The following is a 109,798-nucleotide window of genomic DNA, read 5'->3' as shown; positions in this document are numbered from 1 at the left end:
AGGCAGGCCAGGCCGCGCTCGCCGCCGGCCCAGTCGCCGGGCGGGCCGTTGAACAGCACCTGCTGCAGGCCGTTGTGCTTCAGGCGCGCGACGATTTCCTCTTTCGAGAAGTCGTAGGGAAAGAGGTACTCGACGGCCTGGAAGCCGTCTTTCGCGGCGGCGTCGAAGCGGTCGAGAAATGCGAGCTCCGGGTAGAGCATCGAGAGGTTCGCGGCGAATTGGGGCATGGGGTGTTTGTACTACCAGCGCGCACCGAATGTGCGGCGCAGTTCATCGATCTGTTCGGGGGTGAGCGGCGCGGGCCGTGTGGCCTGCGTGAGCATCTGCAGGCGCGCGGTTTCTTCCAGCTCTTCGAGCACGGCCATCGCGGCGGCCGGCGTCTCGTGCCAGACGTTGGGGCCCAGGCGCGCGAGCATCGCCGCGCGGATCGGCGTGCCGGCCGCGCCGTAGCTCGTGATGGTTTGCGCCACCTGCTCGGCCGCCTCGGGCGCACCGGGGCGGTGGTACGGAATGACCGGCACATGGCCGACCTTCATCACGAAGTAGGGCGTGAGCGCGGGCAGCAGTTCGGCCTGTGGGTTGCCCAATGTCAGGGCGACGCAGTGCGTGCTGTGCGTGTGGATCACGCAGGCCGTGCCGGCGTCGAAGTCGCGTGCGGCGGCGTAGATCTTCGTGTGCAGCGCGATGGTCTTGCTGGCGCGGTCGCCGCCGGTCTGCACGCCCTGCGCATCGAGCCGCGCGAGCCGCGCGGGGTCGAGGAAGCCGAGGCAGGCATCGGTCGGCGTGATGAGAAAACCGTCGTCCAGCCGCACGCTGATGTTGCCGGCCGTGGCATGCACATAGCCGCGCTCGAACAGGCTGCGGCCGACGCGGCAGATTTCGTCGCGGGCTTCGTTCTCGGTCATGCGAGCACTGTAAAAGCTTTGGTGAAGAAATCGTCGCTGCCGAAGTTGCCCGACTTCAGCGTGATGTGCAGCCCCGCTTCGGGCGCCGCGTCGCAGCGCGCATGGCACCACGGCACGCCGGGGTCGATCTGCGGACCGATCTGCATCTGCGCGATGCCCAGCGCCTGCACGCAGGCACCCGAGGTTTCGCCGCCGGCCACCACCAGCTGGTGCACACCGCGCTCGACCAGGCCGCGCGCAATGGCGGCGATGGTGCGTTCGACCATCGCACCGGCTTCTTCCACGCCGAGCCGTCCCTGCACCGACTTCACGGCGCCGGCTTCGGCGGTCGAGTAGACGAGCACGGGGCCCTTGTCGATCAGCGGTGCGGCCCAGGCCAGCACCTCGGCCGCGACGTCCACGCCTGCGGCGATGCGCAGCGGGTCGATGGCCATGGCCGCGCCACCGCGCTGGATGAAGTCGAGCACCTGCCGGTTGGTGGCGAGCGAGCAGCTGCCCGAGACGATGGCGGTCTTGCCGCCGGCCTTCGGCAGCGCGCTGGCCTGCGACGACGGCGCGAGGCCGAAGTTGGCCGGCAAGCCGATCGCCACGCCCGAGCCGGCCGTGAGCAGCGGCAGCTTCGCGAGCGCCGGCCCCATGCGCAGCAGATCGTCGTTCGAGACTGCATCGACGATGGCGATGCTGACGCCCTCGGCCTTCAATTGCGCGATGCGTGCGTCGATGGCGTCCGCACCGCGTGCCACCACCGCGTGGTCGATCAGGCCCACCTTGCGCGTGCACTGCGCCTGCAGCACGCGCACGAGGTTGGGGTCGGTCATCGGCGTGAGCGGATGGTTCTGCATGCCGCTCTCGTTGAGCAGCACGTCGCCCGCGAACAGGTAGCCCTTGAAGACGGTGCGCTTGTTGTCGGGGAAGGCGGGCGTGGCGATGGTGAAGTCGCAGCCCAGCGCATCCATCAGCGCCTCGGTCACGGGGCCGATGTTGCCCCTGACCTCGCCGGTGAAGGTGCTGTCGAAGGTCGAGCAGTACTTGAAATAAATTTGCTGCGCGCCCTGCGCCTGCAGCCAGCGCAGCGCGTCGAGCGACTGCGCGATGGCCTCGGCCGGCGCGATGGTGCGCGACTTGAGCGCGACCACGACGGCATCCACGTCGGCATCGAGAGGTCCGTCAGGCACGCCGATGGTCTGCACCACGCGCATGCCCGCGCGCACGAGGTTGTTGGCCAGGTCGGTGGCGCCGGTGAAGTCGTCGGCGATGCAGCCGAGCACAAGCTTCGCCATCGCTCAGCCCTTCAGCGCCAGCGTGACCGCCTGTGCGTTCTCGCGCACGTAGTCGCGCAGGATGTCGTCGAAGCTGGCATCGGCCTTCAGGCCCAGCGCCTCGGCGCGCGCGGCGTGGATGCGGCTGGGCCAGCTGGTGACGATCTTCGCGATGGCGGCGTCGGGCTCCCAGTCGATGAGGGCGGTGGCCTCGGTGCCGGCGATGCGTTCGAGCGCCTGCGCCATCTCGCGCACGGTGGTGGTCAGCGCGGGCAGGTTGATCGCCGTGCGCGCGCCCCATTCGGCGGCGGTTGCGGTGGCGGCGCGCACGATGCCGGCGACGGTGTTGCCGGGCGAGGCCAGCGCGACCGGCGTCTCGGGTCCCACGGGGCAGCGCGCGCGCACGCCGGCCAGCGGCTCGCGCAGCATGCCGCTCAGGAAGCTGGAGGCCGCGCCGTTCGGACGGCCCGGACGCACCGACACCGTCATGAGCCGCACGTTGCGGCCTTGCACGAAGCCCTTGCGCGTGTAGTCGGCCACGAGCTGTTCGCCGATGAACTTCTGGATGCCGTAGCTGTTCTGCGGCGTGGGCAGCGTGGTGTCTTCGATCACCGCGGGCAGGCGCTGCTCCGGCGAATCGCCGAACACGGCGACGGAGCTGGAGAACACGAACACGGGCGCATGGCCCGCGCTGCGGCAGGCGTCGAGCAGGGCGCGGGTGGTGTCCAGGTTGCTGCGCATGCCGAGGTCGAAGTCGGCCTCGCACTCGCCGCTCACGGCGGCGGCAAGGTGGAACACGGCGTCCGTGTCGGCCAGCGGCAATGCACCGTTGGCGGCCTGTTCGTACAGGTCGCCCTGCACGAACTGGATGCGCGCGTCGGCCGCGAGGTCGGCGGGCGGCGGCACGCGGTCGGCGAGCGTGATGCGTGCGATGTCTTTCGCCGCGCCGCCGGCCAGTGCGAGCGGGCCGCCTGCGAGCAGGGTGCGGGCGAGGCGGGCGCCAAGGAAGCCGCAGCCGCCGGTGATGAGAACGTTCATGGTGTGTGTCTTTCCTGGGTCGATGAGCGCTGAAGCTCGATGCTATTTCTTCGATTCTTTCGCAGCAGGCAGTTCGATGCCCGGGAAGATCTTGATGACCGCGCTATCGTCCTCGCGCGCGAAGCCGGCGGTGGAGGCCTGCATGAACATCTGGTGCGCGGTGGACGACAGCGGCAGCGGAAACTTGCTGGCGCGCGCCACGTCGAGCACCAGGCCCAGGTCCTTCACGAAGATGTCGACGGCCGACAGCGGCGTGTAGTCGCCCGCGAGCACGTGGGCCATGCGGTTCTCGAACATCCAGCTGTTGCCGGCGCTGTGGGTGATGACCTCGTACAGGGCGTCGGGGTTCACGCCTTCGCGCAGGCCCAGTGCCATGGCCTCGGCCGCGGCGGCGATGTGCACGCCCGCCAGCAGCTGGTTGATGACCTTCACCTTGCTGCCCGCGCCGGCCGAATCGCCCAGGCGGTAGACCTTGGCGGCCATCGCGTCGAGCATGGCGCCGGCCTTCTCGTAGGCGGCGGGCGTGCCGGCAGTCATCATCGTCATCTGGCCGCTCGCGGCCTTGGCAGCGCCGCCGGAAATCGGCGCGTCGAGGTACAGGATGCCCTGCTGCGCGAGGCGCGCCTCGAGCGCCACCGACCAGTTCGGGTCGACGGTGGAGCACATCACGAACAGGCTGCCGGGCTTCATCGACGCCGCACAACCGGACGAGCCGGGCGTGGCGGCGTCGCCGAACAGCACCGACTCGGTCTGCGCCGCGTTGACGACCACGCTGACCACGATGTCGCACTGCGCGCCGAGCGCGGCCAGCGTGTCGCAGGCGGTGCCGCCTTCGCGCGCGAAGGCTGCGGCGACGCCGGGGCGCACGTCGAACACATGCGGCGCATGGCCCGCGCGGCGCAGCGATTGCGCCATGCCGCTGCCCATGGCGCCCAGGCCCACGAGGCCGACGACGGGGGGGGTGGAAGAAGAAGTCATGTCGTGTGTCCTTCGATCAGCGATTGACGAGTTGCTTGGGCGTGAGCCACACGCCGACGGCGCCGAGCACCAGCGCGCCGGCCAGCATGTACATGCCGATCTGCGTGCTGCCCGTGAGGTCCTTCAGGTAGCCGATGAGGTCCGGGCTCACAAAGCCGCGAGGGCGTGAATCCTTTTATTTGTCAGGTCATCATACAAATTTAAGGATTCAACCGACCACGGGATAACCCGCATGGCGCGGCCTCATCAACAGATTGTGAGCGTGGGCTTACTTGCCCGCAGGCCAGCCTTCGACCAGGGGTCGGGCGAGCTGGGCGCCTTCCTGCTGCCAGAACGCCGGGTCGGCCTGCTCGATGCGGCGGATGGCGTTGTCCATGTGGGCCTTGGCGGCTTCGCGCGCGGCCAGTGGGTCGCCGGCGTCGATGGCCTCCACGATGCGCGCATGTTCCTGCGCCACCTCGCGCACGAAGTCGGCACGGCGCGCCTCGTTGGCGCGCGTGACGCGGGTCGCGCCATGCAGGAACTGCCGCAGGTACTGCAGCGTGCCGATGAGGAACGGGTTGCGCGCGGCCTCGGCGATGGCGCGGTGAAAGCGCACGTCCTCGTCGGCGCCGTTGCCGCCCATCGATACCGCCGCGTGCAGCGCGTCGATGGCCTCGCGGATGCGCTGCATGTCCTCGGGCGTGCGGCGCTCGGCCGCGAGCGCGGCCACCTCGGCCTCGAGCGCGCGGCGCAGCTCGACCATCTGCACCACCGCTTCGCGCGACGCCACATGCGGCATCTCGAAGCGCAGCGGCTCGACGCCGGCGGCGCGCACGTACATGCCGCTGCCCTGGCGCGAATCGACCAGCCCGAGCGACTTGAGCCGCGAGACTGCCTCCCGCACCACCGTGCGGCTCACGCCGAACTGGGTGGCCAGCGCGGTCTCGGTGGGCAGCCGGTCGCCCTCCGACAAGCGCCCGCTGCGCACCTCGGCCACGAGCGCGTCGGCCACCTGGTCGGCCAGGCGGACGGCGGGAGCAAGGGACTGGAAACGGGCGGTCATGGGCGCGGGAAGGCGGTGGGGCCTGCGACTCTAACGCAGGCACTGCACCACGCCGCATGGCCGCATCTGCGCCGGCGTCAGAGGCCGAGCGCGTACCGCGCGGCCCGCGCGATGCTCGCCGCGTCCACGCCGAAGAAACCGCGCAGCGCCGCGCGCGTGTCGCTGCGACCGAAGCCGTCGGTGCCCAGCGTGAGGTAGCGGCGGCCTTCGGGCAGGAAGGCGCGCACGCTCTCGGGCAGGGCGCGCACATAGTCGGTGGCGGCGACGATCGGCCCCTTGCCGCCCTTGCCGAGCTGCTGCGCGACGAAGGGCGTGCCGGCATTCTTCTCGCCGGCCAGCGCGCGCTGCTCGCAGGCCTGGCCGTCGCGCGCGAGCTCGCTCCAGCTCGTGACGCTGAACACCTCGGCCGCGATGCCTTCGTCGGCCAGCTGCTGCGCGGCCTTGATGACCTCGGTGAGGATCGCGCCCGAGCCCAGCAGCGTGACGCTCTTCTTCGCCTTTCCCGACGCAGGGGCATACGTGCCGAAGCGGTAGCAGCCGCGCAGGATGTCGGCCTCGGCGCCGGCCGGCAGGTCGGGCTGCGCGTAGTTCTCGTTCATGAGCGTGACGTAATAGAACACGTCCTGCTGCTCGACCATCATCTCGCGGATGCCCGCGTCGACGATGACGGCCATCTCGCCCGCGAAGGCCGGGTCGTAGGCCTTGCAGTTGGGAATGGTCGCGGCCACGAGGTGGCTGCTGCCGTCCTGGTGCTGCAGGCCTTCGCCGCCGAGCGTGGTGCGACCCGAGGTGGCGCCCAGCAGGAAGCCACGCGCGCGCTGGTCGGCGGCGGCCCAGATGGCATCGCCCACGCGCTGGAAGCCGAACATCGAGTAGTAGATGTAGAACGGCAGCATCGCCAGGCCGTGCACGCTGTAGCTGGTGGCCGCGGCCGTCCAGCTGGCGATGGCGCCGGCTTCGCTGATGCCCTCTTCGAGGATCTGGCCGTCGGTGGCTTCGCGATAGCTCAGCACCGAGCCGATGTCTTCCGGCGCATAGCGCTGGCCCACGCTCGAATAGATGCCGACCTGCTTGAACAGGTTGGCCATGCCGAAGGTGCGCGCCTCGTCGGCCACGATGGGCACGATGCGCGGGCCCAGGGCCTTGTCCTTCATGAGGTTGCCCAGCATGCGCACGAAGGCCATGGTGGTGCTCATCTCCTTGCCGGCCGCCGCGGTGGCGAACTGCGCGTAGCTCGCGATGTCGGGCTTGGGCACCACCTCGCATGCGGTCTCGCGGCGCGGCATGGCGCCGCCGAGCGCTTCGCGGTGCTGGCGCAGGTAGCGCATCTCGGCGCTGTCTTCGGCGGGACGGTAGAAGTCCATCGCGGTGGCCTGCGCGTCGGTGAGCGGCAGGTTGAAGCGGTCGCGGAACTCGATGAGATCGACGTCGCCCATCTTCTTGTGCGAGTGCGTGGTCATCTTGCCCTGCGCGGCGCTGCCCATGCCGTAGCCCTTCTTGGTGTGGGCGAGGATCACGGTGGGCTGGCCCTTGTGCGCGGCGGCTGCGGCGTAGGCGGCGTGGATCTTCACAAGGTCGTGGCCGCCGCGCTTGAGGCGGTCGATCTGCTCGTCGGTCATGCCTTCGGCCAGGCGCGCGAGCTCGGGGTTCTGGCCGAAGAAGTTGTCGCGGTTGAAGCGGCCGTCCTTCGCGGCGAAGGTCTGCATCTGGCCGTCGACGGTTTCGGCGAAGACGCGCGCGAGCGCCCCGCTCACGTCCTGCGCGAACAGGCCGTCCCAGTCGCTGCCCCACACGAGCTTGACGACGTTCCAGCCGGCCCCGGCGAAAAGCTTTTCGAGCTCGTCGATGATGCGGCCGTTGCCGCGCACCGGGCCATCGAGGCGCTGCAGGTTGCAGTTGACGACCCACACGAGGTTGTCGAGCTTTTCGCGCGCGGCGAGCGTCAATGCGCTCATCGATTCGGGCTCGTCCATCTCGCCGTCGCCGAACACGCCCCAGACCTTGCGGCCTTCGCAGTTCAAGAGGTTGCGGTGCGTGAGGTAGCGCATGAAGCGCGCGTGGTAGATCGAGCTGATCGGGCCGATGCCCATCGAGCCCGTGGGGAACTGCCAGAAGTCCGGCATCAGGTACGGGTGCGGGTAGCTGCACAGTCCGCGCGCGCCGCTGCCGTCGGTGAAGGCGGGCGCGGTGAGTTCCTGGCGGTAGTGGTTCAGGTCTTCTTCGCTCAGGCGGCCTTCGAGGTAGGCCCGCGCATACACGCCGGGCGCGCTGTGCGGCTGGAAGAACACGAGGTCGCCGCGGTGCGCCGGGCTGCGCGCATGGAAGAAGTGGTTGAAGCCGGTCTCGAACAGGTCGGCCGCGCTGGCGTAGCTGGCGATGTGGCCGCCGAGTTCGCCGTACGCCTGGTTGGCCTTGGCCACCATGGCGAGCGCGTTCCAGCGCATGAGCGAGGCGAGCTTTTCCTCGATCGCGAGGTCACCCGGGAACGGCGGCTGGTCGGCCGCGGCGATGGTGTTGACGTACGGTGTGGCCAGTTCGGGCTGCCAGCCGATGCGCTGCTGCCGCGCCAGGCGCGCCAGCTCGGCCAGCATCTGGCGCGCGCGCTGCGGACCTTGCGTCTGCGCCAGCGCCAGGAAGGCGTCACGCCATTCGGCGGTCTCTTCGGGATCGGGGTCGTGCGACGGCGGCGTGTCGAGCAACAGGGCGCGCATCTGGTCGGCGGAGATCGGGGCGTTCATGCCAGCACTTTAAGCCGCCCGCGGGAAAATTAGCTACCGGCACCTTCGATTTCATGGCTATTCGAAAGCATAAAATTCCGCGATTGCAAAGCTTCACGGAATTTCATGGAACTCGATGCCATCGACCTGCGCATTCTCGACGAGCTGCAACGCGACGGCGCCCTGTCCAACGTCGAACTCGCGCGCCGCGTGCACCTGTCGCCCTCGCCCTGCCTGGCGCGCGTGAAGGTGCTGGAGACCAGCGGCGTGATCGACCGCTATGTGGCGCTGGCGAACGCCAAGGCGCTGGGGCTGGGGCTCAACGTGTTCATCTCGATCAGCCTGACCACGCAGAGCAAGCAGTCGCTGGCCGACTTCGAGCAGCGCATCGCCGAGCACGACGAGGTGATGGAGTGCTACCTGATGACCGGCGACAGCGACTACCTGATCCGCATTGCCGTGGCCGACATGGCGGCGCTGGAGCGGTTCATCATGGAGCAGCTCACGCCGATTCCGGGGATCGAGAAGATCCGCTCGAGCTTTGCGTTGAAGCAGGTCAGATACAAAACGGCGCTGCCGTTGCCAGCAGCGCCGCTTGTTCTGCCGAAAGGGTGAGCAAGGCCGCCCGTCGGCGGTCGGCCCTGCTCAACACCGTCGTCAGCTGCCGATGCGTCCGCCGTCATCCTTGGTGATGACGATGGTTGCCGAGCGCGGGCGCTTGCCTGCACCGTAGCCCGCGTTGGAAGGCCACTGGCTGGCGTACTTCGCAGGATCCGCCAGGTTGACTTGCTTGGTGCTTTCGCCCGGGTGCTGGATGTTGACGAAGATCGCCTTGCCGTCGGGCGTTTCGCAGAGGCCGGTGAGCTCGCAACTCGATGGGCCGACCAGGAAGCGCTTGAGCGTGTCCGCCGTCGGCTGCTTGCCGATCATGGTGTCGACCGTGTACTGCGAGCTGTCCGCGCGCTGGTAGGTCAGGGTCTTCTTGGCACCGTCGCCGACCTGGCCCGGCAGCGCGGCCAGCATCATGCAGTTGGTCACGTCGGTGTAGGCGCCGTCGTCGGTCTGGATCCAGCAGATGCCGGTCGAGTGGCTGAACACCAGGCCGTCGGGGCTGGAGAAGTCCTGGTCGGCGGTGAGCTTCGAGAGATTGACTGTGTCGGCATTGGCGCCCGACTCGGCGCCGAAGGCGTAGACGTCCCAGCGGAAGCTGGTGCTCGCCGGATTGCCGCCGGCATCGGCCATGCGCAGGATGTGGCCGTTCGGATTGCCGGATTGCGCCTCCGTGCCCTTGAAGTCGGTGTAGACACGCGGGTTGGCCGGATCGGGAGCCAGCTGCGACGACGAGGCCGGTTCGATGCGCCGGTTGCTGTTGTTGGTCAGCGTGAGGTAGACCTCGCCGTTGGCCGGGTTGGTGGCACACCACTCGGGGCGGTCCATCTTGGTGGCGCCGGCAGCGTCGGCCGCAAGGCGCGCGTTGACCACCACGTCGGCCAGGTTCGCGAACGAATAGCCGCCGAAGCCTGCCACCGCGGGGTTCGACAGCGACAGCTCCTGCCAGCTGCCGGCGCCGTCGGCCTCGAAGCGCGCCACGTAGAGCGTGCCCTTGTCCAGGTACTTGGCGCCGGTGGCGAGCGGATCGGCCGGATGGGCATCGGCCTCGGACCAGACCGCATCCGAAACGAACTTGTAGAAGTACTCGTTGCGCGCGTCGTCGCCCATGTAGCAGGCCACCTTCTGGCCCACGACCGGCTTGCTGAATGCGATGCTCTCGTGTGCGTAGCGGCCCAGCGCGGTGCGTTTGACGCCCAGCTTCGACTTGTTGTACGGGTCGAACTCGACGACGAAGCCCATGCCGTTCATCTCGTTGCGGTAGTCGTCCGTGCCGTCGACGGAAGCACCGGTCTTGCTGATGTTCCAGCGCTGGTACTTGTCGTCCGCACCGCCGGTTTCCCAGCCATGGCGGCTGGTCGCGCCCGCCGCACGGCCGTAGCGCTTGAGCGAGGCCACGCTCTTGTCGTTGCTGCGTGCGGCATCGTCGCCCGCTGCGCGGGTGAAGTAGCCGCCCCAGTTTTCTTCGCCGGTCAGGAAGGTGCCCCAAGGCGTCTTGCCGGTGCCGCAGTTGTTGAGCGTGCCGCGCGTCTTCACGCCGGTGGGCGAGTACTTGGTCTTCATCAGCGCGTCGCCCTTGGCGGGGCCGGCGATGTCGATCTCGGTCAGGGGCGTGACACGGCGGTTGAAGGCCGAGTCCTGGACGTAGCTCCACTTGCCGGCGCCGTTCTTGCGCACCTCGAGAACCGCAATGCCGTGAACGGCGACTTCCTTGTCCACTTCCGCCGCCGGACGGGGCAGCGTGGTGGTGCCGCCATTGGCGTGCAGGAAGAACGAGGAAAGCTTTTCGTCGGTGGTCGCCTCATGGTTCACCGCAAGAAGGCCGCGATCGATGCTCGCGTCGGAGCGCTTGCCGTCGGCGCCCAGGCCGAACCATTCCATGCCGTCGTGGTGGTCGCCGCCGCGGTTCTCGAAGTCGGTGTCGGTGCCGTCATTGGCATAGGCCGGCGTGGCGCCGGTCAAGGGATCGCCCAGCGCATACAGGACGCTGGCGCTGTAGCCGGCGGGAATGAGCACGCTGTCGGCCAGGCTCTTGGGCACGGCGCCGAAGCCCAGCAGCTTCTCGGTCGCCGGCGCAGGTGCGGGGGCCGGCGCGGGCGCAGGCGCTGGAGGAATGATGGGAAACGCGACGCCGCCGCCATTGCCGCCGCCGCAAGCAGTCAGCACGGCAGAGCCGACGCCGCCCAGCAGCAGGCCACGCCGGTTGAGACGGCTGGTCAGCACGCTGTCGAATGTGGGATTGGCGGAGCGGTTGGAGTCTTCGTCGTTGAAATCGATGCGGTCTGACATGGAGGATCTCGTGGGGTGTTGGAGAAAAACGCCCCATGCTAGAAATCGCCCGTGACATCCCCGTGAATTCGCAGTGACGGTTCGATTACTTCGTAAGTCTTACTACTTGGGCCACAGCGCCCACAGCCGCAGCGGCTGGTTCACGCTCGCGGCCAGCCGGCCGGCCTCGGCGCCGGTGCCGGCGAAGTAGTCGGCGCGCACGGCGCCCACGATGGCGCTGCCGGTGTCCTGCGCCACCACCAGCTTCTGCAGCTGCGCGGCCGGGCCGCTCGATGCGAGCCAGACCGGCGTGCCGTAGGGAATGCTCTCGCGGTCGACAGCGATGGAGCGCCCCGCCGTGAGCGGCACGCCTTGCGCGCCGCGCGGTCCGAAGGCGGCGTCGAACTCGCTCATCGTTTCTTCGCGGAAGAACACGTAGCGCGGATTGCTCCACAACATCTGCGACACGCGCTGCGGGTTCTGCGCGGCCCAGGCCTTGGTGTCGTCGGGCCACTTGCCGACCTTGCTCACGCCCTGGCTCATGAGCCACTGCTGCACGCTGCGGTAGGGCTGCTCGTTGGTGGCGGCGTAGGCCACGCGCACCGTGTGCTGGTAGCCGTTGGCCTCGGTGATGCGCAACCGGCCCGAGCCCTGGATGTGCAGCATGAGCGCGTCAATGGGGTCGGCCATCCAGGCGATCTCGCGGCCGCGCAGCGCGGCCTGGGCCTCGGGCAGGGTTTCGATTTCCTGGCGCGTGAACCAGGGGCGCTTGGGCACGAGGCCGTTGGGCGCCTGGTACAGCGGCACGCTGAAGCCGGCCGCGGGCACGCGCGAAGCTTCGTACACGGGCTCGTAGTAGCTGGTGAGCTTGCCTTCGCTCTGGCCCGCGAGCGATTCGACGCGGTAGGGCTGCAGCCGGTCGGTCATCCATCGCCGCTGCTCTTCGGGCGTGGCGATGGCGAGCTGGCGCACATCGCGGCACAGCGGCGCAAAGGCGGCGTTGGGACGCGCGCAGTTGGCGAGCAGCGCAATCCACGCCTCATGCAGCGGGTCTTCGCTGAAGCCCGGCAGTTCGGACCAGCCCACGGGCACCCAGCGGCTCTTCGGATGCGCAAGCGACCCGGTCAGCGGACCGAGGTCGCGCGGCGGGGTGACGGTGGGTCGGGCGGGGGCTTCGGGGGCGCGGGGGCCGAGGGAACAGCCGGCGAGCGTTGCTACGATCGCAAGCCCCACCAGCCACTGGAGTCCATTTCTCATGGGTTTGATTCTGCTTGAAGCCCTCGCCGCGGGACTTGTCCTGATCTTGATCATCTGGTGGACCATGTTTTCCGGGCGCGACAAGGGTGAATTGAATGACGAGGCCGACGCCGAGCGTCCCGACGGGGACCGACCGCCGAAAGCGTGAATTGCTTGTGTAGCCGCACGGCGCGGCCCGTTGTCGGACAAGCCCCCTGTTGCTACAACTTTAGTAGCAATCATCGCAGTATTCACGGGCGATGGCGAAAGTTTTCTTATTTTCCGTAGGGCTTTGAGCACGTACCATCGGGGACCCGTCGGGGGCTAAGCTGTGGCCCGCTTGATTCAACCTTGAAAGGGATCACCATGAAAAAGTTCGTTCTTGCTACCACTGCAGCAGCCCTCGTCTTGTCCGGTTGCGCCGGCGGCATGACTGACACGCAACGCAACACCGGCATCGGCGCCGGCATTGGTGCACTCGGCGGTGCCGCCATCGGCTCGGCCACGGGCGGCAACCGTGGTGCCATCGGCACGGGCGCCGTGGTCGGTGCGGCCGCCGGTGCGCTCGGCGGCTACCTGTGGTCGCAGCGCATGGAAAACCAGAAGCGCCAGATGGAAGCCGCCACGCAGGGCACCGGCGTGGCCGTGACGCAGACGGCCAACAACGAGCTCAAGCTCGCGATTCCGAGCGACGTGTCGTTCGACGTGGGCCGCTCCAACATCAAGTCGAACTTCGCGCCCGTGCTCGACCAGTTCGCCAACGGCCTGCGCAACAACCCGAACGCCGAGGTGCGCATCATCGGCCACACCGACAGCACCGGCTCCGACGCCATCAACAACCCGCTGTCGGTGGACCGCGCCGCCAGCACGCGCGACTACCTGGTGGCACGCGGCGTGAGCGCCGCGGCGTTCCGCATCGAAGGCCGTGGCTCGCACGAGCCGGTGGCCGACAACAACAGCGACGCCGGCCGGGCACAGAACCGCCGCGTCGAGATCTACGTGGGCGAGCGCGCACCGCGCGGCTGATCGCAGCCCCACCGGGAAACCGGCCGCCGCATCGAACGGCCGGTTCCCGCTTCAGTTTTCATTGGTCCAAGCAGAGGGAAAATTCATGAGGAAGTTTGTTGTGTCTAGCGCGGCCCTGGCCGCTGTGTTGTTCATCGCGGGTTGTGCATCGTCGACCCCACCGGCCGAAGCACCGGCCGCACAGCAGGCCGCTCCGGCCAACAGCTGGACCGCCCGCCTGGACGCGCTGAAGGCCGAGCTCGAAAGCTCCACCAAGGGCACGGGCGTGGTGATCGAGCAGACCGCCGACAACCAGCTTCACGTGGTGATTCCGAATGAACTCTCGTTCGACACGGGCCGTTCCAACGTCAAGCGCAACCTGGCGCAGGTGCTGGACAAGGTCGCCGAAGGCCTGAAGAGCGCCACCACCGCCAGCCTGCGCGTGGTCGGCCACACCGACAGCACCGGCAGCGAAGAAGGCAACGAGCGCCTCTCGGTGAGCCGTGCCGACAGCGTGCGCAACCACCTGGTGGGCCGCGGCGTGTCGACCACCGTGATCACCACCGACGGCCGCGGTTCGCGCGAGCCGCTGGCGGACAACGGCACGGCTGCAGGCCGCGCGCAAAACCGCCGCGTCGAAATCTTCGTCGCAGAAAAAATCTGACCTTCTAAAGGTCCCGCAGGCGGTTGGCCAGCTCGACCGCCGACTTCACTTCCATCTTCTCGAACACGCGTGCGCGGTGGACCTCCACCGTGCGCACGCTGATCGCGAGCTGGTCGGCGATGAGCTTGTTCGGCAGGCCCTCGACCACGAGCCGCATCACGTCGCGCTCGCGGTCGGTCAGTTCGGCGATGCGGCCGGCCAGGCCGCGGCGCACGCGCTGCACTTCGAGGGCGCGCTGCGACATGCCCAGCGCCTGCTCGATGCGGTCGACCAGCGCGTTGTCCGAGAACGGCTTCTCGCAAAAGTCGAAGGCTCCGCGCTTGACCGCCTCGACGGCGGTCGGCACGTCGGCATGGCCGGTCAGGAAGATCACCGGCATCTCGGCCAGCAGGCCGCGTTCGGCCAGCCGGTCGAACAGCACCAAGCCACTCATGCCGGGCATGCGCACGTCCAGCAGCAGGCAGCGCGGCTGATCGGGCAGCGACACCTCGGTCAGGTACTGCTCGAAGGCCTCGGCACTGCCGAAGTGCTCACTGGCCAGGCGGCGCGAACGCAGCAGCCAGGCCAGCGCCTCGCGCACGCTGGCGTCGTCGTCCACGATAAAGATCAAGCCATCGATCAGCGGTTGCATGCCATGAGGTCCAGCGGAACAGAGAAAACGAAGAAGAAGAAGAAAAAGGCGGCTATCCCGCAGCGGGAAGGGTAAACCTGAAGACCGTGCCCCGGGGGCGGTTGGGCTCGAACATCAGCGCGCCGCCGTGCTGCTCCACCACGGTGCGGCACAGGCTCAGGCCCAGGCCCATGCCATCGGCGCGCGTGGTGAAGAAGGGCGTGAACAGGCGCGCCGCCACGTCGTCGCTGATGCCGCAGCCCAGGTCGGCCACGGAGAACTCGAGCCAGCGCCGGCCGTCGGCCGGCACGGTGGCGCCCACGGGCAGGGCGCGCGCCACGCGCAGGCGCAACAGGCGGGTGCCGGTGCTGTCGGGGCTGTCCATGGCCTGCATGGCATTGCGCGCGAGGTTCAGCAGCACCTGCTCGACCAGCGTGCGGTCGCACACCACGGCGGGCAGGCGCTCTTCGAAGACGACCTCGATCGACACGTCGAGCTTGCGCGCCTGCAGCCGCACCAGCGGCAGCACGGCGTCGATGAGTGCCTGCGGCGCCACGGCCTCGCGCATGCGGTCGCGCCGGCGCACGAAGTCGTGCACGCTGCGAATGACCTGGCCCGCGCGGTCGGCCTGCTCGGCGATGCGCTTCACGGCCATGGCCACTTCGGCCTGCTCGCCCTTCGCTTCGGGCCCGAGCAGGTTGAGCGAACCGGTGGCGTAGCTGGCAATGGCGGCCAACGGCTGCGTGAGTTCGTGGCTCAGCAGCGAGGCCATCTCACCCACCGTGGCCAGGCGCGCGCTGGCCTGCAGGCGCTCCTGGCTGGCACGCGAAATCTCCTCGACGCGGCGCTGCTCGCTCACGTCGATGAAGGCGCTCATCCAGCCGGTCTGCACCTTGTGCGCGTTGATCAGCGGTGCCTCGAAGATCAGCACCGGAAAGCGCGTGCCGTCCTTGCGCATGAAGACCGACTCGAAGCCCTCGCGCGGCGGCAGGCCGCCGGCGAAGCGGCGCGTCTGGCGCAGGTGGTACTCGTGCGCCAGTTCGGTGGGCCAGTAGGGCGCCTCGACGCTGTCGGCCATGAGCTCTTCGGGCGTGAAGCCGACCATCTCGCAAAAGGCCGGGTTGACGTAAGTGATGCGGCCCTGCAGGTCGCGCGCGCGCAGGCCGGTGATGACCGAGTCTTCCATCGCCTTGCGAAAGGCCAGCGCGTCGGCCAGGTCGCGCTCGGCGCGCAGGCGGCGGCGGGTGTCGCGCGCCAGCAGCACGAGCACCGACACGAGCGCGATCGAGATCGCCGTGACCAGCGCCGTGAGCATGTTCGGGAACAGGTCGGGCGCGGCGCGCCAGCCGTCCACGCGCAGCATGAGCGAGGCGCCCGGCAGGTCGATGCGCTGCTGCGCGGTGAACACGCGCGTGCCGATGCGCCGCGAGGTGCCCAGCGCCACCAGCCGCGTGCCGTCGGCCTCGGTGAAGGCGACCTCCTGGCCGCGCGTGAGCGTGGGACCGACCAGCTCGACCAGCGTGTCGCGCAGCGAATAACTCGCCACCAGGTAGTCGCCGCCGTCCATCGGCAGGCACAGCTCCATCACCTCGACACCGCCGCCGCCCGCCACCGGCACGTAGTGGCTGGGCGAGTAGGCGGGCGCGCCGGCCTTGCGTGCCGTGGCGCAGGCCAGCGCCACGTCGGACTGCGCGGGGCCGCGGTTGCTCTCCTCGAGGATGCGCATGCGGTAGGGCGTGTTCACGGCCTCGACGGGGCGCAGCTGCGCATCGCGCCATTCGAGCCGCAGCCATTCGCGGTGCTCGCGCAGCTGCGCCGCCGCGCGGTCGACCCAGTGCTCGCGCTCCATGCCCGGCGCGAGCGTGGCGCGCAGGCTCTGGGCGTTGCGCTGCAGGCCGCTGCGCAGGTCGACGACGGCATCGGCGGTGTCGCGCTCCAGCGCAGCCTGCACCTGCTCGACCTCGTGCCGCCCGGCCAGCCACACGACGGTGACCAGCAGCGCCGACACCAGCACCGCCAGCAGCAGCCAGAGGAACCAGCGCTGCCACAGCGAGCGCAGGCGCGCGAAGGCGACGCCCCACCCCCGGCGCTGCTGCTGTTGCGGCGGCGGCGGTGCGGGAAGGTCGAGCGCCTCGTCGGCCATCGTCAGGCGAGCACGCGGTGCGACAGCGCGGGCAGCTGGGCACGCGTGCGCTCGACCTGCCGGGCGTCGAGGTCGAACAGCACCACGCCCTCTTCGGCGGCCTGCTGCGCCACCACCGTGCCCCAGGGGTCGATGACCAGCGACTGGCCCCAGGTCTGGCGGCCGTTCTCGTGCGTGCCGCCCTGCGCGGGCGCGACCACCCAGGCCAGGTTCTCGATGGCCCGTGCGCGCAGCAGCACCTCCCAGTGCGCCGCGCCGGTCGTGCGCGTGAAAGCGCTGGGCACCAGCAACAAATCGGCGCCCTGCCCCGCCAGCGCGCGGTACAGCTCGGGAAAGCGCAGGTCGTAGCAGACGCTCATGCCGACGCGCCAGGTGTGGCCGTCGCGCGAGGGCAGGTCGAACACGACGGGCTGCGCGCCCGGCGCGATGACGCGGCGCTCGTCGTAGCGCTCGGTGCCGTTGTCGAAGAAGAACAGGTGGATCTTGTCGTAGCGCGCCACGCATTGGCCGTCGGGCGAGAAGGCCAGCGAGCTGTTGAAGACGTGATCGGCGTCGTCGCTCTCGATGGGCAACGTGCCGCCGACGATCCACAGGCCGAACTCGCGCGCCGCGTCGGCCAGGAAGCCCTGCACCGTGCCGGCGCCGGCGGTCTCGCGCAGGCCGAGCTTGTCGGTGTCGCGCGCGCCCATCATGCAGAAATACTCGGGCAGCACCGCGAGCTCGGCGCCGTCGCGCGCCGCCTGCCCGAGCAGCGCATGGGCGCGCACGAGATTGGCTTCGCGGGTGATGGCGGACACCATCTGGATGGCTGCGACTTTCATTGCGTGGTCTCCGTTTTCCTGCCTTCGCCGGCCGCGGGTGCGCCCGACACGCCCGGCAGGCCGGGCAGCTGCAGCGAGCGCGCCACCTTGGCGATCTTCGGATCGGCCCAGGTGCCTTCGACGTGGAACTCCTGCGTGGCGGCGGCCGCGAGCGGCTTGCTCAGCACCCACTGCGCGAGGAAGGTGCCCAGGCCGATGGCCGGGTTGATGGCCGTGGCCACCAGCGCCGCGGTGCCGGCGTTGATCTCGGGCACCACCACCACGCGCAGGTTCTGCGTCTCGCGCACGATGTCGGCCGAGCCGTCCATGAGCGCGGCGGCGTTGACGCCCTTCATCTGCAGGTTGTTGGTGCTCGCGATGCCCTTGTTGATCTTGGCGTCGCCGCGGATGAAGTCGAAGGCGAAGCCCTGGCTGAACACGTCGCGGAAATCGAGCGTGAGCCGGCGCGGCAGCGCCTGCAGGCTCAGCACGCCCAGCAGCTTGGCCAGGCCCGGGTCGGCCTTGAGGAACTGGCCCTGTTCCACGTCGACCTGCAACTGGCCGCCCAGGCTCGGGTAGTCGAGCGAGAACGGCGAGCCGCGCCAGTTGACCTCGCCTTCGAGCCGGCCCTTGCCGCGCCGCAGCACGCCCGGCATGCCGAAGCGCGTGAGCAGGTCGCCGGCGTCGGCGATGTCGAGTTTGAAATTCATGGCCGTGGTGCGGCGCTGGCCGGCGCTTGCGCCGCCGCCCGCCGGCGCGGCCCAGGTGCCCTTGGCGGTGAAGGTGGCCTCGGGCACGGTGAAGACGAGCTTGTTGAGCAGCCATTCGCGCCCGCCGCGATTGACGGCGTCGATCTCGGCGCGCCCCAGGCGCTTGCCAAGCAATTCGAAGTCGTCGACCACGATGTCCAGCGCCGGCAAGGTGCCGGGTTGCTCGTCGAGCAGGGTCTCGACCTGCGTGGCCTCGGTCGGCGCGATCTTCAGGCGCGCGAGCCGCGCGTAGAGCCGGCCGTCCTGGCTGTGGCTGTACTCGGCGTAGCCGCTCAGTTCACTGGCGTCGACGTTGGCGCGCCACAGCGCGCCTTCGCGCGTGCCGCCGAGCACCACGTTGTGCAGGGTGCGGCCGGCAATGCCAAGTTGCTGCGCACGCACCGCGATGCGCGTGGGCAGGTAGGCCAGGTCGGGATCGCCGGCGCGTTCCCCGCCGGCGGCGGCCGCGGCGCTGGCACCCACCAGCGTCTGCCAGGCGCCCATGTCGAGCTTGGCGACGTTGACGTTGGCGAACACGCCGCGGTCGGGCGGCAGCGCCGTCTCGCCGGGCGCCAGCCCGATGCCGATGCCGCCGCGCAGCACGCGCGCCTCGCCCGTGGTCGAGAGCTCGCGCACGTACTGCATCGAGCCGATGCGGCCGAGTTCGAGCGAGAGCTGATCCTGCGTGGCGCCGTGGCGGGCGTCGCGCGTGAGCACCTTCTTTTCGATGCGCAATGGCATCTGTTCTTCGGCGCTCTTCACGAGCGGCGTAGGCAACTGCAGCGCCAGCCCCTGCAGGCTGCTGGTGAGCGAGAACTCGGGCGTGTCGTCGCGCATCGAGAAGGTGGCGGCGTACGGCGTGCTGCCGGTGGCCTGCCTGGCCAGGCGCGCGAGCCAGTCGACCTCGCGCGCGCCGCGCAGGCCCTCGGCGCTGACCGTGCCCTGCGCCTTCAGCGCCAGTTCGCGCTGAGGTCCGCTGAAGCGCCCCTTGCCTTCGACCCGCACGTCGCCGCCCAGCAGCCGGGCCTGCACGCCGGCCAGCGAGAAGCCGGTGTCGGTGAAGCTGAGCGTGCCGCGCGCCTGCGTGAACGGCGGCGCCTCGGGCACCACCTGCAGCTCGTTGTCGGCCAGCGCCACGGTCGCTTGCACCTTCGTGTTGTTGACGTTGTCCAGCGGGAGGTCGAGGTGCAGCTTGTAGTCGGCCGAGCCGGTGGCGCGCGCGCGCTGCAGGAAGGGCCCGGCCTCGCCGGCCAGCGGCGCGCCGGCGCGCAGCACCTCGCCCAGCGGCCCCCTGGCCTGCGCATCGACGCGCAGCAGCGCAGCGTGGTGCGACATGTCGGCGATCTGCGCCTCGGCCTTCGTGACCTCGACACCGGGCGCGCCCGCGATGCGTCCGCGCGCGTTGCGCACCAGCATGCCCGCGCGCTCGAACACCAGCTCGCCCGACACGCCGGTGAGCGCCGGCCACACGGGCGGCGGCGCGGCGGGCGGGCCGGTGCGCGATGGCGGCGCCGCGGTGGCGGCCGCGAGCGACGGCGGCACGTAGGCGTAGTGCACGTCCGACACCTTGGCCGCGATGCGGAACTCGCCCTGCTTCGGGTCCATGAAGGGCATGTCGTGCAGGTCGCCGCGCACGCGGAAATCGACCGTGCTGGCCGTGCCCTTGACGACCGACTCGCGCACGTAGTCGCGCGTGTGCTGCGGAATGTCGAGCGGCAGATAGCGGAACACGCGGGTGCCGTCGGCGCGCGTGAGCTTGCCCTGCAGGTCGAGCACGCCGGGGTACTGCGCGCGGCTGTTCGAGGTGGTGGGCTCGCTCGTGCGCCAGTTGGCCTCGGCCTCGCCTTCGGCGTCGGTGTTGGCAAAGCGCAGCTTCGACATCTGCACCTGCATGGCGCCGTTGTCGAGCTTCCACTGCAGCTGGGTCGAGAGCCGGTCGATGGGAATCACCGGGTCTTCGAACACGCCGGGGAATTCGAGCGTGCCCTTGGCCATGGCCAGCGTGGCGGTACCACCGGTGTGGCTGGCGTCGAAGTCGAGCGTGGCGCCGCTGAGGCCGGGCGTGCCGGGGTGCACGCGCGGCGGCGCAGCAGGGGTGCCCGCCGGCGCCGGCGTACTCTGCACGGCCGGCGCCGGCTGCGACGCCACGCGCAGGCCACTGACCCGGCCCTTGGCCTGGTAGCGCGCGATCGCGTCGGGTGCGCCCTGCCAGTTCATGTCGATGCGTTCGACGAGGCCGCGCGGCGCATAGGCGCCCAGCACGCGGTGCGTGGCCTCGCCCAGCGGCAGCCGGTCGGCGATGAGCGCCAGCGCGGCCAAGTCGAGCCGGTCGGCCTTCAGCGCGCCCTGCTCGGGCGTGCGGCCCTTGGCCGGCGTGTGCTGCAGCCACAGATTGCCGCCGGGCCAGCGCATGCCATCGGCGGTGTCGAACTGCAGTGCGGTGGTCGAGAACTCGAAGGTGTCGGCGTTCAGGTGCCCCGCCAGGCGGCCGGTGACGGCGCGCAGCACCAGCGGCTGGAGCCCCTTGCCGAGCGAGGCGTCGACGCGGTCCAGCCCGAGGTCGGCCGCGCCGCCAACGATGCGCCCGTCGTCCACGTCGGCCCACAGGCGCAGCGCGCCGTTGCCTTCGCGGATGCGCGCGTCGAGCGAGACGTACTGCCCCAGCCGGGTGACATCGATGTGGGGCAGGTCGGCATAGAGCTGGCCGTTCCAGGTCTGCCAGTGGCCGCGGCGGATCGACAGCAGCGGCTGGCGAAACTGGCCGCGCAGCGTGAAGCGCTCGCCCCAGCCGGCCGGCGGCGTGGCGTCCAGCCGCAGGCCGTGGCGACGCGAGCCATTGCGGGACACGAAGCGCACGTCGGTCAGCAACAGCGGTTCGGCGCGGCGCTGCTCGTCGGTCCAGCGCACGGTGCCGCCTTCGATGACGAACTCGCGCTGCCCAAAAAACCAGTCGGCGGCGCGGGTCTCTCCGGTGGTGTCGGTCTCCATGTGCAATCCCGCCACATGGAGTTTTCCCTGAGTGTCGCGGCGTACGTCGAGCTGCGGGCCCTCGATGTAGAGCTGCTCGAAATTCAGGCGCCACAGTGATCGCGGCGACACGCTCGCCACCACCCGCACGAGGCGAAGGGCCTCGCGCTGGTCTGCGTCCTGCAGCACCACGTCGCGCAATTCGAAGGCCGGAAATAGCCCTTCGGAACGGGCGGTGATGGCGCCGATACGCACCGGGACACCGATGGCCTTGCTAGCCTGCGCCTCGAGTGCACCGCGAAAATCGCCGATTCGCGGCACAATCCACGCGTGCAGGACCACGACTGACAGCGCCAGCAGAAGCCACGCAGCGAAGAGCAGACCCAATAGCCAGCGCGCTGTCACAGCGGTGATTTGGAGCAGACGTGAAGGGGAAGACGCCGTGTCGTTCATTGAGGATCGCGCTGTGTCGGGAATTATGACCGCCAGCCTAGAGCCGGGTTCCGCGCCAACCCACACCAGTGTGAATCAGTTGCCATCCATTCCGACGCCTTCCGCGTTTTCTTCCAGTTCCCGATTCGTCCAGCGACTGCGTCGCCGCTATGCGGCCGAGCTTGAATTGCTGCCGCCCGGCGAGCCCCGGCGCGAATCGATGACCGTCGCCTACGACGCCCTGCGCACGCGCGGGGTGGCCGTCGGCGATGCCTTGCGCATCGTGCGCCAGCTCGTCATGGAACGTCTGGTCACACTCGATTGCGATCAGCAGGCGCCGCTCGCGGTGGTGACCACGGCCGTCACCGAGCTGGCCGAACTCGCGCTCGACATCGCCTGCCAGGATGCCTGCCATGAACTCGACGCCCAGCACGGCGCGCCGCTCGGCCCCGAGGGCCAGCGCTCGCAGCTGTGGGTGATCGGCATGGGCAAGCTCGGCGCGCGCGAACTCAATGTGTCCAGCGACATCGATCTCATCTACCTGTACGACGTCGACGGCGACACGGCTGGCGATGCCGACGGGCGCGGCAAGCTGTCGAACCAGGAGTACTTTGCGCGGGCCGTGAAGCGCATCTACGCGCTGGTGGGCGACGTGACCGAGCACGGCTTCGTGTTCCGCGTCGACCTGGCGCTGCGGCCCAACGGCAACTCGGGGCCCAGCGTGGTCTCGCTGGATGCGCTCGAAGAATATTTCCAGGTGCAGGGCCGCGAATGGGAGCGCTTTGCCTGGATGAAGAGCCGCGTGGTCGCGCCACGCGCCGTGGTGCAGGAGGGCCAGGCCCAGGCGCTGCGCACCGTGGTGCTGCCCTTCGTGTTCCGCCGCTACCTCGACTACAGCGTGTTCGATTCGCTGCGCATCCTGCATCGCCAGATCCGCGAGCAGTCGGCGCGCCGCAGCGCCGGACGCCCCGAGCGCGCCAACGACGTGAAGCTTTCGCGCGGCGGCATCCGCGAAATCGAATTCACCGTGCAGCTGCTGCAGGTGGTGCGCGGCGGCCAGTTCCCCGAGCTGCGCACGCGGCCCACGCTCGACGCGCTGCAGCGGCTGGCGCGCGCCAACCTCATGCCGCAGGACACGGCCGACACGCTCGCCGCGGCCTACGAATTCCTGCGCCGCGTGGAGCACCGCATCCAGTACCTGGACGATCAGCAGACCCATGTGCTGCCGGTCAACGACGACGACCTGCGCTGGATCGCGCAGTCGATGGGCTATGCCGACTGCTGCCCCTTCTTGGAACAGCTCGACACGCACCGCGAGTTCGTGGCTCAGGAATTCGACAAGCTGCTGGGCGGCGAGAAGCCCTGCAACGGCAAGTGCAACGGCAAGAAATCCGCCGCACCCGCCGACCTGGTCGATCTGCTCGACGACCTGCCGCCGGTGTTTGCCGAGCGCATCCGCGACTGGTGCGAAACGCCGCGCGTGCTGGCCCTGCGCGAAGAAACCCGCGGCCGCCTGCGCCAGCTGGTGCAACGCACCGGCCAGTGGCTCAAGGAGCCCGACGGCGACGGCGCGGGACAGACGCCGCGCCACGTCGATGCCGCCATGCGCTGGGCCGACTGGATCGAGCCGCTGATGCGCCGCGAGAGCTACCTGGCGCTGCTGGTCGAACGCCCCGCCGTGCAGGAGCGCCTGCTGCGCCTGCTGGGCGCCGCGAAATGGCCGGCACGCTATCTCATGCAGCACCCCGGCGTGATCGACGAACTGGCAAGCGACGAGATGCTCTCGGGCCGCTTCATCGCCGAGGAATTCGAGCGCGAGCTCGAAGCGCGTCACAGCTCGCTCACGCGCACGGGCGAGGCCGACGAAGAGCGCCTGCTGAACCTGCTGCGCCACGCCCACCACGCCGAGGTGTTCCGCACGCTGGCGCGCGACGTGGACGGCCGCATCACCGTCGAACAGGTGGCCGACGACCTCAGCGCGCTGGCCGACACCACGCTGCGCGTGACCGCGCGCTGGTGCTGGCCGCATGTGCGCAACCGGCACCGCGAGGTGGCGCAGTTCGCGATCATCGGCTACGGCAAGCTGGGCGGCAAAGAGCTGGGGTACGGCAGCGACCTGGACATCGTGTTCGTCTACGACGATGACGACGAGCGCGCCGGCGAGGTCTATGCGGCCTACGTGCGCAAGCTCATCAACTGGCTCACGGTGAAAACACGCGAGGGCGACCTGTTCGAGATCGACACCGCGCTGCGGCCCAACGGCAATTCGGGCCTGCTCACCACCAGCTTCGAGGCCTACGAAAAGTACCAGCTCGGTCGCGGCAGCAACACCGCATGGACCTGGGAGCACCAGGCCATGACGCGTGCGCGCTTCGTGCTCGGCAGCGCCGACCACGGCGCCGAGCTGGGCGCGCGTTTCGACCAGGTGCGCGAGGCCGTGATGGTCGCCCCGCGCGACCGTGAGTCGCTGAAGGCCGAGATCATCGGCATGCGCAACAAGCTGCGTGGCGCCCGCCCCGTGAAGGCCGACCGCTTCGACGTGAAGCACAGCCCCGGCGGCATGGTCGATGCCGAGTTCGCGGTGCAGTTCCTGGTGCTGTCGGCCTCGGGTGCGCACCCCGAGCTGATTCCCAACCTGGGCAACATCGCGCTGCTGCTGCGCGCCGAGAAGGCCGGGCTGCTGCCCGAAGGCGTGGGCCGCGACGCCGCCAAGGCCTACCGCGAGCTGCGCCGCGTGCAGCACCGCGCACGCCTGAACGAAGAGCCGACGCAGGTCACGCCGCCCGCCCTGAGCGCCGAGCGCGACGCCATGCTCGCCTTGTGGAAGGCGGTCTTTGGCTGAATTGGCTCACCCCCAGGCTGCGCGCACTGCGTGTCGCTTCGCCAACCCCCTCACCGGGGGCAACACCAGCGGCCCGGCAGAGCCGGTTCCGCGGTGTTTCTGGCACAGGCCCCATCGACAACGAGTAGCCGCAGCGTGTGCGGTCGCCTTCGTCGTACTTCTCGCGGGCTGCGCCAGCGGACCCCGAAGCAGCGGCGGCGGCGTGGCCGGCGGGCGTGACGGCCCCGGCAGCAACATCCCGGCCGACCTCGACCGCGTGCCCGACGCCGAGCCCCGCATCGAGCCCATCCGCAGCAGCGGCGGCACCAGCAAGCCCTACACGGTGCTGGGCCGCAGCTACCAGCCGATCACCGACGACCGGCCGTTCAGCGAATCGGGCATCGCGTCGTGGTACGGCCGCAAGTTCCATGCGGCCTCGACCGCCAGCGGCGAGCCCTACGACATGTACGCCATGACGGCCGCGCACAAGACGCTGCCGCTGCCCAGCTACGTGCGGGTGCGCAACCCGGCCAACGGGCGCGAGGTGATTGTGCGGGTGAACGACCGCGGCCCCTTCGTGGACGGCCGCGTGATCGACCTGAGCTACACGGCGGCGCTGAAGCTCGACCTGCTGCGCGGCGTGGCGCCCGTGGAAATCGAGCGCATCACCAACGAAGACATCCGCACCGGCGCCTGGCGCCGCGACGCGGGCACGGCCTATGCCGCGGCACCCGCACCTGCACCAGCGCCGGCCCCCGCGCCCATCCGGGTGGCAGCGGCACCGGTGGCTGTGCCATCGGCTTGGGTCGCGCCGGTCGCGATGACGGCTGCTGCGGCGCCGGCCACACCCGTGGCGACGATGCCCGTGACACCGCAGACACCGCAGACACCGATGATGGCCGCTGCACCGTCGGCGCCCGAGGCGCCGGCCGGCCCGCGCGAAGCGATGGTGGTGACCGACCTTGCGCCGCTGGCCCCGCTCGCCGCACCTGCCACGTCATCGACGCCTTCGGCACCATCTTCCGTTGCCGCCGGTTTCTGGGTGCAGCTCGGCGCGTTCCGCGAACGCGACGGCGCCGAGAGCTTGAGAAACCAGGCCGCGCGCGGCCTGCCCACGCTGGCCTCGCAGCTGCGCGTGTTCAGCGAAGCCGGCACGCACCGCCTGCAAGCCGGCCCATTCCCGTCGCGCAACGCGGCGGGCGACGCCGTCACGCAGCTGCGCGACAGCCTGCGCATCGCGCCGATGGTGGTCGAGCGGCGCTGAGGTTCAGGGCATCGCCTTGGCCACGACCTGCGAACGCAGGCCCACGCCCAGGCGGTTCCAGGCGTTGATCTGCGCCACGGCGAGCGAGAGCTCGACGATTTCCTGGTCGCTGAACACGGCCTTCAGGGCTTCGAACTCGGCATCGCGATCGGCGTGGTGGCCGGCCAGGCGCGTGAGCGTTTCGGCCCAGTCGAGCGCGGCGCGCTCGCGTTCGTTGAACAGGCTCACCTCGCGCCAGGTGGCCAGGCTGTTGATGCGCTGCCAGTCCTCGCCCTGCACGCGCAGGTCGCGCACGTGCATGTCCAGGCAGTAGGCGCAGCCGTTGATCTGCGAGACGCGGGCAAAGACGAGGTCGATCAGCACCTTGCCGAGCGTGCTCGACTCGAAGCTGCCGTTGACGGCGATCATGGCCTGGAAGGACTTGGGGGCGAACTTGGTCCAGGCGAGACGGAGGGCGGGGGCTTGGCTCATGGGATGTACTCCAGGGTGGTTGATGAGGAAGAGAACGAAATCTGCTGGCTACACCCTGAAGACGCGCCAGCCCTTGGCCCTGTGACAGCCTGCGCGACTTTTTCTTCAGTCGGACTTTTCCTTGGCTGCGAACAGCTGTGCGATGCGCGCCAGCTTGTCGGGGTTGCGCTGCGCGCGGATGCGCACGATGCGCTCGCCCTCGATCTCGAAGGTCTGGGCCGATTCGAGTTGGCCATCGAGAAAGCGCAGCATGCCGGGCTCGCCGTTGAGCTCGACGAGCTCCATGCGCACGCTGGCGCCCATGCGGCGCCAGAGCGCGAAGTACAGCTGTGCCAGTCGTTGGCTGCCGCACAGGACCTTGCTGAAGGTCTGCACCTTGCCGCCGCCGTCGCCGATGAGTTCGACGTCCTCGGCCATCAACGCCTTCAGGTCCTGCAGGCTGCCCCGTGCGGCGGCGTCGGCGAACGCGCGCAGCAGGCGCTGGTGGGTTTCGCGCGAGACCTGGAAGCGCGGGCGGGCCTCCTGCACCTGGGCCTTGGCGCGGTGCACGAGCTGGCGGCAGGCGGCCTCGCTCTTGCCCAGGGTCTGGGCGATCTCGTCGTAGTCGGCGTCGAACACCTCGCGCATGAGAAAAGCGGCGCGCGCCTCGGGCGCCAGGCGCTCGAGCACGGCGAGGAACGCGACGGAGATGTTGTCGGCGCGCGCTAGCGTTTCTTCGGGCGTGTCGGGCGATCCGGTGAGCGTGGGCTCGGGCATCCACGGGCCGATGTAGTGCTCGCGCTGGACCTTGGCGCTGCGCAGCCGGTCGATCGACAGGCGCGTGACGACGGTCACGAGCCAGGCTTCGGCGCTGTCGAAACTGGCCTTGTCTGCCTCATGCCAGCGCAGCCAGGCGTCCTGCACCACCTCTTCCGCCTCGGCCATGGAGCCAAGCATGCGGTAGGCGATGCCCTGGAGGCGGCGGCGGTGGCTGTGGAAGGTGAGGGTCGGGTCGTCCATGCCCGATTAGACGTTCGAGGGCCGCGCGCTGTGACAGCCCGCGGCCAAAAAAAATCGCCCCGGCACGCGGGGCGATTTCATCGAAGACCGGGGCGGCTCAGGCGCCCTGGTATTCGGGCTTGGGGCCCAGCGAGGCCGAGACTTCCTTGCGGTAGCGGTTGAGTTCCTGCACGGTCTTGAAGCTGCGGTTCATCAGCAGGCTCAGGTTGTGCAGGATGCGCTCGCCGACCTTGGTTTCCCAGACGGCGTCGAACTTGATCTGCTTGTCCAGCCAGTGCTCGAGCCAGTCGGGGTCGGGCATGCGGCTCTGGATGGTGTCGTTCGGGAACAGCGCCTTGTTCACGTGCAGGTTGGTCGGGTGCAGCGCCTGGGCGGTGCGGCGCGCACTGGCCATGAGCACGCCGACCTTGGTGAAGGCGGCGCGGGCCTCGTCGCCGAACTTTTCCATGGCGCGCTTCATGTAGCGCAGGTAGGCGCCGCCGTGGCGGGCTTCGTCCTGGCTCAGCGTGGTGTAGATGTGCTTGATGACCGGCTCGGTGTGCCACTGGGCGGCGCGGCGGTACCAGTGGTTGAGGCGGATCTCGCCGCAGAAATGCAGCATGAGGGTTTCGAGCGGGGGCGCGGGGTCGAAGTCGAAGCGCACGTCGTGCAGCTCCTGCTCGGTGGGCGCGTGCTGCGGGCTGAAGCGCTTCAGGTACTCCATCAGCACCAGCGAGTGCTTCTGCTCTTCGAAGAACCAGATCGACATGAACGCCGAGAAATCGCTATCGTGCCGGTTGTCGCGCAAGAACATCTCGGTGGCCGGCAACGCCGACCACTCGGTGATGGCATTCATCTTGATGGTTTGCGCCTGCTCTTCGGTCAGCAAGGACGCGTCGAACGACTGCCAGGGAATGTCCTTGTCCATGTCCCAGCGGACGGATTCGAGTTGTCTGAAGAGTTCCGGGTAGAGCATCAAAGTCTTTCAATGGCCGCCGATTTTAATCGGGCCGTTTGGCGCGCCCGTGACAGACGCGCGATGATGTGGTTACGCGCGCGCCCGCGCCATAGATTCGCCCCCTTTTTTCGATCCAGGAGCCCGTCATGCGAACCCCCGCCCGATTGTCGATGTTGCGACGTTGCGCCACGGCCTTTTCCCTCGTGGCGGGCCTCGCGGCAGCCCTGTCGGCGGGCGCCCAGCCCCCCCCCGCCGCGCCCGCGACGGGGGGCGCCACCGGGTGCCCGGCGATCCTGCAGCACAGCTTTGCGCGGCTGCAGGATGAAAAGCCCCAGGACCTTTGCCAGTACTCTGGAAAAGTGGTCCTGGTGGTCAACACGGCCAGTTTTTGCGGCTTCACCCCGCAGTACAAGGGGCTGGAGGCGCTGGACATGAAGTACCGCGCGCGCGGCCTCGTGGTGCTGGGCTTCCCGTCGAACGACTTCTCGCAGGAATCGGGCTCCAACAAGGAAATCGCCGACTTCTGTGAAAGCACCTTCGGCGTGAAATTCCCGATGTTCGCCAAGTCGGCCGTGCGCGGCACCGATGCCAACCCGCTGTTCAAGCAGCTCGCGCAGGCCTCGGGCACGACGCCGAAGTGGAACTTCTACAAGTACCTGATCGGGCGCGACGGCAAGGTCGTGCAGGCGTGGTCGAGCATGACGGCGCCGGACGAAGCCGGCTTTGTGAGCGTCATCGAGAAACAGCTCGGGGCGAATTAAGACTGATCAGTTCATAAAAAAGCGCATCGGTAATATTGTTTACCGATGCGTCTCTTTCAATGTGAACTGCACGTCACAAACGTTTACCAGTCGACGGGGAACCGTGCGTCAAGACCCGCGCTCATACTTGGCGTGGGCGGCCAAGGCCCACAGGTTTTCATGTTGCGAGGTCTTCCGGGCGCCTGCCGTCCGGTTGAAATCCCGAGGCGATTCTTCTCCTCCTCCCTCCCTCCCTCCTTCGTGTCGGGGCGCCTCGCAGCATTTTTGTCTTCCCGCCGAAAGCGGGGCCCGCGATGACGCAGCGCCCCCTCGGCCTTCCAGCATGCGGTGGCCCGAACGGCCCCAAGAAAAAAGCGCCCCACGGGGCGCTTTGTCGTTTCAGGGCTGGGTGTCGATGAAACTCGGCCGCAGCATGAGCTTGTCGTAAAGCCGGGCCAGGTTGGCGTGCTCGCCGCGCCAGTCGATTTCGGGAAAACGCAGCCCCAGCCAGCCCAGCGCGCAGCCGACCGCGATGTCCGACAGGCTCAGGTGGATGCCGCTGCAGAAGGGCTTGTCGCCCAGGCCCTTGGCCATGGCGGCCACGCCGTCCTCGACCTTGGCGCGCTGGCGCTCGATCCAGGCGGCGCTGCGCTCGCCGTCGGCGCGGCCGGTCCAGGTGGCTTCGAGGCGCCAGAGCACGCCGGCGTCCATGACGCCGTCGGCCAGCGCTTCCCAGGTCTTGACCTCGGCACGCTCGCGGCTTTGCTGCGGAATGAGCTTGCCCACGGGCGACAGGGTGTCGATGTACTCGACGATGACGCGCGAGTCGAACATCGCCTCGCCGCCTTCCATGATCAGGCACGGCACCTTGCCCAGCGGATTCGAATGGGCGATCGTGGTGTCGGCGGACCAGACGTCTTCGATCACGAACTGGTAGTCGAGCCGCTTTTCGGCCAGCACCACGCGCACCTTGCGCACATAAGGACTGGCGGCGGATCCGATCAGTTTCATGAAGGCTCTCTCCCCATCGCTTGTTAACGTTTGTTCGCAGGCATTTTAGGTGAACGGAAAAAGACGACGCCCGAATCCCCCGCGCCGCGCCCACCCGGCGGCCGCCTAAAATTCGGGCATGAGCTTTTCCACCGTCTCCGCCCTCTCCCCCCTTGACGGCCGCTATGCGGCCAAACTCGCGGCCTTGCGCCCGCTGATGAGCGAACAGGGCTATATGCACCGTCGCGTGCAGGTGGAGGTGGCCTGGTTCATCGCGCTGTCCGACTGCGGCTTTGCCGAGTTCAAGCCCCTCACGGGCGGCGCCCGCAAGTACCTGATGGGGCTGGTGTCGCACTTCTCCGAGGCCGACGCCCTGGCCATCAAGGACATCGAGAAGACCACCAACCACGACGTGAAGGCGGTCGAATACTGGATCAAGTCGAAGTTCGAAGCCCGCCCGGAACTGCTGGCCGCCGCCGAGTTCGTGCACTTCGCCTGCACCAGCGAAGACATCAACAACACCAGCCACGCCCTGCAGATCCAGGCCGCGCGCGACACCGTGGTGCTTCCGGCCATCGACGGCCTCATCGCCAAGCTGCGCGAAATGGCGCACCAGTTCGCTGACGTGTCGATGCTCTCGCGCACCCACGGCCAGACCGCCAGCCCGACCACCGTCGGCAAGGAAATCGCCAACGTGGCGGTGCGCCTGACCAAGGCCCGCGCGCAAATCGCCGCCGTGCAGCTGCTGGGCAAGATGAACGGCGCCGTGGGCAACTACAACGCCCACCTGGCCGCCTGGCCCGAGTTCGACTGGGAAGCCTTCAGCCGCAAGGTCGTCGAGACGCCCGCGCCGCTGGGCCTGGGCCTGCAGTTCCAGCCGTACAGCATCCAGATCGAGCCGCACGACTACATGGCCGAGCTGTTCGATGCCGTGGCCCGCGCCAACACGATCCTGGTCGACTTCTCGCGCGACATCTGGGGCTACGTGAGCCTGGGCTACTTCAAGCAGCGCCTGAAGAAGGGCGAGATCGGCTCGTCGACCATGCCGCACAAGGTCAACCCGATCGACTTCGAGAACGCCGAGGGCAACCTGGGCCTGGCCAACGCGGTGCTGCGCCACCTGAGCGAGAAGCTGCCCATCAGCCGCTGGCAGCGCGACCTGACCGACAGCACGGTGCTGCGCAACATCGGCGTGGCCTTCGGCTACGCCACGCTGGCCTACGCGAGCCTGGCCACGGGCCTGGGCAAGCTCGAGATCAACGAGGAAGCGCTCGCTGGCGACCTCGACGCCTCGTGGGAAGTGCTGGCCGAGCCGATCCAGACCGTGATGCGCCGCTTCGGCGTGCAGGGCGCCTACGAGCAGCTCAAGGAAGTCACGCGCGGCAAGACCGTGACGGCCGAGGCGCTGCACGGGCTGATCCGTTCGCTGGCCATCCCGGAAGAGGAAAAGACCCGACTCCTGGCCATGACGCCCGCCAGCTACACCGGCAAGGCGGCCGAACTGGCCCGCCGAATTTAGGTTCCCCCGCGACGGTCCACCGGCCCGTGCCGCCCACGGCCGGTGCGCGTCGTACGCGGCTCGGCCCCCTCTCTCCAGCCAACGTGCCCCGCCTCGGGGCACGCCAGCCGACAACCCCGCCGGACGCTCCCACGCTCCCGTTGTTCATGCTGCGCGCCCCGCCCAGACGCCACTGGCCCATGCTTCCCCGAGGGCCCGCCCGCGCGGGTTGAGCGCGCCCGAGGCACACACCGCCAGGCAGACGAACAAAGACAACAACGCCCTCGACAACCAGAGGAGGAAAAAACCATGTTCAAGAAAACCAAAACCGCCGCCATCGCGATGGCGCTCTTTCCCATCAGCTTCCAGAGCCTGGCGGCCGATGCCGAGCCCGGGGCCGATCCATCGAAGTCGCTCGAGGCCATCACCGTCACCGGCGACTGGCTCGGCTCGCCCAGCGAGACCCGGGTGCTCGAGCATGCCGGCGCGCGCAGCATCGTCGAACGCCAGCAGATCCAGGAGAGCGGCGCCGCCAGCGTGCGCGACGTGCTGCGCCAGGTGCCCGGCGTGCAGGTGCAGGAAAGCAGCGGCACGGGCGGCAGCGACCTCTCGCTCAACGTGGGCGTGCGCGGCCTGACCTCGCGGCTGTCGTTCCGCTCCACCGTGCTGATCGACGGCGTGCCCGTGGCCTACGCGCCCTACGGCCAGCCGCAGCTGTCGCTGGCGCCGGTGGCGCTCGGGAGCCTCGAGGCGGTCGACGTGGTGCGCGGCGCGGGCTCGGTGCGCTATGGCCCGCAGAACGTGGGCGGCATCATCAACTTCGTGACGCGTTCGATTCCGAAGCAGTTCGCGGGCGAAGTGGGCGTGGGCGTCGAAAGCGCCAGCCATGGCGGCGGCACCAAGTCCACGCCCACGCTGTTCATCGGCGGCACCAACGAGAACGGCCTCGGCCTGGCGCTGCTGTATTCGGGCACGCACGGCAACGGCTTTCGCCAGAGCAACGACAAGACGCGCATCGACGACCTGATGCTCAAGGGCGCCTACCGCCTCTCGAAGACCGACGACATCGCGGTGACGCTGCATCGCTTCGAAGGCAGCGCGAGCATGCCGGGCGGGCTGACCACCGCGCAGTTCGCGGCCAACCCGTTCCAGTCGGACCGCCCCTTCGACGAGTTCAGCGGCAGCCGCACCGACGGCTCGGTCAAGTACACGCACAACGACGGCGTGAACAAGTTCGAGATGCTGACCTACTACACGGACTCGTTCCGCGGCAGCCACCTCGAGCAGGAAGGCTCGGGCAACAGCGCCGGCCAGCGCCGCCTCACCGCTGCCCCGCGCCATTACAAGACCTACGCCTTCGAGCCGCGCTACTCGCGCCTGATCGACTCCGGCAGCGTGGTGCAGGAAATCAGCGTCGGCGCGCGCTACCTCAAGGAAGAGGCCTCCGAAGTGGCCACGCGCAGCAGCTACTACCGGCCGCGCCCGGGCTTCGACGCCTATTCGCTGGCCCAGCCCACGTACCAGTTCAGCAAGGGCGGCACGACGGCGCACGCGGTCTACATCGACGACCGCATCGACTTCGGCAACTGGACGGTCACGCCCGGCGTGCGCTACGAATCGATCCGCTCGCACAACGATGTCTTCAACATGGCGAGCGGCCGGATCACCAGCGCGATCTATCCGAAGATCGATTCCAACGAGGTGCTGCCCACGCTGTCGGTGCTCTACCGCATGAGCGAGCGCTGGTCGGTGTTCGCCAATGCCGGCGTGTCGTTCGGACCGCAGCAGTACGCGCAACTGGCGCAGTCGACCAGTGGCCTGCATCCCGAGAAGGCCAAGACCTACGAGATCGGCACGCACTACAAGGGCGAGGCCTGGAGCGGCGAGCTGACGCTGTTCAACATCAACTTCGACAAGGAGCTGCAGCTGGCGCGCTCCATCACCGGCGAAGTCAGCCAGTGGACCGATCTGGGCGCCACGCGCCACCGCGGGCTGGAGTCGGCGCTGCGCTACGACCTGGGCAGCCTGAGCAACGCGCTCAAGGGGCTGTCCGTGTCGGGCACCTACACGTACACGCAGGCGACCTCGAAGGCCGGCGCCTTCGCCGGCCGCGACCTGCCGTTCTACTCGCGCCAGGTGGCCACGCTGGGCGCGCGCTACGAGCGCGGGCCGTGGACGATCAATGCCGACGTGTACGCGCAATCGAAGCAGCGCTCGCCGGGCGCGCCCGACGACGGCGCGAGGTACATCACGCTGGAAGATGCGACCGGCCGGCTCGGCGACATCCCCGGCTACGCCACGATGAACCTGCGCGCTGCCTACGACTTCGGCCCCTCGCTGAGCCACCTCAAGCTGGCCGTGGGCGTGAAGAACCTGTTCGACCGCCGCTACTACAACCGCTCGGTCGACAACAACGGCGGCAAGTACGTGGGCCAGCCGCGCACGCTGTACCTGCAGGCGTCGCTGGCGTTCTGAAGCCCGAGGGTGCGCGGGAGGGCGTCGGGCCTACACTCGCGCACCCATGGCCCTCAAATCCACCATCTTCAAGGCCACCCTCGCGGTGGCCGACATCGACCACGGCTACTACGCCGACCATGCGCTGACCCTGGCGCGCCACCCCAGCGAGACCGACGAGCGGATGATGATCCGGCTGGTCGCGCTCGCGCTCAACGCGCACCAGCTGCAGGACATCTGCAACGGCGACGGCACGCTGGCCTTCGGCGCGGGCCTGTCGAACGTCGAGGAGCCCGACGTGTGGCTGCGCGACTTCACGGGCCAGACCAAGATCTGGATCGAGGTCGGCCAGCCGGAAGACAAGCCCATCATCAAGGCCTGCGGCAAGGCGGACGAGGTGATCGTCTACTGCTTCAACCACGCGGCCGAGATCTGGTGGCGCGGCATCGAGAACAAGCTCACGCGGCCGCAGAACCTGAAGGTCTATCGCGTGCCGACCGAGGCCTCGCAGGCGCTCGCCAAGCTGGCGCAGCGCAGCATGCAGCTGCAGGCGACGATCCAGGAAAGCACGCTGACGCTGGGCGACGGCGTGAACAGCATCGACGTCGAACTGCTGCGCTGGAAGTGAACCCGCGCCGCTAGGCAGCGGGCATCATCTCGCCGCACTGCCAGCACTGCTCGAAACCACCTTCGACCTGCTCGCCGCACACGCAGCGCCAGCTGCGTTGTGGGCGGTTCTGCAGTTCGTGCAGCAGGCGCTTCGCGAGTTCGTACTGCGATTCGTCGTCGATCCAGATTTCGGGCAGGCACTGGTCGGGCGGCAGCTGGCCCATGACCGCACCGAGGAATTCGCGCTGCACCGTGGCAGCCACGCCCTCCTCGCACAGCGCGTGCGCCCACACGGTCGCGATCGCGAGGTTCGGGGCTTGCGCGAGGCGGCGCATGGTCAGGGTGCCCAGCGCGTGTCGTCGTCGGGATCGACCTCGGGCTCCGCGACGCTGGGCTCGGCTTCGCGCGCGCGCTCGGCATAGCGGTTGAAGCGCCAGGCCGAGTCTTCCATGGTGATGCGGCGCCAGGTGACGCGCTTCTCGACCGGCGTCATGGCCGGCCAGTACTGCACCTCGTCGAAGGTGCGCCCGCAGCCCTTGCACTGGTCGTCGCCCTGGCTCGTCGAGCAGATCGCGATGCAGGGCGTGTCGGGCGTGCTGTGGTACCAGTCGAGCCAGGCGGCCCAGGCCTTGGGAGGAAAGCCGACCTCGTCGACCTCGTCTTCGTGGTGAAAGACCATGAGCGCGTAGACCTCGGCCAGTGCGCGCAATTCGGGCGCCAGCGTGATGCCGTCGGGCGAGGGAGACTTCTCGCGCCAGTGGTTGATGGCGGCCTCGATGTCGGTGATGTGGATGGCGGCCATGGAACGTGAAAAAACAGCGAGCGGCGATCATAGTCCCGCAATGTCCCGCTCCTCTTTAGGGCCATAGGCGCTACGAAAAATAGAGCATGCATTGACCAGTACGTGGGGCCTGCGGAAGAATCGATCTCGAATTTAAAGAAAACTTTCTGTTGCCTCGGCGCGGTCTTCAATGCTCTAATCCCGCCCACGAAGGGGAGTAGCTCCCGATCGCTGTCTCCGGGCAGCGTGAATCGTCAGGTCGTCAATACGAAGCACAACACTTCCGGCCTGGCGGGCGACACACGCGCAGACACCTGTCGGCGCGCCTGCTGTTGTCGAGCAAGACCTTCGATTTGAACCTGCGCAGGTTTGGTCGAAGCGTTCGCAAGTCCCCGGTGTCACCCGGCCTTCGCTCCCCCGCTTTCGACCGCACCCGCGCAGGGTGAATCGAAACGCATCGGCATGCCGCTGCCCGTCGTGGTCCCGTCCAGGGAGCTGCGGGCGCGCTGCCACGACAATGAGGACTCTATGGAACAGTTCATGACCCCGGAATTCTGGGTCGCAGTCGGTCAGATCATCATGATCGACATTCTTCTGGGCGGCGACAACGCTGTCGTCATCGCGCTGGCATGCCGCAAGCTGCCGCCCGCGCAACGCACCCAGGGCATCCTGTGGGGCACCGCCGGCGCCATCGTGCTGCGCGTGATCCTGATCTTCTTCGCACTCACGCTGCTCGCGATTCCGTTCCTGAAGCTGGTGGGCGCAATCCTGCTGCTGTGGATCGGCGTGAAACTGCTGGCCCCCGACCACGACGACGCGCACGGCAACATCACCGGCAGCGACAAGCTCTGGGGTGCCGTGAAGACCGTGATCATTGCCGACCTGGTGATGAGCGTGGACAACGTGATCGCCATCGCCGGTGCCGCACAAGGCGCGGGCGACGGTCATCAGATGCCGCTGGTGATCTTCGGTCTGCTCGTGAGCATCCCGATCATCGTCTGGGGCAGCCAGCTGGTCATCAAGCTGATGGACCGCTTCCCGATGATCATCACGCTGGGCGGCATGCTGCTGGGCTGGATCGCCGGCACGATGGCCGTGTCCGACCCCGCCCTGGCCAACCCCGCCAACTGGACCTGGGTGCCGAAGGTGCCGCAGACCGACACCATCAAGTACGCCGCCGGCATCATCGGTGCGCTGCTGGTGCTGGCGATCGGCAAGTGGGTGGCCTCGCGCAAGCCGGCTCCCGCCACCCCGGCCCACTGAGCGTCTTTGGCCGACCAACGCCTTACACTGAAACTTCCTGCATCAATCCGGTCTCTGTCACTCTAACTACCAAAGGAGAGCCCCCATGGAAAAGATCATTCTTTACGTCGACGACGCCGTCTATGCCAGCGAGCAGTTCGCCGAACTGGCGCCGGATGCGGACAACGTCGTGGCACGCCATTGGGTGCTCGTGGCCTGCGCGCCGCGCATGACACACCGCATCAGCAAGTGGGTGAGCCACAGCGCGCGCGAGAACTGGCGCGCCAAGTGGTTCAGCAAGGTGCAGGCGCAGATGCTGCCGCTGCTCGAACGCAACGGCGGCCAGGTGACGGCGGTGCTGGCCAAGGGCCCGCTGACCGACCTGACGCAGCAACTCAAGCGCGAGCACGCGGCCACCCACGTGGTCGATGCGCGCCGCCCGAAGGTCGGCGTCGACCTGGAACCGGTCACGCCCGACCAGACCCCGCCCAAGCAATCGGGCTGGGCCTTTCCCGGCGCCGTGATGGGCATGGGCGCACTGCTGGTGCTGGCGAACGAGCTGGCCGAGTAACGCCCCGGATCCGAGGCTTTCCAACGAGCCCCGCTGCGGCAACGCAGCGGGGCTCGTTCTTTTGTGCGGCGGGCCCGTGGGGTATCCTGCGGCGCATGCGCATCCTCCTCAAATGGCTGCTCAGCGCCGTCGCGCTGCTCGCGGTCGCCTACCTCTACAGCGGCGTCCAGGTCCAGAGTTTCGGTTCGGCGCTGCTCGCGGCGGCCGTGATCGGCCTGCTCAACATGGTCGTGCGGCCAGTGCTGGTGATCCTCACGTTGCCGGTCACCATCGTCACGCTCGGGCTGTTCCTGTTCGTGATCAACGCCCTGCTGTTCTGGGCCGCCTCGGGCCTGCTCGGCGGCTTCCACGTCAGCGGCTTCTTTGCCGCGCTGCTGGGCTCGCTGATCTACTCGCTGCTCGGGCTGCTCATCGAGAGCGCGCTGGGCGGGCTGCTGTCCCGGCGCTGAGCGCCGGCGGCAACGCCCTCCTCCCCTTGCTCTTTCGCTTCATCACTTCAGCGGCGGCTCCTCGGCCTGCTGCTTGACCAGCACGTCGACGGCGCGCGCGCGCGTGTCGACGATCGAGGCCTCGTAGTGGTCGATCGGCGCCCCCGACTTGCGGATCAATTCCTGCGCCGCCTTGAAACGGTCGCGCGCGGCCGGATAGTCGAGGATCGCCACGTTGGCCTCGGCATCGGCGCGGATGGCGCGCAGCGTGTCGTTCTGCGCCCCGTACAGGTTGGCCAGCGTGCGCCAGGCCGTGGCGTCGCGCGGATGGACGGCCACCCAGTCGCGCAGCGCGGGCACCATGGGCGCGGGCTGGCGCTGGGCGATCGCGGCTTCGGCCGCGAGGATCATCTCGGGCCGCTCCTTCGATTTGGCATCGAGCAGCGCTGTCGCACGCGGTGCCGCGCCGCCCGCCAGTTCGATCTCGGCCTGCAGCCAGCGGGCCTGCTTGCTCGCGGCCGGTTCGTCGGCCGTGCGGGCCACGAGCCGCTCGGCCAGCGCGCGCGCCGCCTTGAAGTCGCGCAGTTCCTTGGCTGCCATCGCCGCCGCGTAGAGCGTGCCCGCCTGCTGGGCCGGTGAACTGCCCGCGAACTCGCCGCTGGACGCCGCGTTGACCCACAACCGCAGCACGTCGACGCCCGGGCGCGTCAGCACGCGGGCGCGCGCGGCGACCATGGCGTGGTCCATCACCAGCGGCACGACCGGCGGCGCGGCATCGGCGCGGAACTGGAAGCGGCCCTGCATGTCCGAGATGCGCTCGGTCGTCAGCGGGTGGCTGCGCAGGTACGGGTACGAGCCGTTGTCGTTCAGGCGTGAGGCGTACTGCAGCTTCTCGAACATCGCCGCGGCGCCCTGCGGCGCAAAGCCCGCCTGCGTCATCACGCCGAAGCCGATGCGGTCGGCCTCGCGCTCCATGTCGCGCGAAAAACTCAGCTGGTTCTGCATGAACAGCGCCTGGCTGCCCATGATCACGGCCTGCCCGGCGTCGGCGTTGCGGCTCTTGCTGGCGGCGATCATCCCGAGGATCAGGCCGGCGATCATCAAGGGCATCTGCTTGCCCTGCTTGCTCATGATGCGCGAGATGTGGCGCTGCGTGACGTGCGACAGCTCGTGCCCGAGCACCGTCGCCAGCTCGTCGCGGCTGCCGACCGCGGCCAGCAGCCCCAGGTTGAGCCCGAGGTAGCCGCCCGGCAGCGCGAAGGCGTTGATGTTGCGGTCGCGCCCGAGCAGGATGGTCCACGCAAAGCGCTCGTCGAGCTCGGGCGTGAGCTCGCCGCGCGCACGTGCGGCGTCCAGCAGGCGCTGCCAGATGTCCTGCACGTAAGCGGCGATCACCGGGTCGTCGATGTAGTCGGTGTCGCGGTACAGCTCGCGCACGATCTGGTCGCCCAGCCGGCGCTCGGCGCTCGCCGTCATCTCGCCGCCGTCACCGAGGCCCGGCAGGATCTGCTGCACCTGCGCCAGCGCGGGGGCCGGCAGCAGCACCTGGCAAGCTATTAAAAAGGTAGCGCACACCGCCTGCCAGAGGGGCGTCGGGCGTTTTTTTGTGGGGGAAGAGGGAGTCAAGCGCGGCATTCCTCGTCTGTGGCTCGGGCTCGTATGATGCATCTTCAAAACGAACGTTCACCGATGAGCACCCTCACCCATTTTGACGCTCAGGGCCAGGCCCACATGGTCGACGTCGCGGCCAAGCCCGCCACCCACCGCGTGGCCGTGGCCACCGGCCGCATCGAGATGCAGCCCGCGACGCTGGCGCTGATCGAATCGGGCACCGCCAAGAAAGGCGACGTGCTGGGCATCGCGCGCATCGCCGGCATCCAGGCCGCCAAGAAGACCAGCGAACTGATCCCGCTGTGCCACCCGCTGGCGCTGACCCGCGTGGCCGTGGCCTTCGCGCTCGCCGACAGCGGCCAGGCGCCGCAGGTGGCCTGCACCGCGACCGTCGAGACCGTCGGCCCGACCGGCGTGGAAATGGAAGCCCTGACCGCCGTGCAGGTCGCGCTGCTCACCATCTACGACATGTGCAAGGCCGTCGACCGCGGGATGCGCATCACCGACGTGCATGTGCTGGAGAAGCACGGCGGGAAGTCGGGGAGCTACGTCGCGGCGACGGACTGAGTCCAGCGGCTACAGCTCGGGCGCATCGTCCGGGCGGTTGTCCAGCCAGCGGGCGAACGCGGCCGGAAACGCGACCCGGAAACGCGTGGCCAGCGCATGCGCTTCGGCATCGCGGCCTAGCAACTCGGCGCTTTCGATCAACTTCATGATGACGCGCGGCTCGGGCGAAAAGTGCAGCACGCGCCCGGCCAGTTCGTGCATGTGCGCGGCGTTCGCGGGCGTGACGGCCGTCAGCGTTACCTCGGCGAAATCCACCTGGCGTGAGAACAGCCACGAGCCCTGAAGCTTGGCGAGCGTGTCGTCGCGGTAGGCCGGCAGGCGCGCCTCGCGCGGCAGGTAGATCTGGCTGATGCGGGTGTAGTCCCAGGCGGCGTAGCCGATGACGGCGATCCAGGCTGCGGCGGCGAAGGTGGCGAGTTTTCGGCTGCCATTCGCTGCGGGGCGCTGGGTCGATGCCGGCCACAGGACGCCGAGGCACAGGCCGAACACCAGCTGGAACGGGCCGTACCAGAGCGGGTACTCGAGCAGGCTGTGCAACAGGATGACGCCGAGCAGGCCCCACGCCATCAGCCGCAACGGATCGCGCTCCCGCCAAGGCTTCGCCGCACCCACCATCCACAGAAAGCCACCGCAGATGAGCAGCGCCACCGGAATGCCCAGTTCGACCGCGAGGTGCAGCGGGAGGTTGTGGGCGTTGTCGAGGATGACGGGGAAACGCGGGCCGGTGTACAGCGTGGCGAAGTGCGCGAAGCTGAGTTCGCCCCAGCCCCAGCCGGTGAGGGGGCGCTGGGCGATGAGCGTCAGGACGTTTTGCCAGAGGACGACGCGGCTGTCGGTGGCGACGACGGTGGGTTGCAGGCGTGACCTCAAGGCCGCAGTGGCAACTTGCCCATCGCCACCGGCCGCCAGATAGGGCAACAACGCATCGAAGGCGAAGTAAAGCGGAATCCCTGCCAGCAGAACGAGCGGAGGCGGCAGGCGAAAGGACGCCGGAATCACCCGTCCGTGACGCTCTCGCCAAGCCGCAAAACCTGCAATCGCCATGACCAACAGGAATTGAAGCAGCCCCGTGCGCGACAAGGAGGCGGCCGCGGCGGCGATCAGCACGACGGCCGCCGCCACCAACCCCCACCGCGCTCGGCGTGCGCTTTGTATTCCATAGAGCCACAGCAGGGCGACCAGCGCCAGGCCGAGCAACGTTGCGAACTGGTTCCGCTGGCGCAGCGTGCCCCACGCACGTCCTTCGGGAGGCGAAGCGAACCAGGACGCCAGATCGCCCGCCAAGTGGTAGTACTGAAGCAGGCCCAGGACCGCATTGAGCAGTCCCGCGCTGAAGAGCCCCCAAGCGATTGCCTTCGGCGTCGAGACATCACCATCCGCCGAACTCGCCCCCAATCCAGCTGCCAGTGCAATAGCGACGAGAGCGGCCAACGCGGATGCGAGAGCCCCCCCGGCGGCACCCCACGTTCCGGCGAGCACCAGCACCGCTGCGCTTGCCCCCAACCATCGGGTCAGTTCAGAAGCGGGCCGAGCCAAGGCCGGTGCGCAAAGAAGCCAGCCTGCGAGACAAATCCAGGACACCAACTGCTGCCACACGGTGACGGATGGCCCCGCCACCAGCGGCGAAAGAAACGCGAATGCCAGCAGTGCCGCGCGAATGCCGCACAGAGCCCGCCCCGGGGAAAGAAAGGCGCTACGGGTTGGAGAAAGCTGCACGGGCTCATTGTGAAGCCGCTCGATCCGACGAATGGTCACGGCGACCGGGTGAATGGCACTGCCAAGAATTCAATTAGACACACAATTTAACAATATTTCTCAATTGTTTCTTCGGCTTGATCAACGGGCTGGAGTTGGCTTGAAAGGCAGTCTTGATGAACCAACGAGTTGCGTTGCCCACCGGGTCAAGGACGGGCGCACCCGAATCACGGCGGGCGCAGAAAGGGTTCACCTTGATCGAGGTCATGGTCACGATCGCCATCGTGGCCATCCTTGCGAGCATTGCCTACCCGAACTACTCGGACTACGTGCGGCGGGGCAATGTTCAAGAAGCACCCGGGAACCTGTCGAGCTATCGCGCCCAAATCGAGCAGTACTACCAAGACCATCGCACCTACGTCAAAGCCGATGGCACCTGCGGCATCGATCCTCCAACCGCCACAGCCAACTTCCAGTACAGCTGCACGCCGACGTCGACCGGCCAGGGCTACTCGCTCGCCGCAACCGGCAATACCGGCACCTCGGTTACAGGCCTCAAATACATGCTGGACCAGAAAAACCAACCGTCCACGACGTGCAGCAGTTGCGCCTGGAACTTCACCGGCACGCAGACCAAATGGATTGTGCGCAAGCCATGAAGCCAAGGGTTCACCGCGCGGCGGCGGGCTTCACCCTGATTGAATTGATGGTCGGGATCGCACTCTTCGCGGTCCTGTTCATGCTTGCGTATCCCAGCTATGCGAGCTTCATTCGCAACGCACAGGTTCGCACTGCCGCTGAATCCGTGCTCAACGGCTTGCAACTGGCTCGGGCCGAGGCGATCCGGCGCAACAGCAACGTCCGGTTCACGCTGACGAACAAGTCCAACGGCGTGGCCCTTGCAGGGGGCACCGACTGGGCCCTCTACGGCGCGCTTCCGGATACACCCACGAATCTCAACGACCTGGTGCAAGAGCATCTGGAAGGCAATGCCTCGTCCAATGCCCGCGTCCAGGTTTCCACCACGGTCGGCACGAAGGCTGCTGACCCCGGCGCCGGCATGCCAGCCACCATCACATTCACCGGACTGGGACGGCTCACCACGGCAACGACCACGCGCCAGATCGACATCACCGGCGCCACCACCGATGTGCGCCGACTGGCGATCATCCTGGCGCCCGGCGGCGACATCCGCATGTGTGATCCGGGCCACTCCCTGGCCACCAACCCGCAAGGTTGCTCATGAGTGCACAGAGAAAAACACTTCGCGCCATTCGTCGGCGACCCGGTGGTCAACGCGGCGTGATGCTGATCGAAGCACTCGTGGCGATCGCCATTTTTTCCCTCGCGGTTCTCGGAATCCTCGGCTTGCAGGCGACAGCCATTCGCGCCGTAAGCGACGCCGACTACCGTGCCAAGGCCAGCTTCTTCGCAAACCAGATCGTAGGGCGCATGTGGGTGGACCGCTTCAATGTCCCGACCTACGCCTTGAATGCGAACGCAAAAGCCTGTGACCCAGGCGACAACACGGCCGCCAACCCATTGGTGACCAGTTGGCTTTCCGGATTGAGCAATGCAACCAACCCGGGCTTCCTGCCTGGTGCGTCCGGGTTGCAGCAGCAGATCGTCGTCGGACCCAACAACATCGTGACGGTAACGCTCTGCTGGCAAAGCCCGCAGGATGAGTTGACGCACAACTTCACCCTCACGACACAGATCCAAGGCTGAGATTTCATGCCCTCACTTCAGCAAGGAAACCGCCAGCAAGGCTTCGGCCTCGTCGAGACACTCGTTGGCATGGTCGTCGGACTCGTGGCGACGGTCATCATCTTCCAGGTCGTTTCTACCTACGAAGGCATCAAGCGCTCGACCACCTCGGGTGCCGACACGCAGCAGAACGGCAGCTTCAGCCTGGCGACGATCGAGCGCGACCTGCGCGCCGCCGGCTGGGGCATGCCGACGGCAGCCATCATGCCGTGCACCGCGTACTTCGCGTACTACAGCACCGGAGCGGCCAGCGGCCCTGTTCCCAACTTCTCGGGCGCGCCCGTGCGCATCACCGACGGAGGCACTGCGGCCGGGGCTTCCGACAGCATCACGATGCTCTGGGGGACGTCCATCCGCAGCAATGTCCGGAACATGCTGCTGCAAAACGCGACGATCAACCCCCCCGGCACGCCAGCCGCCAACCTCCAGCCCACCAGCAAGGTGGGACTTTCGGGCGTCGAGGGCTTCGTGTGGATGACCGATGACGACGGCAGATGCACGCTCACACGCATCACCGCAAGCGACGCCAACCCCGCCAGCCCGGACAGCGTCGTCCTGACGCATGCCACAGCCACCGGTACCGCAACGCAGCCGACCTACAACCCGCCGGCCGACGTGATGACCACATTGGGCTGGCCCACCAGCTTCACCAAGAATCCGCGGATCTTCGACATCGGCACCTTCACGCAGCGAACCTATTCGGTGGCAGGCGGCTCGCTCGTGTCGCAGGACTTCTTCAGTTCGATGACGCAGGTCCAGCTCGCCAACAACGTGGTGAGCCTCAAGGCGATGTATGGCATCAGCGATGCCGCCAGCCAGGTCGTGAACAACTGGGTTTCGGCCACCGGGTCGTGGGCTGCCCCTTCCCTGGATGAGGCCAGGCGCATCAAGGCCGTCCGCATTGCCGTGGTGGTGCGCAGTCCGCTTAAGGAAAAGATGGAGGAGGGGGCCCAAGCCTGCACCACCACCACCACAGCGCCGACGAGCTGGCCCGGCGGTCCCACGATCGATCTGAGCAACGACGCCGATTGGCGCTGCTACCGCTACCGCGCCTTTGAAACCATCGTGCCGCTTCGCAACGTTCTCTGGGCCAACCTGCAATGAGCCTTACATCCGCTCCCTCCCCCACGAAGCCTGCTTTCACCCGTCGACCACATCGCAGTGGCACGCAGCAAAAAGGGGTGGTCGTTTTCATCGCCTTGATCGCCGTGCTGGTGCTGTCGCTGGCCGCAGCCGCGCTGCTGCGCTCTACGGACACGGCCGGCGTGATCTCGGGCAATGCCGCCTTCAAGCAGGCGGCCACCAGCATCGCCGATACGGGCGCGGAACGCGCCTTCAATGCGCTGCCGACACTCGCCGAGGCCGATGCCGACGTGGCGAACAAGTACTACCGCCTGATGCAGGCCGTGGATGCGAACGGCGTTCCCAACACGATCAATTGGGGTTCGGTCCCCTGCTACGACCATGAAGGCGGCGTCGCGGCCATCTCGTGCACAGATGAATCCCTGTACCGGGTGCAGTACGTGATCGACCGGCTGTGCGCCACAGCCCCCGCCAAGACCGACCCCCTGACCCTGCTGACCAGCAAATGCGTGGCGGGGCAGCCGTTTTCGGCAGGAGGAAACGCAGGCGACGACAACAACAGCCATGCGCAGACCACCAACATCTTCGGAAGCCTGACACCGCCGCCGGCAACCCGGCCCACGATCCACTACCGGGTGACTGTGCGCGTTCTCGGCCCGCGCAACACCAGCAGCATTGTTCAGACAACGATCGAATTGCCATTTGGCTGATCGATGGCAACACAATTCAAATTCATCATGCAAAAGAATTACGTCTCGCGCACCCTTGTTCATGCGCTGATCGCATCCATTGCTTTGCAGCCGACGTTCTTGCTGGCGGCAACGGATCTGACGGATGCCCCGCTGATTGTGCAAAGCAGAGTCAAGCCCAATATTTTGTTCACGCTCGACAATTCGGGAAGTATGCTTTGGGAAACGATTACGGGCACAGATGCCACCGCTGCCTACAACAGCGGAAAGACGAATCGCGCCTTCTACTCCCCCACCTTTAATAAGCTTTACTACAACCCGGCCATCACCTATTTGCCGGCAGTGAAATACGACAGCCTCGCACCGACATTTACATCCAGCATGGGAAATAGCCCTGTTGCGGCCGCCCGGATTAATCCATTTTTCTCCACAAACACCGACACTGTTGATTTGAGACAAAGTTGCTGGGGGAAAGAATCCGCAGTTCTCCCTCTATACGATGCATCGTCCTTTGTGAAGAACGACAATTGCCGCGACAGCAGCAGCGCGACCTATAGCAAGAAATACGCACGCTACGCATTTTATTACTCTTGGAAAACAACAAACACCGCCACTGAAAATCCGGGCTCGAACCAAAACAGTGACACGTACTATTCTCGTGTAGAGATCACACCAGACACGCCAACATACTCGCGTGCCGCATCACGAACAGACTGCGGGATGGGGAACACCTGCACGTACGCTCAAGAACTGCAGAACTTCGCCAATTGGTTCACCTATTATCGAACACGCATCGCAACCGCAAAATCATCTCTTGGAATTGCATTTTCCGCCCTCGATGGAAAATCAAGAGTTGGCTTCTCCACCATCAACAACAACTCCGGCAGCGAAAACACAAAAGCCTCAAACTTTGTCGCGCTCGCCAATTTTGATTCTGCACAAAAACTCACTTGGTACAACCGCGTGTATGGAATTGATCCTGATGGAGGCACACCTCTTGTCACGGCGTTGGATCGCGCCGGCCAATACTATACGTCCGGCACCATGCCCGGGGCATCGTCAACGACACCCCGAAATGTCACCGTTCCTCTCGCCTGCACGCCCAATTACACGATTCTGTCGACCGATGGATATTGGAACGGTGGGGCTCCGGCAAACGTGGGAAACCTGGACAGAAAAGTCCCAACACTCCCGGCCAATGTCTATTACGACGATATCGCCAAAGTGGCGATTAACGATCCTATTGCAGGCGTTCCGTTGAAGGTCGGGGAAAATTTTCCTGCCCCCTTCTACGATGGAAACAGCGCATCCGACACCTTGGCGGACGTCGCAATGAAGTACTGGATTTCCGATCTCACAGCGCCCGCGTCGTCCGCCGGCAAGGTGGCAGCCAACGCATCCGACCCCGCGACGTGGCAACACATGGTGACATTCACCATCGGCCTGGGCGCCAGCGGTACCCTTTCCACACCGCCGAGCGGTTCGAATTCTTGGCCCACGCCGGTGGCCAATTCAGCAACCGCCATCGACGACCTCTGGCACGCCGCCCTGAACGGCCATGGGCAGTATTTCAACGCCAACGATCCGGCAAGATTGCAGACCGCACTGACGTCGATTCTTAACAATATCGTCAATCGCACAGGCGCGGCGGCCTCCGTGGCCGTGAGCAATCCGAACGTCCGCTCAGGCGACAACACGGCCTTTGCTTCCAACTTCAACTCCGGGTCCTGGTACGGCAACCTGGAAGCGTTCGCGATCGATGTCGATACCGGGCTGGTGGGCACGACCCCGCTCTGGTCCGCACAGTCGCTGTTAGACGACAAGGTCTTCAGCACCCGCAAGATCGCCAGCTTCAACGGCGCTTCGGGCGTCGCGTTCACCACGGACGGGCTCAGCGCCGCACAGGTCGCGCGACTGAACTCACCCGCAACACCGCCCGGCCCGGCCGACAACGCCGCCGTACTCTCCTACCTGCGGGGTGATCGCAGCAAGGAAGGCACCGACAGCGCCAGTGCACGCCCCTACCGGACGCGCACTCACGTGCTCGGGGACATCGTGAACGCCGAGCCCACCTATGTTTCGGCCCCTCGCTCGAGCTACACCGATGCGGGCTACGCCGCGTTCAAGGCCGGCGCCGCAGCCAGTCGGACCAAAGTCGTCTATCAGGGCGCCAACGACGGCATGCTGCACGCATTCGATGCGACCACCGGCAACGAACTGTGGGCCTACGTGCCCGGCAGTCTGCTGGCCAGCAATCTCTCCCCCACGGCCACGGCGACCAGCTCCCTGGTCGGCCTCACCCAGCAAGCCCCCACGTTCCAGCATCGCTTCTATGTCGACGGCACGGCCGTGGCGACGGACGTGGACCTGAGCAATACAAGCGCCAACCTGCCCACGCCCCCTTCACCCAACTGGTCGACCGTGCTCGTGGGAGGCCTCGGCAAGGGGGGACGCGGCTACTACGCCTTGAATGTGACCTCGCCCTCGGCTGCGTCGGAAGCTGACGTGGCGAGCAAGGTGATGTGGGAGTTTCCCAATGCGAACACCACCGACGCCGTCAGGAACAGCACCGGCTATTCCTACGGCACGCCCCTGAATGTGAAAACCAAGGCCGCGGGATGGGTCACGCTGGTGACCTCCGGCTACAACAATGGCTCCGACACCGGCGGCGACGGGACGGGGCACCTCTATGTTCTGAACACCGCGACAGGCGAACTGATCAAGGACATCAGCACCGGGGTGGGCACGAGCGCCAATCCCAGCGGGCTGGCCAAGATCAGCGCGTTCTTGGTCAGCCCCGGCACCGACGACACGGCCGATTACGTGTATGGCGGAGATTTGTACGGCAACGTCTGGCGGTTCGATCTCTCGTCCAATTCGACGACCGACTGGAATGTCAGGCGGCTCGCCACGCTGGTCGACAGCGGGGGCACGGCGCAACCCATCACCAACGCGATTGAGTTGGGGGTGGTCAAGAACAAGCGCATGGTGTTTGTGGGCACGGGCCAGTACCTCGGCGCCTCTGACATTCCCGGAGGAACCGGTGCCAATGCCAACGCCAGCCAGGCGCAATCGTTCTACGGCCTGCTGGATGACAAGTCCGACTCGCCAACCATCACCCCGCTGCGCACCAGCCTCGTCAGGCAAACGGCGACCCTCTCGGGCGGCAACATCAACGTGACCAGCAACCCCCTGGACCTGGCCACCAAGAAAGGCTGGGTACTCGACTTCGCGACCACTCCGGTGGGCGAGCGTTCGTACACGAGCCCGGTGCTGTTCCAGGGCGTTCTGGCCTTCACGACAAACATTCCCTCCAGCGACGAGTGCTCGCCAGGCGGAAGCTCCAATCTGTACTTCCTCAATTACGCGAACGGCGGGGCGATCCCCAATCTGAGCAGCCGCTTCATCGGCAATGTGCTGGCAAGTCGCGTGCAGCCCGAGGGGCTGCCGAACGGCGCGATCAAGATTCTCGTTCGCACGTCCGATGGGAAAAACAAGGTCTTTGACGTGACGGTGCCGTCGGCGACGACGCCTACGCGGATCATGTGGCGGGAAGTCGTGGCGAACTGACGGGACGGGGCGCAACGCCGATCAGTGCTCTCAAAAGAATGGGGCGAGCCCACATGCGGAATCGCGCAGCCACCGGCAATGCTGCTCGAGCCGTGGACCCAGCTTGCGCGGGTCGATGGTGCGTGCCCGGGCTCGAGCCCGTAGGGGTCGTAGCAGAACCGCATCTCGACGCCCTCGATCTCCGCTTTCAGTTCCGCCAGTTGCTCGCCCAGCACCTTGTTGTAGTGCTTCAAGCGCTCGCGATGTGGCCGGCGTCGATCTGCTCGATCTGCAGCTGCAGTTCCAGCAACGCAGGTAGATCCTTGGCTGCGTAGGCCTGGTTCGCGTTCTGCATCAGCGCCGTCTTGATGTCGCACTGCTGCGCATCGGGTTCCGTTCGGTATGCAGGGCGCTGGCCTTCTTGCGGCAGGGCGCGGCAGCCTGCCTGTCGTCATGCCTGGCCTCCTGGGCCGCCGCCTTCGCCGCAGTCCCTGCTGGATACGCTTCAGCCACGTCCTTCATGGCCCGCACCATCTGCTGCCGGTCGGTGTCGAAGTCGATCTCCGCGTGCCGGGCGAACAGCGCCTTGAGCTCTTCACCCTCATCGCCATTGCCCTCGCGCGCATGCCGCTCGCCTAAAGCGTCACACACCAGTTCACACAGTGTCTCGTGATCGGTCTTCGTCCAGCGCAAACACCTATTGCCTACGCGCGGCCGTCAGCCGTCTTCCCGCGGCAGCAGCACCTACGAATGAGCCTAGCGGTAGGTGCCGATGCCGTCGTGTCACGCCGCCAGCGTCTGGCGAGCCTTCTCGATCTAGCGGATCAGAGTGTGAAGCGCCTCCGTGGCGGCGTCAGTGCAGGGCCGGCTTCGCTGAGAGAGATTTACAGGGCTTGGGGGCGCATCGGGCAGATTCTGAATCGACGGCGGAAGACCGCATTGTCGATGAGGGCCTGCGCGTCAACGTGACGAAACACGCCGTGCCCTTGCATCGGCAAATGACGCTGCTGAGAAATTGATTCTGCCCCCGCTTTTCAGCATCCCACGGCGGCGACGGCGTCTACTTCTTCCGCGTTGGCAATCACGGCTTCATCAAGCAACTGCAGCGCATCCCTACAGAGAACGGCCTGGTGCTGCGCGCCAAGTCCTTCAACCCGGACTACGACCTCTTCGAGATCACGCAGAAGATGGACTTCGCGGTGTTCGGCAAGGTGCTGACGGTCTGGCGCAGCGAACAGGTCTAGGCGACAGACGCAAAAAAGCCGCCCGAAGGCGGCTCTTTCACTCCAGAAGAGAATTAGCTACGGCAAGCAGCCGGGCGAAACTTTTCTTTGACAGTGCTTGCAGCGCTTGCGCCGCCGCAGCGCCAGTTGATGGTCGTACCAGCAGTTGCAGCGTTGCTCAAGTCGAGAGCCGTCGTTCCGTTGGGGCCAACGGGCTCGATGGTCAGATCAGCTTCAGCAGCGGGCAAAACCGTGGTCTTATAGGTGATCGTGATAATGCCAGTCGCGTCGCTGGTGACGGAAGCGACATTCTTGTTGCCAGTCAAAGCCACCGAGTCCATAAGGGTCGTGCCAATCACATCGCATTCCGTCTGTGCGGTTGCGCAAAGCTTGGTGCCAGGGCCCTTGGATTGGTGTGTTTCGGCAATTGCGGTCTTGAGTGCTGTTGCCAGAACGAGGCCTTCCGAAATTTTGGTGCGGATCGTGTAGTCCTGATACGCCGGCAGTGCAACTGCAGCCAAGATGCCGATGATCGCCACAACGATCATCAATTCGATGAGGGTGAAACCCTTTTGCACATTGCGTGCAATAGAACGACGGTTCATTCGATTAACTCCAGGTTGGTTTGTAGAGCCCGGGAACCAGCCCGGAGCGCAATACCTTCCGCAGCATCCGTGCCACCTGGCCTCCCTCCTCTGAAGCCCTTGATCGGACCGTCTTTGGTCACAAGATGGTTACATGATGTGACACAACTCGCACTCAGATGCCAATTGTGTCGACAAATTTGTCATGCCCGGACCCGCTGGGTCAGAAGGTCAGCACCCCGTTCGCCTTGAGCCAGCGGATGTCCCGCTGCGCCAACCCTGCCACCTCGCGCCCCGCCAGCATCTCGATCTGGCTCATGATTTCCTCGGTCTCTGCGGGCTTGGTGTGGGTGATGTAGATCGGGTATTGCTTGCCCGGATCGATCTGCGCCAGTTCGTGCGCCAGCGCCACCGGCGACAGGTGCAGGCTACGTTCGGCCAGGGCTTCCTCGCGGGAGCTGAAGGCCGTCTCGATGACCAACATCGCCACGTCGATGGCGTTGATGCGCTCCCAGAAGGGCGGGTTGCGTTCGGTGTCGCCGCTGAAGACCCAGTGGGCGCCGCCTTCTGCGCGGCGGATGGCGAAGCCGCAGGCCGGCACGGTGTGGACGGCCGGCAGCACTTCGATGAGCTTGGGGGCGTCGCTGCCCAGCTCGAGGCGTTGCCCGACGGTGATCTCATGAAAGCTCACGAAGGGCGATTCGGGACTGGGGATGCGTTCGAAATTCGGCCAGATGACGTTGTTGAACACGTGCGACCGCAGCGCGTCGATGGTGGCTGCCAATGCATGCACGCGCAGCGGCCGGGTGCGGCGGCTGCCGATGGCGTCGAGCATCAGGGGGAGGGCGGCGATGTGGTCCAGGTGCGAGTGGGTGAGCACCACGTCGTCGATGGCGGCCATCTCGTCGAGGGTGAGATCGCCGACGCCCGTGCCGGCGTCCACGAGCAGGTCCGCATCGACCAGGAACGAGGTGGTGCGGCAGTCCTTGGCGATGGCGCCCGAGCAACCCAGCACGCGTACCTGCATTGTGGAAGACCCCTTGGTTGCTTCTGTCGTCATTTGGTGTCGAACCGGGTGGCACCGTCCCAGTCCGGGTCTTGCGGGCGTAGCGCCATCGAGGCTAAACGCTGGGCATAGAGCTGGTAAAGGACTTTTTTGGCATCCGCGGCGAGCAGGGGAGCCAGCAAGTTTCGGCCCAGCGCCCAGTCCTGGCGGCGGTAGGCGGCGAGCACCTCGTTCCATCGGTCGAGTTGCTGTCGCGTGTCCTGTGCTTCGGCAGTGGCCTGCACCACGAGCGGGGTGTAGATGGCGACGGCCTGGGCCTTGCCCTTGACGCGCACGCTGTCGAGTTCCTGCCAGACGAAGCCGGGGGCTGCATCGCGGGTCGCGCTGCTGGCCACGATCTCGACGCCGTAGTGTCCGCTCAGGCCCTCCAGTCGCGCCGCGAGATTGACCGCATCGCCGACCACGGTGTAGCTGCGGCGTGCGGTGGAGCCCATGTCGCCGACGCTCATGAGGCCGCTGTTCAGGCCGATGCCGGCGCTGATCTCGGGGCGGCCGCTCGCGCGGTGCTGGCGGTTGATGTCGTGCACCGCGGCGGCCATGTCGAGCGCGGCCTGTACGGCGAGCGCGGCGTGGTCGGGGGTGTCGATGGGTGCGCCCCAGAAGGCCATGACGCAGTCGCCCATGTATTTGTCGACGGTGCCGCGGTGCGCGCTGATCACCTCGGTGAGCCGGCTGAAGACGGTGTTCAGAAAGGCCTGCAGCTCGGCGGGCGCCATCTGCTCGGACAGCCGGGTGAAGTCGCGCATGTCGCAGAACATCACGGTCATTTCCTTGCTCTCGGCGCGCATGCTGTAGCGGCCGGGGCGCACGAGCATTTCGTCGACCAGCTGCGGCGGCACGTAGGTGCCAAAGAGCCGCACCAGCCCGCGCCGTGCACGCGATTCGACGAAGTAGCCCCAGCTCATGTTGAGCGCGAAGGCCAGCGCCGCCATCGCGAGCGCCGACGCCAGCGGGAGCACGAGGCTGTGTCCGATGTAGAGCCAGGTGTTGAGGCCGACCAATGCCGCGACCACGCCCGCACCGAGCAGCACGGCGCGCGATGCGGAGAACAGAGACAGCCCGAAGGCCAGCAGCAGCCCCGCCGCCAGCACGGTGAGCACTTCATAGCCGGGTGCGTAGTCTGGCACGGCCAGCAGCCGCCGGTCGAGCAAGCCCGAGACGATGTTGGCGTGCACTTCGACGCCCGGGAACGCAGCGCCGACGGGCGTCGCGCGCAGGTCCTGCAGGCCCGGCGCGGTGGCGCCGAGCAGCACGATCTTGTCCTTCAGTTCGCCCGGCGCCAGACGGCCCGCGAGCACGTCGGCTGCGGCCACGTAGCGGAAGGACCCCGCACGCGGACCACCGGGGCCGCGGAACGGCACCTGCAGGCTGGCGCTCTGGTCGACCGGGATGCGCAACGACCCCAGCACCAGCGCCTGCAGGCGCGGAAAGTTGCCGTCGCCGGCCACGAGCGCCGGCCGCACCGGCGGCGAACCGCTCGCGAGCCGGTACACCGCCAGCGCCAGGGACTCATAGTGCCCGGGCGACGCATGTTCGCCTTCGTAGCGCGCGATGAGCGGCACGCTGCGGATCACGCCGTCGTCGCCGCCATCACCGACGAGGGTGTTGAGGAACCCCGCGACGGGCGCCGCGCTCGCCAGCACCGGCAGGCTGGCGCCGAATCCGTTCCAGAGCGTAACGAAGGAGGCATGCGGTGGAAACGCCTCGGGCGGGAGCACCGGCGTGGCCGGCAGCAGTCCCTTGGCGCTGGGCTGTTCGGTGCGCGTGAAGTAATAGCCGAGTGCCACGGGCTGGCCGCGCAGGGCCTGGGCCAGGGTCGCGTCATGGTCGAGGGTCGGCGCAAGCCGGTCGATCTCGGCGGCAAGGCCCGGCACGCCACGCAAAGGGCCGGCGGCGATCTCTTTCAGGCGCCCGAGGCCGGAGCTGCGGTCGGGCTCGAGAAACATCACGTCGAAGCCCAGCACGGCCGCGCGCTGGCGGACCAGCAATTCATTCGTGAGGCTGGCGATCTTGTCGCGCGGCCAGGGCCATTGGCCCTCGCGCGCCAGGCTGGCGTCGTCGACATCGACGATCACGATCCGCGTGTCGGGCGTATCCGGCATGGTGGCGCGCAGGCGGGCATCGTAGATCAGGTGGTCCAGATGCTCGATCACGCCCAGCCGCAAAGCGCCCGTGGCGTGCAGCAGCGCCAACACCACAGGCAGCAGCGTGATGGCAATGCGCGGCCAGTGCCGCAGCAATGCGCTCATGGCCGATCAGCCTTGGACAACGGGAGCCTGTCGGCAAAAAAGCGGGGGCGGACGGAGAAAGGCGCCCGAGCCGGTTCAGATCCGGACGAACTGCATGCGCGTGGCGCCGCCCAGTTCGAGCACGTCGCCTTCCTGCAGCACGACGGCTTCGGCGCCCAGCGGCCTGTTGTTGAGCGTGACGCTGCCGACGACGGTGGCCGCCACGTAGCCTTGTCGGCGGCGGGTGACGACCGCCACGGCCACGCCGGGCTTGCCGATGGTGGTGACCACTTTCTGCAGCGGGACGTCCTTGCCTTCGTTGGTGCCGGAGAGCACGCGCAGCACAGGCACGCCCAACTCGACCAGCGCGCCCGATTCAGTGGGCGCCGACGAGAGCGGCATCGGGGCGGAATACTCGGAGAGCGAGGCCCGCACGGAGCCAGGGCCAGCCATGAGGTTGCTGTGCGCGCGGAAATGGATGCGGCAGCCACCGACCTCGATGACGTCGTTGTCCTGGAGCGCCTGCTTCTGGACAGCAAGCGCATTGACGTAGGTGCCGTTGGTGCTGTTGAGATCTTCAATTTCGACTTCGCCGCCGCTCATGTGCAGCACGGCATGCTCGCCGCTGACGGCGAGATTGTCGATCACGATGTCGTTGTAGGCGCGGCGGCCCAACGTCGTGCGATTCTTGGCGAGCGCCACTTGGCCGATGACGACACCATCGACCGAAATGATCATCTTCGGCATGGCCGATTACTCCCCGTTTGCAAAGATCCAGCACCGTCAGGCGGCGCAAACGGTCGGCCGCCCGGGTTGGCTGCTACATGGCCCCGCGGGTCGCTTCGCTGACGCCCGCCTTGGCCAGAACAACGGAAATGTTATCCCGGCCGCCATTGTCGTTTGAAATTGCAACCAAAAGTGAAGCCATCTCTTTGAGCCCCAGATCGCGGCTCAAAAGCGTGAAAAGCTGCGCATCCTGCACCATCTCGCTGAGCCCGTCGGAACACAGCATGTACAGGTCGCCCGGCCGGGCGCTGTGCTCGTGCATCTCCAGCAGGACCTGGGACTCCACGCCGACAGCCCGCGTCACGAGGTTGCGGGTGGGGGAGTTCAGGGCCTCTTCGGGCGTGATGGCGCCCGCGTCGAGCTGCTGCTGGCGCAGCGAGTGGTCGCGCGTGAGCTGCTCCAGCTTGTGGTTGCGCAGGCGGTAGCAGCGCGAATCGCCGATGTGCCCAACCACCACGCGCTGGGGGCGGAACGCCGCCAGCACAAGGGTCGTGCCCATGCCGCGCAGCTCTTCATGGGTGGCGCCGGCCTGGAGGATGGCGCCGTTGGCCTCGTCGGTGGCCGCCTGCAGCGCTCGCCGGACCACACGAGCGGGTGCCTGCATGCCGGCCTGGGCGAACCAGCGGCCGAAGCTCGCGTGCATCAGCGAAATGGCCATGGCACTGGCCACTTCACCGCCCTTGTAGCCGCCCATGCCGTCGGCCAGCAGCGCCAGGCCGAGGGCCGGGTCGACATGCACGGCGTCTTCGTTGTGGGCGCGCAGGCGCCCGACATCGGTCTGCGCCGCAAATTCCCAGCTCAGCGCCGGTCGACTGGAGAAAAGAGAGACACCAACACTCGCCATCGTTTGTCAGCGCCCACTCTCAAAAATCAGTTCGCCGCAGCGCGCGCGCGCTGTTGCAGGAGTTTGCCCAGGCCCACGACCACCACCACACCGGCAATGGCGCCCGCGTAGTGCAGCCAGGGGTTGGCCATCAGCGCCTCGCGCAGCGACACGTCGCTCACGATGGTTTCGCCGCCGACCCAGCCGATCAGCGCGGCGCCCAGCATGACGATGATCGGGAAACGTTCCATGAGCTTGATCATGAGCGTGCTGCCGAAAATCACCAAGGGGATGCTGATGGCCAGGCCCAACACCAGCAGCACCATGCTGCCTTGTGCCGCAGCGGCCACGGCGATCACGTTGTCCAGGCTCATCACGAGGTCGGCCAGCAGGATGGTCCGCACGGCGGCGAACATGCTGCCGTATTCCTTGGACTCGCCGTCGCCTTCATCTTCCTCGCTGAGCAGCTGCAAGCCGATCCACAGCAGCAGCAGGCCGCCGATGATCTGCAGGTAGGGCAGCGCGAGCAGCTTGGCCGCCACCACCGTCAGCACGATGCGCAGCACGACGGCCGCGCCCGAGCCGAACAGCACGGCTTTTTTTTGTTGCGCGGGTGGCAGCGATCGCGCCGCCATGGCGATCACGACGGCGTTGTCGCCCGAGAGGATGATGTTGATCCAGACGATCTTGATCAGACCGATCCAGAAGTCCGTGCTTTGAAGAAGTTCCATGTCTCTGATTCCACTGTGTTGTAGTTAAAAAAGCGCCCGCAACTCAATGCGGGCGCTTTTTCATTTCTGCGTGGTAATGCGAGCGGCGGGAATGCCGCCAGCGATACGTGTGCTTTTTACAGCTTGCCCTTGAGCAGCTTTGCCAGCTCCGAGAAATTGCGCGTCACGGTGAAACCGCACTCTTCCATGATGGCGAGCTTGGCTTCGGCCGTGTCGGCGCCGCCCGAGATCAGCGCACCGGCGTGGCCCATGCGCTTGCCGGGAGGGGCGGTGACACCCGCGATGAAGCCGACGACCGGCTTCTTCATGTTGTCCTTGCACCAGCGGGCTGCGTCAGCCTCGTCGGGGCCGCCGATTTCGCCGATCATGATGACGGCGTCGGTGTCCGGATCGTCGTTGAAGGCCTTCATCACGTCGATGTGCTTCAGACCGTTGATCGGGTCGCCGCCGATGCCGACTGCCGACGATTGGCCCAGGCCGATTTCCGTCAGTTGCGCCACGGCTTCGTACGTCAGCGTGCCCGAACGCGAGACCACGCCGATGCGGCCCTTGCGGTGGATGTGGCCGGGCATGATGCCGATCTTGATTTCGTCGGGCGTGATCAGGCCGGGGCAGTTCGGGCCCAGCAGCAGGGTCTTCTTGCCGCCGGCCGCTTCCTTGGCCTTCATCTTGTTGCGCACTTCGAGCATGTCGCGAACCGGAATGCCTTCGGTGATGCAGATCGCCATGTCCAGGTCGGCTTCGACAGCTTCCCAGATGGCGGCCGCGGCGCCTGCCGGCGGCACGTAGATCACCGACACGGTCGCGCCGGTCTGCGTGGCGGCTTCCTTCACCGAACCGAAGATCGGGATGTTGAAGATCGACTCGCCGGCCTTCTTCGGGTTCACGCCGGCCACGAAGGCGTTCTTGCCGTTCGCGTATTCCTGGCACTTCTCGGTGTGGAACTGACCGGTCTTGCCGGTGATGCCTTGCGTGATGACTTTGGTGTCTTTGTTGATGTAGATCGACATGACTTGTTCCTTAGGCCTTCTTGACTGCTGCCACGACCTTCTGGGCCGCGTCCGCCATGGTGTCGGCGCTGATGATCGGCAGGCCCGACTCGGCCAGCAGCTTCTTGCCTTCGACTTCGTTGGTGCCCTTCATGCGCACGACCAGCGGCACTTGCAGATTCACGGCCTTGCAGGCTGCGATCACGCCGGTGGCGATGGTGTCGCACTTCATGATGCCGCCGAAGATGTTCACGAGGATGGCTTCCACGTTCTTGTTCTTCAGCATGATCTTGAAGGCTTCCGTGACCTTCTCGGGGGTGGCACCGCCGCCCACGTCCAGGAAGTTGGCCGGCTCGCCGCCGAACAGCTTGATGGTGTCCATGGTGGCCATGGCCAGGCCGGCACCGTTCACCAGGCAGCCGATGTTGCCGTCCAGCGAGATGTAGGCGAGGTCGAACTTCGAGGCTTCGACTTCGGCCGCGTCTTCTTCGTCCAGGTCGCGCAGGGCCACGATTTCGGGGTGGCGGAACAGCGCGTTGCTGTCGAAGTTGAACTTGGCGTCCAGCGCCATGACGTTGCCCTTGCTGTCACGGTTGAGCGGGTTGATCTCGACCAGCGAGGCATCCGTCTCCATGTAGCAGGTGTAGAGCTTCTTCAGGATGTCGACCGTTTGCGCGGTCGAATCGGCCGGCATGCCGATGCCGTCGGCGATTTCCTTGGCTTGCGCGTCGGTCAGGCCGTCCTTGGGATCGGCGTAGACCGTGATGATCTTCTCGGGGGTGGAATGGGCCACTTCCTCGATGTCCATGCCGCCTTCGCTCGAAGCGATGAACGCCACCTTCTGGGTGGCGCGGTCGGTCACGGCCGAAATGTAGTATTCCTTGTTGATGTCGGCGCCGTCTTCGATGTAGAGGCGACGCACCTTCTGGCCTTCAGGGCCGGTCTGGTGGGTCTTGAGCTGCATGCCGAGGATCTCGCCGGCCAGCTTCTTGACGTCTTCGATCGACTTGGCGACCTTGACACCGCCGCCCTTGCCGCGGCCACCCGCGTGGATCTGGGCCTTGACGACCCAGACCGGGCCTCCAAGCTTCTGGGCGGCCTCGACCGCCTCCTGAACCGTGTAGGCCGGGATGCCGCGCGGCACCGGCACGCCGAACTTGGCAAGGATTTCCTTGCCTTGGTACTCGTGAATCTTCATGAGGGATGTCTCTCGGAAGGAGGAGGTTGAGAACGGGAGATCGGGAGTGAGACTGTTGTTTCTGCTCTGTTGTTCGCGGGCGACGGCAGCCTGACGGCTGGGGGCGGCGAACAACCGCGGACTGTATCATGGTGCGCCGCACCAATACTTGATGCGCGGCTGCGGTCAATACGTACTTTCTTCTAGCCACCCTACGCATACTCCGATATGGCCAAGGTTTTCATCGACGGCGAAGCCGGCACCACCGGCCTGCAAATTCGCGAGCGGCTGCAAACGATGCCGCAAATCGAACTCGTGAGCATCGCGCCCGAGCTGCGCAAGGACGTGGCCGCCAAGCGCGAGCTGATGGCCGGCGTCGACCTCGTGGTGCTGTGCCTGCACGACGACGCGGCGCGCGAGTCGGTCGCGCTGATCGACCAGCTCCCGGGCCAAAAGCCCAAGATCATCGACGCCTCGACCGCCCACCGCATCGCGCCGGGCTGGGTCTTCGGCTTCCCCGAACTCGTCGAAGGCCACTGGCAGGCCGTGGCCCAGGCCGACCGTGTCGGCAACCCCGGCTGCTACGCCACCGGCGCCATCGCCATGGTGCGTCCGCTGGTCGATGCGGGCATCCTGCCGGCCGACACGCCGCTCTCACTGCCTTCCGTGAGCGGCTACTCGGGCGGCGGCCGCACCATGATCGAGGACTACGAGGCCGGCAAGGCGCCGCTGTTCGAGACCTACGCGCTGGGCCTGAAGCACAAGCACATCCCCGAAATCATGACCTACACCGGCCTCACGCGCCGGCCGGTCTTCATTCCGTCGGTGGGCAACTTCAAGCAGGGCATGCTGGTGCAGCTGCCGCTGCACCTGGACCTGCTGCCCGGCAAGCCCAAGGCCGGCGACCTGCAGGACGCCCTGGCCGCCCACTATGCCCGGAGCAACACGCCCGAGCAGTTCGTGAAAGTGCTGCCGCCGACCGACGACGGCAAGCTCGACGCGCTGGCGCTCAACGACACCAACCAGCTCGAGATCCGCGTGTTCCCGAACGAGGACCACCGCCACGCCGTGGTGATCGCGCGCCTGGACAACCTGGGCAAGGGCGCCAGCGGCGCCGCGGTGCAGAACCTGAAGCTGATGCTGGCGCTCTGAGCCTCCGCTTCAAGCGCTGATAAGAGAAGAGAAAGGCCGGCCCGCAAGGACCGGCCTTTCTGCTTTCAGTCCAATCGCATCGTGCCCGTGTCGCGGTAGCGCACGTGCCACGAAAAAGCCTCTTCGAGCCGATGCGGCGTGTGGCCGCCGCAGGTCGCCACGGCGCGCGCGTGGTAGTCCTGCAGCATCGCGCGGTACGGCTCGGCCGCGCAGTTCGCGATGATCGCCGCCGCCCGCTCGCGCGGCGCCAGCCCGCGCAGGTCGGCCAGGCCTACCTCGGTGACCAGGATGTCGACGTCCTGCGGCGCATGGTCGACGTGCGACACCATCGGCACGATGCTCGACACCGCGCCCTGCTTGGCCACCGACTTGGTCGCGAAGATCGACAGGTAGGCGTTGCGCGCGAAGTCGCCCGAGCCACCGATGCCGTTCATCATGTGCGTGCCCAGCACGTGGGTCGAATTGACGTTGCCGTAGATGTCGGCCTCCAGCGCCGTGTTCAGCGCGATGATGCCCAGGCGCCGGATGATCTCCGGGTGGTTGCTCACCTCCTGCGGCCGCAGCACCAGCCGGTCTTTGTAGCGCTCCAGGTCGCCGAAGACCTGCCGCGCCTTCGCAGGCGACAGCGTGATCGACGAGCCTGAAGCAAAGTCGAGCTTGCCGGCATCGAACAGGTCGAAGGTCGAGTCCTGCAGCACCTCCGAGTACATCGTGAGGTGCTCGAAGGGCCCCGCGCCCAGCCCCGACATCACCGCGTTGGCGACCGTGCCGATGCCCGCCTGCAGCGGCAGCAGCCGTTCGGTGAGCCGGCCCTGCGCCACCTCGCGCTCGAAGAACGCCACCAGGTGCGCCGCGATGGCCGCGGTCTCGGCGTCCGCCGGCAGCACGGTGGAGGTGCTGTCGGCCTTGTCGGTGATGACGATGCCCAGGATCTTCTCGGGCGGGATCTCGATGGCCGACGTGCCGATGCGGTCGCGCGGCGTCACCAGCGGCATCGGCTCGCGCTGCGGGCGGTGCTTGGGAATGAAGATGTCGTGCAGCCCTTCGAGCGCGGTCGACTGCGAGGTGTTGATCTCGACGATCACCTTGTCCGCCAGGATCGCGAAGCTCGCGCTGTTGCCGATCGAGGTGCTCGGCACCAGCGCGCCGGTCTCGGTGATGGCCACGGCCTCGATGATCGCGATGTCGATCGGCGGGATCTGCCGCGTGCGCAGCATCTCGACGGTTTCCGACAGGTGGTGGTCGATGAACATCACCTCGCCGCGGTTGATCGCCTGGCGCAGCACGGAGTCGACCTGGAACGGCATGCGCCGGCTGATGGCGTCGGCCTCGGTCAGCTGGCGGTCGACGTCGCCGCCGAGCGAGGCGCCGGTCATCAGCGTGATCTTCATCGGCTCGCGGCGCGCGCGGGCCGCGAGCGCCAGCGGCACGGCCTTGGCGTCGCCGGCGCGCGTGAAGCCGCTCATGCCAACCACCATGCCGTCGCGGATCCATTCGGCGGCGGTCTCGGCGGTGGTGATGCGGCTTCGCAGCGCGGGCAGGCGGATTCGGTCTTCGTGCGACATGGTGGGCAGAGCGTTTTTCGTGAGAGGGAACGAGGCTGACACCGCGCACGCGCGGGTGTCAGCGAAGGAAGTAGTCGACCGGCACCAGCGGCTGCGGCGCCGGTGTGCCCACCGACTGGCACAGGTCGATCTCGAGCGTGCGGCACAGCGCCTCGAGCGGCAGGTCGTTCGACTCGGTGCCGAAGGGCTCCTCGATCTCGTCGCCGAGCGCATCGAGGCCGAAGAAGGTGTAGGCCACGATCAGTACCACCACCGGCGTCATGAACCCGACCGAGTCCACCAGCCCGAAGGGCAGCAGGTAGCAGTAGAGGTACGCCGTGCGGTGCAGCAGCAGCGTGTACGAAAAGGGAATGGGCGTGCCGAGGATGCGTTCGCACGAAGCGGCCGCAGCACTCAGCGCCGACAGCGTGCCGTCCACGCCCGCCGCCAATGCCGGGTCGATGCGCCGCGCGCGCAGCGCTTCGCGCAGGTCTGCGCCCATGTGCATGAGCAATGCGTGCGGCCGGTTGGCGACCTGCGTCAGGCCCTGCCACTCCGCCTCGCGCAGGAAGGGCTGGGTGTCGGCGGCAGCGTCGGTGCTACGCAGTTGGTGGCGCAGCGCATGAGCAAAGGCCGCGGCGCGCAAGGTCATGCGCACGCGCAGGTCGTCCAGGCGGCGGACGGTGTCGGCGCCGGCGTTCACCGGCGCATCGCCGTCGATGAGGCTCTGGCACTGGCGCGCCAGGTTGCGCGAACGCAGGATCACCTCGCCCCAGAGCTTGCGCGCTTCCCAGAAACGGTCGTAGGCCGCGTTGTTGCGAAAGCCCAGGAAGATCGCCAGCGGCAGGCCCAGCAGCGTGAAGGGCACGGTGCCGAGCGGAATCTTGATCGAGCCGAAGCTGCCGTGAAGCACCGTGACGACGATCGCCACGAGCACATTGAGCGTCAGCGCCGCGGCGATGCGCGGCAGGACGGAGCCCCGCCATGACAGAAACAGCTTGAGCCCGGACGGGCGTTTCCGGACGATCATGAAAGCGGGGTGCAGGGGAGACAGGCAGGCATGGAGGCCGCGCACGCCGCAAGGCCCGCGCGGGCGCTGATTGTCGCCGAGGCGTCTGCGCGAGGGCGACCAGGCACCCCAAGACCAACGAAGACGGTCGGGCTCAGCGCACGAGCCACAGCCCGACGCCCAGGAGGACGGCCTGCGCAGCCAGCGCGATGTAAAAGAGCTTGCGCGAGGGCGTCGCCATCTCCTGCAGCACCTCGTGGATGCGGCGCGTGAGCAGGGCGCGCAGGGCCGGGTCTTCGCCCGTCGCCGGCGTCGTCGCACCGTGCGCGGCACGTTCCTGCTGCCACTCGGCCAGCATGTCGCTCAGGGGCAGGCGGCCCAGCACGAAGCCGACCACCGCGCGCACGGCCCGGCCTTCGCCGAGCACCGGCGCGAGCTGCTGGCACAGAGCGTCGGGCGAGAGCCAGTCGGCCACGCGCTGCATGCCGCCGTGCGTGCGCGGCATGGCTTCGATGCGGCCCGCGATGGCGTCGCCCAGCCGCTGCGACACGGCCTCGCCGCGCGCCGCAACCAGGTGCTGCATCGCGCGGGCGCGGCCCCGCTGCACGCCGAGCAGGAAGTACACGCCGACAAACAACGCCAGGAGAACGGCCACCAGCAACGGCGGCGACGTGATCAGCGCCACGATGGCGCCGGCCCCGCCGGCCCGCGCCGCCGTGTTGCCCGGCCCCTGCAGCTGGCTGACGTAGTAGAAGAACACGCCGCCGCCGAGGAACAGGCCGATCAGCGCGCCCTTGATGGCCGAGCCGGCGAAGGCGAAGCCGGCCTTCGCGCCAGTGCGAACGAGAGACTGCGGAGGGGCGGGTGGCGACGACATGGGCGGTTCCTCGGTTTTTTGAAAAGCCGCCTCCTGCGAGGCCGGTCGCTGGCGATCATGCCACCGCCTTCCCGCACCATAATCGCGCGACACAACAACGAGGAGGATCGCCGTGGGAACCGTCAGATTTCAGAAACCGACCGGCGCATTCGTCGCCGCGTCCTGGGCCGCGCTGATCATCGGCGCCATCGTGTACCTGCTCGGGCTGTGGAATGCCGCGATGCAGCTCAACGAGAAGGGCTACTACTTCACCATCCTGATGTACGGGCTGTTCTCCGCCGTGTCGCTGCAAAAGACGGTCCGTGACCGGCTCGAGGGCATCTCGGTCACCGGCATCTACTTCGGCCTGTGCTGGGTCTCGCTGCTGCTGTCGGTGGGCCTGCTGGCCATCGGCCTGTTCAACGCCTCGCTGGCCGCGAGCGAAAAGGGCTTCTACGCCATGGCCTTCCTGCTGAGCCTGTTCGGCGCGGTGGCCGTGCAGAAGAACGTGCGCGACATTGCCGCGTACAAGGCCGAGAACCCGCTGGCCGACGACGTCGCGGCCGCCGAGTAGACACGCCGGGCTCAGCCCGCCTCAAGCAGGCGGCGCAGGGCCTGCAGGTCGCGCGCGATCCATTCGGCATCGCGCGCAAAGGCCGCATCGTCCATGTGCGGCTGGCGCAGCAACGTGAACTGCAGCTCGCACACCCCCGGCGCCACGCCGATCACGCGAAACGGCAGGTAGACCTCGGGCACGCCTTCGGGCGCCACCCAGTGGTCGAGCACGCCGAGATCATTGGGCGGCGCAAAGCGCATGCGGGCCTCGCCGCTTTCGGGTGTGCGCACGATCCAGTGGTCGCCGTGCGGCACCAGTGCGCTTTTCGAGAGGCCACTGGCCCAGTCGGGCAGCCGTGTCGGGTCGGACGCGAGCGCATAGGCGTCGCGCCATTCGCAGTTCACGCGCTGCGTGATGACGCGGGAGGGCGCGCCGTCTTCACTCGTCGGGGTTGTCGTCGCTTGTGTCATCGAAGTCGCTCCTGAGCACCTTGGACACGACAGCGCCCGAGAAACCGCGCGCCATCAGGAATCGCATCTGTTTCGCGCGCTCCTTCGCATCGGCCGGTGGCGCGTCGAAGCGGCGGCGCCACAGGGCCGTGGCGCGCTCGACTTCGGTCTCCTTCAAGCCGGCCACCGCCTGCGCGATGGCTTCGGGCGCGATGCCCTTGGCCTGCAGCTCCTGCTTCACGCGCAGTGCACCCGAACGGGCGGCGCGCTGGTGCAGCACCGAGGCGACGACGCGCGGCTCGCTGATGAAGTCCTTGGCGGCCAGCTCATCGAGCGCCTTGGCCAGCGTGCCGGGCTCTTCCTCGTGCCTGGCCAGCTTGCGCTCCAGCTCCGCGCGCGAATGCTCGCGCTGGCTCAGGAGGCGCAGCGCGCGGCCTTTGAGGGAGGGGGCGCTGAAAGCCATTTGGTGAGTCGCTCGCGCGGCCCTCGCAGTGCGCGAAGGGCTGCGCGAAGGGCCGCCTTCCTTGAACTTACTCCGCCGCCTTGTCGGCCTTCGATGCCTTGGCAGGCTTCTCGGCCTTCTCGGGTTCGGCGCCCGCATCGGCGGCCAGCAGCGGGATGCCCAGCGACTCGCGCACCTTGTTCTCGATCTCGCGCGACAGGTCGGGGTTCTCGCGCAGGAACTCGCGGGCGTTGTCGCGGCCCTGGCCGATCTTCTCGCCGTTGTAGGCGTACCAGGCGCCCGACTTGTCGATGATCTTGGCCGTGACGCCCATGTCGATGATCTCGCCTTCGCGGCTGATGCCTTCGCCGAACAGGATGTCGAACTCCGCCGTCTTGAACGGCGGGCTCACCTTGTTCTTCACCACCTTCACCTTGGTTTCGTTGCCGATGGCTTCGTCGCCCTTCTTGATGGTGCCGATGCGGCGGATGTCCAGGCGCACCGAGGCGTAGAACTTCAGCGCGTTGCCGCCGGTGGTGGTTTCGGGCGAGCCGAACATCACACCGATCTTCATGCGGATCTGGTTGATGAAGATGACCATGCAGTTGGTCTTCTTGATCGTGGCTGTGAGCTTGCGCAGCGCCTGGCTCATCAGGCGGGCCTGCAGGCCGGGCAGCGAGTCGCCCATTTCGCCTTCGATTTCGGCCTTGGGCGTGAGCGCGGCGACCGAGTCGACCACGATCAGGTCGACGGCGCCCGAGCGCACCAGCGAATCGACGATTTCGAGCGCCTGCTCGCCGGTGTCGGGCTGGCTGATCAGCAGGTCGGACAGGTTCACGCCGAGCTTCTGGGCGTACTGCACGTCGAGTGCGTGTTCGGCGTCGACGAAGGCGCAGGTGCCGGCCTGCTTTTGCATGGAGGCGATCACCTGCAGCGTGAGCGTGGTCTTGCCCGAGGATTCCGGGCCGTAGATTTCAACGACGCGGCCGCGCGGCAGGCCGCCGACGCCCAGGGCGATGTCCAGGCCCAGCGAGCCGGTGGAGACCACCTGGATGTCTTCGAGCGCCTCGCCTTCGCCCAGGCGCATGATCGTGCCCTTGCCGAACTGCTTTTCGATCTGGGCCAGTGCGGCCTGCAGGGCCTTGGCCTTTTCACTGTTGGCGACCGAGATGCTTGCGCCCTTGACGACTGCGTCCATGTGGAAATCTCCTTGAATATCAACGGTTTGTGTCGGGATTCATCCATCTGCTTTTAACCACAGGCTGGATGCTTGAACAGTAGTGTAGGGGCTCATTAGAGTTTGCAAACCCACTTTATGGTCAGTTTGGCTTACCATTTGACGGCATGTCCGACCCCGCCTTTCCCACCGATCCCGACGCCTGGCGCCAGACCCACCTGGGCCGCCTGCTGGGCCACGCCATGCGTCGCTTCGACGAACGCGTGCTCGCGCTCATGGCGCACGACATCGAGGTGCCGCTGGCGCTGTCGAACCTCGCGGCGCGCGCGCAGGTGAGCGCGGCGCACATCCACATCACGCGGCACCTGGCGCGCGAAGGTTCGCGGCTGACCGAGCTGGCCGAACGCGCCGGCATGACCAAGCAGGCCATGGGCGCGCTGGTCGACCAGTGCGAGGCCTGGGGGCTGGTCACGCGCGGGCCCGACCCGCTCGACGCACGCGCGCGGCGCGTGCTGTTCACGGCCGACGGGCTGGCCTGGCTGGACGCCTTCCGCCGCGCCGTGACGCAGACCGAGCGCGAGTTCCGCGCCAGCGTGGGCGACGAGATCGCCACCGTGGTAACCATCGGACTCGAGGCCTATACAGCGGGCTAGACTCGCGTTGAGACAAATGTGAACAGCGCCGGCATGGCGCCTGAATCCGCCGGAGGTGGCTCATGCGAATACTGATTGCCGAAGACGACCAGGTGCTGGCCGATGCCCTGCTGCGCAGCCTGCGCACCTCGGGCGCGGCGGTCGATCATGTGGCCAACGGCTCGCAGGCCGACACCGCGCTCATGACCCACAGCGAGTTCGACCTGCTGATCCTCGACCTCGGGCTGCCCAGCCTGCACGGCATCGAGATCCTCAAGCGCCTGCGCGCACGCGGCTCGCAGCTGCCGGTGCTGGTGCTCACGGCGGCCGACAGCGTGGAAGAGCGCGTCAAGGGCCTGGACCACGGCGCCGACGACTACATGGCCAAGCCCTTCAGCCTGCAGGAGCTCGAGGCGCGCGTGCGCGCCCTCACGCGGCGCGGCATGGGTGCCACCAGCAACGCGATCCGCCACGGCCCGCTGGTCTACGACCAGGCCGGCCGCGTGGCGACCATCGACGGCAAGATGATCGAGCTGTCGGCGCGCGAACTGGGCCTGCTCGAAGTGCTGCTGCAGCGCGCCGGCCGGCTGGTCAGCAAGGACCAGCTGGTGGACCGGCTGTGCGAATGGGGCGAAGAGGTGAGCATCAACGCCATTGAGGTCTACATCCACCGCCTGCGCAAGAAGATCGAGAAGGGCCCGGTGCGCATCGCGACGGTGCGCGGGCTGGGCTACTGCCTCGAGAAGATTCCCGGTTGAGCGTGCCCCGCCCGCGCTCAATGCCGTCAGGGCTGCTTGCGCAGATTGACGAGCAGCGTGGCGCCGGTGTTCGAACGGATCAGGAACATGAGGCTGCGGAAGTAGCCGTTGCTGTCGTACACGCCCGCCGGCACCAGCCCGATGATGGCCGGCCCGGCATAGCTGCCGGTGGCGGCAGGGGTGAGCTTGCAGTCGTTGGTGCTGGCCGTGGCGGCATTCACGGCCTTCAGCGTGAGGCTGTACATGTTCTTGGCCGAGCCGGGCTGCGCCAGGGCGACGGTGCCCGAGAGCGTGCACTGGCCGATCTGCACGCCGCTCGTGCTGCCGGTGAACACGCCCTGGCCATCGACCTGCACCGTCACGCCCAGGCTCGGGCTGCTGTCGGTGTTGGACCACGTGCCGGCCATGCTCGCCTGCGACACCGCCAGCGCGTTCTCGATCGTGTAGGCCAGCGGGCCGACATCGGACGGCGTGCGGTTGTCGTAGGCGTAGGTGCCATCCACCGACTTCTTCGGCGTGAAGGTGCCCGAGCCCGTCACCGGATATGCGTTGGGCGGAACATACAACTCGGTGTCCGGGTTGAACGACCAGTCGAGCCCCGTGACCTTCAGCGAACCCCACATCGTGCCCCCGAGGAAGCTGCCTGCCAACGAACCGTTGGTGCCGACGAAGGCAATGCCTCGCACGCCCGCGTAAATGCCTTCGCTGTCGTTGCCCACTGCAGCAGTGGAACCGGGCTGCGGCGCGCTCAGCGAAGGCGACGGCTCGGAGCCCGGCACAGGATCGCGATTCTCGGCCGGTGCGGGCGAGGGGGACGGAGAGGGTGCGGGCGCTGGAATCGGTGCGATCGGCAGCATCGGCATGCCACCGCCGCCACCACCACCGCCGCCGCATGCGGTCATGCCCACGCTGGCGGCCAACACGGTCGCGGCCATCCAGAGCGGCTTGGGGCAGCCGCCCACGGTCTTTTGCTTCATGATTTCTCCCTGATGTTTTTGAATTGCAGAAACTGCACACCAAGGCTACAACCAGTCACACCTTGTCAATGAAACGACACAGCCGCAAATCGCAGTATTAGTTCACGCTCTCATGCGTTCTTTCGCCTTGCCAGGAACTCCCTTGAAGCTCTTCCAGCGCGCCCAGCGCTCCCTGTTCGGCGAAATCCTCGACTGGATGCTCACGCCGCTGCTGCTGCTCGTGCCAGTGAGCATCGGCGTGACCTGGCTGGTGGCGCAGGGCATCGCCAATGCGCCCTACGACCGCGCCCTGGAGCACAACGTCAAGGTGCTGGCCGAACTGGTCACGGTGAAAGAGGGGCAGACGCACTTCGTGCTGTCGCAGTCGGCGCGCGAGATCCTGCGCGCCGACGACGCCGGCCACATCTACTACCAGCTGCTCGACGGCCACGGCACGCTGCTGCACGGCGAGCGCGACCTGCCGCAGCCCAACGTGGACGATCCGCCCGGCACGAACGTGGTGCTGCTGCACAACAGCACGGTGCACGGCCAGCCAGTGCGCGTGGCCTCGCTGTGGATTCCCAGCGGCAGCGACGACGTGCCGCCGTCGCTGCTGCAGCTGGCCGAGACACGCGAGAAGCAGGCGGTGCTCGCCACCGAGATCATCAAGGGCGTGCTGCTGCCGCAGTTCGCGATCCTGCCGCTGGCGGTGCTGCTGATCTGGCTGGCGCTGGTGCGCGGCATCAAGCCGCTGTCGGTGGTCGAGGCGCGCATCCGCGAGCGCCGGCCCGGCGACCTGAGCCCGCTCGACGAATCCTCGGTGCCGCTGGAGGTGGTACCACTGGTGTCGTCGGTGAACGAGCTGCTCGACAAGCTCAACGATTCCATCTTCACGCAGAAGCGCTTCCTGGCCGACGCGGCTCACCAGCTCAAGACGCCCCTCGCGGGCCTGCGCATGCAGGCCGACCTGGCGCAGCGCGAAGGCGCCAACGCCGACGAGCTGAAGCAGTCGCTCAAGCAGATCGGCCGCGCCAGCGTGCGCGCGACGCACACCGTGAATCAGCTGCTGTCGCTGGCGCGCGCCGAAGGCACCAGCGCCATGACGCACTGCCAGCCCTGCGACCTCGCGCGGCTGACCATCGAGGTGGTGCGCGAGGCCGTGCCGCGCGCGATCGAGAAGCGCATCGACCTGGGCTACGACGGCGCCCAGGCCGGCGCGCCCGGCGTGATGGTCGAGGGCAACCCGACGCTGCTGAAAGAGCTGGTGCGCAACCTGGTCGACAACGCGCTCAACTACACGCCCTCGACGCCCGAGCGGCCCGGCGTGATCACCGCGCGCGTGCTGGCCGACCCCTTCGGCCACGTGCAGCTGGTGCAGGTGGAGGACAACGGCCCGGGCATCGCCGAGGCCGACCGCGAGCTCGTCTTCGAGCCCTTCTACCGCGTGCTCGGCAACGAGGCGGACGGCTCCGGGCTGGGCCTGCCGATCGTGCGAGAAATCGCCAACCAGCACCGCGCGCAGGTCAAGCTGGAAGACGCGCACCCCGGCAAGCATCCGCCGGGCGCGCTCTTCACCGTGCGCTTCGAGGAGGCCCCTTCGGAATGAACCCGCTCGACACGCTGCGCCAGCGCTTCCTGGAAATCCGCACCGCCACCGACGTGTCGGACATGTTCGACTTCGGTGCCGACCTGCTCCATGCAAGCCACGGTGCTGCAAATGCTCGGCGCATGTTCGCGCGCGCTGCGGTCGCCTGACCGGATCAGGGCGCGGGCTTGGCTTCCTTGCGAATCTGCACCCACTCGGGGTGGATCTGCCGCGCCATGCGCTGCGGCTCGCGCTCGTCGAACGAAGCGGGCGCGAGTCCGAAGCCGGCCAGGTCGCCGCGCGTCCACAGCCAGTAGCCCGCGTTGGCCGCGAGCAGGGCGATGAGGAACAGGCGCAGCTTCATGCCCTCGCTCAGAAAGACATGCCGCGCGGGCGCACGCTCACCTCGTCGCTCGAGATCAGTTGCAGGCCGGCGTCGGTGCGCACCTGCAGCTCGCCGCCCCAGGCCACGCCTTCGCACAGGCCGGCGGTGCCGTCGCTGAGCGTCACCTCGCGCCCGCGCAGCACGTCGCGCGCGGCAAAGCGTTCGGCAAAGGGCGCGAAGCCCTGCGCCTCGAAGGCGAGCACGCTGCGCACCAGCGGCTCGGCCAACGCCTGCAGCACCTCGGGCGCGGACGCGTCGGGCTGCCACTGACGCAGCCAGGCGGGCGGCGTGCGCATGCCGTCGCCTTCGCGCGGGCCGATGTTGATGCCGATGCCGACCACGAGGTAGCGCGCGGCATCGGGCCGGGCGGTCTGCGGCATGGCCGTTTCGATGAGGATGCCGACCAGCTTGCGGTCGTTCACCCAGATGTCGTTCGGCCACTTGAGGCCGACCTGGTGCGCGCCCGTCGGGTCGAGGCTTTCGGCCACGCTCACGCCCACGGCCAGCGACAGGCCCGACCAGTCGGCCGGCGTCAGTGGCATGCCGAGCGAGAAGGTGAGGGAGGCGGGCGCCTCGGGTTGCTGCGCGCTCTGCCACGGGCGGCCGAGGCGACCGCGCCCGGCCGTCTGGCGCTCGGCCACGAGCAGCACGGGGTCGGTGCGACCGGCGCGCGCGCGGCGCATCAGCTCGGTGTTGGTGGAGTCGATTTCGGCCACGGCCTCGACCGCGAAGCCGGGCAGCAGCGGCGCAACCGCCGCGGCGATCCGGTCTTCGAACCAGGCGGAGGCCGGCGTGCCCATCGTCAGTCTCCGGCGGCGGACGGGGCGTCGTCGCGGGACTTCTTCTTGCCCTCGGCCTTTTTCCTGTCGGCCTTCTTGTCCGCTTTTTTCTTCTCGGCTTTCTTGTCGGCCTTCTTCGCGTCCTTGGCCTCGGCCTTCTTCTTCTCGGCCTTCTTTTTGGCCTTCTTCTTTTTCTTCTTGTCCTTTTCTTCGTCCTCGTCCTTCGGCGTCAGCAGCGTGCCGCGGCACTGCTCGGAGCCGCACCAGCACGGAAACTCGGACAGCAGCTTCTCGGTGTAGGGCTCGTCGATGACCAGGCCGTAGTCGTAGTTGAGTTCCTCACCGGCGGCGATGTTTCTCAGGGCCTTGATATAAACGCGCCCATTGACTTCGTCGGCCTCGCAGTTCGGCTCGCACGAGTGATTGATCCAGCGCGCGGCGTTGCCTTCGACATTCCCGTCGATCACACGACCGTCGTCGATGTGGAAGTAGAAGGTGTGATTGGGCTGCGAAGGGTCGTGCGGATGGCGGCGCAGCGCCTCCTTCCAGCTGATGACCTGGCCCTTGTATTCGATCAGCGTTTCGCCTTCCGCCAGGTCCTGCACGGCGAACACGCCGTTGCCGTGGACGGTGGAGCGGCGCGTCTGGATGCGACGACCGCTGGAGCGTGGGGATTTGGAAGGCATCGCCGAAGTCTGTTAGGTTGAATATGCACACATGCGTGTGCGCGCGTGTGCACGCGGGAAGCCGCAGAGTATAGAGAGCCCTCAGATGACAAAAACTTTGGTAATCGCAGAAAAGCCGTCGGTGGCCCAGGACATCGTCCGGGCCCTCACGCCGGTGGCCGGCAAGTTCGACAAACATGACGAGCATTTCGAGAACGACACCTACGTCGTGACCAGCGCCGTGGGCCACCTGGTCGAGATCCAGGCCCCGGAGGAATTCGACGTCAAGCGCGGCAAGTGGAGCTTCGCCAACCTGCCGGTGATCCCGCCGCACTTCGACCTCAAGCCGGTCGACAAGACCAAGACGCGCCTGAACGCCGTGGTCAAGCAGGCCAAGCGCAAGGACGTGACGCAGCTCATCAACGCCTGCGACGCGGGCCGCGAGGGCGAACTGATCTTCCGCCTCATCGAGCAGTACGCCGGCGGCAAGAGCCCGCTGGGCAAGCCGGTGAAGCGGCTGTGGCTGCAGTCGATGACGCCGCAGGCGATCCGCGACGGCTTCGATGCGCTGCGCACCGAAAAGCAGATGCAGGGCCTGGCCGACGCCGCGCGTTCGCGCTCGGAGGCCGACTGGCTGGTGGGCATCAACGGCACGCGCGCGATGACCGCGTTCAATTCGCGCGACGGCGGCTTCTTCCTCACGACCGTGGGCCGCGTGCAGACACCGACGCTGTCGGTCGTCGTGGAGCGCGAGGAGCAGATCCGCAAGTTCGTCTCGCGCGAGTACTGGGAAATCCACGGCAGCTTCGCGGCCGAGGCCGGACAGTACCCGGGCAAGTGGTTCAACCCCGACTGGAAGAAAGCCAACGCGCCGCTCCTGGCCAACGGCGAGCCCGATGCCGAGCAGCGCGCCGACCGCGTGTGGTCCGAGCAGGAAGCCCGCGCCATCGCCGACGCCTCGCGCGGCAAGCCCGCCACGGTCACCGAAGAGAGCAAGCCCACCACGCAGGCCTCGCCCGCGCTGTTCGACCTGACCTCGCTGCAGCGCGAGGCCAACGGCCGCTTCGGCTTCAGCGCCAAGACCACGCTCGCACTGGCCCAGAGCCTGTACGAACGCCACAAGGCGCTGACCTACCCGCGTACCGATTCGCGCGCGCTGCCGGAAGACTATCTGCCGGTGGTCAAGCAGACCATGGAAATGCTCGCCGGCAGCGGCATGAAGCACCTGGCGCCGTTCGCGCAGCAGGCGGTCGACGGCAACTACGTCAAGCCCAACAAGCGCATCTTCGACAACGCCAAGGTGTCGGATCACTTCGCGATCATCCCGACGCTGCAGGCCCCCAGCGGCCTGAGCGAGGCCGAGCAGAAGCTCTATGACTTCGTGGTGCGCCGCTTCCTCTCGGTGTTCTTTCCGAGCGCCGAGCACCAGGTGACCACGCGCATCAGCACGGTGGAGCAGGGCGGCAAGAAGTACCCGTTCCGCACCGACGGCAAGGTGCTGGTGAAGCCGGGCTGGCTCGCCATCTACGGCAAGGAAGCCCAGGACGACGAGAAGGAAGACGACAAGGACGGCAAGCGCCTCGTGCCGGTGAAGCCGGGCGAGATCGTGCAGAACGAGTCGGCCGACCTCAAGGGCCTGAAGACGCGCCCGCCCGCACGCTATTCCGAAGCCACGCTGCTGGGCGCCATGGAAGGCGCCGGCAAGACCATCGACGACGACGAACTGCGCGAGGCCATGCAGGAAAAAGGCCTGGGCACGCCAGCCACGCGCGCGGCCACCATCGAAGGGCTGATCGCCGAGAAGTACATGCTGCGCGAAGGCCGCGAGCTCATCCCGACCGCCAAGGCCTTCCAGCTCATGACGCTGCTGCGCGGCCTGGGCGTGGAAGAACTGTCCAAGGCCGAGCTCACCGGCGAGTGGGAATACAAGCTCGCGCAGATGGAGAAGGGCGCCCTGAGCCGCGACGCCTTCATGCGTGAGATCGCCCAGATGACGGAGCACATCGTCAAGAAGGCCAAGGAGTACGACCGCGACACCGTGCCCGGCGACTACGCCACGCTCGCCACGCCGTGCCCGAACTGCGGCGGCGTGGTGAAGGAGAACTACCGCCGCTACGGCTGCACCGGCAAGAGCGGCACGGGCGAGGACGCCTGCGGCTTCTCGTTCGGCAAGTCGCCCGCGGGGCGCACCTTCGAGGTGGCCGAGGCCGAACAGCTGCTGGCCAACAAGCACATCGGCCCGCTCGATGGCTTCCGCTCCAAGGCAGGCTGGCCTTTCACGGCCGAGATCATCCTCAAGTACGACGGGGAAGAAGCGAAGAACTGGAAGCTGGAGTTCGACTTCGGCGACGACAAGAACGCCGAGAGCGGCGAGATCGTCGATTTCAGCCAGCAGGACACCGTGGGTCCGTGCCCCGTGTGCGGCGCGCCGGTGTTCGATCACGGCAGCAACTACGTCTGCGAGAAGTCGGTGCCGACGAACGAGCAGCCGACCCCCAGCTGCACCTTCAAGACCGGCAAGATCATTCTGCAGCAGCCGGTCGAGCGCGACCAGATGGAAAAGCTGCTGGCCACCGGCAAGACCGACCTGCTCGACAAGTTCGTGTCGATGCGCACGCGCCGCGCCTTCAAGGCCTTCCTCACGTGGAACGCCGAAGAAGGCAAGGTGACCTTCGAATTCGCACCGCGCGAAGGCGGCAGCAAGTTCCCGCCGCGCAAGACCTTCGGCAAGCCGGCCGCCAAGACCGCGGCGGCCAAGAAGGTCGCGGCGAAGAAGACGCCCGCCGCCAAGAAGGCACCGGCCGAGAAGAAGGCGGCCAAGCCGCGCAAGCCGGGCGCGGGCCTCAAGCCCAGCGACTCGCTGGCCGCGGTGATCGGCGCCGAACCGGTGGCGCGCACCGAGGTCATCAAGAAGCTGTGGGACTACATCAAGGCCAACAACCTGCAGGACGCGACCAACAAGCGCGCGATCAACGCCGACGCCAAGCTCAAGCCGGTGTTCGGCAAGGACCAGGTGACGATGTTCGAACTCGCGGGCATCGTGGGCAAGCACCTCTCGGCGCCCGACGCGGCCTGACAAGGCCTGAGCGCCGCGGGCGCCCCGGCCTTGTCAGGCCGGCGGCGCCGCCTCTTCCCCGTCTTCCCCGCTGCGGTCGACCTCGGCCAGCAGCCAGTGGCGGAAATGATCGAGCGTGGCCAGCTGGCCACGCCCTTCCGGGTAGCAAAACCAGTAGCCCTCGTTGCCGCGGTAGCCACCACCGGGCAGCGGCTCCTCCACCAGCCCCGAGGTGATTTCGTCCCGCACCAGGCAACGCGGCACCAGCGCCACGCCCATGCCGGCCATGACGGCGCGGATCATGGTCTGGAACTGGTCGAACTGCAGCCCGGCCAGCGGGTCGAGCCCGCGCACGCCGTGCGCCTCGCTCCAGTGCAGCCACGACTGCGGCACGCTCACGTGGCGCAGCAGCGTGCAGCGCGCCACGTCCTGCGGCGTGCGGATGGCGGCCTCGGCCTGCGCGGCGCGCGGGGCGATCAGCGCCACGTCCCGCCCTGCGAGGTAGTGCGAGCGCGCGCCGGGCCAGTGGCCGTCGCCGAACAGGATGGCGCAGTCGAGCTCGGGCCGCTCGAAGTCATAGCCATGCACGAAGGGCACGAAATGCAGCGTGATCTGCGGATGCCGCTGCTGGAAATCGGGCAGGCGCGGAATCAGCCACTTGGCGCCGAAGGTGGGCAGGGTCGACAGGTGCAGCGCACCGCCGCCGTCGCCGCTGGTGATGAGCTCCAGCGTCGCCGCCTCCAGCTGCGCCAGCAGGGCGCGCACCGCCTTTTCGTAGCGCTCGCCGGCTGGCGTGAGCGCCAGGCGCTTGCGGCTGCGCTCGAACAGCGGCGCGCCGATCCAGCGTTCGAGCTCCTGCACCTGCTTGCTCACCGCGCCCTGCGTCAGGTGCAGCGCCTCGGCCGCGCGCGACACGCCGCCGAAGCGCACCACGGTGGAGAAGGCGCGAAGCAGGTTCAGGGGCGGATTGAGGCGTCGCAGCGACATGGGGAGTCCATCAAATCATTCCAGAATGGAATGATATCGGGTATATCCTTTGCTTCAGGTGAGCTGCAGCTTTGCACATTCACTCATCGTTCCATTGGAAGAACCCTCATGCAACGTCGTCATTTCCTCTCCACCCTGGCCGCCGCTTCTTTCGCCCCAGGAATATCCTTTGCCCAAGGCAGGCCGATCCGCCTGGTCGTGCCTTTCCCGCCCGGTGGCGCCACCGACATCACGGCCCGCGTGCTCTCCGAGCCCCTGGCCAAGATCCTCCAGCAGCCCGTGGTGATCGACAACCGCGCCGGCGCGGGCGGCTCGATCGGCATGGCCGAGCTGGCACGCGCCACGCCCGATGGCCTGGCCTTCGGCATCGCCACGCTGTCCACGCACGGCGTGAACCCGGCCGTGTACCAGAAGCTGCCTTACGACCCGATCAAGGGCTTCGCGGCCGTGAGCGAGCTGGTGAAGGCGCCGGGCGTGATCGTCATCAACCCGGCCGTGCTGCCGGTCGGCAGCTTCGCGGAACTCGTGAAGTACCTGAAGGCCAACCCCGGCAAGGTGTCGTATGCCTCGCCGGGCAACGGCACCATCGGCCACATGTGGGGCGAACTGTTCAAGAGCAGCACCGGAACCTCGATGGTGCACATCCCCTACCGCGGTGCGGGCCCGGCCATCAACGACGTGCTCGCGGGCCAGGTGCCGGTGTACTTCGACCAGGTGGCCTCGTCGCTGCCGCACGTGAAGGCCGGCAAGCTCAAGGCGCTGGCCGTGTCCTGGAGCGGCCGCCTCGACGTGCTGCCCGACGTGCCGACCTACGGCGAGCTGGGCTACGCGGCCAGCAATGACCCGTCGTGGTTCGGCATGATCGCGCCCGCCGGCACGCCCGCCGAGCTGGTGCTGCGCATGCAGCAGGCCGTGGCCACCGCGCTGAAGGACCCCGCGGTGCGCGAGCGCCTGTCGCTGCAGGGGCTGTACGCCTCGGGCACCACGCCGGCCGAGTTCACGAAGCAGATCGCGAGCGAGATCGAGAAGATGAAGAAGGTGGCCGCCTTCGCGCGCATCCGACTGGACTGACCGACACCGCCTATGCATCCAGTCCTGAAACTGATTCAAACCCGTGCCCAGGTGACCAGCGTCGCCGGGCACACCCCGCTGGTGCTGGACTCCCCGCACAGCGGCACCGTCTACCCCGAGGACTTCCGGCCCGCGTGCGAACTCGCCACGCTGCGCCGGGCCGAGGACACCCACGTCGAGAAGCTCTACGACTTCGCGAGCGACGTGGGCGCCGCCTGGATCGAGGCGCACTTTCCGCGCAGCTACCTGGACGCCAACCGCGACATGACCGAGGTCGACACCACCATGCTCGACGGCCCGTGGACCGCCCCGGTGTCGACCGATCCGCGCGTGCTGTCGAAGGTGCGCCTGGGCAAGGGCCTGATCTGGAAGCTCACCGACGAAGGCCTGCCGATCTACGACCGGCCGCTCACGGTGGCCGAGGTGCGCCAGCGCATCGACCAGTGCTGGCACCCGTACCACGCGGCGGTGGCGCAGGCCATCGACGCCGCGCATGCGCGGCACGGCTACAGCATCCACATCAACTGCCACTCGATGCCGGCGATTGCGGGCAGCCACGCCACCGACTTCCCGGGGCTGGTGCACGCCGACTTCGTGATCGGCGACCGCGACGGCAGCACGGCCGACCCGGCGCTGTCGCAGCGGCTGTGCGCGCACCTGCGCGCACGCGGCTACAGCGTGGACTACAACCACCCGTACAAGGGCGTGGAACTGGTGCGTCGGCACGGCAATCCGGCGGCGAACCGGCACAGCATCCAGGTCGAGATCAACCGCAAGCTCTACATGGACGAGGCCACGCTGGCGCTCGACGAGGCCGGCGCCGCGCGGCTGCGGGCCGACCTGCGCTCGATGGTGGAGATGCTGCTGGCGACCGACCCGCGCGTTGCAGGCTGAACAACGCTGCCCCTGCAGGGGCAGGTGTCTTTGTTACAGGGTGGCCGGGACCGCGACCTATAGTGGGACGTCCTTTGTTCTCTGGAGTCCTGCCGTGAAGTCGATCCTTGCCGCCCTCGCCGTCCTTGCGACCGGCCTGCTGGTTTCGGGCTGCGCCGGCACCGCGCCGTCGCCGTCTTCGTCCTCCACGTCATCGGGCAGCGGCGTGACGGTGTTCGGCACCATCGACGCCGGCGTCAGCGGCACGACGAACAAGTCGTCGCGCTGAGCCAGAGCCTCAGGCGACCGTCGCCAGGTAGCCACGCAGCGCGTCACGCAACTGGCGTGACAGCGCCTGCAGGTCGGGCCGCCCGCCCGTGCCCAGGTGGGTGTGCGCGACCAGCCCGTAGATGATGGTCTGGCACACGCGCGCCGCCTCTTTCTTCTTCGGACCGTCGGCCTTCACGTCGCCCGCCGCGTCCAGCACGCCCACCCATTCGGCCACGAAGCGGTCGTACATCTTGCGGTAGGCCTCGGGGCTGGAGAGGTGCCGCTCCAGGAGGTAATGCGCCCCCCAGGCCAAGGGCTGCGCGCGGTGTGCGTCGAGCTGCGCCTCGATCACCGCATCGACGATCTCGCGCCACGGCCGGCTGGCGTTCGTGGCCACGGCCGCGCGCATGTCGAGCAGCAGCGCCTTGGAGCGCAGGTGCAGGCACACGCGCGCCAGGTCCTCCTTGTTCTCGAAGTATTCGTAGAAGCTGCCCAGGCCCGTGCCCGCCACGGCCACGATCTCGCGGATCGTGATGGCGGCATAGCCCTTCTCGACCAAAAGCCGAACAAAGGCGTCCTGCAGCGCCTGCGAGGTGTGGCGCGCGCGGGACTGGCGCGGCTTCCTCCTCGGGGCGGCCACGGGCACGCGCACGCCGGTCATGAGCGCCGAACCCGAACACCTGGCGGGCGGGTTGTTCCTAGAATTTTTGATCCAATCGAAAGGCATTCTGCAATGACCTCACCCGACCGCACCCCCGAGACAACGCCCCCCGCCGTCTACACCGGCGAGGGCGATGCGTGGCTGCCCGACGCCCTCTCGCGCGGCCCCTGGGACCCACGCGCGCAGCACGGCGGCGCACCCGCCGCGCTGCTCGCGCACATCGCCGAACGCGCGGCGCCCGGCCCCGGGTGGCAGCTGGCGCGGCTCACGCTCGAGCTGGTCAAGCCGGTGCCGGTGGCGCCGCTGGCCACGCGCACGCAGTCGCAGTCCTCGCGCGCCACGGTGCGCGTGGGCATCGACCTGCTCGCGGGCGACACGGTGGTGGCCCGCGCGCACGCGCTGCTGCTGAAGACCTCGCCGCTGACCTTGCCGGCGAACCTGCCCGCGGGCGACGCGCCGCGCGAACTGCTGCCGCTGCCCGAGGTCTGCACCGAACGGCTGCGCATTCCCGGCCTGCCCGACGGCCTCTCGTTCCACCAGACTGCCGTCGAATCGCGCCTGGCGCAGGGCGACATCGCGCAGCCCGGCGCGGGTGCCGCGTGGTTCCGGCTCGCCGTGCCGCTGGTGCGCGGCGTGGCCACCTCGCCCGCGATGCGCGCGGCGGCGGCGGCCGACTTCGGCAACGGCCTGAGCTGGGTGCTGTCGCCCGCCGACTTCCTGTTCTCGAACGCCGATCTCAACCTGAACCTGTTCCGCGTGCCCGAAGGCGAGTGGATCGGCCTGCGCGCCAGCACCGAGATGCACGCCGGCGGTGCGGGCCTCACCGTGTCCCACCTGTACGACGCGCGCGGCCTGATCGGCCTCGCGACCCAGACGCTGGTGGTGCGCGAACGCGCCACCGCCTGAACACGCCCCTCTTTCACCGCTTCACGGAGACCACGCCATGACCACCACCGGAATCCACCCCGACAACCAGGTCCCCGAGCTCAAGGACTACAACGTCTACACCAGCGACCCCGCACTGCGCGGCGCGGTGGCGCGCGGCGGCGCCGCCTGGCGCGACGACGAGCTGGTGCGCCAGGGCGCCGAGTACGGCGCCGAGGCCACGCTGCGCGCCGCCGAGGACGCCAACCGCCACGAGCCCGAGCTGCACACGCACTCGCGCACCGGCACGCGCATCGACAGCGTGCAGTTCCACCCCGCGTGGCACACCCTGATGTCGATCGCGCGGCGCAACGGCATCGCCAACCTGCCGTTCTTCGACGAGCGACCCTCGGCCTGGGTGGGCTACGGCGCGTCGCTGTACATGCACAGCCAGATCGAGTCGGGCTCCACCTGCCCGACCACCATGACCAAGGCCTGCATCCCCGTGATGCGCCGCAACGCCGCGCTGTACGCCGACCTGCAGGGCAAGCTCGCATCGGGCGAGCACGATGCGCGCGACATCCCCCTCGAAGGCAAGACCTCGATGACCGTCGGCATGGGCATGACCGAGAAGCAGGGCGGCAGCGACGTGCGCACCAACACCACGCGCGCCGTGCCGGCGGGCAGCGGCCCGTGGGGCGAAGAGTTCCTCATCACCGGCCACAAGTGGTTCTTCTCGGCGCCGATGTGCGACGGCCACCTGGTGCTGGCCAAGACCGACGAGCACGGCTCCTCGTGCTTCTTCATGCCGCGCTGGCGGCCCGACGGCAGCAAGAACGCGATCCACATCCAGCGCCTGAAGGACAAGGTCGGCAACCGTTCCAACGCCAGCAGCGAGGTCGAGTTCAAGGAAGCCTGGGGCGTGCTCGTGGGCGACGAGGGCCGCGGCATCCCGACCATCATCGAGATGGCCACCGTGACGCGGCTGGACTGCGCGCTCGCCAGCGCCGGCTTCATGCGCCAGGGCTTCGCGCAGGCGCTGCACTACACGCGCAACCGCCATGCCTTCGGCAAGGCGCTGGTCGACCAGCCCGTGATGACCGAGCTGCTGGCCGACATGGCGCTGGAAACCGAAAGCGCCACGCTGCTGGCGATGGAACTGGCCTCGCGCTTCGGCTCGCCCGCACCGCTGGACACCGCCTGGCGCCGGCTGCTCACGCCCGCCGCCAAGTTCTGGAACTGCAAGCGCGCGGTCGCGCTCACGGGCGAGGCGATGGAAGTGTTCGGCGGCAACGGCTACGTGGAAGACAGCCCGATGGGCCGCCTGTTCCGCGAGGCGCCCGTCAACTCGATCTGGGAAGGCTCGGGCAACGTGATGTGCCTGGACGTGCTGCGTGCCGTGTCGCGCAACCCGGACGACGCGCACCTCGTGCTCGACCACCTGCAGGACGTAACCGCTGGCGACACGCGCCTGCAGGCCGAGGTGCAGGCCCTGCGCCAGATGGTGCAGCTGGCGCCGCAGGACCTGGAACGCCAGGCGCGCCGCTTCACGCAGCGGCTGGTGCGCGCGGCGCAGGCCGGCCTGATGCTGCAGCACGCGAGCCCGGCGGCTTCGGCCGCTTTCGTGTCGAGCCGCTTCGATCCCGACTGGGGCCCGGTCACCGGCATCAGCGCCGGCACCAGCGATCCTGGCGCGCTGGTGCGCGCCGCGTGGCACTGAGCCGATCAGCGCCGCAGCAACGCCTGCCGCAGCAACCGGGACGCGCGGTTGCGAATGCGCCCCTGCATCTCGCGCATGCTCGTGCGCGGCGCCACGCGCGCGGTGGCGCAGGCCCACAAGAAGTCGTGCAGGATCGGCGTGTCGTCCACCGTCTCGGTGCTGCCGTACTTGTGGAACTCCGGGTGCCACTGGGTCGCCGCGATGTAGCCGCGGCCTTTCTCGGGCCGGCGGCGGATGGCCTCGGGCACGCGGTCGGGCAGGCTCCAGGCCTCGACCTCGAAGCCCGGCGCGAGCCCCTTGATGCCCTGGTGATGAATGCTGTTGACGCGCGCCGTGCGCACGTCGGGGAACAGCTTCGACAGGCGCGTGCCCCCGACGATCTCGATCTGGTGGAAGTTCTGGTCGTAGGCCACCGGGTCGCGGTGGCGCAACGTCTCGGGATGGCCGTGCTGCTCCTCGATGTCCTGGTAGAGCGTGCCGCCGAAGGCCACGTTGATCAGCTGCAATCCGCGGCACACGCCGAAGATCGGCTTGCCGGCCTGCTCGAAAGCCTCGACCAGCGCGAGGTCGTACAGGTCGCGGATCTGGTCGCCGATCCACGCGTCTTTCAGGGGTTCTTCGCCGTAGCTGCCGGGCCATACGTCGGCGCCGCCGTGCATCACCACGCCGTCGAGCCACTCGGCGTAGTGCGAGAGCTTGGTGTCGCCGCGTGCCGTCTCGCCCGTGGGGCAGGGCACCATCACCACCATCGCGCCGGCCGACATGAGCCAGTGGGCGATCGACTGTTCGACGTACTGCAGTGTCTTGTTCGTGAAGAGCGAGCGGGCCGGGTCGGCGTGCGAGAAGCAGGCGGACAAGCCGATCTTGAGCCGGGCGGCGACAGGCTGAGACATCTCGATGGGTTCCCTGTGGACAAAGTTCATTGTGCGCCCATCGAACTTCGGTCGTGTGTCAGCCGAACCCCCGAAGTATGCTGTGCGGCGCATCAGGAGACACGCATGAAGACGATCAAGGGGCCGGGCATTTTCCTGGCCCAGTTCGCGGGCGACACGGCCCCGTTCCACTCGCTCGACGCCATCGCCGGATGGGCCGCGGGCCTCGGCTACAAGGGCGTGCAGATCCCCAGCTGGGACACGCGCCTCATCGACCTGAAGCGCGCGGCCCAGAGCAAGACCTACTGCGACGAGATCAAGGGCACGCTCGCCGGCCACGGCCTGGAGATCACCGAGCTTTCGACCCACCTGCAGGGCCAGCTGGTCGCGGTGCACCCGGCCTACGACGCGGGCTTCGACGGCTTTGCGGCGCCCGAGGTGCGCGGCAACCCCGTCGCGCGCCAGCAGTGGGCGGTGCAGCAGCTCCACCACGCGGCCAAGGCCTCGGCGAACCTCGGGCTCACGGCGCACGCGACCTTCTCGGGCGCGCTGGCCTGGCCGTACCTGTATTCGTGGCCACCGCGCCCGGCCGGCCTCATCGAGGAAGCCTTCGACGAGCTGGCGCGCCGCTGGCGCCCGATCCTCGATGCCTTCGATGCCGTGGGCGTCGACGTGGGCTACGAGATCCACCCCGGCGAAGACCTGCACGACGGCGTGAGCTACGAGATGTTCCTGGAGCGCGTGAACAACCATCCGCGCGCCTGCCTGCTCTACGACCCGAGCCATTTCGTGCTGCAGCAGCTGGACTACCTGGCCTACATCGACCACTACCACGAGCGCATCAAGCTCTTCCACGTGAAGGACGCCGAGTTCAACCCGACCGGCAAGCAGGGCGTGTACGGCGGCTTCCAGAGCTGGATCAACCGGGCCGGGCGCTTCCGCTCGCTGGGCGACGGGCAGGTCGACTTCAAGGCCATCTTTTCAAAAATGGCGCAGTACGACTTCCCGGGCTGGGCGGTGCTTGAGTGGGAGTGCTGCATCAAGCACCCGGAAGACGGCGCACGCGAAGGCGCCACGTTCATCCGCGACCACATCATCCGCGTGGCAGACCGCGCCTTCGACGACTTCGCAGCGGGCGGCGCGGACGTGGCGGCGAACCGGCGGATGCTGGGAATCTGAGCCGCACCCGCGGGCGCAGCGGGCACGACTGTGGCGCGTGCGGCGCTTGCCGTGGATGAGTTGCTATATTTTTAATAGCTAACAGCACGTGGCAGGCGGCCCTTGGGGGCCTTTTTCATGCGGACGTTGTTTTTAAGACAAGCAACTGTCATGCCCTGCAAGCTATAATGTCGGGTTCGTTTCGATACCACGACGAAGAATTTCGTCACTCCCGCCGGCTGACCTGCACTGTCCTTGGATGCTTCAGGCCTTTCATTTTCAAGCCGGCTTCACAGTGTGTTGGAGCGCCAGACCGGGCGCCCATGATTGCCACCACTGCCTTCGTTCCTGTTGAAGCGAATTGCGCATCCACCGCGCCGTTGCGGCCGGTCCGCGCCCGTTTTCAATTATTTTTCAGGCTCTTCGCGCTTTGTCTCTGCGCGCGGCGCCAAGGCTTCATGGACATCATTCAACACAGTATCGCGGTGGGCAAGTACCTTGTTTCCCCGCTCATTCGACACCAGGACGACGGCGGCTATGCCGCTTCCGTCTCGATCCGCTCCGGCCACGGCAGCGGCATGCACGACCGCGTGATGCGCTTCACGCCGCGCTTTGCCAGCCACGCCGCCGCGCTCGGCTACGCCATCGAACAGGGCCTGGGCTGGGTGCGCGAACGCGCACCGCAGGCTCCTCTCGCACTTCCGTGCGCGGCCTGAAACAATCACGCCCAATTCCATCTCCAACACACATCGAACGATTCAGAGGTAATCACACATGCCCAAGGAAGAACTGATCGAAATGAACGGCGCAGTGACCGAAGTCCTGCCCGACTCGCGCTACCGCGTCACGCTCGACAACGGTCACCAGCTGATCGCCTACAGCGGCGGCAAGATGCGCAAGCACCACATCCGCATCCTGGCCGGCGACAAGGTCTCGCTCGAACTCTCGCCCTACGACCTGACCAAGGGCCGCATCACGTTCCGCCACCTGGAACGCCGCGGCCCCCCGCCGACCAACAACAACTCGCCCCGTCGCTGAGCGACGCCCGGCCGGCCTTGCAGAGCGCCCTCCCGGAGGGGGCCCTGCAAGGCCTTTGTCATTTCCGGGCGCCACTTTTCCCTTTTGCGTTTTCCTGTCTGTCTCCGGCTGCCGAACGATGAACTCCACCACCTCCCCAGCCGGCGGCCTCCCCGCCGAACCCCACGGCTTTGCCACGCTGGCGCTTTCGCCCCAGATGCTGGCCAACCTCACCCAGCTCGGCTACACGCAGATGACGGCCATCCAGGCCGCCGCACTGCCGCCCGCCCTGCTCGGCAAGGACCTGATCGCGCAGGCCAAGACCGGCAGCGGCAAGACCGCCGCCTTTGCGCTGGCGCTGCTGTCCAACCTGAACCCGCGCCGCTTCGCCGTCCAGGCGATGGTGCTGTGCCCCACGCGCGAGCTGGCCGATCAGGTCACGACCGAGATCCGGCGCCTCGCGCGCGCCGAAGAAAACATCAAGGTCGTCACGCTCTGCGGCGGCGTCGCGCTGCGCGGGCAGATCGCCAGCCTGGAGCACGGTGCGCACATCGTGGTGGGCACGCCGGGCCGCATCATGGACCACCTGGAGCGCGAGAACCTCGACCTCTCGGCGCTGAACACGCTGGTGCTCGACGAGGCCGACCGCATGCTCGACATGGGCTTCTTCGACGACATCGTGAAGGTGGCGCGCCAGTGCCCTTCGGCCCGCCAGACGCTGCTGTTCTCGGCCACGTACCCCGAAGGCATCGCCAAGCTCGCGCAGCAGTTCATGAAGAACCCCGAGCAGATCACGGTGCAGGCGCAACATGAAGGCAGCAAGATCCGCCAGCGCTGGTACCAGGTGAAGGACAGCGAACGCCTGCACACCGTGAGCCTGCTGCTCGACCATTTCCGTCCCGTGAGCACGCTGGCCTTCTGCAACACCAAGCAGCAGTGCCGCGACCTCGTCGAGGTGCTGCAGGCGCAGGGTTTCAGCGCGATGGCGCTGTTCGGCGAACTGGAGCAGCGCGAGCGCGACCAGGTGCTGGTGCAGTTCGCCAACCGCAGCTGCTCGGTGCTCGTGGCCACCGACGTGGCGGCGCGCGGCCTGGACATCTCGCACCTGGAAGCCGTGATCAACGTCGACGTGACGCCCGACTCCGAAATCCACATCCACCGCGTGGGCCGCACCGGCCGTGTGGGCCAGCAGGGCGGCTCCGAAGGCCTGGCGCTGAACCTGGCCAGCATGAACGAGATGGGCTTCGTCGGAAAGATCGAGCAGCTTCAGGGCCGCGAATCCGAATGGCACGACCTCGCCGAGCTCACGCCCGCCCCGGGCGCGCCGCTCACGCCGCCGATGGCCACGCTGCAGATCGTCGGCGGACGCAAGGAAAAGATCCGCGCCGGCGATGTGCTGGGCGCGTTGACCGGCGACTGCGGCTATGCCAAGGAGCAGGTCGGCAAGATCAACGTCAACGAATACTCGACCTATGTTGCGGTGGACCGCAGCATTGCCGAAGAAGCCGCACGCAAGCTCGACAACGGCCGCGTGAAAGGCAAGAGCGTCAGGGTGCGCCTGCTGACACCGCAGTCGACCTGACATCGTCCCTGGCCCCTCGTTTCGGCGCTTGGCAGATGAAATCTGCCGATGTGGCCTAATCGGGGGTCGAACATCTTTTTTATCCGAGCTTTCCATGCCCAAGAAAATCCGTACCGAAGCCGACCGTCTTGCCAGCCCGAAGCCGACGCCCATGCCCGGCTACACCGCGCCGCGCAGCGGTGGCGGCCAGAAGATCAGCCTCGAGCGCGGCACCGCCACGCGCAGCAAGAAGAACCCGGGCAAGCGCCCCACCAAGGGCGGCTGATCCAGCCCCCGCGGCTCTTTCTTCGGAGCCACGACGAACGCGCCCCCGGGCGCGTTTTGTCATTGGGCCCGCCAAAACCAAGGCCGCCATGTCCGACGACAACCAGATCTACATCCCGCCCTCGTTCTTCGCGGTCTACAGCGACGCGCGCCAGCGCCTGCGCGAGCCGATCGACGTGGTGCGTGCGCGCTACGAGATCTGCGAAGACCTCGCCGGCCACCTCGTGGGCCATGCGCAGATCCAGCACCACACCGAGGTGCCGGTCGAAGGCGAGATCCTGCGGCGCATCCACGCGGGCCTGGCCACGCCGGAATCGGGCGTGTCGCGCGCCGAGGCCGGCTGGATCGTGCAGCGGCTGGCGGAGCTGCTGGGGTGGGAAGCGCCCGAAATCGCCGAGCCGGCGGGCGACTAGGCTTCGCACGCCTCAACGCGCCGCGAACCGCTCCAGCAGGAAGTCGACAAAGGCGCGCGGCATCGGCCTCGTCCAGGTCGTCGAGGATGCGCGCGAGCCGCTCGACGAACATTCACAACCATGGGTCAATTGAATAGATTCAAGCCATGACCTCCCGCACCACCGACGTCCTGCTCACCGCCATTGCGCCTGCCATCTGGGGCAGCACCTACATCGTGACCACCGAGATGCTGCCGGCGAACTACCCGCTGACGGTGGCGCTGCTGCGCGCGCTGCCGGCGGGCCTGCTGCTGATGCTCATGGTGCGCCAGCTGCCGCCCAAGGCGTGGTGGGGCCGCATCTTCCTGCTGGGCGCGCTGAACTTCTCGGTGCTGTGGGCGATGCTGTTCCTGGCGGCCTACCGGCTGCCGGGCGGCGTGGCGGCCACCATCACCTCGGTGCAGCCGCTGTTCGTGGTGTTCCTCGCCGGCCTGCTGCTGGGCGCGCCGGTGCGCGCGCTGTCGGTGGCGGCGGCCGTCATCGGCATGGGCGGCGTGGCGCTGCTGGTGCTCACGCCGAATGCCTCGCTCGACGCGCTGGGCATCGCCGCGGCGCTCACGGCCGCGGTGTCGATGGCCTTCGGCACGGTGCTGAGCCGGCGCTGGCAGCCGCCGGTGTCGGCGCTGACCTTCACGGCCTGGCAACTGACGGCGGGCGGCCTGCTGCTGCTGCCGGTGGCGCTGTGGCTGGAACCGCCGCTGCCGGCGCTCACGGCGATGAACTGGGTCGGCTTCGCCTGGCTCGGCCTGATCGGCGCCGCGCTCACCTACATCGTGTGGTTCCGCGGCGTGGCCCGGCTGGAGTCCTCGGCGATCGCGCCGCTGGCCTTCCTGAGCCCGGTGACGGCGGTGATCCTGGGCTGGGCGCTGCTGGGCCAGAGCCTGTCGGGCTGGCAGATGGCAGGCATCGGCATCGTGATCGCGAGCATCTGGCTGAGCCAGCAGGCGCAGCGCGGTGCGCAGCCGGCGGCGGCGGTGCAGCCCGCACCCAGCCGCTGAGGTTTCAGCCCACCGGCGCGGCGCGGCGCAGCAGGTTCAGGTAGCCGGGCTGCACTTCCATCCGCACGGTCGCGCCCTGGCGCTGCAGCAGGCGGTGCGCCTTCGGCAGCGCCCAGCAGGGCAGGCTGGTGAACATGTGGTGCTCGCAGTGGTAGTTGACCCAGTAGGGCGCCACGAAGATGCGTTCGAGCCAGCCGGCGTGCGTGGTGCGCGCCTGGCGCAGCGGGTCGGCCTCGTTCTGCGCCACCAGCGCATGCTCGGCGATGTTGCGCACGCGGCTCACGAGCGGCAGCCAGGTCGCCATCGGCAGCAGCCACATCAGCATCCAGGCCCACCAGAAGCCCGCCGCGGCGAAGGCCAACAGGCCCAGGGCATTGCCGATGAGGAAGCGCTTGTCCTTCGCCAGCGCGCGCCCGAACACCCGCAGCGCCGATTCACCGGGCGCACGCTGGCGCAGGGCGTCGGCGATGTGACCGAAGCGCTGCTTGTAGAAGGTCTGCCCGCTCAGGTCGCGCACGACCTTGCGCCACATCGAGGCGCGCGAGATCGGAAAGGGCGCCGACAGCACGAGGTCCGGGTCTTCGGTCTGCTGCACGAAGCGGTGGTGCTGCAGGTGATACGGCCGGTAGTCGCGCAGCGTGGGCGAGCACAGCCAGTAACCGACCCAGTCGTTGACCTTGCGGTTGCGGTGCAGCCCCGCGTGCGCGGCGTCGTGCATGAGGATGAACAGGCCCAGCTGTCGCGTGCCGACGATCGGCACCACGAGCGGAATGGTCCACGGCCACACGATGCCCACCGCCATCGCAGCGCCGATCACGCCCCAGCAGTGCGCCACCAGCCACAGGCCCCGCCACGACGAACGCGTGGTGAGCGATTGCCATTCGTCGGGGGAGAAGAAGTCTTCGGGTCGAGCGCGGGGTGCAGCGGCCATCGGGCCAGTATGCGGCGAAGGCGCCGGCAGATCACGCGTAGTTCCCCGGTGTGCGCGACCGGGAGCGAGGCCCTTCGGCCTACTTGTCGATGATTTTCCGGGCGAAGACTTCGAGGTAGTCCATGAGCCGCTCGGCGCCCGCGATGGCCGCGGCCTCGTCGCCGGTGGCGATGCCCTGCGCCAGTTCGAGGTGCGCGTTGGCGCCCTCGACGATCTCGCCTTCGTGCTGGTAGGCGTACCAGAAGCGCCGGCACTGCACGATCAGCGGCACCACCGCCTTCACCGCCGAGTCGTTGTGGCTCGCGTGGTGGGTGACGAGGTCGAGCGCGCGGTCGGCGTGCATGTAGTCGGTCAGGTCGCCGCGGCCCGCGGCTTCGACCATGGCCTCGGCGCAGCGCACGATGGCCTGGCGCTGCGGCGCGGTGGCGCGGCGCGCGGCGCAGGCGGCAATCAGCTGTTCGAGCACGCGGCGGGTCTGGATCACGTCCAGGTGGTCGGCCAGGTCGATGGTCGACACCAGCAGGCCGCGGCGCGGCTGCTGCACGATGAGGCCGATCGACACCATGCGCATCAGCGCCTCGCGCACCGGCGTGCGGCCCAGACCCGTGCGCTCGGCCAGCTCGGCCTCGACGATCTGGCTGCCGGGCTCCAGCTGCATGGTGGACAGCAGCGCCTCGATGGCGTCGTAGGCCAGGTCGGCCGCGCGGCGCTTGGGCGGGGGTCGGGTGACAGTCTTCGGGGCGGCCATGGTAGGGATGTGCAGGTGCTCGTGCGTGTACAGGGGCGGGGCCGTCATTGTCGGGCGTCGCCGGGCGCTGCGAGCCCGGCCAGTGTCTCGATGCGGACCGGCATCAGCGGCGGGCGCGGCGCGGGCGGCGTCCAGCCGAACAGGAACTGCGCCGCGTCGCCGCACACGCGCCCCTGGCAGGCGCCCATGCCGCAGCGGCGGTGCAGCTTGGCGTCGGTCCAGCCGGTGCAGGACGAGAGCGCGGCAAAAGGCACGTCCTCGCAGCGGCACACGAGCGTGTCGGGACGGGACAGGGCCTTGAGGTCGTCGGCGAGCGCGAAGCGGCGGTGCAGCTGCGCGGCGAAGACGGCCCAGCGGACGCGTTCACGGTCGTGCGCGCGGGCCTTCGCAGCCTCGCCGACGGCCGCATGGCCTGCGATGGTGCCCTGCACCAGCGCGCGCTCGCTGCCGCCGAAGCCGGTGCATTCGCCGGCCGCGTAGATGCCCGCGACGCTCGTGGCCTGCAAGGCATCGACCGCGAGCCCCGGCCCCGCGAGCGCGCAGCCGAGCAACTGGCCCAGTTGCGTGTTCGGCGTGAGGCCGAAGCCGCAGGCGATGCGGTCGCAGGCCATCTCGACCTCGCGGCTGCCTTGGCGCAGCCGCACCGATTCGACCTGCGCCGTGCCCTGCGCCGAGACCACGCGCGACGCCGTGCGGTAGCGCGCATCGGCCAGCGTGAGCGCCTGCACGGCCTTGCCGGGCCAGCGCACGAGGCGGGCACCGAAGGCCGCGACCGAAGCGAACGAGGCCTGCTCCGCGATGCGCAGCACCTGCGCGCCCGCGGCCTTGGCGGTGGCAGCAACGGCCAGCAGCAAGGGCCCGCTGCCCGCGATGACGATGCGTTCACCCTCGACCGGCAGGCCCGCCTTGATCAGCGCCTGCAGGCCGCCCGCGCCCGTCACGCCGGGCAGCGTCCAGCCGGGAAAGGGCAGCAGCAGTTCGCGCGCGCCGGTGCAAAGGATCAGTTTTTGCCACTGCATGCGTGTCGGGCCCTCGGCGTCTTCGAGCAGCAATTCGTGGGAGGCTGGCGCAGCGACGACGCGCGTGCCGCTGCGCACGCGGATGTTCGCGTGGCGTGCGAGCGCCTCGCGCCACTGGCGCGCCGCCGGCGGCAAAGACGCACCGGGGCCGTCGCGCCAGATCTGTCCGCCGGGCGCAGGGTTGTCGTCGATCACCACGACCGACGCGCCGCTGGGCGCCGCCGCCACGGCCGCGGCCATGCCCGCAGGGCCCGCGCCGACGACCAGCACATCGCAGGCTTCAAGCGTGACGCCGCTCATGCCGTGGTCTCCACGCGCATGCCCTCGGCGCACACGGTCTGGCAGGCGAGCCGGCGCCGCCCGTCGATCTGCACGCGGCATTCCTGGCACACGCCCATGCCGCAGAACGGCGCGCGCGGCTGGCCCGTGACCGAGGTGCGCGCCGCGCCCATGCCGCCGGCGATGCGCAAGGCGGCGGCGACCGAGCTGCCGGCCTTCACGCGCACGGGCTGTCCGTCGATGTGCAACAAGGTCTGATTGCTCATGCCCTCTCCCGCAGGCCGCGCGGCGCATACGGCGCGGCGTCGAAATCGGGTGTCGTGCCGGTCATCAGCGCCGCGAGCACATGCGCGCTGCCCGGCGCCGTGGTCACGCCCAGGCCTTCGTGGCCGACCGCGAGCCAGAGCTTCTCGCGCCACGGGTGCCTGCCCAGCAGCGGCAGGCCGTCGGGCGAGGCGGCGCGCAAGCCGGTCCAGGCGCGCAGGGCGTTCAGGTCGGCGAGCCCTGGCAGGTAGTCGAGCGTGCGCTGCAGCATGCGCGCGAGCATCGGTGCCTCGACGGCCAGGTCGGTCGTGTCGAACTGGCGCGACGAGCCGACCAGCAGCTGCCCCGTGGGGCGCGGCTGCACATTGAAGGCGACCGAGTCGCCGTCGCTGTGGTGCGCGCTGGTCACGTAGCCGAGCTCGACGAGCTGGTGGCGCACCGTGCCCGGGTAGCGGTCGGTGATGAGCAGGTGGCCCTTCTTCGGGCGGATCGGCAGCTCGGGGCACAGCGTCGTCGCCTCGATGCCGTTGGCGAGCACGACCTGCGGCGCGGTGCGGCGGCTGCCGTCGGCCAGGCGCAGCGTGCCGTTGCCCTCGATGGCCTCGACCTTCGCGTGTTCGACCTGCACCAGCGCGGCATGCTGCGCGAGCAGCCAGCGCGCCGCATTCGGCGCATAGAGGATGCCGTCGCCCGGCACTTCGAGCGCACCTGACAGGCCGGCGCGCAGGGCGGGTTCGGCGCGCGCGAGTTCGGCCGCCGTCAGCAGCCGGCTCTCGATGCCGAGCGCCCCCAGCCGCTGCTGCTTGCGTTCGGCCTCGGCCATTTCCTCGTCGTTCGCCGCGATCCAGAGCGTGCCGCAAGGGCTGTAGGCGCAGTCGGCGCCCAGGCGCGGCGCCAGGGCACGCCATTGCGCGACCGAATGGCGGCTGAGTTCGAGCTCGGCCGCGTTGTCGTCCATCACCACGAGGTGGCCCATGCCCGCGCCGGTGGCACCACCCAGGCGCGCATCGAGCACGCACACGCGGCGCCCGGCCTGCGCCAGCGCATGGGCGCACGCCGCGCCGACGATGCCGGCGCCGATGACGATGACGTCCGCATCCATGCGCGCCGCTGTCAGAGCTGGATGCCCCAGCCGAAGGGGTCTTCGTCGTCGATGAGCAGCGTGGCCTCGGCGCTGATGTGCGCGCGGCCGCGCAGCGTGGGAATGACCTGGTCGCCGTCCATCGTGTAGCTGGCCTCGAAGACGCTGCCGATCACGCTGGCCTGCCGCCACACCGCGCCCGGCGCGAGCTTGCCGTCGGCCGCGAGGCAGGCGATCTTGGCGCTGGTGCCGGTGCCGCAGGGCGAGCGGTCGTAGGCGTTGCCGGGGCACAGCACGAAGTTGCGGCTGTCGGCGCCGTCGTCTTCATTGGCGAAGAGTTCGATGTGGTCGATCTCCGCGCCGTCCGCGCCCGCGATGCCCTGCGCGGCCAACGCCTTGCGCAAGGCGGCCGTGTAGTCGGTGAGCGCCGCGAGGTTGTCGCTCGCCACGCGCTGGCCGTGCTCGCTCACGAGGAAGAACCAGTTGCCGCCCCACGCCACGTCGCCGCGCACAGTGCCGTGGCCGGGCAGCTCGACCGCCACCCGGTGCAGGTGCCGGTAGGCGGGCACGTTGCGCACGCTCACCGAGCCGTCTTCATGCAGCGTGGTCGTGACCGTGCCCACGGGCGTCTCGATGCGGTGCTCGCCCACGCCAATGCGCCCCATGTGTGCCAGGCTCGCGACCAGCCCGATGGTGCCGTGGCCGCACATGCCCAGGTAGCCGGCGTTGTTGAAGAAGACCACACCGGCCGCCGCACCGGGCGACACCGGCTCGCACAGCAGCGCGCCGACCACGACGTCGCTGCCGCGCGGCTCCAGCACGGCGGCCGCGCGCCACTTGTCGTGTTGCTCGGCCAGCAGCGCGCGGCGCTCGGCCATGGAGCCCTTCCCCAGATCGGGAAAGCCGCCGATCACAAGGCGCGTGGGCTCGCCGCCCGTGTGGGAGTCGATGACCTGGATGCGTTGCATGCGTGGGGGCTCAGTAGCTGGCGATGGGGACGGGGGCCGCGTTCTTGAACGTGAAGACGGTGATGGGCGCCTGCTTCATGTTGCCCTTGTCGTCGTACGCGTAGGTGGCGGCCACGCCCTTGTAGGTGGTCTTGTAGAGTTCGGCGCCGACCTTGTCGGGGTCGATGGTGTTGGCCTTCTTCATCGACTCGCCGATGAACAGCACCTGGTCGTAGTACGAAGCGGCGTACGCATCGGGATCGATGTTGAAGCGCTTCTTGAACTTCTCCTTGAAGGCCGGGCCGCTCTGCGCTTTCTCGAGCATGGAGCCGCCCTGCGCGCAGAACACCAGGTCGTTCACCGCGTCGCCGCCGATCTTGCCGGTGGCCGGGCTGCACACGGTGTCGCCGCCCAGCAGCTTGCCGGGCACGGCCAGCTGCTTCATCTGGCGTGCCATGGGCGCGGCCTGCGGGGCATAGCCACCGAAGAAGATGGCCTCGGGCGCCTTGCCCTTCATGTTGGTGAGGATGGCGGTGAAATCGACGGCCTTGTCGGTGGTGAACTCCTGGCCCACGATGGCCAGGCCCTGCTTCTTCGCCTCCTTGGTGAACTCTTCGGCCAGGCCCTGGCCGAAGGCGGTGCGGTCGTCGATCACGCCGACCTTCTTCACCTTCAGTTCCTTGGCCGCGTACACCGCCATCGCGCCGCCGATCTGGTTGTCGCTGGCGATGATGCGGTACAGGTTCTTGTAGCCGCCCTGCGTGACCTTGGGGTTGGTGCCCACGGTGGAGACCAGCGTGCCGCCGTCGCTGTAGATGCGCGAGGCCGGAATGGCCACGCCCGAGCAGTACGGGCCCATGACGAACTTGATGCCGTCGTCGACGAATTTCTGCGCCACGCTCACGCCGGTCTTGGCGTCGCACTGGTCGTCTTCGGAAATCAGCTCGAACTTCAGCGTCTTGCCGCCGACGCTGAGCTTCTTCGCATTGAGTTCCTCGATGGCGAGGCGGACGCCGTTTTCATTGTCCTTGCCCGCGAAGGCGTTGGGCCCCGACAGCGGGCCGCTGTGACCGATCTTGACCACCTGCTCCTGCGCATGCGCGGGGCTTGCCACCGCCAGGGCAACCAGGCCCGCGAGACTGAGTGAGGGAACCATGCCTGCTTGTGACTTCATGCTTCGTCCTAGGGTTAAGAACAATGAAAACGACAGGGCCGACTCCACGGCGACCTGTCGCAGTTTAAATATATTAAGTACATATCTTGTAGATATCTGTGGGGCAAGCGCTCTTCCGGGCGGCGGGCTTCTGTGATATCCATGAACGACAGGCCGCTCAGGGCGGCGATCCCGTGGACGGCCAGCACAACGACAGCGCCCGGCATGCCCGCGAACAGGAGCGCCCCAAAAAGGTCAGTCGACCTTGGCCTCCGACGCCTTCACCACCGCCCCCATCGCCTCCCAATCCGCACGCAGCAGCTTCTGGAAAGCCTCGGCGCTCTGGCTGCGCGGCTCCACGCCCAGGCGCTTGAAGCGTTCCTGGATCGCCGGATCGGCCAGCACCTTGTTGGCCGCCGCGTTGATGCGTTCGACCTCGGCCTTCGGCGTGCCCGCCGGCGCCAAGAGGCCAATCCACGAATCGAAGGCGTAGCCCGGCAGGCCGCTCTCGCCCACCGTCGGCAGCTTGGGCAGGAAGGGGCTGCGCGACTGGCCCGTCGAGGCCAGCAGCTTCACGCGCGCGTCGTCCTGGAAACCCATCACGCCGATGCTCGACGAGATCACCGCCTGCACACGGCCTGCGAGCACTTCGTTCACGGCCTCGCCGGTCGACTTGGTCGGGATGTGCGTCATCTGCAGGCCGGCCTTCGCGAGGAACGACGCCATCGCCAGGTGCGTGGCGCTGCCGTTGCCAGCCGAGGCATAGTTGTACTTGCCGGGGTTGGCCTTGACCTCCTTGATGAAGTCGGCCGTGCTCGCCACGTTCATGCCGCTGGCCACCGCCAGCACATAGCCCGCGTTGCCCACGTTGGCCACGCCGACGAAGTCCTTCAGCGGGTCGTAGGGCAGCTTGCTGTACAGGAAGCCCGCGATGTTGTGGCTGGCCGCCGCCAGCACCAGCGTGTTGCCGTCGGCCGGCGCCTTGGCCGCCATCGCCGCGCCCACCGTGCCGCCCGCGCCCGCGCGGTTCTCGACGATGGCGCTGCCGCCGAGTGCAGCGCCCAGTTCGTTGTTGAAGGCGCGCGCCACCGTGTCCTGCACCGCGCCGGTGCCGAAGGGCACGATGATGTGGATCACGCGCTGCGACTGCTGTGCGTGGGCACCAAGGCCGAACCCGCCGAAGGCAAGGGCGGCTGCCACGGCAGCCAGCGAACGTCGGGTGAACAGGGTGGAAGTCATCGTTGTGGCCGCTTTCATCGTCAACAAAAAAATGGGTCAGGTGCCCGACGGCAGCCAGCGCTGCACCAGCTTCACGAAGTAGCTGGCACCGATCGGGATGATCTCGTCGTTGAAGTCGAACGAGGTGTTGTGGATGATGCAAGGGCCGGGCCCGTGGCCGTCGAGCCGGTGGTCGCCGTCGCCATTGCCCAGGAACGCATAGCAGCCGGGCCGCGCGAGCAGCATGTGCGCGAAGTCCTCGGCGCCCATCACGGCGGGGAAGTTGTCGGTGACCATGTCGTCGCCCACCACCTCGCGCATCACGCCGGCGGCAAAGCGCGCCTCGGCCGGATGATTCACCACCGGCGGCGACGAGCGACGGAAGAAGATGTCGGCCGTGCAGCCGTGCGCCATGGCCACGCCCTGCGCCACCTCGCGCAGGCGCGCCTCGATCTTGTCGATGGCGTCGACGGAAAAGGTGCGGACCGTGCCGCCCACCGAGGCCTCGTCGGGAATCACGTTGGGCGCGTCGGAGCCCTGCAGCTGCGTGACCGCGAGCAGGGCACGTTCGGTGCTCGGAATGGTGCGCGCCACGATGGTCTGCAACTGCTGCGCCAACGTGACCACCGCAGCCACCGGATCGATGCCGGTGTGCGGCATCGAGGCGTGCGTGCCGCGTCCGCGCAGCGTGATCTTGTAGGTGTTGCTCGACGCCATCAGCGCGCCTTCATTGAGCGCGAAGCGGCCCACGTCGCCGACCGGGAAGTTGTGCAGCGCAAACACCGCATCGCACGGGAAGCGCTCGAACAGGCCCTCGTCGATCATCTTCTTCGCGCCGGCCTTGCCCATCTCCTCGGCGGGCTGGAAGATGAAATGCACGGTGCCGTCGAAGTCATGAGGCCCTTGCTGCGACAGGTGCCAGGCAGCGGCCAGCAGCATCGTCGTGTGGCCGTCGTGGCCGCAGGCGTGCATGCGGCCCGCGTGCGTGGACTTGTGGGCGAAGTCGTTGGCCTCGTGCAAGGGGAGGGCGTCCATGTCGGCGCGCAGGCCGATGGTGCGTTGGCTTGTGCCCTTGCGCAGCACGCCGACCAGGCCCGTGCCCGCGATGCCGCGGTGCACCTCGATGCCCCATTCGGTCAGCAGGCTCGCGACCTTCTCGGAGGTGCGGTGCTCCTCGAAACCCAGCTCGGGGTGGGCGTGGATGTCACGCCGGATGTCGACGAAACGGGTGGCGTGGGCGGCGAAGGCGTCGACGAGATTCATGGCGGCTGCGAGATCGTTCGAAACAGGAAGCGAACGATTCTGTCGCAGCCGCCCGCGCGGCGCATGCTGGCTTACGCGAGGCCCGGCCGATCAGGCCAGCCGGCCTTCCTCGCGCAGCTTCGCGCCGATGCGGCGGATCTCGGCCTCGCCCCGGTCGAGCGTCGCGCGGCTCGTGTGCACCGAGTAGTGGCCCATCACCAGGTCGTGCGGATGCGGCACCGCCGAGCCGAGCACGAAGGCCGTGTCGCCCTGCGCCACGAAATCGAGCGCCGTGTCGGACTCCTCGAACACCGCAAGCTCGCCCGTGCCGATGGGGCCGCCGGTGCCGTCGCCCGCATCGAGCCGGCCCGCGTTCACCGCGACCCAGCCGACCGTGTGGCCGGCGGGCGGCGTGTAGCGCCAGCGTTCGCCGTCCTTCAGCTGCACGGCCAGGTAGTTCATCGGCGAGGGCGCCGGAATGGGGCTCTGCGCCGCGCCGTAGCGCCCGAGCAGCACGCGCGCGGGGCCCTCCTGCGGCACCTGAGAAGGCGCAAGGTACATGCTCTGCGCGGGCGCGTTTTCTTCAGCGGCCGGCAGCGCCACCCAGAGCTGGAAGCCCTGCACGCGCGTCACGCCCGGCGCCGGTGCACCCGTGTGCCACACGCCGTTGCCCGCGCGCATCCACTCGACGCCGCCGCCGCGCAGCACGCCCTGTTCGCCGGTCGTGTCCTCGTACCGCGTGTCGCCTTCGATGAGCCAGGTCAGCGTGGCGATGCCCGAGTGCGGGTGCAGGCCGAAGCCCTTGTGGCCGCCATCGACATCGAAGCCGAACAGGTCGAGGAACACGAAGGGCTTGAGGTATTCGCCCAGGTCGCCGGGGCTCATGAGCCGCGTGATCGGCCCGTGCCTGGCGCCGCGCGTGCGGTAGACGATGGCGCGGGTGTCGGTGGCAACAGCGGTGGTCATGCGGCCTCCCTGGCGGTCTTCAGTGCGCGGGTCCACCACGCCATGTCGTCGAGCAGGCCCGTGGCCGACTGCGCCAGGTGCGGGAAGTCGTCGAACGATTTGCCCTGCTGCCAGATGCCCAGGAACTCGACCATGCCGATGTGCACCGCGTGGCGCACCGGCGCCATCTGCATCTCGACCGCGACCAGCCGCAGCTGTTCCACCGCGCGCGCCGCGCCCACGCCGCCGTAGCCCACGAAGCCGATCGGCTTGCGGATGAACTCCTTGTAGGCCCAGTCGATCGCGTTCTTCAGCACCGCGCTCGGGCCGTGGTTGTACTCGGGCGTGACGATGATCAGCCCGTCGAAGGTGGCCAGCCTGGCCTGCCAGCGCTGCGCGGCCTCGTTCTTCACCGGGCCCCAGGCGGGCGCGCCGGCTTCGTTGAAAAAGGGCAGCGGATGGTCGCGCAGGTCGACCCGCTCGAAAGCCAGGTCGGTGCGCTGCTTCGCGATCTCGTGGATCCACTGCGCGGGCTTCTCGCCGAAGCGGCCTTCGCGGGTCGAGGCGATGACGATGCCGATGCGGGGTTGTTGTTGCTGTCCGGTCATGAGGTGTGTGCTCCTGGATGAAATGGGGTGGTCGAAGGCCGGAAAGGCCATGGACCGAAGGTTAGGCACGCACGCATTAATCGACTAGACGGTAGAGTCGGATTGCACTCATCCACCAACAGAAGGAATCGACTCCGCCATGCTCGACCTCAACGACATCGCCGTCTTCGTGCAGGTGGTGCGCCAGGGCAGCTTTGCCGAGGCCGGCCGCCGGCTGGGTCTGCCGCCCAACACCGTGAGCCGGCGCATCCAGCAGCTCGAGTCGCAGCTGGGCACCCGGCTGTTGCAGCGATCGACCCGCAAGCTCACGCTCACTGGCGCCGGGCAGGCGTTTCACGAACAGTGCGCGGAGGCGGTCGACGGGCTGGTCGAGGCCGGGCAGGCGCTCATCACCGGCAGCCAGGAGCCCAGCGGCCGGGTGCGCGTGGCCGCCACCGCCGATTTCTTCGACTTCTTCCCCATGGCCTGGGTGGCCGACTTCCTGGCCGCGTACCCGCTGGTGCGCGTCGAGTTCGTGCTCAGTGACGCCAAGGCCGACCTGATCGCCGAGCAGATCGACATCGCCTTCCGTGGCGGCGCGCTGGCCGACTCGGGGTACGTCGCCCGCCAGCTGCTCGGCCCGCGCACCGACGGCCTCGTCGCCAGCCCCGCCTACCTGGCCGCGCGCGGCACGCCCGCCACGCTGCCTGAGCTGGCCGACCACGACTGCGTGACCCCCGCCCACCCCAGCGGCCGCACCACCTGGCGCCTGACCGGGCCCGAGGGGAAGGAAGAAGAAGTGCAGGTGGGCGGCCGTTTCAGCGGCAACACCGCGCAGGCCTTGCGCAAGGCCGCCATCGCCGGCCTGGGCATCGCGCTGCTGCCGCCCGCCATGGGGCGGCTCGACGTGGAGGCGGGGCGGCTGGTGCCGGTGCTGCCGCAGTACCAGCGCACCGGGCACGGGCTCAGCGTGGTCTACCCCAGCCGCAAGCACCTGCCGCGGGCGGTGTCGGCATTCATCGGGATGGTGACGCAGAAGCTGCGGGAGGAGGAGGCGTTGCCGGATGTGTGGCGGGCGCGGATGACCTGACTTCGGACGCGGATCGATTTCCACAGAAAATGCCCGCCATGAAAATCGAAAAAGACACCGTCGTCACCCTCAAGTACAAAGTCGCCGACGCCCAGGGCAAGCTCATCGAAGCCAGCCCCGAGCCGATGGCCTACCTGCATGGCGGTTACGAGAACACCCTGCCCAAGATCGAGCAGGCGCTCGACGGCCAGGAAAAGGGCTACCAGACCACGCTGAACCTCGCCCCCGAAGATGCCTTCGGCCTGCGCGACGAAACGCTGGTGCGCACCATTCCCAAGACCGAGTTCCCGCCGGGCGTGAAGGTCGGCGGCCAGCTGCAGGGCCGGCTCGACGACGGCACCGAACACGTCTTCACCGTGACCAAAATCAAGGGCCCGGTCGTGCTGCTCGACGGCAACCACCCCTGGGCCGGCAAGGCGCTGAAGTTCAGCCTGCAGGTGACGGACGTGCGCGCGGCGCTGCCGGTGGAGATCGAGCACCGGCATGTGCATGGGGCGCATGGGCACCATCACTGAGTGAGTCGCTGACGAGTGGCGGGGCCTCGCGGCCCGGTTCGCTTCGACAGCGGGTTGCTACTTCTTCTTCCAGAACCTCGGCGCCCCGCCGATCTCTTCCAGCGCCTTGCGACACGCCGTCGCACCCGCTGCACGACGCGCGCTGAACCAGCCCACCGCGAACCACGCGCGCGGGTCGCGCACCGCGACCTCACGGTACAGCGCGAGCGCCACCGCCTCGTCGTTGAACTCGCCCAGCGCGTCCTGCGCGGGGCGCAGGGCTTTCAGGTAACGCTCGGCTGCGTCCTTTTTCTTTTTGCCACCTTCCGCCTTGGCGAACAACGGCGCCGCGAACTCCGCCAGGTAGCGCAGGCGCTTGAGCCGCTTGCGTGCGCGGTGCTGGTCTTCGGTGGCGAGCGACTCGAAGCGGCGGCCGTCGCGCACGGCCTGCTTGTGCAAACGCTGGAGCCGTTCGCGCAGCTGCTGGCGGGCCTCGTCGGCGGCAAGTGGCACCTGATCTTCCGGCTTCGAAGCAGTCGCGGTCGCAGTGAAGCCGATCAGCGACACCAGCACGTTCTGGAACGCGGCGGCGCGCACGATGTCGCCGGGTGACGATGCCGGCGGCGCTGCATCGCCCGCCAGCGGATCGACCTCCGGCGCGCCCGCGTCACGCAGTCGCGGCTGGGCAAGCTTCACGACCTGTTCGCGGTCGCGCAGATCGCCCAGTGCGCGGAAGGCATCGACCAGCGGCGGTTCCCATGTGGCGGCGTCGAAACAGCTCGTGTCGGCGTCGAGCCCCGCGAGTTCGCGCAGCGTGGTGCGCAGGCGGCGGATGCCGATGCGCAGCTGGTGGATCTGTTCTTCATCGGTGCTGCCCGCAGCGATCTCGCTGGCGTTGGGCAGCATCTGGGCGAGGCACGACGCGACCACGGCCTGCTGGATGGCGCGGCCATCGAGGCCGTGGGCAGGAAAGCGCGGCGCCTCGGCCTTGACGGCGGGCACGGTCTCCTGCTCGGCCAGCAGGCGCATGCCGCGCTCGGCCTTCGAGACGGTGCTGAACCACAGGCCGTGCTGCTGCGACCAGCGCCGCGCGAGCGTCACGAGCCCCTGCACGTCGCCGCTCTTGAGTTCGAGTTCCAGCTCGCACACGGGCGAGCTGCGCTGCGCGGGCGTGCCCGCGTGCACGACGACCTTGCCGACATCGAGCGCCATCTCGACCACGGCGCCGCCCGGGCCGCTCACGCGCAGGTCGCGCGTGAGCCGCACGATGTCGGTCGATTGACGTTCGACCAGCGGCACCGCATCGCCACCGTCGGCCGGTTGCAGCAGGCGGGCCAATTGCTCCCCGACGGGCGTGCCGGCGTGGCGTGCGGGGTCGATGGCCGGCACGGCGGCGCCGGTGCCCAGGTCGACGTTGTGTTCGAGCCGGTGCAGCGCGTTGTCGCCGGTGGCCTTGACGGTCTGCACCCAGCGCGACCCCTCCTTGCGCAGACGCAGCACCATGCCGTCGCCCGAGAGGCGCTGGTCGGCGGTGTCGAAATAACGGGCCTGCAGGCGCGTGCGCACGACGGCGCCGCGCCGCAATGCGGCGTCGACGGCCTTCAGGCGGCCGGCGGGAATGCAGAACTTGAACTCGATTTCCATGGTGGCCATGATGCCCGCTCTTTTTCCCTGCAAAAGCGACAGGAGCCGGCCGATTCGACGGCTTCGAAAAATTATGTGGACACCGTCCATTTTCTTTGATATCTTTTGTGGACGGCGTACACAAGACGTCGGCAAACACCGATCCAACCCTTCATCGACACAGGAAAGACACCATGGCCACCAAGCAGATCTTCGTGAACCTCCCCGTCAAGAACCTCGACAAGAGCAAGGCTTTCTTCGGCGCGCTGGGCTACACCTTCAACCCGCAGTTCACCGACGCGAACGCCGCCTGCATGGTCATCCATGAAGGCAGCATCCACGCGATGCTGCTGATGGAGGACTACTTCAAGACCTTCACGACCAAGGCCATCACGGACACCCGCACGAGCACCGAGGTGCTGGTGTGCCTGTCGTGCGAGAGCCGCGCCGAGGTCGAAGACCTGGTCGCCAAGGCGGTGGCCGCGGGCGGCACGACGCCGAGCGAGCCGAAGGACTACGGCTTCATGTACGGCCACGGCTTCCAGGACCTGGACGGCCACATCTGGGAACTGGTCTACATGGACCCGAACGCCGAGATGCCCGCGCAGTAACTGCGGGCCGGACGATGCCCATCGTTCCATATGCGCTCTTGATCGTTGCGCGAAAGGCACCTACCGAAAGGCGGCGGCGCCCCGATATTCCTGGTTCAGGCGCGGCCCGCATGGCGGCCGCGTCCACCTCACCCAGGAGCACCGACATGTCCGACAGCAACGACAACAGAAAGAGCCGCAGCCCCTCTCCCATCCTCCAGGTCCAGCCGCTGGGCTTCCCGTGGCAGACGCTCGACCCGTTCCTGTTCTGCGTCTACCACGACGACGCGTACCCGAAGGGCAACGGCCGCATGGGCCCCGAGGCCTCGCTGGCCGGCCGCCAGATCGGCCAGGACTTCAGCCGCACCGACGGCTGGAGCATGTACCACGGCGAGACGGTGCCGGGCTTTCCCTCGCACCCGCACCGCGGCTTCGAGACGGTGACCATCGTGCGCAAGGGCCTGGTCGACCATTCCGACTCGCTGGGCGCCACGGCGCGCTTCGGCGGCGGCGACGTGCAGTGGCTCACGGCCGGCAAGGGCATCGTGCATTCGGAGATGTTCCCGCTGCTCGACGCGAGTGCGCCGAATCCGCTGGAGCTGTTCCAGATCTGGCTCAACCTGCCGGCGAAAAACAAGATGGTCGAGCCGCACTTCACGATGTTCTGGTCGGAGGCGATTCCGCGCTTCGCCTCCGACGACGCGCAGGGCGGCCGCACCGAGGTGGCGGTGATCGCCGGGCGCTTCGGCGGCGATAGCGCGCTGGCCCAGGCCGCCATCGACCCGCTCGCGCCGCCGCCCGACTCGTGGGCCGCGCAGGCCGGCGCCGACCTCGCCATCTGGACACTGCGCATGACGCCCGGCGCGCGCTGGACGCTGCCGCCCGCCACGGGCGAGGGCACGCGGCGCATGCTGTATTTCTTCAAGGGCGCGACCGCGCAGGTGGCCGGGCAGCGCGTGGCCGGGCCGGCGGCCATCGAGCTGCGCGCCGACGCGCCGGTCGATTTGTTGAACGGCCCCGAGGGCGACGGCGAGTTCCTGCTGCTGCAGGGTCGCCCGATCGCCGAGCCCGTGGCGCAGTACGGCCCCTTCGTGATGAACACGCAGGCCGAGATCAGCCAGACGATGGCCGACTACCGCCGCACGCAATTCGGTGGCTGGCCCTGGACCGACCCCGCGCCGGTGCACGGCGCCGAGGCCACGCGCTTTGCACGGCACCCGGACGGGCGCGAGGAAGTGCCGGGGGCCTGATCGACCGGCTGCGCGCCTGCGCGGTTTTCCTCAGTAGCCGCGCAGCACCTCGACGTTCAGCGCGGTCATGCTGGGGATGAACTCGATCACGTCGGTGCGCGCGACGCCGCCCTGCACGAAGGGGTCGCGCGCCAGCACCGCCTCCAGCCCCTCGCGGTCGCCCGAGCGCGCGAGGATCACGCCGCCCTTGCGCGGCACCTGGCGCCCCGAGGCCACGAACAGGCCGCTGGCGTAGTGCTTTTTCAGCCAGGTGACATGCGCATCCATCAGAGCGTCGAGTTCCTCGAGCGGGCGGATGTAGGTCAGGGTGACGATGAACATGGCAAACGGCGGGTCGATGCGAAAGAAGACCCCATCCTAGGACCTCGGCGCGACCATGGCGGGACGAGTGTGTGTCTCGCGGGTAACTGTCGCATGCGGCATGTGCATGCCGGCCTTGTCGCCCACCGGACCTGCGCACCGGCGTGCGATCTCGTAGATTCGCTCGTTGCATTTCTCTGTTCATGTCACTTCACCGGAGACCCTGTTCCATGATCCAAGTCGTTGCCGTCATCACCGCCAAGCCCGGCCAGCGCGCCCGTCTGCTCGAAGCCTTCGCCGCCAACCGCGCCGCCGTGCTGGCCGAGGAGGGCTGCATCGAATACGCGGCCACGGTCGACGCGCAGGGCATTCCGCCGTCGAAGGCCAGCTTCGGTGCCGATACCTTCGTGGTCATCGAGAAATGGGCGTCGCTCCCCGCCCTGATGGCCCATGGGGCCGCCCCCCACATGGCCGCCTTCAGCGCCCAGACCAAGGAATTCACCGAGAGCAAGCGCATCCACATCCTCGAGCCGGTCTGAGCCCGCCGCGCCGCTGCCTTCGCACGCGGCGCGATGCCTGCTACCCTCGCGCCGGGGAGAAGAAGACATCTCATCTCGGACGAGGGGATCAACACATGGCGATCGTCTTCAGGCCGCAAGGTCTGCGCTGGCGCACGGGCGTGCTGCTGCTGGCTGCACTGGCCACGGGCTGCGCACAACTCGGCGCCCCGCCCTATGCCGCCGACTACGAGGCGCTCGACCGGCTCGAGGCCCACAACCCCGGCAAGGTCGCGGTGGGCAAGGTACAGCCCACCGACCCCAACGACACCGTCAACACCTTGCGCCTGCGCCGTGCCAGGCTGGTGTCGCCCAGCGGCACCTTCGCCCAGTACCTTGAAGACGCGCTGATGCGCGACCTGAACGAGATTTCGGTCTACGACCCCAAGGCCCCGACGCGCATCGCGGCGCGCATTCTCGTCAACGAACTCGACCTCGGCGTGGTCAACGGCTCGGGCCGCATGGACGTCGAAGTCACCGTCACGCGCAACGCCGCACAGACGCTGCGCAAGACCTACCGCGGCGAGATCGCGTTCGATTCGAGCTACGCCAACATCGTGGCCGTGCCCGCCGGGCAGGCCGCGTACCCGCGGCTGGTGCGGGCGCTGCTGCGGCAGGTGTATGCCGATCCGCAATTCGTCGCGGCCATCGCGCCGCCTGCGTCGTGAGGCCGGAGAAGCACCATGTCACTTCTTTCTTCTTCTCCGATACCCCGGCTGGCCGCAGCCCTTGCAACCATCGTGCTGCTGGCGGGCTGCTCGCACCCGATCACGATGATCACCGAGACCGCACCGCCCCGGTCGACCGCCCACCTCATCCCCAAGAAGGTGGCCTACGTGATGACCGATGCGCAGCGCGATTTGCAGGTGACCACCGCCGGCGGCAGTGGCGACCGCGTGAGCTACTACCCGTACCGCGACCTCGAAAAATCGATCCGCGATGCGCTGCGCGCGGTCTACCGCCACGTGGTCGTGCTGCGCACCGCCGGCGATGTGAAGGCGAACGAGGCCGCAGGCGTGTCGCTGGTGTTCACGCCGCAGATCAAGACCGATTCGAGCTCGTCCTCGTGGGTCACCTGGCCACCCACCGCCTTCACGGCCGAGGTGGCGTGCGTGGTGACGGACACCGCGGGCGCCGAAGTCACGCGCGTGCGCGCGGTCGGCAACGGCACGGCGGAGTTCGGCGAGTTCAACGGCGACTACGGCCTGGCCGCACGGCGCGCGGCCACGCGGATGACGGCGCAGCTCAGCAGCGAGATACGGCGCAACGAGAAGCTGCGCTGAGCGGCCCCGATCGGTTCCCATCGCCCCATAAAAAACGCGCCCGAGGGCGCGTTTTTCGTGGGAGCCGCGAAGTCTTACTTCGACACGACCTTCACCATCTCCAGGCACTTGTTCGAGTAGCCCCATTCGTTGTCGTACCAGCTCACAAGCTTCACGAAGGTGCCGTCGAGCGCAATGCCGGCTTCGGCGTCGAAGATCGAGGTGCGCGGGTCGCCGCGGAAGTCGGTGGCGACGACCTTGTCTTCGGTGTAGCCCAGCACGCCCTTCAGCGCGCCTTCGCTCTGTGCCTTCATTTCGGCGCAGATCTCGGCGTAGGTGGCGTCCTTGACGAGTTCGACGGTCAGGTCGACCACCGACACGTCGGAGGTCGGCACGCGGAAGCTCATGCCGGTGAGCTTCTTGTTGAGCTCGGGGATCACCACGCCCACGGCCTTGGCAGCGCCGGTGCTCGAGGGAATGATGTTTTCCAGGATGCCGCGGCCGCCGCGCCAGTCCTTGTTGCTCGGGCCGTCGACGGTCTTCTGCGTGGCGGTGGCCGCGTGCACGGTGGTCATCAGGCCGCGCTTGATGCCCCACTTGTCGTTCAGCACCTTGGCCAGCGGGGCCAGGCAGTTGGTGGTGCAGCTGGCGTTGCTGATGATGGCTTCGCCAGCGTACTTCTTGTCGTTCACACCGTAGACGAACATGGGGGTGTCGTCCTTCGAGGGGGCCGACAGGATCACCTTCTTGGCGCCCGCGTCGATGTGCTTCTGCGCGGTTTCCTTCGTGAGGAACAGGCCGGTCGACTCGAGCACGATGTCGGCGCCGACTTCGTTCCACTTGAGCTGCGACGGGTCGCGCTCTTGCGTCAGGCGGATCTTCTTGCCGTTGACGATCAGCGTGTTGCCTTCGACCGTGACTTCACCCTTGAAGCGGCCATGCACCGAGTCGTACTGGAGCATGTAGGCCAGGTATTCCGGCTCGAGCAAGTCGTTGATGGCAACGATTTCGATGTCGTTCTTGAAGTTCTGCACGGCTGCGCGCAGCACATTGCGACCGATGCGGCCGAAGCCGTTGATACCGAGTTTGATAGCCATCTGACTTGCTCCTAAAGGTTGAAAAATCGTGATCGAACGGGAAGCGGGCGGCGCGACGCTCAGTCGCGCAGAGCCGCTTCCACGGTGGCGGCAACGTTCTCCGCCGTGAAACCGAAGTGCTTGAACAGCACGGGCGCGGGGGCCGACTCGCCGTAGCTGTCGATGCCGACCACGGCCGCGCAGCCGTACTTCCACCAGCCGTCGGTGCAACCCATTTCGACCGCGACGCGCGGGATCTTCTTGGGCAGCACGGCCTTCTTGTAGGCCAGGTCCTGGCGGTCGAAGGTGGTGGTCGAAGGCATCGACACCACGCGCACGGCGATCTTCTTGTCCGCCAGCAGCTTCTGGGCGGCCAGCGCGAGCTGCACTTCGGAGCCGGTGGCGATGATGACCGCGGCCGTCTTCTTGTTCTTGAGGCCCACGTTCTCGGGCTCGGACAGCACGTAGGCGCCGCGGCTGATGTCGCCCAGGTCGCTCTTGGCGGCGTAGGCGATGTTCTGGCGGCTCAGCAGCAGTGCCGTGGGGCGCGACTGGTTCTGCAGCGCCACGGCCCAGGCCACGGCGGTTTCGGCCGTGTCGCCCGGACGCCAGACGTCCAGGTTGGGAATGAGGCGCAGCGAGGCGGCGTGCTCGATCGACTGGTGCGTCGGGCCGTCTTCACCCAGGCCGATGGAGTCGTGCGTGAACACGTGCACCACGCGGCGCTTCATGAGCGCGGCCATGCGGATGGCGTTGCGGCTGTAGTCGCTGAAGGTGAGGAAGGTACCGCCGTAGGGGATGTAGCCGCCGTGCAGCGCCACGCCGTTCATGATGGCGGCCATGCCGAACTCGCGCACGCCGTAGTTGATGTGGCGGCCGATGGTGCCGTGCGGTGCTTCGACGGGCGCCGGTGCGGCCTCGTCTTCGGCGCCCTGCTTGGCTTCCACGGCCGGCACGTTCATGACCACGGCGCCGGTCTTGGCGTCGAAGCGCAGTGCGGCGGTGCTCTTGGTGTTGGTGAGGTTCGAGCCGGTGAGGTCGGCGCTGCCGCCGAGCATTTCTGGCAGCGCGGCCGTGAAGGCCTCCAGCGCGAGCTGGCTGGCCTTGCGGCTGGCCACGGTCTCGCCCTTGGTGTGGGCGGCGACCACGGTGTCGAACGCAACCTGGTGGAAGTTCTTGGGCAGCTCGCCCTTCATGCGGCGCGTGAACTCGGCGGCGAGTTCGGGGTACGCGGCCGCGTAGGCGGCGAAGGTGTCGTTCCAGGCGGCTTCGGTCTTGGCGCCTTCGGCCTTGTGGTCCCAGTCGGCGTACACCTCGGCGGGGATTTCGAAGGCGGGGGAGGGCCAGCCGATGGCGTCGCGCGTGAGCTTGATTTCTTCGGCGCCCAGCGCCTCGCCGTGCGCCTTGGCGGTGCCGGCGCGGTTCGGGCTGCCCTTGCCGATGGTGGTCTTGCAGACGATCAGCGTGGGCTTGGTGGCTTCCTTCTTGGCCTTGGCGATGGCCTTGGACACCTCCTTGGCATCGTTGCCGTCGATCGGGCCGATGACGTTCCAGCCGTAGGCCTTGAAGCGCTCTTCGGTGTTGTCGATGAACCAGGGCTTGACCTGGCCGTCGATGCTGATGCCGTTGTCGTCGTACAGGGCGATCAGCTTGTTCAGGTGCCAGGCGCCGGCCAGGGCGCAGGCTTCGTGGCTGATGCCTTCCATCATGCAGCCGTCGCCCAGGAAGGCGTAGGTGTGGTGGTCGACGATGGCCAGGTCCTTGCGGTTGAACTCGGCGGCCAGCAGCTTCTCGGCCAGCGCGAAACCCACGGCATTGGTGATGCCCTGGCCCAGCGGACCGGTGGTGGTTTCAACGCCGGGGGTGACGTCGACTTCGGGGTGGCCGGCGGTCTTGCTGTGCAGCTGGCGGAAGTTCTTGAGTTCGGCCAGGGGCAGGTCGTAGCCCGTGAGGTGCAGCACCGCGTAGATCAGCATCGAGGCGTGGCCGTTGGACAGCACGAAGCGGTCGCGGTCGAACCAGTGCGGGTTGGCGGGGTTATAGCGCAGGTGCTCGCCCCACAGGGCGACGGCCATGTCGGCCATGCCCATCGGTGCGCCCGGATGTCCGGAATTGGCTTGTTGAACGGCATCCATTGCCAGCGCGCGGATCGCGTTGGCCATCAGGGCTTGGTTTGCCATGGGCAGTGGGCTTTCGGGGGAAAAGGGTGGGTGGGGGATACGGGAGAACCCGAGATTTTACCGGGCGAGCCACGCCCGGCCCCAGTACAGGGCCAACACCCCGCGGATGCTCTCTTGTGTCGCAGGCCCGGCTGCTAGAGTTGCCCCCCATGCAAGGGCTGCACCTCACCGCCGATCTCCACGACTGCCAATGCGGTCCCCAATGGCTGACCGACGGGCATGCGCTCGGCGAGGTCTGCACCAAGGCCGTGGCCGCTGCGGGGCTGCAGGCCGTGGGCAAGCTGGTGCATGGTTTTCCGGCCACGCCGCAGGGGCCGGGCGGGGTGACCGCCACGCTCCTGCTGGCCGAATCGCACCTGTGCATCCACACCTGGCCCGAACAGCGCGGCGTGACGCTCGACGTGTACGTGTGCAACTTCAGCGCCGACCACTCGGCCAAGGCGCATGCGTTGATGGCCTGCCTGGTGTCGCTGTTCCAGCCCTCGCACAGCGAACGCAACGAGTTGCAACGCGGCAAGAAATGAAGCTCGCCCCCAGGCTGCGCGCACTTCGTGTCGCTTCGCCAACCCCCTACCGGGGGCAACGCCTGCGGCCCGGCAAAGCCGGTTCCGCGGCGTTTCTCGAAAAGACCACCCCATGACAACCACCCGGGCCATGATCCTGGCCGCCGGCCGCGGCGAGCGCATGCGGCCGCTGACCGACACCACGCCCAAGCCCCTGCTCGAAGTGCGCGGCAAGCCGCTGATGCAGTGGCCGATGGAGGCACTGGCCGACGGCGGCTTCACCCAGCTGGTGGTCAACACCGACTGGCTCGGCGCGCAGGTCGCCGCCCGGTTCGGCGCGAACCCTGTGCTGGACGGGCATGGCGCGCTGTCCATTTCGTATTCCGACGAGGGCCGCGACTTCGGCGGCGCACTCGAAACCGCCGGCGGCATCGTGCGCGCGCTGCCACTGCTGGGCGAGGTGTTCTGGGTCGCGGCCGGCGACGTGTTCGCGCCCGGTTTCCGCTTCACCCAGGAAGCGGTCGACCGCTTCCTGGCCAGCGGCAAACTCGCCCACCTGTGGCTGGTGCCGAACCCGGCGCACAACCCCAAGGGCGACTTCGGCCTCTCGGCCGACGGGCTCGCGCTGAACCAGGCAGCCGACAAATACACCTTCTCGACCATCGGCCTGTACCGCGCCGCGCTGTTCGCGCCGCCGTACTGCAGCATCCCGCCCGGCAACCCGGGCGGCATCAAGGCCCCATTGGCCCCGATCCTGCGCGCTGCGATGGACAATGAACAGGTGAGCGCCGAGCTCTACACCGCCCCCTGGACCGACGTGGGAACTCCCGAACGGCTTGCCCAACTGAACACGCCAAGATGACCTTTGCAGACACCGCCACGATCTACGCCGAGCGCCGCGCGCGCCTCGCTTCGCAACTGGGCAAGGACGGCATCGCCATTGTCCCGACCGCGCCCGAGCGCCAGCGCAACCGCGACAGCGACTTCCTGTTTCGCCACGACAGCTACTTCTACTACCTGACCGGCTTCACCGAGCCCAACGCGTGGCTGGTGCTGGCGGGCGATGGCCGCGCCACGCTGTTCTGCGCACCGAAAGACCTGGAGCGCGAGATCTGGGACGGCTACCGCCTCGGCCCCGATGCCGCCCCCGCCGCGCTGGGCGTGGACGAAGCCTGCTCGGTGAACGACCTCGACGCCAAACTGCCGAAGCTGCTGGAGAACCGCTCGACCGTGTGGTTCCCCTTCGCCACCCACAAAGGCCTGGAAACCCGCATCGACGACTGGCTGCAGTCGGTGCGCGCGCGCGTGCGCTTTGGCGCGCTGTGCCCCGAGGAGCAGCGCGACCTGTGCGGCCCGCTCGACGAGATGCGCCTCGTGAAGGACGCGCACGAGCAGGACATCATGCGCCGCGCCGCGCAGATCAGCGCCCGCGCCCACATCCGCGCGATGCAGCTGTCGGCACGCATGCTGCGCGAGGGCAAGGACGTGCGCGAGTACCACCTCGACGCCGAGCTGCTGCACGAGTTCCGCCTGGGCGGCTCGCAGTACCCGGCCTACGGCTCCATCGTCGCGGCCGGCGCCAACGCCTGCGTGCTGCACTACCGCGCCGACGCCGCGCCCGTGCGCAAGGGCGAGCTGGTGCTGATCGACGCCGGCTGCGAACTCGACGGCTACGCCAGCGACATCACCCGCACCTTCCCGGCCGACGGCACCTTCAGCGGCCCCCAACGCGCGCTGTACGACCTGGTGCTGGCCAGCCAGGACGCCTCGGCCGCCGCCACCAAGGCCGGCAACCGCTTCAACGATCCGCACGACGCCGCCGTGAAGGTGCTCGCGCAGGGCATGCTCGACCTGGGCCTGCTCGACGGCAAC

Annotated in this window: 108 protein-coding genes and 2 pseudogenes (2 of these 110 cut by a window edge); 50 read left to right on the top strand and 60 right to left on the bottom strand. The window is 67.9% G+C overall.

The window, feature by feature from the left end; genetic code table 11:
* The 8 genes and pseudogenes from otnI to mdeB form a co-directional block, all read right to left on the bottom strand.
* Nucleotides 1–227, bottom strand: partial view of a 2-oxo-tetronate isomerase gene (gene otnI / locus ASD34_RS07955; protein ID WP_056575313.1) — the start only. 592 nt of this gene lie to the left of the window's left edge; only the first 227 of its 819 coding nucleotides appear in the window; its start codon is at nt 225–227; its stop codon lies off the left edge, out of view.
* 12 nt (nt 228–239) lie between these two features.
* The gene (locus ASD34_RS07950) at nt 240–905 is read right to left on the bottom strand and encodes an aldolase (RefSeq protein WP_056575310.1); all 666 of its coding nucleotides are present in this window, start codon (nt 903–905) and stop codon (nt 240–242) included.
* Nucleotides 902–2,185, bottom strand: a complete 1,284-nt coding sequence (otnK, locus tag ASD34_RS07945; protein WP_056575308.1) for a 3-oxo-tetronate kinase — start codon at nt 2,183–2,185, stop codon at nt 902–904. The genes ASD34_RS07950 and otnK overlap by 4 nt, the downstream gene beginning before the upstream one ends.
* 3 nt (nt 2,186–2,188) lie before the next feature.
* Nucleotides 2,189–3,202, bottom strand: coding sequence for a D-erythronate dehydrogenase (gene denD / locus ASD34_RS07940; RefSeq protein WP_056575305.1), 1,014 nt, complete (start codon nt 3,200–3,202; stop codon nt 2,189–2,191).
* Between the two features lie 42 nt (nt 3,203–3,244).
* The gene (gene ltnD, locus ASD34_RS07935) at nt 3,245–4,180 is read right to left on the bottom strand and encodes an L-threonate dehydrogenase (RefSeq protein WP_056575301.1); all 936 of its coding nucleotides are present in this window, start codon (nt 4,178–4,180) and stop codon (nt 3,245–3,247) included.
* Between the two features lie 16 nt (nt 4,181–4,196).
* Nucleotides 4,197–4,337, bottom strand: a pseudogene (locus ASD34_RS27490) (MFS transporter); the annotation flags it as partial.
* Between the two features lie 111 nt (nt 4,338–4,448).
* Entirely contained in the window at nt 4,449–5,225 is a 777-nt protein-coding gene (locus ASD34_RS07930; protein ID WP_056575298.1) for a FadR/GntR family transcriptional regulator, read from the bottom strand.
* Between the two features lie 77 nt (nt 5,226–5,302).
* Nucleotides 5,303–7,963 carry an alpha-ketoglutarate dehydrogenase gene (mdeB, locus tag ASD34_RS07925; RefSeq protein ID WP_056575295.1) on the bottom strand — a complete coding sequence of 887 codons (2,661 nt, stop codon included), beginning with the start codon at nt 7,961–7,963 and terminating at the stop codon, nt 5,303–5,305.
* A gap of 105 nt (nt 7,964–8,068) precedes the next feature.
* On the opposite strand from mdeB, the gene ASD34_RS07920 reads away from it, so the two are divergent.
* The gene (locus ASD34_RS07920; protein ID WP_056575292.1) at nt 8,069–8,557 is read left to right on the top strand and encodes an Lrp/AsnC family transcriptional regulator; all 489 of its coding nucleotides are present in this window, start codon (nt 8,069–8,071) and stop codon (nt 8,555–8,557) included.
* Between the two features lie 42 nt (nt 8,558–8,599).
* Here ASD34_RS07920 and ASD34_RS07915 read toward each other — a convergent pair whose 3' ends face one another.
* Together ASD34_RS07915 and ASD34_RS07910 are read right to left on the bottom strand one after the other, a co-directional pair.
* Nucleotides 8,600–10,840, bottom strand: a complete 2,241-nt coding sequence (locus ASD34_RS07915) for a PhoX family protein (protein ID WP_056575289.1) — start codon at nt 10,838–10,840, stop codon at nt 8,600–8,602.
* A gap of 102 nt (nt 10,841–10,942) precedes the next feature.
* On the bottom strand, nt 10,943–12,076 hold the full coding sequence (locus tag ASD34_RS07910; protein WP_056575287.1) for a murein transglycosylase A: 1,134 nt from the start codon (nt 12,074–12,076) through the stop codon (nt 10,943–10,945).
* On the opposite strand from ASD34_RS07910, the gene ASD34_RS27860 reads away from it, so the two are divergent.
* From ASD34_RS27860 to ASD34_RS07900, 3 genes are all read left to right on the top strand, one after another.
* The gene (locus tag ASD34_RS27860) at nt 12,075–12,224 is read left to right on the top strand and encodes a hypothetical protein (RefSeq protein ID WP_200937540.1); all 150 of its coding nucleotides are present in this window, start codon (nt 12,075–12,077) and stop codon (nt 12,222–12,224) included. The genes ASD34_RS07910 and ASD34_RS27860 overlap by 2 nt on opposite strands.
* 197 nt (nt 12,225–12,421) lie before the next feature.
* On the top strand, nt 12,422–13,081 hold the full coding sequence (locus ASD34_RS07905; RefSeq protein ID WP_056575284.1) for an OmpA family protein: 660 nt from the start codon (nt 12,422–12,424) through the stop codon (nt 13,079–13,081).
* A gap of 85 nt (nt 13,082–13,166) precedes the next feature.
* Nucleotides 13,167–13,724, top strand: a complete 558-nt coding sequence (locus ASD34_RS07900; RefSeq protein WP_056575280.1) for an OmpA family protein — start codon at nt 13,167–13,169, stop codon at nt 13,722–13,724.
* A gap of 4 nt (nt 13,725–13,728) precedes the next feature.
* On the opposite strand, the gene ASD34_RS07895 is transcribed toward ASD34_RS07900, so the two are convergent.
* The 4 genes from ASD34_RS07895 to ASD34_RS07880 are packed head-to-tail and all read right to left on the bottom strand — an operon-like array spanning nt 13,729 to nt 21,446.
* Nucleotides 13,729–14,355, bottom strand: coding sequence for a response regulator transcription factor (locus tag ASD34_RS07895; RefSeq protein ID WP_056575277.1), 627 nt, complete (start codon nt 14,353–14,355; stop codon nt 13,729–13,731).
* 52 nt (nt 14,356–14,407) lie between these two features.
* The gene (locus ASD34_RS07890) at nt 14,408–16,477 is read right to left on the bottom strand and encodes a two-component system sensor histidine kinase NtrB (RefSeq protein ID WP_056575274.1); all 2,070 of its coding nucleotides are present in this window, start codon (nt 16,475–16,477) and stop codon (nt 14,408–14,410) included.
* 2 nt (nt 16,478–16,479) lie between these two features.
* A complete protein-coding gene (locus tag ASD34_RS07885; protein ID WP_056575271.1) occupies nt 16,480–17,298 on the bottom strand; it encodes a carbon-nitrogen hydrolase family protein in 819 nt (272 codons plus the stop codon).
* Entirely contained in the window at nt 17,295–21,446 is a 4,152-nt protein-coding gene (locus ASD34_RS07880; RefSeq protein WP_056575268.1) for a YhdP family protein, read from the bottom strand. The genes ASD34_RS07885 and ASD34_RS07880 overlap by 4 nt, the downstream gene beginning before the upstream one ends.
* Before the next feature lie 25 nt (nt 21,447–21,471).
* Here ASD34_RS07880 and glnE point away from each other — a divergent pair, with 25 nt between their 5' ends.
* Both glnE and ASD34_RS07870 read left to right on the top strand, forming a co-directional pair.
* Complete coding sequence (gene glnE, locus ASD34_RS07875) at nt 21,472–24,267, top strand: bifunctional [glutamate--ammonia ligase]-adenylyl-L-tyrosine phosphorylase/[glutamate--ammonia-ligase] adenylyltransferase (protein WP_056575265.1); 2,796 nt, start codon at nt 21,472–21,474, stop codon at nt 24,265–24,267.
* 202 nt (nt 24,268–24,469) lie between these two features.
* The gene (locus ASD34_RS07870) at nt 24,470–25,510 is read left to right on the top strand and encodes a septal ring lytic transglycosylase RlpA family protein (RefSeq protein WP_235509999.1); all 1,041 of its coding nucleotides are present in this window, start codon (nt 24,470–24,472) and stop codon (nt 25,508–25,510) included.
* Between the two features lie 3 nt (nt 25,511–25,513).
* Here ASD34_RS07870 and ASD34_RS07865 read toward each other — a convergent pair whose 3' ends face one another.
* The 3 genes from ASD34_RS07865 to ASD34_RS07855 form a co-directional block, all read right to left on the bottom strand.
* Nucleotides 25,514–25,981 carry a carboxymuconolactone decarboxylase family protein gene (locus ASD34_RS07865; protein WP_056575262.1) on the bottom strand — a complete coding sequence of 156 codons (468 nt, stop codon included), beginning with the start codon at nt 25,979–25,981 and terminating at the stop codon, nt 25,514–25,516.
* A 105-nt stretch (nt 25,982–26,086) separates the two neighbouring features.
* Complete coding sequence (locus tag ASD34_RS07860; protein ID WP_056575257.1) at nt 26,087–26,980, bottom strand: RNA polymerase sigma-70 factor; 894 nt, start codon at nt 26,978–26,980, stop codon at nt 26,087–26,089.
* Nucleotides 26,981–27,077: 97 nt separating this feature from the next.
* The gene (locus ASD34_RS07855; RefSeq protein ID WP_056575255.1) at nt 27,078–27,935 is read right to left on the bottom strand and encodes a hypothetical protein; all 858 of its coding nucleotides are present in this window, start codon (nt 27,933–27,935) and stop codon (nt 27,078–27,080) included.
* Nucleotides 27,936–28,063: 128 nt separating this feature from the next.
* On the opposite strand from ASD34_RS07855, the gene ASD34_RS07850 reads away from it, so the two are divergent.
* Nucleotides 28,064–28,678 carry a glutathione peroxidase gene (locus tag ASD34_RS07850; protein WP_056575252.1) on the top strand — a complete coding sequence of 205 codons (615 nt, stop codon included), beginning with the start codon at nt 28,064–28,066 and terminating at the stop codon, nt 28,676–28,678.
* 378 nt (nt 28,679–29,056) lie between these two features.
* On the opposite strand, the gene ASD34_RS07845 is transcribed toward ASD34_RS07850, so the two are convergent.
* Nucleotides 29,057–29,668, bottom strand: coding sequence for a glutathione S-transferase N-terminal domain-containing protein (locus ASD34_RS07845; protein ID WP_056575249.1), 612 nt, complete (start codon nt 29,666–29,668; stop codon nt 29,057–29,059).
* Nucleotides 29,669–29,786: 118 nt separating this feature from the next.
* On the opposite strand from ASD34_RS07845, the gene purB reads away from it, so the two are divergent.
* From purB to ASD34_RS07830, 3 genes are all read left to right on the top strand, one after another.
* The gene (purB, locus tag ASD34_RS07840; protein ID WP_056575245.1) at nt 29,787–31,166 is read left to right on the top strand and encodes an adenylosuccinate lyase; all 1,380 of its coding nucleotides are present in this window, start codon (nt 29,787–29,789) and stop codon (nt 31,164–31,166) included.
* 288 nt (nt 31,167–31,454) lie between these two features.
* Nucleotides 31,455–33,620 (top strand): TonB-dependent receptor family protein, encoded by a 2,166-nt coding sequence (locus tag ASD34_RS07835; RefSeq protein WP_056575242.1) that lies wholly within the window; start codon nt 31,455–31,457, stop codon nt 33,618–33,620.
* 46 nt (nt 33,621–33,666) lie between these two features.
* Nucleotides 33,667–34,227 carry a YaeQ family protein gene (locus ASD34_RS07830; RefSeq protein ID WP_056575239.1) on the top strand — a complete coding sequence of 187 codons (561 nt, stop codon included), beginning with the start codon at nt 33,667–33,669 and terminating at the stop codon, nt 34,225–34,227.
* Between the two features lie 10 nt (nt 34,228–34,237).
* Here the strand turns inward: ASD34_RS07830 and ASD34_RS07825 are convergent, their stop codons facing one another.
* A complete protein-coding gene (locus tag ASD34_RS07825; protein WP_056575237.1) occupies nt 34,238–34,543 on the bottom strand; it encodes a putative signal transducing protein in 306 nt (101 codons plus the stop codon).
* Nucleotides 34,544–34,545: 2 nt separating this feature from the next.
* The gene (locus ASD34_RS07820) at nt 34,546–35,010 is read right to left on the bottom strand and encodes a DUF3717 domain-containing protein (protein ID WP_056575234.1); all 465 of its coding nucleotides are present in this window, start codon (nt 35,008–35,010) and stop codon (nt 34,546–34,548) included.
* Between the two features lie 507 nt (nt 35,011–35,517).
* Here ASD34_RS07820 and ASD34_RS07815 point away from each other — a divergent pair.
* From ASD34_RS07815 to ASD34_RS07805, 3 genes are all read left to right on the top strand, one after another.
* Nucleotides 35,518–36,252 (top strand): TerC family protein, encoded by a 735-nt coding sequence (locus ASD34_RS07815; protein ID WP_056575233.1) that lies wholly within the window; start codon nt 35,518–35,520, stop codon nt 36,250–36,252.
* Nucleotides 36,253–36,337: 85 nt separating this feature from the next.
* Nucleotides 36,338–36,802 (top strand): hypothetical protein, encoded by a 465-nt coding sequence (locus ASD34_RS07810; protein WP_056575230.1) that lies wholly within the window; start codon nt 36,338–36,340, stop codon nt 36,800–36,802.
* 95 nt (nt 36,803–36,897) lie between these two features.
* Nucleotides 36,898–37,251 carry a phage holin family protein gene (locus tag ASD34_RS07805; RefSeq protein WP_056575226.1) on the top strand — a complete coding sequence of 118 codons (354 nt, stop codon included), beginning with the start codon at nt 36,898–36,900 and terminating at the stop codon, nt 37,249–37,251.
* Nucleotides 37,252–37,293: 42 nt separating this feature from the next.
* On the opposite strand, the gene ASD34_RS07800 is transcribed toward ASD34_RS07805, so the two are convergent.
* Nucleotides 37,294–38,865, bottom strand: coding sequence for a M48 family metalloprotease (locus ASD34_RS07800; RefSeq protein WP_056575224.1), 1,572 nt, complete (start codon nt 38,863–38,865; stop codon nt 37,294–37,296).
* A 54-nt stretch (nt 38,866–38,919) separates the two neighbouring features.
* On the opposite strand from ASD34_RS07800, the gene moaC reads away from it, so the two are divergent.
* On the top strand, nt 38,920–39,408 hold the full coding sequence (gene moaC, locus ASD34_RS07795; RefSeq protein ID WP_056575222.1) for a cyclic pyranopterin monophosphate synthase MoaC: 489 nt from the start codon (nt 38,920–38,922) through the stop codon (nt 39,406–39,408).
* A 9-nt stretch (nt 39,409–39,417) separates the two neighbouring features.
* On the opposite strand, the gene ASD34_RS07790 is transcribed toward moaC, so the two are convergent.
* Together ASD34_RS07790 and ASD34_RS28105 are read right to left on the bottom strand one after the other, a co-directional pair.
* The gene (locus ASD34_RS07790; RefSeq protein WP_235509998.1) at nt 39,418–41,163 is read right to left on the bottom strand and encodes a PglL family O-oligosaccharyltransferase; all 1,746 of its coding nucleotides are present in this window, start codon (nt 41,161–41,163) and stop codon (nt 39,418–39,420) included.
* A gap of 34 nt (nt 41,164–41,197) precedes the next feature.
* A complete protein-coding gene (locus tag ASD34_RS28105) occupies nt 41,198–41,386 on the bottom strand; it encodes a hypothetical protein (RefSeq protein ID WP_162248692.1) in 189 nt (62 codons plus the stop codon).
* Here ASD34_RS28105 and ASD34_RS07785 point away from each other — a divergent pair.
* The 6 genes from ASD34_RS07785 (at nt 41,370) to ASD34_RS27040 (ending at nt 48,212) form a co-directional block, all read left to right on the top strand.
* A complete protein-coding gene (locus ASD34_RS07785; RefSeq protein WP_162248691.1) occupies nt 41,370–41,762 on the top strand; it encodes a type IV pilin protein in 393 nt (130 codons plus the stop codon). The genes ASD34_RS28105 and ASD34_RS07785 overlap by 17 nt on opposite strands.
* Nucleotides 41,759–42,349 (top strand): GspH/FimT family pseudopilin, encoded by a 591-nt coding sequence (locus tag ASD34_RS07780; protein ID WP_235509997.1) that lies wholly within the window; start codon nt 41,759–41,761, stop codon nt 42,347–42,349. The genes ASD34_RS07785 and ASD34_RS07780 overlap by 4 nt, the downstream gene beginning before the upstream one ends.
* Nucleotides 42,346–42,831 (top strand): hypothetical protein, encoded by a 486-nt coding sequence (locus tag ASD34_RS07775; RefSeq protein WP_157609656.1) that lies wholly within the window; start codon nt 42,346–42,348, stop codon nt 42,829–42,831. The genes ASD34_RS07780 and ASD34_RS07775 overlap by 4 nt, the downstream gene beginning before the upstream one ends.
* Nucleotides 42,832–42,837: 6 nt before the next feature.
* The gene (locus tag ASD34_RS07770) at nt 42,838–43,974 is read left to right on the top strand and encodes a PilW family protein (RefSeq protein WP_056575210.1); all 1,137 of its coding nucleotides are present in this window, start codon (nt 42,838–42,840) and stop codon (nt 43,972–43,974) included.
* Between the two features lie 77 nt (nt 43,975–44,051).
* A complete protein-coding gene (locus tag ASD34_RS07765) occupies nt 44,052–44,663 on the top strand; it encodes a hypothetical protein (RefSeq protein ID WP_056575207.1) in 612 nt (203 codons plus the stop codon).
* 3 nt (nt 44,664–44,666) lie between these two features.
* Nucleotides 44,667–48,212: a pilus assembly protein gene (locus ASD34_RS27040; RefSeq protein WP_082548531.1), complete on the top strand. Its 3,546-nt coding sequence runs from the start codon at nt 44,667–44,669 to the stop codon at nt 48,210–48,212.
* 333 nt (nt 48,213–48,545) lie between these two features.
* Here ASD34_RS27040 and ASD34_RS07755 read toward each other — a convergent pair whose 3' ends face one another.
* Nucleotides 48,546–48,884, bottom strand: a complete 339-nt coding sequence (locus ASD34_RS07755) for a hypothetical protein (RefSeq protein ID WP_157609655.1) — start codon at nt 48,882–48,884, stop codon at nt 48,546–48,548.
* Between the two features lie 353 nt (nt 48,885–49,237).
* Here ASD34_RS07755 and ASD34_RS28095 point away from each other — a divergent pair.
* Nucleotides 49,238–49,435, top strand: a pseudogene (locus ASD34_RS28095) (transcriptional regulator); the annotation flags it as partial.
* Between the two features lie 53 nt (nt 49,436–49,488).
* Here the strand turns inward: ASD34_RS28095 and ASD34_RS07750 are convergent.
* The 8 genes from ASD34_RS07750 to sucC form a co-directional block, all read right to left on the bottom strand.
* A complete protein-coding gene (locus ASD34_RS07750; protein WP_082548530.1) occupies nt 49,489–50,019 on the bottom strand; it encodes a pilin in 531 nt (176 codons plus the stop codon).
* Nucleotides 50,020–50,221: 202 nt separating this feature from the next.
* Nucleotides 50,222–51,025 carry a 3',5'-cyclic-nucleotide phosphodiesterase gene (locus tag ASD34_RS07745; protein ID WP_056575199.1) on the bottom strand — a complete coding sequence of 268 codons (804 nt, stop codon included), beginning with the start codon at nt 51,023–51,025 and terminating at the stop codon, nt 50,222–50,224.
* 29 nt (nt 51,026–51,054) lie between these two features.
* Nucleotides 51,055–53,313, bottom strand: a complete 2,259-nt coding sequence (locus tag ASD34_RS07740; RefSeq protein WP_056575196.1) for a CHASE2 domain-containing protein — start codon at nt 53,311–53,313, stop codon at nt 51,055–51,057.
* Nucleotides 53,314–53,388: 75 nt separating this feature from the next.
* Nucleotides 53,389–54,039 carry an FHA domain-containing protein gene (locus ASD34_RS07735; RefSeq protein WP_056575193.1) on the bottom strand — a complete coding sequence of 217 codons (651 nt, stop codon included), beginning with the start codon at nt 54,037–54,039 and terminating at the stop codon, nt 53,389–53,391.
* Nucleotides 54,040–54,112: 73 nt separating this feature from the next.
* Nucleotides 54,113–54,922 (bottom strand): Stp1/IreP family PP2C-type Ser/Thr phosphatase, encoded by an 810-nt coding sequence (locus ASD34_RS07730; RefSeq protein WP_056575190.1) that lies wholly within the window; start codon nt 54,920–54,922, stop codon nt 54,113–54,115.
* Between the two features lie 26 nt (nt 54,923–54,948).
* A complete protein-coding gene (locus ASD34_RS07725; protein ID WP_056575187.1) occupies nt 54,949–55,632 on the bottom strand; it encodes a TerC family protein in 684 nt (227 codons plus the stop codon).
* Between the two features lie 116 nt (nt 55,633–55,748).
* On the bottom strand, nt 55,749–56,642 hold the full coding sequence (sucD, locus tag ASD34_RS07720) for a succinate--CoA ligase subunit alpha (RefSeq protein WP_056575184.1): 894 nt from the start codon (nt 56,640–56,642) through the stop codon (nt 55,749–55,751).
* A 10-nt stretch (nt 56,643–56,652) separates the two neighbouring features.
* Nucleotides 56,653–57,819, bottom strand: a complete 1,167-nt coding sequence (gene sucC, locus ASD34_RS07715) for an ADP-forming succinate--CoA ligase subunit beta (RefSeq protein ID WP_056575181.1) — start codon at nt 57,817–57,819, stop codon at nt 56,653–56,655.
* A gap of 207 nt (nt 57,820–58,026) precedes the next feature.
* On the opposite strand from sucC, the gene argC reads away from it, so the two are divergent.
* Entirely contained in the window at nt 58,027–58,950 is a 924-nt protein-coding gene (argC, locus tag ASD34_RS07710; protein WP_056575179.1) for an N-acetyl-gamma-glutamyl-phosphate reductase, read from the top strand.
* Nucleotides 58,951–59,015: 65 nt separating this feature from the next.
* Here argC and ASD34_RS07705 read toward each other — a convergent pair whose 3' ends face one another.
* The 3 genes from ASD34_RS07705 to ASD34_RS07695 form a co-directional block, all read right to left on the bottom strand.
* Nucleotides 59,016–60,515 carry a succinate CoA transferase gene (locus ASD34_RS07705; protein WP_056575177.1) on the bottom strand — a complete coding sequence of 500 codons (1,500 nt, stop codon included), beginning with the start codon at nt 60,513–60,515 and terminating at the stop codon, nt 59,016–59,018.
* Between the two features lie 58 nt (nt 60,516–60,573).
* Nucleotides 60,574–61,524 (bottom strand): bestrophin family protein, encoded by a 951-nt coding sequence (locus ASD34_RS07700; protein ID WP_056575175.1) that lies wholly within the window; start codon nt 61,522–61,524, stop codon nt 60,574–60,576.
* Nucleotides 61,525–61,657: 133 nt separating this feature from the next.
* Entirely contained in the window at nt 61,658–62,380 is a 723-nt protein-coding gene (locus tag ASD34_RS07695; RefSeq protein ID WP_056575172.1) for a hypothetical protein, read from the bottom strand.
* 112 nt (nt 62,381–62,492) lie between these two features.
* Between ASD34_RS07695 and yiaA the strand changes: the two genes are divergently transcribed.
* Nucleotides 62,493–62,933, top strand: a complete 441-nt coding sequence (gene yiaA, locus ASD34_RS07690) for an inner membrane protein YiaA (RefSeq protein WP_056575169.1) — start codon at nt 62,493–62,495, stop codon at nt 62,931–62,933.
* Nucleotides 62,934–62,944: 11 nt separating this feature from the next.
* Here the strand turns inward: yiaA and ASD34_RS07685 are convergent, their stop codons facing one another.
* From ASD34_RS07685 to recA, 3 genes are all read right to left on the bottom strand, one after another.
* Nucleotides 62,945–63,385 (bottom strand): hypothetical protein, encoded by a 441-nt coding sequence (locus ASD34_RS07685; protein WP_056575162.1) that lies wholly within the window; start codon nt 63,383–63,385, stop codon nt 62,945–62,947.
* The gene (gene recX / locus ASD34_RS07680; RefSeq protein WP_056575159.1) at nt 63,354–63,827 is read right to left on the bottom strand and encodes a recombination regulator RecX; all 474 of its coding nucleotides are present in this window, start codon (nt 63,825–63,827) and stop codon (nt 63,354–63,356) included. The genes ASD34_RS07685 and recX overlap by 32 nt, the downstream gene beginning before the upstream one ends.
* Nucleotides 63,828–63,894: 67 nt before the next feature.
* Nucleotides 63,895–65,004: a recombinase RecA gene (recA, locus tag ASD34_RS07675; RefSeq protein WP_056575156.1), complete on the bottom strand. Its 1,110-nt coding sequence runs from the start codon at nt 65,002–65,004 to the stop codon at nt 63,895–63,897.
* A gap of 146 nt (nt 65,005–65,150) precedes the next feature.
* Between recA and ASD34_RS07670 the strand changes: the two genes are divergently transcribed.
* Nucleotides 65,151–65,636 carry a MarR family winged helix-turn-helix transcriptional regulator gene (locus ASD34_RS07670; RefSeq protein ID WP_056575151.1) on the top strand — a complete coding sequence of 162 codons (486 nt, stop codon included), beginning with the start codon at nt 65,151–65,153 and terminating at the stop codon, nt 65,634–65,636.
* Nucleotides 65,637–65,698: 62 nt separating this feature from the next.
* Nucleotides 65,699–66,373, top strand: coding sequence for a response regulator transcription factor (locus ASD34_RS07665; protein WP_056575150.1), 675 nt, complete (start codon nt 65,699–65,701; stop codon nt 66,371–66,373).
* Between the two features lie 26 nt (nt 66,374–66,399).
* On the opposite strand, the gene ASD34_RS07660 is transcribed toward ASD34_RS07665, so the two are convergent.
* Nucleotides 66,400–67,350, bottom strand: coding sequence for a hypothetical protein (locus tag ASD34_RS07660; protein WP_056575149.1), 951 nt, complete (start codon nt 67,348–67,350; stop codon nt 66,400–66,402).
* A 142-nt stretch (nt 67,351–67,492) separates the two neighbouring features.
* On the opposite strand from ASD34_RS07660, the gene ASD34_RS07655 reads away from it, so the two are divergent.
* Together ASD34_RS07655 and ASD34_RS27485 are read left to right on the top strand one after the other, a co-directional pair.
* Entirely contained in the window at nt 67,493–68,935 is a 1,443-nt protein-coding gene (locus ASD34_RS07655; RefSeq protein ID WP_056575148.1) for a sensor histidine kinase, read from the top strand.
* Nucleotides 68,932–69,084 carry a hypothetical protein gene (locus ASD34_RS27485; protein ID WP_157609654.1) on the top strand — a complete coding sequence of 51 codons (153 nt, stop codon included), beginning with the start codon at nt 68,932–68,934 and terminating at the stop codon, nt 69,082–69,084. The genes ASD34_RS07655 and ASD34_RS27485 overlap by 4 nt, the downstream gene beginning before the upstream one ends.
* A gap of 5 nt (nt 69,085–69,089) precedes the next feature.
* On the opposite strand, the gene ASD34_RS07650 is transcribed toward ASD34_RS27485, so the two are convergent.
* The 3 genes from ASD34_RS07650 to ASD34_RS07640 are packed head-to-tail and all read right to left on the bottom strand — an operon-like array spanning nt 69,090 to nt 70,764.
* Nucleotides 69,090–69,278: a hypothetical protein gene (locus ASD34_RS07650; RefSeq protein ID WP_056575145.1), complete on the bottom strand. Its 189-nt coding sequence runs from the start codon at nt 69,276–69,278 to the stop codon at nt 69,090–69,092.
* A gap of 8 nt (nt 69,279–69,286) precedes the next feature.
* The gene (locus ASD34_RS07645) at nt 69,287–70,099 is read right to left on the bottom strand and encodes a biotin--[acetyl-CoA-carboxylase] ligase (protein ID WP_056575142.1); all 813 of its coding nucleotides are present in this window, start codon (nt 70,097–70,099) and stop codon (nt 69,287–69,289) included.
* Nucleotides 70,100–70,101: 2 nt separating this feature from the next.
* Nucleotides 70,102–70,764, bottom strand: a complete 663-nt coding sequence (locus ASD34_RS07640; protein WP_056575136.1) for an SET domain-containing protein — start codon at nt 70,762–70,764, stop codon at nt 70,102–70,104.
* 85 nt (nt 70,765–70,849) lie between these two features.
* Between ASD34_RS07640 and ASD34_RS07635 the strand changes: the two genes are divergently transcribed.
* On the top strand, nt 70,850–73,819 hold the full coding sequence (locus ASD34_RS07635) for a DNA topoisomerase III (protein ID WP_056575114.1): 2,970 nt from the start codon (nt 70,850–70,852) through the stop codon (nt 73,817–73,819).
* A gap of 33 nt (nt 73,820–73,852) precedes the next feature.
* Here the strand turns inward: ASD34_RS07635 and ASD34_RS07630 are convergent, their stop codons facing one another.
* A complete protein-coding gene (locus tag ASD34_RS07630) occupies nt 73,853–74,785 on the bottom strand; it encodes a LysR substrate-binding domain-containing protein (protein WP_056575111.1) in 933 nt (310 codons plus the stop codon).
* A gap of 108 nt (nt 74,786–74,893) precedes the next feature.
* On the opposite strand from ASD34_RS07630, the gene ASD34_RS07625 reads away from it, so the two are divergent.
* From ASD34_RS07625 to ASD34_RS27855, 3 genes are all read left to right on the top strand, one after another.
* Nucleotides 74,894–75,856 (top strand): tripartite tricarboxylate transporter substrate binding protein BugE, encoded by a 963-nt coding sequence (locus tag ASD34_RS07625; protein WP_056575108.1) that lies wholly within the window; start codon nt 74,894–74,896, stop codon nt 75,854–75,856.
* Between the two features lie 12 nt (nt 75,857–75,868).
* The gene (locus ASD34_RS07620) at nt 75,869–76,750 is read left to right on the top strand and encodes an N-formylglutamate amidohydrolase (RefSeq protein ID WP_056575105.1); all 882 of its coding nucleotides are present in this window, start codon (nt 75,869–75,871) and stop codon (nt 76,748–76,750) included.
* Nucleotides 76,751–76,844: 94 nt separating this feature from the next.
* Nucleotides 76,845–77,018 (top strand): hypothetical protein, encoded by a 174-nt coding sequence (locus tag ASD34_RS27855; protein WP_200937539.1) that lies wholly within the window; start codon nt 76,845–76,847, stop codon nt 77,016–77,018.
* Nucleotides 77,019–77,027: 9 nt separating this feature from the next.
* Here ASD34_RS27855 and ASD34_RS07615 read toward each other — a convergent pair whose 3' ends face one another.
* Nucleotides 77,028–77,660, bottom strand: coding sequence for a TetR/AcrR family transcriptional regulator (locus tag ASD34_RS07615; protein ID WP_056575102.1), 633 nt, complete (start codon nt 77,658–77,660; stop codon nt 77,028–77,030).
* A 72-nt stretch (nt 77,661–77,732) separates the two neighbouring features.
* Between ASD34_RS07615 and ASD34_RS07610 the strand changes: the two genes are divergently transcribed.
* Nucleotides 77,733–78,566 (top strand): thioesterase family protein, encoded by an 834-nt coding sequence (locus ASD34_RS07610; protein ID WP_056575097.1) that lies wholly within the window; start codon nt 77,733–77,735, stop codon nt 78,564–78,566.
* Between the two features lie 37 nt (nt 78,567–78,603).
* Nucleotides 78,604–80,244 carry an acyl-CoA dehydrogenase family protein gene (locus ASD34_RS07605; protein ID WP_056575094.1) on the top strand — a complete coding sequence of 547 codons (1,641 nt, stop codon included), beginning with the start codon at nt 78,604–78,606 and terminating at the stop codon, nt 80,242–80,244.
* A gap of 5 nt (nt 80,245–80,249) precedes the next feature.
* Here the strand turns inward: ASD34_RS07605 and ASD34_RS07600 are convergent, their stop codons facing one another.
* Nucleotides 80,250–81,137, bottom strand: coding sequence for a gamma-glutamyl-gamma-aminobutyrate hydrolase family protein (locus ASD34_RS07600; RefSeq protein ID WP_056575090.1), 888 nt, complete (start codon nt 81,135–81,137; stop codon nt 80,250–80,252).
* A 105-nt stretch (nt 81,138–81,242) separates the two neighbouring features.
* Here ASD34_RS07600 and ASD34_RS07595 point away from each other — a divergent pair, with 105 nt between their 5' ends.
* From ASD34_RS07595 to ASD34_RS07570, 7 genes are all read left to right on the top strand, one after another.
* Nucleotides 81,243–82,295 carry a sugar phosphate isomerase/epimerase family protein gene (locus tag ASD34_RS07595; protein WP_056575086.1) on the top strand — a complete coding sequence of 351 codons (1,053 nt, stop codon included), beginning with the start codon at nt 81,243–81,245 and terminating at the stop codon, nt 82,293–82,295.
* A 437-nt stretch (nt 82,296–82,732) separates the two neighbouring features.
* On the top strand, nt 82,733–82,990 hold the full coding sequence (locus tag ASD34_RS07590; protein ID WP_056575083.1) for a hypothetical protein: 258 nt from the start codon (nt 82,733–82,735) through the stop codon (nt 82,988–82,990).
* 58 nt (nt 82,991–83,048) lie between these two features.
* A complete protein-coding gene (infA, locus tag ASD34_RS07585; protein ID WP_056575080.1) occupies nt 83,049–83,312 on the top strand; it encodes a translation initiation factor IF-1 in 264 nt (87 codons plus the stop codon).
* 118 nt (nt 83,313–83,430) lie between these two features.
* Nucleotides 83,431–84,873, top strand: coding sequence for an ATP-dependent RNA helicase DbpA (gene dbpA / locus ASD34_RS07580; protein ID WP_056575077.1), 1,443 nt, complete (start codon nt 83,431–83,433; stop codon nt 84,871–84,873).
* 94 nt (nt 84,874–84,967) lie between these two features.
* Nucleotides 84,968–85,138, top strand: coding sequence for a hypothetical protein (locus ASD34_RS27850; RefSeq protein ID WP_200937538.1), 171 nt, complete (start codon nt 84,968–84,970; stop codon nt 85,136–85,138).
* An 88-nt stretch (nt 85,139–85,226) separates the two neighbouring features.
* Nucleotides 85,227–85,550, top strand: coding sequence for a hypothetical protein (locus tag ASD34_RS07575; RefSeq protein WP_056575074.1), 324 nt, complete (start codon nt 85,227–85,229; stop codon nt 85,548–85,550).
* A gap of 146 nt (nt 85,551–85,696) precedes the next feature.
* Nucleotides 85,697–86,587 (top strand): EamA family transporter, encoded by an 891-nt coding sequence (locus ASD34_RS07570; RefSeq protein WP_056575071.1) that lies wholly within the window; start codon nt 85,697–85,699, stop codon nt 86,585–86,587.
* 4 nt (nt 86,588–86,591) lie between these two features.
* Here ASD34_RS07570 and ASD34_RS07565 read toward each other — a convergent pair whose 3' ends face one another.
* The 11 genes from ASD34_RS07565 to ASD34_RS07515 form a co-directional block, all read right to left on the bottom strand.
* Nucleotides 86,592–87,518, bottom strand: coding sequence for a fatty acid desaturase family protein (locus tag ASD34_RS07565; protein WP_056575069.1), 927 nt, complete (start codon nt 87,516–87,518; stop codon nt 86,592–86,594).
* A gap of 79 nt (nt 87,519–87,597) precedes the next feature.
* Nucleotides 87,598–88,266 (bottom strand): GntR family transcriptional regulator, encoded by a 669-nt coding sequence (locus ASD34_RS07560; RefSeq protein WP_056575400.1) that lies wholly within the window; start codon nt 88,264–88,266, stop codon nt 87,598–87,600.
* 44 nt (nt 88,267–88,310) lie between these two features.
* Nucleotides 88,311–89,585, bottom strand: a complete 1,275-nt coding sequence (locus ASD34_RS07555) for an FAD/NAD(P)-binding oxidoreductase (RefSeq protein WP_056575067.1) — start codon at nt 89,583–89,585, stop codon at nt 88,311–88,313.
* Entirely contained in the window at nt 89,582–89,830 is a 249-nt protein-coding gene (locus tag ASD34_RS07550; RefSeq protein WP_056575066.1) for a (2Fe-2S)-binding protein, read from the bottom strand. Before ASD34_RS07550 ends, ASD34_RS07555 begins: the two co-directional genes overlap by 4 nt.
* Complete coding sequence (locus ASD34_RS07545) at nt 89,827–90,930, bottom strand: NAD(P)/FAD-dependent oxidoreductase (protein ID WP_056575065.1); 1,104 nt, start codon at nt 90,928–90,930, stop codon at nt 89,827–89,829. Before ASD34_RS07545 ends, ASD34_RS07550 begins: the two co-directional genes overlap by 4 nt.
* An 11-nt stretch (nt 90,931–90,941) precedes the next feature.
* Complete coding sequence (locus ASD34_RS07540; RefSeq protein ID WP_056575064.1) at nt 90,942–91,877, bottom strand: 4-hydroxyproline epimerase; 936 nt, start codon at nt 91,875–91,877, stop codon at nt 90,942–90,944.
* Nucleotides 91,878–91,887: 10 nt separating this feature from the next.
* Nucleotides 91,888–93,030: a branched-chain amino acid ABC transporter substrate-binding protein gene (locus tag ASD34_RS07535; protein WP_056575062.1), complete on the bottom strand. Its 1,143-nt coding sequence runs from the start codon at nt 93,028–93,030 to the stop codon at nt 91,888–91,890.
* 234 nt (nt 93,031–93,264) lie between these two features.
* Nucleotides 93,265–94,248, bottom strand: a complete 984-nt coding sequence (locus ASD34_RS07530) for a tripartite tricarboxylate transporter substrate-binding protein (RefSeq protein WP_056575059.1) — start codon at nt 94,246–94,248, stop codon at nt 93,265–93,267.
* A gap of 36 nt (nt 94,249–94,284) precedes the next feature.
* A complete protein-coding gene (locus ASD34_RS07525) occupies nt 94,285–95,490 on the bottom strand; it encodes a M20 aminoacylase family protein (RefSeq protein WP_056575056.1) in 1,206 nt (401 codons plus the stop codon).
* Between the two features lie 90 nt (nt 95,491–95,580).
* Nucleotides 95,581–96,435 (bottom strand): pirin family protein, encoded by an 855-nt coding sequence (locus ASD34_RS07520; RefSeq protein ID WP_056575046.1) that lies wholly within the window; start codon nt 96,433–96,435, stop codon nt 95,581–95,583.
* Nucleotides 96,432–97,022 (bottom strand): NADPH-dependent FMN reductase, encoded by a 591-nt coding sequence (locus ASD34_RS07515; protein WP_056575043.1) that lies wholly within the window; start codon nt 97,020–97,022, stop codon nt 96,432–96,434. The genes ASD34_RS07520 and ASD34_RS07515 overlap by 4 nt, the downstream gene beginning before the upstream one ends.
* A 139-nt stretch (nt 97,023–97,161) precedes the next feature.
* Between ASD34_RS07515 and ASD34_RS07510 the strand changes: the two genes are divergently transcribed.
* The gene (locus ASD34_RS07510; protein ID WP_056575041.1) at nt 97,162–98,091 is read left to right on the top strand and encodes a LysR family transcriptional regulator; all 930 of its coding nucleotides are present in this window, start codon (nt 97,162–97,164) and stop codon (nt 98,089–98,091) included.
* A 38-nt stretch (nt 98,092–98,129) separates the two neighbouring features.
* Nucleotides 98,130–98,606 carry an FKBP-type peptidyl-prolyl cis-trans isomerase gene (locus tag ASD34_RS07505; protein WP_056575038.1) on the top strand — a complete coding sequence of 159 codons (477 nt, stop codon included), beginning with the start codon at nt 98,130–98,132 and terminating at the stop codon, nt 98,604–98,606.
* A gap of 57 nt (nt 98,607–98,663) precedes the next feature.
* Here the strand turns inward: ASD34_RS07505 and ASD34_RS07500 are convergent, their stop codons facing one another.
* A complete protein-coding gene (locus ASD34_RS07500; protein WP_056575035.1) occupies nt 98,664–100,238 on the bottom strand; it encodes a CYTH and CHAD domain-containing protein in 1,575 nt (524 codons plus the stop codon).
* A gap of 164 nt (nt 100,239–100,402) precedes the next feature.
* Here ASD34_RS07500 and ASD34_RS07495 point away from each other — a divergent pair, with 164 nt between their 5' ends.
* Both ASD34_RS07495 and ASD34_RS07490 read left to right on the top strand, forming a co-directional pair.
* Nucleotides 100,403–100,819 (top strand): VOC family protein, encoded by a 417-nt coding sequence (locus tag ASD34_RS07495; protein WP_056575032.1) that lies wholly within the window; start codon nt 100,403–100,405, stop codon nt 100,817–100,819.
* A 146-nt stretch (nt 100,820–100,965) separates the two neighbouring features.
* The gene (locus ASD34_RS07490; RefSeq protein ID WP_056575029.1) at nt 100,966–102,048 is read left to right on the top strand and encodes a pirin family protein; all 1,083 of its coding nucleotides are present in this window, start codon (nt 100,966–100,968) and stop codon (nt 102,046–102,048) included.
* A 30-nt stretch (nt 102,049–102,078) separates the two neighbouring features.
* On the opposite strand, the gene ASD34_RS07485 is transcribed toward ASD34_RS07490, so the two are convergent.
* The gene (locus ASD34_RS07485; RefSeq protein WP_056575028.1) at nt 102,079–102,369 is read right to left on the bottom strand and encodes a YciI family protein; all 291 of its coding nucleotides are present in this window, start codon (nt 102,367–102,369) and stop codon (nt 102,079–102,081) included.
* A gap of 209 nt (nt 102,370–102,578) precedes the next feature.
* Here ASD34_RS07485 and ASD34_RS07480 point away from each other — a divergent pair, with 209 nt between their 5' ends.
* The 3 genes from ASD34_RS07480 to ASD34_RS07470 all read left to right on the top strand — a co-directional run bounded on the left by ASD34_RS07480 (nt 102,579) and on the right by ASD34_RS07470 (nt 104,188).
* Nucleotides 102,579–102,887: a putative quinol monooxygenase gene (locus tag ASD34_RS07480; protein WP_056575026.1), complete on the top strand. Its 309-nt coding sequence runs from the start codon at nt 102,579–102,581 to the stop codon at nt 102,885–102,887.
* Between the two features lie 95 nt (nt 102,888–102,982).
* Complete coding sequence (locus ASD34_RS07475) at nt 102,983–103,573, top strand: hypothetical protein (protein ID WP_056575025.1); 591 nt, start codon at nt 102,983–102,985, stop codon at nt 103,571–103,573.
* A gap of 15 nt (nt 103,574–103,588) precedes the next feature.
* A complete protein-coding gene (locus ASD34_RS07470; protein WP_082548526.1) occupies nt 103,589–104,188 on the top strand; it encodes a hypothetical protein in 600 nt (199 codons plus the stop codon).
* Between the two features lie 74 nt (nt 104,189–104,262).
* On the opposite strand, the gene gap is transcribed toward ASD34_RS07470, so the two are convergent.
* Together gap and ASD34_RS07460 are read right to left on the bottom strand one after the other, a co-directional pair.
* Nucleotides 104,263–105,264: a type I glyceraldehyde-3-phosphate dehydrogenase gene (gene gap, locus ASD34_RS07465; protein WP_056575024.1), complete on the bottom strand. Its 1,002-nt coding sequence runs from the start codon at nt 105,262–105,264 to the stop codon at nt 104,263–104,265.
* 59 nt (nt 105,265–105,323) lie between these two features.
* Nucleotides 105,324–107,423: a transketolase family protein gene (locus tag ASD34_RS07460; protein WP_056575023.1), complete on the bottom strand. Its 2,100-nt coding sequence runs from the start codon at nt 107,421–107,423 to the stop codon at nt 105,324–105,326.
* Nucleotides 107,424–107,572: 149 nt separating this feature from the next.
* Here ASD34_RS07460 and speD point away from each other — a divergent pair, with 149 nt between their 5' ends.
* The 3 genes from speD to ASD34_RS07445 all read left to right on the top strand — a co-directional run.
* Nucleotides 107,573–107,947, top strand: a complete 375-nt coding sequence (gene speD, locus ASD34_RS07455; RefSeq protein WP_056575022.1) for an adenosylmethionine decarboxylase — start codon at nt 107,573–107,575, stop codon at nt 107,945–107,947.
* A gap of 130 nt (nt 107,948–108,077) precedes the next feature.
* Entirely contained in the window at nt 108,078–108,788 is a 711-nt protein-coding gene (locus tag ASD34_RS07450; protein WP_056575020.1) for a nucleotidyltransferase family protein, read from the top strand.
* Nucleotides 108,785–109,798 carry the 5' portion of an aminopeptidase P N-terminal domain-containing protein gene (locus tag ASD34_RS07445; protein ID WP_056575017.1) on the top strand. 384 nt of this gene lie beyond the right edge of the window, so 1,014 of the gene's 1,398 nt are visible here — the first part of the coding sequence; it begins with the start codon at nt 108,785–108,787; its stop codon lies off the right edge, out of view. The genes ASD34_RS07450 and ASD34_RS07445 overlap by 4 nt, the downstream gene beginning before the upstream one ends.

It is taken from the genome of Variovorax sp. Root473 (assembly GCF_001426505.1).
In the GTDB taxonomy this organism is placed as follows: domain Bacteria; phylum Pseudomonadota; class Gammaproteobacteria; order Burkholderiales; family Burkholderiaceae_C; genus Variovorax.
Note: the sequence above shows the minus strand (reverse complement) of the source record. Positions and strands in the feature narration are given on the sequence as shown.

Excerpts from the sequence above, each read along its gene's own strand:
- ASD34_RS07950 (WP_056575310.1), bottom strand. The coding sequence starts at position 905 with ATGACCGAGAACGAAGCCCGCGACGAAATCTGCCGCGTCGGCCGCAGC.
- otnK (WP_056575308.1), bottom strand. The coding sequence starts at position 2,185 with ATGGCGAAGCTTGTGCTCGGCTGCATCGCCGACGACTTCACCGGCGCC.
- denD (WP_056575305.1), bottom strand. The coding sequence starts at position 3,202 with ATGAACGTTCTCATCACCGGCGGCTGCGGCTTCCTTGGCGCCCGCCTC.
- ltnD (WP_056575301.1), bottom strand. The coding sequence starts at position 4,180 with ATGACTTCTTCTTCCACCCCCCCCGTCGTCGGCCTCGTGGGCCTGGGC.
- ASD34_RS07930 (WP_056575298.1), bottom strand. The coding sequence starts at position 5,225 with ATGACCGCCCGTTTCCAGTCCCTTGCTCCCGCCGTCCGCCTGGCCGAC.
- mdeB (WP_056575295.1), bottom strand. The coding sequence starts at position 7,963 with ATGAACGCCCCGATCTCCGCCGACCAGATGCGCGCCCTGTTGCTCGAC.
- ASD34_RS07920 (WP_056575292.1), top strand. The coding sequence starts at position 8,069 with ATGGAACTCGATGCCATCGACCTGCGCATTCTCGACGAGCTGCAACGC.
- ASD34_RS07915 (WP_056575289.1), bottom strand. The coding sequence starts at position 10,840 with ATGTCAGACCGCATCGATTTCAACGACGAAGACTCCAACCGCTCCGCC.
- ASD34_RS27860 (WP_200937540.1), top strand. The coding sequence starts at position 12,075 with ATGGGTTTGATTCTGCTTGAAGCCCTCGCCGCGGGACTTGTCCTGATC.
- ASD34_RS07910 (WP_056575287.1), bottom strand. The coding sequence starts at position 12,076 with ATGAGAAATGGACTCCAGTGGCTGGTGGGGCTTGCGATCGTAGCAACG.
- ASD34_RS07905 (WP_056575284.1), top strand. The coding sequence starts at position 12,422 with ATGAAAAAGTTCGTTCTTGCTACCACTGCAGCAGCCCTCGTCTTGTCC.
- ASD34_RS07900 (WP_056575280.1), top strand. The coding sequence starts at position 13,167 with ATGAGGAAGTTTGTTGTGTCTAGCGCGGCCCTGGCCGCTGTGTTGTTC.
- ASD34_RS07895 (WP_056575277.1), bottom strand. The coding sequence starts at position 14,355 with ATGCAACCGCTGATCGATGGCTTGATCTTTATCGTGGACGACGACGCC.
- ASD34_RS07890 (WP_056575274.1), bottom strand. The coding sequence starts at position 16,477 with ATGGCCGACGAGGCGCTCGACCTTCCCGCACCGCCGCCGCCGCAACAG.
- ASD34_RS07885 (WP_056575271.1), bottom strand. The coding sequence starts at position 17,298 with ATGAAAGTCGCAGCCATCCAGATGGTGTCCGCCATCACCCGCGAAGCC.
- ASD34_RS07880 (WP_056575268.1), bottom strand. The coding sequence starts at position 21,446 with ATGAACGACACGGCGTCTTCCCCTTCACGTCTGCTCCAAATCACCGCT.
- glnE (WP_056575265.1), top strand. The coding sequence starts at position 21,472 with ATGACCGCCAGCCTAGAGCCGGGTTCCGCGCCAACCCACACCAGTGTG.
- ASD34_RS07865 (WP_056575262.1), bottom strand. The coding sequence starts at position 25,981 with ATGAGCCAAGCCCCCGCCCTCCGTCTCGCCTGGACCAAGTTCGCCCCC.
- ASD34_RS07860 (WP_056575257.1), bottom strand. The coding sequence starts at position 26,980 with ATGGACGACCCGACCCTCACCTTCCACAGCCACCGCCGCCGCCTCCAG.
- ASD34_RS07855 (WP_056575255.1), bottom strand. The coding sequence starts at position 27,935 with ATGCTCTACCCGGAACTCTTCAGACAACTCGAATCCGTCCGCTGGGAC.
- ASD34_RS07850 (WP_056575252.1), top strand. The coding sequence starts at position 28,064 with ATGCGAACCCCCGCCCGATTGTCGATGTTGCGACGTTGCGCCACGGCC.
- ASD34_RS07845 (WP_056575249.1), bottom strand. The coding sequence starts at position 29,668 with ATGAAACTGATCGGATCCGCCGCCAGTCCTTATGTGCGCAAGGTGCGC.
- purB (WP_056575245.1), top strand. The coding sequence starts at position 29,787 with ATGAGCTTTTCCACCGTCTCCGCCCTCTCCCCCCTTGACGGCCGCTAT.
- ASD34_RS07835 (WP_056575242.1), top strand. The coding sequence starts at position 31,455 with ATGTTCAAGAAAACCAAAACCGCCGCCATCGCGATGGCGCTCTTTCCC.
- ASD34_RS07830 (WP_056575239.1), top strand. The coding sequence starts at position 33,667 with ATGGCCCTCAAATCCACCATCTTCAAGGCCACCCTCGCGGTGGCCGAC.
- ASD34_RS07825 (WP_056575237.1), bottom strand. The coding sequence starts at position 34,543 with ATGCGCCGCCTCGCGCAAGCCCCGAACCTCGCGATCGCGACCGTGTGG.
- ASD34_RS07820 (WP_056575234.1), bottom strand. The coding sequence starts at position 35,010 with ATGGCCGCCATCCACATCACCGACATCGAGGCCGCCATCAACCACTGG.
- ASD34_RS07815 (WP_056575233.1), top strand. The coding sequence starts at position 35,518 with ATGGAACAGTTCATGACCCCGGAATTCTGGGTCGCAGTCGGTCAGATC.
- ASD34_RS07810 (WP_056575230.1), top strand. The coding sequence starts at position 36,338 with ATGGAAAAGATCATTCTTTACGTCGACGACGCCGTCTATGCCAGCGAG.
- ASD34_RS07805 (WP_056575226.1), top strand. The coding sequence starts at position 36,898 with ATGCGCATCCTCCTCAAATGGCTGCTCAGCGCCGTCGCGCTGCTCGCG.
- ASD34_RS07800 (WP_056575224.1), bottom strand. The coding sequence starts at position 38,865 with ATGCCGCGCTTGACTCCCTCTTCCCCCACAAAAAAACGCCCGACGCCC.
- moaC (WP_056575222.1), top strand. The coding sequence starts at position 38,920 with ATGAGCACCCTCACCCATTTTGACGCTCAGGGCCAGGCCCACATGGTC.
- ASD34_RS07785 (WP_162248691.1), top strand. The coding sequence starts at position 41,370 with ATGGTCACGATCGCCATCGTGGCCATCCTTGCGAGCATTGCCTACCCG.
- ASD34_RS28105 (WP_162248692.1), bottom strand. The coding sequence starts at position 41,386 with ATGGCGATCGTGACCATGACCTCGATCAAGGTGAACCCTTTCTGCGCC.
- ASD34_RS07780 (WP_235509997.1), top strand. The coding sequence starts at position 41,759 with ATGAAGCCAAGGGTTCACCGCGCGGCGGCGGGCTTCACCCTGATTGAA.
- ASD34_RS07775 (WP_157609656.1), top strand. The coding sequence starts at position 42,346 with ATGAGTGCACAGAGAAAAACACTTCGCGCCATTCGTCGGCGACCCGGT.
- ASD34_RS07770 (WP_056575210.1), top strand. The coding sequence starts at position 42,838 with ATGCCCTCACTTCAGCAAGGAAACCGCCAGCAAGGCTTCGGCCTCGTC.
- ASD34_RS27040 (WP_082548531.1), top strand. The coding sequence starts at position 44,667 with ATGGCAACACAATTCAAATTCATCATGCAAAAGAATTACGTCTCGCGC.
- ASD34_RS07750 (WP_082548530.1), bottom strand. The coding sequence starts at position 50,019 with ATGAACCGTCGTTCTATTGCACGCAATGTGCAAAAGGGTTTCACCCTC.
- ASD34_RS07745 (WP_056575199.1), bottom strand. The coding sequence starts at position 51,025 with ATGCAGGTACGCGTGCTGGGTTGCTCGGGCGCCATCGCCAAGGACTGC.
- ASD34_RS07740 (WP_056575196.1), bottom strand. The coding sequence starts at position 53,313 with ATGAGCGCATTGCTGCGGCACTGGCCGCGCATTGCCATCACGCTGCTG.
- ASD34_RS07735 (WP_056575193.1), bottom strand. The coding sequence starts at position 54,039 with ATGCCGAAGATGATCATTTCGGTCGATGGTGTCGTCATCGGCCAAGTG.
- ASD34_RS07730 (WP_056575190.1), bottom strand. The coding sequence starts at position 54,922 with ATGGCGAGTGTTGGTGTCTCTCTTTTCTCCAGTCGACCGGCGCTGAGC.
- ASD34_RS07725 (WP_056575187.1), bottom strand. The coding sequence starts at position 55,632 with ATGGAACTTCTTCAAAGCACGGACTTCTGGATCGGTCTGATCAAGATC.
- sucD (WP_056575184.1), bottom strand. The coding sequence starts at position 56,642 with ATGTCGATCTACATCAACAAAGACACCAAAGTCATCACGCAAGGCATC.
- sucC (WP_056575181.1), bottom strand. The coding sequence starts at position 57,819 with ATGAAGATTCACGAGTACCAAGGCAAGGAAATCCTTGCCAAGTTCGGC.
- argC (WP_056575179.1), top strand. The coding sequence starts at position 58,027 with ATGGCCAAGGTTTTCATCGACGGCGAAGCCGGCACCACCGGCCTGCAA.
- ASD34_RS07705 (WP_056575177.1), bottom strand. The coding sequence starts at position 60,515 with ATGTCGCACGAAGACCGAATCCGCCTGCCCGCGCTGCGAAGCCGCATC.
- ASD34_RS07700 (WP_056575175.1), bottom strand. The coding sequence starts at position 61,524 with ATGATCGTCCGGAAACGCCCGTCCGGGCTCAAGCTGTTTCTGTCATGG.
- ASD34_RS07695 (WP_056575172.1), bottom strand. The coding sequence starts at position 62,380 with ATGTCGTCGCCACCCGCCCCTCCGCAGTCTCTCGTTCGCACTGGCGCG.
- ASD34_RS07685 (WP_056575162.1), bottom strand. The coding sequence starts at position 63,385 with ATGACACAAGCGACGACAACCCCGACGAGTGAAGACGGCGCGCCCTCC.
- recX (WP_056575159.1), bottom strand. The coding sequence starts at position 63,827 with ATGGCTTTCAGCGCCCCCTCCCTCAAAGGCCGCGCGCTGCGCCTCCTG.
- recA (WP_056575156.1), bottom strand. The coding sequence starts at position 65,004 with ATGGACGCAGTCGTCAAGGGCGCAAGCATCTCGGTCGCCAACAGTGAA.
- ASD34_RS07670 (WP_056575151.1), top strand. The coding sequence starts at position 65,151 with ATGTCCGACCCCGCCTTTCCCACCGATCCCGACGCCTGGCGCCAGACC.
- ASD34_RS07665 (WP_056575150.1), top strand. The coding sequence starts at position 65,699 with ATGCGAATACTGATTGCCGAAGACGACCAGGTGCTGGCCGATGCCCTG.
- ASD34_RS07660 (WP_056575149.1), bottom strand. The coding sequence starts at position 67,350 with ATGAAGCAAAAGACCGTGGGCGGCTGCCCCAAGCCGCTCTGGATGGCC.
- ASD34_RS27485 (WP_157609654.1), top strand. The coding sequence starts at position 68,932 with ATGAACCCGCTCGACACGCTGCGCCAGCGCTTCCTGGAAATCCGCACC.
- ASD34_RS07650 (WP_056575145.1), bottom strand. The coding sequence starts at position 69,278 with ATGAAGCTGCGCCTGTTCCTCATCGCCCTGCTCGCGGCCAACGCGGGC.
- ASD34_RS07645 (WP_056575142.1), bottom strand. The coding sequence starts at position 70,099 with ATGGGCACGCCGGCCTCCGCCTGGTTCGAAGACCGGATCGCCGCGGCG.
- ASD34_RS07640 (WP_056575136.1), bottom strand. The coding sequence starts at position 70,764 with ATGCCTTCCAAATCCCCACGCTCCAGCGGTCGTCGCATCCAGACGCGC.
- ASD34_RS07635 (WP_056575114.1), top strand. The coding sequence starts at position 70,850 with ATGACAAAAACTTTGGTAATCGCAGAAAAGCCGTCGGTGGCCCAGGAC.
- ASD34_RS07630 (WP_056575111.1), bottom strand. The coding sequence starts at position 74,785 with ATGTCGCTGCGACGCCTCAATCCGCCCCTGAACCTGCTTCGCGCCTTC.
- ASD34_RS07625 (WP_056575108.1), top strand. The coding sequence starts at position 74,894 with ATGCAACGTCGTCATTTCCTCTCCACCCTGGCCGCCGCTTCTTTCGCC.
- ASD34_RS07620 (WP_056575105.1), top strand. The coding sequence starts at position 75,869 with ATGCATCCAGTCCTGAAACTGATTCAAACCCGTGCCCAGGTGACCAGC.
- ASD34_RS07615 (WP_056575102.1), bottom strand. The coding sequence starts at position 77,660 with ATGACCGGCGTGCGCGTGCCCGTGGCCGCCCCGAGGAGGAAGCCGCGC.
- ASD34_RS07610 (WP_056575097.1), top strand. The coding sequence starts at position 77,733 with ATGACCTCACCCGACCGCACCCCCGAGACAACGCCCCCCGCCGTCTAC.
- ASD34_RS07605 (WP_056575094.1), top strand. The coding sequence starts at position 78,604 with ATGACCACCACCGGAATCCACCCCGACAACCAGGTCCCCGAGCTCAAG.
- ASD34_RS07600 (WP_056575090.1), bottom strand. The coding sequence starts at position 81,137 with ATGTCTCAGCCTGTCGCCGCCCGGCTCAAGATCGGCTTGTCCGCCTGC.
- ASD34_RS07595 (WP_056575086.1), top strand. The coding sequence starts at position 81,243 with ATGAAGACGATCAAGGGGCCGGGCATTTTCCTGGCCCAGTTCGCGGGC.
- ASD34_RS07590 (WP_056575083.1), top strand. The coding sequence starts at position 82,733 with ATGGACATCATTCAACACAGTATCGCGGTGGGCAAGTACCTTGTTTCC.
- infA (WP_056575080.1), top strand. The coding sequence starts at position 83,049 with ATGCCCAAGGAAGAACTGATCGAAATGAACGGCGCAGTGACCGAAGTC.
- dbpA (WP_056575077.1), top strand. The coding sequence starts at position 83,431 with ATGAACTCCACCACCTCCCCAGCCGGCGGCCTCCCCGCCGAACCCCAC.
- ASD34_RS27850 (WP_200937538.1), top strand. The coding sequence starts at position 84,968 with ATGCCCAAGAAAATCCGTACCGAAGCCGACCGTCTTGCCAGCCCGAAG.
- ASD34_RS07575 (WP_056575074.1), top strand. The coding sequence starts at position 85,227 with ATGTCCGACGACAACCAGATCTACATCCCGCCCTCGTTCTTCGCGGTC.
- ASD34_RS07570 (WP_056575071.1), top strand. The coding sequence starts at position 85,697 with ATGACCTCCCGCACCACCGACGTCCTGCTCACCGCCATTGCGCCTGCC.
- ASD34_RS07565 (WP_056575069.1), bottom strand. The coding sequence starts at position 87,518 with ATGGCCGCTGCACCCCGCGCTCGACCCGAAGACTTCTTCTCCCCCGAC.
- ASD34_RS07560 (WP_056575400.1), bottom strand. The coding sequence starts at position 88,266 with ATGGCCGCCCCGAAGACTGTCACCCGACCCCCGCCCAAGCGCCGCGCG.
- ASD34_RS07555 (WP_056575067.1), bottom strand. The coding sequence starts at position 89,585 with ATGAGCGGCGTCACGCTTGAAGCCTGCGATGTGCTGGTCGTCGGCGCG.
- ASD34_RS07550 (WP_056575066.1), bottom strand. The coding sequence starts at position 89,830 with ATGAGCAATCAGACCTTGTTGCACATCGACGGACAGCCCGTGCGCGTG.
- ASD34_RS07545 (WP_056575065.1), bottom strand. The coding sequence starts at position 90,930 with ATGGATGCGGACGTCATCGTCATCGGCGCCGGCATCGTCGGCGCGGCG.
- ASD34_RS07540 (WP_056575064.1), bottom strand. The coding sequence starts at position 91,877 with ATGCAACGCATCCAGGTCATCGACTCCCACACGGGCGGCGAGCCCACG.
- ASD34_RS07535 (WP_056575062.1), bottom strand. The coding sequence starts at position 93,030 with ATGAAGTCACAAGCAGGCATGGTTCCCTCACTCAGTCTCGCGGGCCTG.
- ASD34_RS07530 (WP_056575059.1), bottom strand. The coding sequence starts at position 94,248 with ATGACTTCCACCCTGTTCACCCGACGTTCGCTGGCTGCCGTGGCAGCC.
- ASD34_RS07525 (WP_056575056.1), bottom strand. The coding sequence starts at position 95,490 with ATGAATCTCGTCGACGCCTTCGCCGCCCACGCCACCCGTTTCGTCGAC.
- ASD34_RS07520 (WP_056575046.1), bottom strand. The coding sequence starts at position 96,435 with ATGACCACCGCTGTTGCCACCGACACCCGCGCCATCGTCTACCGCACG.
- ASD34_RS07515 (WP_056575043.1), bottom strand. The coding sequence starts at position 97,022 with ATGACCGGACAGCAACAACAACCCCGCATCGGCATCGTCATCGCCTCG.
- ASD34_RS07510 (WP_056575041.1), top strand. The coding sequence starts at position 97,162 with ATGCTCGACCTCAACGACATCGCCGTCTTCGTGCAGGTGGTGCGCCAG.
- ASD34_RS07505 (WP_056575038.1), top strand. The coding sequence starts at position 98,130 with ATGAAAATCGAAAAAGACACCGTCGTCACCCTCAAGTACAAAGTCGCC.
- ASD34_RS07500 (WP_056575035.1), bottom strand. The coding sequence starts at position 100,238 with ATGGCCACCATGGAAATCGAGTTCAAGTTCTGCATTCCCGCCGGCCGC.
- ASD34_RS07495 (WP_056575032.1), top strand. The coding sequence starts at position 100,403 with ATGGCCACCAAGCAGATCTTCGTGAACCTCCCCGTCAAGAACCTCGAC.
- ASD34_RS07490 (WP_056575029.1), top strand. The coding sequence starts at position 100,966 with ATGTCCGACAGCAACGACAACAGAAAGAGCCGCAGCCCCTCTCCCATC.
- ASD34_RS07485 (WP_056575028.1), bottom strand. The coding sequence starts at position 102,369 with ATGTTCATCGTCACCCTGACCTACATCCGCCCGCTCGAGGAACTCGAC.
- ASD34_RS07480 (WP_056575026.1), top strand. The coding sequence starts at position 102,579 with ATGATCCAAGTCGTTGCCGTCATCACCGCCAAGCCCGGCCAGCGCGCC.
- ASD34_RS07475 (WP_056575025.1), top strand. The coding sequence starts at position 102,983 with ATGGCGATCGTCTTCAGGCCGCAAGGTCTGCGCTGGCGCACGGGCGTG.
- ASD34_RS07470 (WP_082548526.1), top strand. The coding sequence starts at position 103,589 with ATGTCACTTCTTTCTTCTTCTCCGATACCCCGGCTGGCCGCAGCCCTT.
- gap (WP_056575024.1), bottom strand. The coding sequence starts at position 105,264 with ATGGCTATCAAACTCGGTATCAACGGCTTCGGCCGCATCGGTCGCAAT.
- ASD34_RS07460 (WP_056575023.1), bottom strand. The coding sequence starts at position 107,423 with ATGGCAAACCAAGCCCTGATGGCCAACGCGATCCGCGCGCTGGCAATG.
- speD (WP_056575022.1), top strand. The coding sequence starts at position 107,573 with ATGCAAGGGCTGCACCTCACCGCCGATCTCCACGACTGCCAATGCGGT.
- ASD34_RS07450 (WP_056575020.1), top strand. The coding sequence starts at position 108,078 with ATGATCCTGGCCGCCGGCCGCGGCGAGCGCATGCGGCCGCTGACCGAC.